Below are 111,227 nucleotides of genomic sequence, written 5' to 3' on the forward strand. Positions count from 1 at the left end.
CGGCGTACTCGCGGAAGGTCACGTCGCGTGCGGCTGCGGCCTCCGCGGCGGCCCGACGCCGTCGGACGGCCTCGCCGGGCGGGAGCCACTCCCCTCGGCTGATCGACGAGTGCATCATGTTCAGCCACTCGCGAGCGTCTCCCTTGGTGAGGAACGTCAGCGGCTTGTCGTCATCCGTCCGGGCCGAGTACGTCTTGTCGTCCGGCCCCGTGTAGCGGGCCTGCCAGCGCTTGGAGGGCAGCCTCCGCAGGCTCCCCCATGCCTCGCGACGCTGCCTGGCCGTCGTATCGCTCCTGGTCATCCCCATCGGTCAACCTCCTGGTTCGTGTCCGCCGTCGTGCCATCCCCGTGCCATAAGTGGCGGGAATTTGGGACCGTTCACGTCCATAGGTGTCCACGACACCCCAGGACGCGAAGAGGCCCGGATCCGCGGAATTCCGCGGATCCGGGCCTCTGACCAGGTTCGACTCCCGAGAAGCCGGGAGACCGGTCTCAGAAGTTGATCATGTGACCAGACGTCGCGCAGACACCAGCGACCGAAGAAACACCCGCGTCTCCTCGTCCGTCGAGTAGATCAACGTCCCGACCATCCCCCGCGTCAGCAGAACCTTGTAGGTGTTGCGAGTGAGCCGCTCGAACTGCGCATCGGTGACGCTCTTCTTGGTGAGTTCGCCATCGCGGCTCTCGGCTCGCCGCACAACCCAGGCACCTCGGCCTGCATCGGCCGCCTGCCGCCAGACCAGATCCGGCCCGAGGATCACCCCGTTCCAGTCGTACTCGAACCCCTGCGCCGTATACACGCACCCCACCTGGCCGAATCCGGCAGGATCAGTCGCCCACAACGCAGACGGCGGCGCCCCGCCCACTGCGCGTTCACCACGTAGGTTCCACGGACGACGCCACGCGCCGATCGTGACGTCCGGAACCAGCGACCCATCGCCGCGCGGATCTGACCACGGCCAGCAGAAACCGGCCGTCATCCGCGCACCCTTGCCGGCGTTGCGATAGGCCTGTAGCCGAGCCTCGAGTTCTTCAGGCGAGCCCACAACATCGACCTCGAAATTCTCGTCGACGCCGTCCCATAGTTGCGGCCCGTCCTCGACATCACGCAGACCGAGCAGCCGCTCGACCCATTCGATGTACGCGAGGCTGCCACCGGAACGAAACTGGTCCGTCAGGTCGATCTGACGCACGTCCAGCCCCTTGGCCTCCGCCGCGAGACGAATGTCGTCAGGCGTGCCCATCTCGCCGGGCCGCACCACCTGGTTCTGGTCCAGCAGGAAGACGGGCACGCGAGCCGCGTCAAGCAGTTCGTCGACCTGCGCTCGCGCCCGCTCGCGGAGCTCCTTGCGGGTATACCTGTCCACGGACTTCTCTCGGATGCGGTGTGCTTCGTCCAGGATCAGCACCTCAAGACCGTTGCGCTCGGCCTCCATGAAGTTGTTGAAGTACTTGAACAGGCCTTGCGTCCTCGTGGAGCCCTTCCCCGCGACCTTCCGAAGCGTCTGCGTGAAGCTGCGCGAACCCGTCGCGTGAATCGCTGTCCGGCCTTCACGGGCCAGCTCGCCCATCAGCGACAGCGCGATCACTGACTTGCCCGAACCCGGGCCGCCCGTCACCAGGACGACCGCCTTGGAGTCGGCGGACACCGCCTTCTTCACCTGGTGCAGCACCAGATCCCGCGCGGTCTTCTGCTCGTCCAGGAGAACAAACTGCTCCTGCTCGCGGATTTCCTTGGCCACCACAGACATGAGTTGCTTCGAGGGTGCGGTCTTGGAGCCAATGAGCCGGTCTGCGGCCTCAGCGCCCGACGCATCCTTGGCAAGCAGTGACTGCAGGTGCGCGATGAACTGGCTGCGACGCTCACCGGTGAACATCGGTGCCCGCGCTAGTTCCTTGCTGGCAAGCAGATCGCCGACGCCGAAGTCGGTCGCGTTGTGGAGGTACACGACGCCCTGAAGCTGGTCAGGGGTGTGCTCGAACGCCTGGGAGAAATCGCGCAGGTACTGGACGTAGCCGGCGACCTGGGTGCTTGGGTGCGACGAGAGATATCGGGCGCCATCGATCTCGATCAGCGCGTCGTCGTCCTCCCACAGGTGCGCCTCGCTCCACTGCTTGAGTTCGACGACCACATAGGAGTGATCGCCCGTTCGCGGGTGCACCCCGGCGAGGATCGCGTCGGTTCGCTTCGAGGTCAGCGGGAGCCGATGTTCCAGCACCACTTCGACCTGGTCCAGGCCGGCATCACTGAGATCCCGGGCGAGGGCCGGCAGCGAGTTACGCCACGAACGACGTTCCCCCTCGCCGACATGCACGCCCTGACGCGAGAGCTGGTCTGCGAGATGCGTCTCCACGGAGGATGAGTCTGAGGTGAGCGACGACGACAACGACGCCGCCGAATAGCGGATGACCGACAAGTACGTCCCCTGAGCAGCACGAATGAACGTGCGGCGGGGACATGTCCGCAGGTCGGGCCGGAAGTCCGTCGATGCCGCGTAGGCAGGTCGAGTCTAGGCAGGTCAGGGGCGCACAGGTCGAAAGACCGCGGGCGATTCGCCCGATCAGGAAGCAGGCTGGGGCGGAGGGAAGCGCCCGTCGTTCCGCGTGATCTTCGCGTGGCCGGCCTGAACCAGGTCCACGCCGCAGACGTCGGCCAACTGGACCAGGTACAGGAAGACGTCGGCGAACTCCTCCTCGACCTCGCCACGCGTGTGCGGGTCGGCCAACTTCTCGTGGACCTGGTCGTCCGTGAGCCATTGCATCTCCGCGAGAAGCTCGCCGACCTCGCCACCCAGCGCCATCGCAAGGTTCTTCGGCGTGTGGAACTGACCCCAGTCCCGGGCACGAGCGAAATCGCGGAGCCGGTCCCTGACGGACTCGATGGTGGTGGCGTCGTCCATGAGCCTGATTCTGCCCCGCCCCGACGCCACACCACGCCTAGGCTCAACCCGATGCCCACTGCCGCACCCACTCACGAGCCCCGCCCTCGGGAGCCCTGGAGAAACCGCCTCACCGACACCACCCTCATAGCGATAGCCCTCGCCTTGGCCCTGGTCTCCTTCCAGATCCAGACCAACGAACCAACCCCCCTCCCCGCCGCTCTCCTCATAGCCGACCGCGCAACCGGCCTCCTCGGCTGCATCGCCCTCTGGTGGCGCCGCACGTACCCGGTCCAGATCGGCCTAGCCCTGGCCGCGACCAGCATCTACTCCGAGACGGTCAGCGGAGCCGCGATCGTCGCCCTCTTCACGGTCGCCATCCACAGCTCGCTCCGTGCCACAGCGGCCGTGTGCGCCATCAGCATCACCGCCCTCAGCACCTACCAGCTCATCTGGCCCGACCAGACCACCCCACCCGTCACCGTCTTCATCATCATCGCCCTGGGCAGCGCCGCAACGGTCGCGTGGGGCCTGAACATCCGCAACCGACGAGCCCTCGTCGCCTCCCTCCGCGAACGTGCCGCAGCCGCAGAGGTCGAGGCCCAGCTCCGCGCCGACCAGTCCGAGCGCGAGGCCCGCCAGAGCATCGCGCGCGAGATGCACGACGTCCTCGGCCACCGCCTCTCCCTGCTCAGCGTCCACGCCGGCGCCCTCGCCTACGCGCGCACCGCGCCGCCCGACGACGTCGGCCGCGCCGCCGAGGTGGTCCGCGAGAACGCGCACCGCGCCCTCCAGGACCTGCGCGATGTCATCGGCGTGCTCCGCGCCCCCGTCGGCGAGCTGCCGATGCCGGCCGCAACAGACGTCCTCCAACTGATCGAGGACGCCCGCACCACAGGCACAAAGGTCACCCTCCAGGACGACGCCGACCTCACCACCGGCGAACGCACCATCCCCGACGTGCAGGGCCGCACGCTCTACCGGATGGTGCAGGAGTCCCTGACCAATGCCCGCAAGCACGCCCCGGGCGCGCCCGTCACCGTCCGTATCACCGGGCGGCCCGACGACGTCGTCGTCGCCGAGGTGACCAACGCGCGCCCCGCGGCCACGCCCGGACACCCCCCGGGCTCCGGGACCGGACTCCGCGGCCTCGCCGAGCGCACCCGCCTCGTCAACGGCACCCTCGACCACGGCCCGACCGACCGAGGCGGCTGGCGCGTCCGCCTGCGCCTACCCTGGCCGACGTGACCCATCCCGCTCCCGGCGACGAGCCGACCATCGACGTCCTCATCGCCGACGACGACGCCATGGTCCGTTTCGGCCTCAAGATGATGCTCGACGGCGCCCCCGACCTCAACGTGGTCGCAGAGGCCGGCGACGGCGCCGAGGCGGTCGAGCTGGCTCGGCGGCACCACCCTGACGTCGTGCTCATGGACATCCGGATGCCCGGCACGGACGGCCTCACCGCGACCGAGATCCTGCGCGGTGACTCCCCCGCCCCGCAGGTCATGGTGCTCACCACCTTCGACGCCGACGCCCACGTGCTGCGTGCGCTCCGGGCCGGGGCTGCGGGGTTCCTGCTCAAGGACACTCCGCCCGACGAGCTCGTCGTCGCTATCCGGCACGCGGCCCAAGGGCGTCCCGTGCTCTCCCCCGAGGTGACGCGGCGGCTCATCGCCAAGGTCGCGGAGTCGGACGACGACGACCGCCGCGCGACGGCCCGCGAGCGCCTCGACGCGCTCGGGGAGCGGGAGCGTGAGGTCGCGATCGAGATCGGGGCGGGGCGGTCGAACGCGGAGATCGCGGCGCGTTTCTTCCTGGGCCTGACGACGGTGAAGACCCATGTGTCGTCGATCCTCGCCAAGCTCGGCCTGAACAACCGGGTGCAGGTGGCGCTGCTGGTGCAGGAGGCGGGGCTCGACTCCCCCGACGGACCGGAGTGACCAGCACGGGGGATGCGGCTCCGACTTCGGTCGGCAGGTCCGGACCGATCGGCCGATAGTCCAGGTCGGACGGCGTTCCTAGGGTCGATCGCATGCCTTCATCCACACGACGAACCCGTTCCCCGAACGCTGCGCTGCACCTCGCCGCCGTGCTCGCCGTCGTCTCCCTGGCCGTGTCCGGGTGCGCCACCGGCGCAGGCGGCGCGCTGACGGCGTCCGCCGCGAGCGGTACGCCCGCCTCCCCGAGCGCCCCATCCGCCCCGGGAGCGACAGCCCCGACCCCCGACCCGATCGACTGGGCGGAGTGCGGCCCGGGCCTGGACTGCGCCACCGTCGAGGTCCCGCTGGAGTACGCCGAGCCCGACGGCGAGCAGATCCCGCTCGCGATCGTCCGGCACCGCGCGACCGACCCCGACCGCCGCATCGGCAGCCTGTTCGTCAACCCTGGCGGCCCGGGCGTGCCGGCGTCCGACATGGTCCGGTCGATCGACCCCACCGGCGAGAAGGGCCCGTTCTCGCCCGACGTCGTGGCGCGCTTCGACGTCGTCGGCATGGACCCGCGGGGTGTCGGGGAGTCGGACGCCGTCCGGTGCCTCACCGACGAGCAGCGGGCCGCGCAGGCGGCCGAGGACCGCGACCCGACTCTCCCCGGCGGCAAGCCGTTCGGCCAGCTCGTCAGGGACGCCCGGACCTTCGCCAAGGGCTGCGCCACGCACCAGGACCGCGCGTTCCTGGCGAGCATGTCCACCGACAACGTCGCCCGCGACCTGGACCAGGTGCGCGCCGCGATCGGCGAGGAGCAGATCACGTTCTACGGCGCGTCGTACGGCACGGTGGTCGGTCCGATGTACGCCACGCTGTTCCCCGAGCGGGTGCGCCAGATGGTGATCGACGCGCCCGTCGACACCGACCTGTGGCAGAACGACCCGCTGCGCCTGCTCGACGACGTCGCCCGGTCCAACGAGGAGACGCTCGACCTCTGGTTCGAGACGTGCCGCGCCGAAGGCGTGGCGGCGTGCCCCTTCGGCGACGGCGACCCGGAGGCCGCGTTCGACGCCCTGATCGCTGACCTCGAGCGGGAGCCCTTGCAGGTCGCTCCGGTCGAGGGTCTCACCCCCGGCGGCACGCTCGACGGCGCCATGGCGCTGGAGGGCATCCGCGCCGCGGCGGGCGTCCGCACGCTGTGGCCCTCGCTCACCGCGGGCCTGCTCGCCGCCCAGCAGGGCAACGGGACGTTCCTGCACTTCATGGTCGCGAACCTCACGGTCGCGCCGTTCGGCGGCCCGTTCGCCACGCTCCAGGAGCCGCACACCGCCGTCCGCTGCGCGGACTGGCCCGCCCTGCGCAACCTGGGCGAGCACCGGGCCGCCGCGCGCGAGATCGCCGCCCGCGGCGAGCGCCTGGGCAGCCGGGCCGCGTACAGCGCGCTGAACTGCGCGTTCTGGCCGACGACGAACGAGGACCGGTTCACCGACGAGCTCACCGGTGCGGGCGCCCCGCCGATCCTGGTGGTCGGCGGCGAGGTGGACAACGTGTCGCCGTACCACTGGGCGCAGGCCATGACGGAGCGCCTGGAGGACGCCGTGTTGCTCACGCGGACGGGCGTGGGCCACACCTCGTACCGCACGAGCGGGCCGTGCATCGACTCCGCGGTGGACGCCGCGCTGATCGACGGCGTGCTGCCCGCCGCGGGCACGGTGTGCGAGGCGGTGCCGGCGGGGACGACGCGGGTGCCGGCGGCCGCGGGCGAGTAACAGTCCGGATGCCGACCGAGGCGAGACACAACACCGCGATCAGCTCGCGGAGCGCAACGCCTCGGTCGGCACCCACTCAGGCAGCTCTTCGCGCTGGCCAAGCCACGCACTCGGCACGCCGACGACGCCATCCCTGTCACCGAGCCCGGTGTACGCGCCCACGATCCCCCCGACGATCGCAGCGGTGGTGTCGACGTCGCCGCCGGCCTCGACGCAGGCCTTGACCGCCGCGGGGTAGTCGGACAGGTAGGTGGCCGCGGCCCACAGGCAGAACGGCACGGTGTCCTGCGCCGAGACGCGTGACCCGTTCCCGAGATTCCAGGCGGCCTCACCCACCGACGCACCGAGCAGGTCGCGCGCGGCGACCACGCCCTTGGCCGTCGCCCCGGACAGCAGGTATGGCTCGACGCTGTCGAGCACCTCGTCCGGTTTCGGGATGACGTTCCCGATCGTCGCGCCAGCCACGAACGCCGTCGCCACCGCGACGAGAACAGCCCCGGCGATCCCCTCTGGATGCGCGTGAGTGACCTCCGACGCACGGATCGCCTGCCCTGCGGCACGGTCCAGGTCACCGGCGAAGTAGGCGCCGAGCGGTGGGACGCGCATAGCCGCCCCGTTGCCGAACGACCCGGCGGGAAACGCGGCGATGGTGGCCTTCTGCCACGGGACGCCGTCGCGGATCTGACGCAGCACCTGGACAGCGCCTGCGCCGTAACCACGGTAGGGATCGCTCCGCTGCGCGAAGTTCTGAGCGATCCGGTCGCGGTCGACCTCTCCGTGCTGGATCAGCTCCACGGCGACGGTGCAGGCCATGTCGGTGTCGTCGGTCCAGGGCCATGGACCGGCCGGGACCGTCCCGTCCCCGAGGAGCAAGGCCGGCTCGTTGGTCGGGACAAAGTACTGGGCACCGAGCGCGTCGCCGACCGACAACCCGGCAAGACTGTCGGCGCACAGTGCGACTCGCTGCTCGGGATGAATGGTCAGGTCAGGGTTGCGTGGCACCCGCAGATCCTGTCAGCCGCACGACGTCGCGGCCAGCACTCCACTCGCCACGCGGAGCACAATGACCGTCATGACCAGCACGATCGCCGCCGAGCCTGGCTGGCACACCGACCCCTCCACGCTGCAGCCTGTGCTCGACGACGAGGCCGCGTTCCGTGCAGCGAACGCCACGGACCCGGCACTGGAAGTACTCGTCGTCCTGTGGTCGGGAGATCCGGACCGCGCGGCGTCGCTGCTCAAGCCACTGATCGACGCCGATCCGACGTCGCTGCGGCTCCAGGTTCTCGCGGCGGACGTGATCCGCGCCCGCGGCGACACGTCGACCGCGATCAAGATCCTCAAGATGCTCGTCGGCCGCCACGAGCACAAGTCAGGCGAGGAAGTCGCGGTCCGGCATCTCGGCGAGGCACTGTTCGCCGTCGGGGACTACCCGCACGCGGCCGTCCACTTCCGCCGCGCGCTCGACCTTCGGCTCGCTACCGGGACAGACGCCCCGTCCATCAACGCCGCGCGCATGGCGCTGGACCGCGCCCTGGATCTCGTGCCGTGGCCGTTCACTCACACCCGGGACTGGGGCTGGGGCGTCGCCTTCCTCAACGACCCCGTCGACGGTGAGATCCCCGAGGTCGACGGAGAGGCCCCCGTCATCACGTCGCCGCTCGGGCTCTGCATCCGGGTCCGGAACGCTTCGGACGTCGACTGGCAGGCCGACGACCAAGGAGCCGACGAGCTAGGACCGGCGCTCGTCACCATCTATCTCGACCATCCTTCGGCGTTCGCACGGCCGCAGCGGGCCGTGGTCGTCGAGACGATCCTGGAGACCCCGAGCAAGTCGTTGGGCCTCGGTGATGCCGAGGGCGAGATCCTTCTGCCCGCCCCCGGCGGCCGTACCCGAGTGGTCGTCAGCCACCACGACGACGAATGGAACCAGCCGGACGAGGTGTGGATCGACCTCTATGCGGCGGACCGATGAGTCATCCCGATTCCGATCACGATCTCCAAGAAGCGATAGGGATCGGCATGGCTGGCCTCAGGGGCAATGACGTTCTTCTCTGAGATGGTCCACGTACTCGATAGCCCACAGTTCCGTCCACGGCCGACAATCGAGCACTCGTTGCAGCACGTCGCGAGGAACGAGGTTCCACGAGGCCAGTTCTGCCAGAGCGTGAAGCTGGGCTTCAAGCGCCTCCTGTGATTCCTCGAGAAGGAGCGCAACTTCAAGGGCCCTGCTCATCACATCCCCAGTTCTGAGGTCAAGACTGTCGGGCCAGTCGACAGCGCCATCAGCTGCCAATCCGCGTTCGCGGGCATCCGCGACCAACAGCCGCGCGATGACGCCCCGAAGTTCTGATGTGCTCACCGCAACTGCTGCTCTACGCCCACAGGCAGCCAACTTACAGGGGATACCACGGCGCACACGGCCTCCCCCTGAGGAAATGACCCGGAAAGGACGACCTGTCAACACTCAGCCCACCGGCCCCCGAAGCTTGTCGAGCAGCCCGACCAGCAGCTCAGGAGCCTCCAGGTGCGCCAGGTGGCCCTGCCCGGCAAGCTCGTGCACGTTCGCACCGGCGATACGACGAGCCACGTCGTCGAACGACGTCCCGTACGGCGCCCGGCCCCGGTTCCGTTCGCCGACGATCAGGTCGACCCGCGCGGCCGCAACAGCGAGCGAGTCAGCCGCAGCAGCCCCGTTGATCGCGAGCGTCTCCGCATAGATCGGGGCGGCCAGTCGTCGCAGCTCTGCCCATACAGAGTTCTGCGAGCGCAGGGACTCGATCTGGTCGGCACCCATTCCGGTGACCTCACGGAGTGCGACCTCGACGCTCGCGTCACTGTCCGCGTCATCGTGCGCACGGCGGAGCGCCGGCAGCGCGGTCGCCCCGAACGGCGCCATGACGGGTTCGTAGGCGATCAGGTGGGGCACCGGCACCTGGTTGGCCAGGTGCAGCGCGATCAGACCGCCGTAGCTCCACCCGAAGAGGGTGCGGACGTCGCTGAACTCGCGCAGCACGGCGGCGGCATCCTCGATCTCCGTCCCGAGCGTGTAGTTGTCCCCCAGCGGCCCGGAGGGATAGCGGCCGCGCCGGTTGAGGACGACGACGGTCTGCCAGCCCCTCAGGCGCCGTGCCACAGCACCCCACGCGGCGGCGTCTGCCATCACGCCGGGGATCATCACGAGCGCGGGCGCGTCGGGGTCGCCGTACACGTCGATGCTCACGCTGCTGCCCGACACCGGGATCACCTTCTGGATCGTTCGCTCCATAATTGGATTATGGAGCGAACGCTCTATAATCGTCAACGTGACGGAGAACCCTGTGGGCCGACCGCGTTCGTTCGACCGCGACCGGGCCCTGCGCGAGGCAGCGCACCTGTTCTGGCGGCACGGGTACTCCGGCACCTCGACGCGGATGCTCACGGCTACGCTGGGCATCTCGACCTCCAGCCTGTACGGCGCGTTCGGCACCAAGGCCGAGCTGTTCGACGAGGCCGTCCGCACCTACGCCCTCCGCTACAGCGCGATCTACGACCAGGCCGTGGCCGAGCCGTCGATCAAGCGCGTCCTCGAACGCGTGCTGATGGACTCCGTGGACGAGTTCAGCCGTACCGACCAGGGCCACCCTGGATGCCTCACGAGCAGCGCGGTCATGGCCGACACCTCCGCGACGCTCGACGTCCGCGCCTACGTCGCGGAGCTACAGCGGTCCGACGAAGCGCGGCTCCGCGCCCGGATCGAGCAGGCGGTCCGGGAGGGAGACCTGGCGACGACGACGGACGCCGCGATGGTCGCCGAGCACGTGCAGACCCTGTGGCACGGCCTGTCGGCTCGCGCGGAGCTGGGCGCGAGCCGCGAGGAGCTGCGCGACGCCGCACGCTTCGCGCTGACCCTCCTCGAACAGGCCTACCTGACTGGACCGAGCGCCCAGAACCTACGCCGAGACAGCTCCCCCGTCACCGGGTGATCGCCGCCTGTTCAAGGCGAACGTCATTCGTAGACACGACCGGTTTCGAGGAGTTCTCCGACCAGGCCCCAACTCCAAACGACCGGCTGCTCCCCGTCCCACAGGCCGGCGGCACCGCATTCCAGCAACGAATGGGGGTCGAAGTTGTACCAGCGATGATGAGTCTCGGACCAGACGCCGAAAAACCGCATCTCGTCCGCGAGCTGCTTGCCACGCATGCGGTGCAGCTCCGCGGCCTGGAAGCGGATGACTGCACGCGTGTATTCGAGCCCGCCGTCGGCGAAGCCATCATCCGTTGGCCAACCTGGAGGTTTCACCGATGCCAGCCAGCGTTCATCGAACTCAGGTGCCTCGGCCGTGAACGCGCTGCGGAGAAGTTCGAAGAACAAGTCCTCGCCGATGGAACGCGGGCTTCGCTGATCGATGAGGCGCCACAGCGCGAGCAGATACTGCTCGAGCTCGCGGGTCGGAAGTTCACGGATCTCGTTTCGGAGACGGTTGTAGTGCTGCCCGCCGTCGTACTCGTCATCGCGCACTTCGACAGACTCATAACCAGTCACGGCGGGAGACTACCCCGGGGAATCAATCTCCTCACGCGTCCACATCACCCGAGATGCAGGTAATCCTGGACGTCGTCGAGACCGTCCAACGCCCGGGTGTCCACGTCCACCGGATCCGCCTCGGCCCGCGCCGCCAAGGAGTGCACCAGCGCAACAGCCTCAGCGCTGAGATGTCCGAACCGCCGAGCTGTGTGTCCCAGGCACAGACCGGCCAGCCCGAGCAACGGGCTGCCGGGCACGGCCCGAGTCCCGACCTGCATGCACCAGTGCTCGACGAACTCCCGATCGTTGTCGTTCAAGGCACTTCCGACCAAGGCATCCGCCGCCTCGCCTTCAAAGGCACGGTCGCCGATCGCCCGTTCCAGCGTCTCCGCCACCTCGTCGTGCGGCAGCGCTGGAGGGTTGAAGAAAGCCCGATGTACATGCATGCCGGGAGGCTACGGAACGCCCGCGGATACGCGCGCCCCTTTTACCGCAGAACGACAACTCCCGGCCCCCGCACCGAGACGGTCACCGCCCCATCTCGACCCTCAACGACCGCGGCCTCACCCCCGAGCACCACCCCGGAGTCGAGCACCACCACCGCCGGCTCACCATCCCGCTCCACCACCACCGACACCGGTCCCTCCTCCAGTGCCAGCACCACGTCGACCCGGCCGTCGGCAACGTCAGCCCCACGCGTCATCACCACAGCCCCGTCCTGCACCCGCACCGACGTCCCGCCCACATCCCCCGACGCCACAGCCGCCTCCGCACGCCGCAGCTCCACCAACCCCCGGTACAGCTCCACCATCCGCGCCCCGCCCTCCGACGACGCCTCCGCCCAGTCCAACCGTGACGCCTCAAACGTCGACGCCGCCTGCGGATCCGGCACCACCACATTCGCCCCGTACAGCTCGACCCACCCGTGCCCGCCGAACTCCGCCGCCCGCCCGCGCGAGATCGCCGCCGCGAGCTCCGGCTCCTCGTGGTCCGAGAAGTACTGGAACGGGGTGGTCGCGCCCCACTCCTCGCCCATGAACAGCATCGGCGTGCACGGCCCGAGCAGCACCACGGCCGCGCTCACCGCGAGCGCCCCCGGCGACAGCACGCGGGAGGGCCGGTCGCCGAGCGCGCGGTTGCCCACCTGGTCGTGGTTCTGGGAGCAGACGACGAAGCGGCGCCGGTCCATGTCGTCCGGCACGGGCGCGCCCCAGGGCTTGCCGCGGAAGGTGGACCAGCCGCCGTCGTGCACGAAGACGCCGGTCAGCGCTGTGGCGAGAGTCTCCGGGGTGCCGAAGTCGGCGTAGTAGCCCTGCCGCTCGCCGGTCATCAGCGTGTGCAGCGCGTGGTGGACGTCGTCGGCCCACTGCGCCGTCATCCCGTACCCGGGCCGCCCCTGGAACGAGACTCCAGTAGGCGTGACGGTCCGCGGATCGTTGGCGTCCGACTCGGCTACCAGCGACAACGGCCGCCCCAGATCGGCAGCAAGCACAGCAACGGCGTCCGACAGCTCCGCGAGCACATGCCGCGGCGAGTCGTCCACGAGCGCGTGGACGGCGTCCAGCCGCAGCGCGTCGACGTGGAAGTCGCGGAACCACCGCAGCGCCTTGTCGACGACGAACGCCCGCACCTCGGCGGAGCCGTCGCCGTCGAGGTTCACGGCCGCGCCCCACGGCGTCTGGTGCTGGTCGGTGAAGTAAGGGCCGAACTCGCCGAGGTAGTTGCCGGAGGGGCCGAGGTGGTTGTCGACGACGTCGAGGCAGACGGCGAGCCCGCGCGCGTGCGCGGCGTCGACGAAGCGCTGGAGGGCGGCCGGGCCGCCGTACGGTTCGTGCACGGCCCACAGCGCGACGCCGTCGTACCCCCAGCCGTGCCGTCCGCCGAACGCGGCGAGCGGCATGAGCTCGACCAGGTCGACGCCGAGGTCGGCGAGGTGGTCGAGGCGCCCGACGGCCGCGTCGAGCGTGCCCTCGGGCGTGAATGTCCCGACGTGCAGCTCGTAGACGACGGCGCCGCGGACGTCGCGGCCGGGCCAGCCGCCGTCGGTCCAGGAGAACGCACGAGCGTCGAAGGTGCGCGACGGGCCGTGCACCCCGGCGGGCTGCCAGGGGCTGCGCGGGTCGGGGCGAGGGGGTCCGCCGTCGAGCGAGAAGGCGTAGTCGGTGCCGGGCGGCAGGCTGCTCGAAGCGGTCCACCACCCGCCGACGTCGGCCACCATGGGTTCCGTCGCGCCGGTCGCCGGCAGCACGAGGTCGACGCGCGACGCGAACGGCGCCCAGACCCGCAGGGGCGCGGTCATGCCGCCTCCGCCACGAGCAGCGCCACCGGCCACGGCCCCAGCAGCTCCCCGAGCCGCACGGCCCCGCCGGCGAAGACCGACCCGGTCAGCACCGAGCACCACCTCTCCCCCGAGCCCGGCTCCGACAACACCACGGAGGCGTCGGCCAACCCGGGCGAGTCACCGAGCCGCGTCGCGACGACGGCCACCCGCGGCCCGGCAGCATCGAGTCGAACGAATCCGACCGCCCGCCCCGTCGTCACGGGCAGCGGCTCGTACCCGGCGTCCTCGCCCACGAACGCCGAGGGATGCGCCCGGCGAACCCGCAACGCGGCGGCCGTCAGCACCAGCTTCTCCTCCGCCAGGCCCGACGGCGTCCGCCCGGCGTCCAACGACTCCAGGACAGCCGCAAGGCCCTCCAGATCGACGGGCCGCCGGTTGTCCGGATCCACGAGCGAGGTCCCGGTGACCTCGGTGCCCTGGTAGACGTCGGCGACGCCGGGCACCGTGAGCTGGAGCAGCTTGGTCGCGAGCACCGACCGCCGGACGGTCGGCGTCACCCGCTCGACCCAGTCGGCAAAGCCTGCGACGACCTCGGGCTGGTCGAGCAGCAAGGTCGCGTACTGCACCAGCTCCGACTCACGGGCCAGGTCCGGCGTCGTCCACGTGGTCCATGCCTTCTGCTCGCGCGACGCCTTGACCAGGTACGCGGCCAGCCGCTCGGCCTCGATCGGCCCGTCAGCGGTCCACGTCCCGGCGAGCGTCTGCCACAGCAGGTTCTCGGTCCGCCCGTCGAGGTCGGCAGGCCGTACGTCCGACGTCGATTCCCGCAGCCGCCGCACCAGTCCGATCCACGCATCGGCATGCGACGACACAGCCCCGATCCGGGACCGCACGTCCTCACCCCGCTTGCTGTCGTGCGTGGAGCCCGCGGTCATCGTCGCGGGCCACGACTCGGCCAGGTGCCGCGCGTGCTCGTGCAGCTCGTCCGGCCCGACACCGAAGCGCGATGGCGCCCCGCCCACCTCGCACAGGCTGACCTGGTGGGTCCACCGGTAGTACGCGGTGTCCTCCACGCCCTTGGCCATCACGGCGCCGCACACCTGCGGGAACCGGACGACGAACTCGGCGCGTCGCTCCTCGTCCCGCCGGCCCGCGGAACCGGCCTCGCGCCCGAGCACCAGGTCGACCACGAGGTCCAGCGTGTCGTGCCGGTCCGGGTCGAGGCGCGAGCGGGCGACGTCGGCCGCCTCCCGCACCACGCGTTCCGCCTCCGCCGGAGCCGCCTCCCCCGGCACGACGTACGCGCGGTACCGGCCGAACGCGACAACAAGCTCGACCACGCAGTCCTGCAGCGACCGGAAGGTGTGGTCGCGCAGCCGCACGTCCTCGCGGCAGATATCCGCGACCATGGTGGTCAGCAGATGGGTCTCCGCGTACAGGGAGGTCTCGACGATCTGCCGTTTGGCCTGCTCGATCACGTCGTCGAGGCTCGCCCGCTCGCCCGTCAGCTCCTGCATCAGGGCGGCGAGCGGGGCTGCGCCGTCGGGATCGACCTGGAGGCCGTGCAGCCGCCAGGCCGTGTCGTAGCCCGTGGTCCCGGCGACGGGCCAGTCGTCGGGCAGCGCCTCGCCCTCCTCCAGGATCTTCTCGGCCACGACCCACGCCCCGCCGGTCGCCTCGCGCAGCCGGCGCAGGTAGCCGCGCGGGTCGGCCAGCCCGTCGGGGTGGTCGATCCGGAAGCCGTCGATCACGCCCGCGTCGAACAGCTCGAACAGCAGCGCGTGGGTAGCCTCGAAGACGTCGGCGTCCTCCACGCGGATGCCCGCCAGAGTGCCGACGTCGAAGAAACGCCGGTAGTTGAGCTCCTCGTCGGCCACGCGCCAGTACGCGAGCCGGTAGTGCTGGCGGCCCACCAGCTCCGCGAGCGGCAGGTCCTCGGTCTCGGGCCGCACGGGAAACAGGTGGTCGTAGTACCGCAGCACGGGCTGCGCCTCGCCTTCACCGGGGCCGTCGTCGTCCCCGGGCACGACGACGTGGTCGAGCGTGAGCTCCCCCGCCGCCAGCACCGTGCCGATCCGCGCGCCGAGCACCGGCATGAGGAGCCCCTCGCCCGCGGCGATGTCGAGGTCGAACCACTTCGCGTACGGGGACTCGTGACCGTGCTTGAGCGCGGACCACAGGGCGCGGTTGTGCCAGGCCGGCGTCGGGACCGCCATATGGTTCGGGACGACGTCGACGACGACGCCCATCCCCCGCGCGTGCGCTGCCGCCGCGAGCCGTTCGAGCCCCTCCCGACCGCCCAGGACGTCGCTGATCCGCGTGTGGTCCACGACGTCGTACCCGTGCGTGGAACCCGGCGCGGCCTGCAGCACGGGCGAGAGGTAGAGGTCGGTGACGCCGAGGGTGTCGAGGTACGGGAGCGCCTTCTCGGCGTCCGCGAACGTCAGGTCGGGGCCGAGCTGCAGCCGGTAGGTGCTCACCGGGGTGCGGCGGCCGGGTCCAGGGAGATGGGAATGCACTGTGCCTCCGTCGTTCGGTGGTCGTCCGGCCGTCCCGCCTGGTCCACACAATGGCTGATCACGGGGTATATCGCCAGGCCACCGGGTGAATCTCTCATCCTGGTCTCACCTCCTTCTCATGATGGCCTGGAAGCGTGGTCCTTCCGCCCGACGGAAGGAACGGACCGCATGTCCAAGCTCACGAACATGATCGGCCTGGCCAAGAAGATGCTCGACTCGCAGAACGGGCAGCAGCAACAACAGGGCGCACCGCAGGGTGGATCCACGGGCCAACGGTCCTGGCAGTCCACGCTCCAGGACATCGCCGGGGCGGTGACCGGACGCGATCAGCAGCAGGGAGCGCCGGGTCAGGGTTACCCGGCCGGGCAGCAGCCGGGCTACCCCGGCGCGCAGCAGGGTTACCCGGCACCCCAGCAGGGCTACCCCGCCACGGCGCAGGGCCGGCCAGGCGCACCGGGAGCCACCGACGCCGACCGCCAGGCGATCGCCCGCTACGACTACCTCATGCAGACCGCCGACCCGCACCAGATCGAGCGGATCCACGCCGAGTCCTTCGCGCGGCTGACGCCCGCGCAGCGCCAGGAGGTGCTGCAGCGCATGCAGACGGAGCTCCCGCCGCACGAGCAGCCCCGCTCCGCCGACCCGGTCGAGCTGTCCCGGGCGGCCGCCCGGACCGAGGCGCGCCGGCCGGGCTCCATGAGGTCCGTGCTCGCCAAGGTCGGCACGGGCGGCGTCGTCGCGGGTGTCGCCGTGGGTGCGGTCGGCATCCTGGGCGCCGTCGCGGCCGGGGCCGTGATCAGCAGCGTCGCCGGCCCGATCCTGGAGAACGCGGCGAACCTCGGCGTCGACTTCGAGTCGCTCGCGGCGGGCGTCGACGTCGAGGGGCTGACGGCGGCGGCCGGCGAGTTCGGCACGGGCGCACTGGGCGAGGCCGCGGCCGGAGTCGAGGAGTACGGGGCCGGTGCGCTGGGCGAGGCCGCCGCCGGCGTCGAGGGCCTCGGCGCGGACGCCGTCGATCAGGCCACGGCAGGCGTCGAGGGCTTCGGGGCGGACGCCCTCGGCCAGGCGACCACGGGCGTCGAGGACCTCGCCGGCACGGCCGAGGGTGCGGTGTCCGGCGTCGGGGACCAGGTCTCGGAGGCGGGCCAGTCACTCTCCGACATTGCGGAGAAGTTCGACCCGCGCAACTTCTTCTAGAAGATCCCACCGCGACGACGGCGCCCGTGGAACACACGGGCGCCGTCGCGCCGTCCTCGACCTAGACGGTGACGACGATCTTCCCGCCGCCGCGCCGCCCGGACTCGAGGTGCCGGTGCGCGTCCGCGACGTCCGCCAGGTCGAACACCGCGTCGACGGCCGGGGCCAGGACACCGAGCCGCACACCGGCGGTCAGGAAGGCGGCCATCCGCCGCACGACCACGGGATCTGTCGTGTGCTCGAAGCCCCGGTATCGGCCGAGCACGCGGGGTCCGTCTACCGCGGACGGCGTGGGGCGCGCGTCGAGGAAGCCCGCCGGGACCAGAACGCCGCCGGACCGGGTCGCCTCGGCGAGGTCGCGCTGCCCCGGCCCCGTGACGAGGTCGAGGGTGATGTCGGCACCGGTACCGTCGGTATGGCGACGTACCGCGTCCACGAGATCCTCGCGGTCGGTGGCGACGACGGCCGCAGCGCCGGCTGCGAACAGCTCATCGACGGCCGACGTACGCCGAGTGACAGCGATGGGCACCGCGCCGATCTGGTTCGCGACCTGGATGGCCGCCCTGCCGACGGCACCGGCGGCCGCAGTGATCAGCACCCGGTCGGCAGGCCGCATCCCCGCCGTCTCGACCAGGGCACCGTACGCGGTGGAGTACCCGACCCAGACCGCCGCCGCCTCCACGATCCCGAGACCGGCCGGGCGTGCGACGACGCGGTCCGCGGGAACGGTCGTGTACTCGGCGTAGCTGCCTCGGACGTGTGCATCCGGCACGGCCGCCAGGATCACCGGATCGCCGACGGACCACGAGTCGACGCCGGCACCCACCGCGTCGATGACACCGGTGCCCTCGACACCAAGCCGTGCGTGGGGTAGCGGAGCCGTCATCGGCGGTTGGCCCGCTCGCGTCATGGCGTCGAGCGGGTTGACGGCAAAGGCCTCGATCCTGACCCGCACCTCGCCCTCTCCTGGTTCGACGGCGGGTTCGTCGACGATGCGCAGGACGTCCGGACCGCCCACCACGTCGAACACGACGACTCGTGGCATGTTTCTCTCCTTCGTTCGTTCCAGGTGCTGGTCCGGACGACGCTACGGATCGCTGAGTTACCGACTGGTACCTTCTGATGCCATGCAGGACTCCGGAGGATCCGTGTTCCTCGCCGACTGCCCCACCCGCCTGGCGGTCGAGATCATCTCCGACAAGTGGGCCGTGCTGGTGCTGTTCGGACTGAGCAGCCGTCCCCGGCGTCACGGCGAGCTCATCGAGCTCATCGGCGGCATCTCGCGCAAGGTCCTGACCCAGACGCTTCGGCGCCTGCAGGACTACGGCCTGGTGGAACGGCACGCTCCGACGCGACGGCAGGTCGAATACAGCCTGACCACGCTCGGCCGAACCCTGATCGAGCCCATCGAGGTCCTGACGGACTGGGCCAGGAATCACGGTGAAGCCGTCGCCGACTTCCACGAAGCCGCCGAGGCCGCGCGATCGGCCGCCGCGCGCACGGCAAGCTGACCCTCGCCGTGACGGCGCCCGACGGGGCGGCGCCTGGCGAGGTCAGCCGTTCCGCACCGCGAACCGCCCAAGCAGCAGCTCCAGCCGCTGGTCGTGCAACGGCAGCGGAAGACGGCCACTGCGCTCCAGCATGACCAACCCGTGCAGGCTCGCCCAGAAGGTCTCGGTGAGCACGCCCGGGTCGTCATCCCCAGCCAGCGGCTCGACCGCCGCGAGCAGCTCGCCGAACCCCTCGCGCAGGTAGGCCGGGCCGTCCTCGCTGGCGAACTGCATCTCGACGGTATGCGTGAACATCGCGTCGTAGAGCGCCGGACGCTTCCGGGCGAAGTCCGTGTACGCCGCCGCGACCGCGGCCAGCGCCTCCGGCACGCCGGCGGCAGCGGTGCGCGCGGCACGCAGCTCGGTCGCCAGCTCCCCGAACCCCTCGGCGGCCACCGCCGTCATGATGGCGTTCTTGCCCTTGAAGTGGCTGTACAGGACCGGCTGGCTGTACTCGATCTCGGCGGCGAGCCGGCGGGTCGTGACCGCGTCCCAGCCCTCTGCCTCGGCCAGCTCGCGCGCCGCCTTGACGATCAGGTCCTCACGCTGAGCCCGCTCGCGCTCGCGGCGCGTCCCTGTTGCCATGGTTCGATTCTAGCACTGCTAGGAAATCTGTCCCTGCTCTGCTAGCGTTGCTATATCACCTATCAGTGCTAGCAAGGAGACCTGACATGACCGTCGTCGCATACGCCCTGGCCGTGGTCCTCAACCTGTTCATCCTCTTCATCGGGGCGCGGTTCCTGCTCAGCCCCTTCGACGCCGCGGCCGGCTACGGCGTCCCGGCCACGCAGGACCGCGCCTACCTCGAGATCAAGGGCCTGCGGGACGCCACGTTCGGGATCGTGGGCCTGACGCTGCTCGCGTTCGCCGGGGCGCACGCCGCCGGCTGGTTCATGCTCGCCGTCGCGGTGGCGCCGCTCGGTGACACCGTGATCGTGCTGCGGCACGGCGGGCGCAAGGCGGTCGCGTTCGGGATCCACTTCGCCACGGCCGTGGTCGTGCTGATCAGCGCGGGCCTGCTGTTCGCCGTCTGATCAGCGGTCGATCTCCGTGCGCAGCGGCGTCGAACGTAGGGGTAGTCGCGCTCTGAGCGCTCAGAGTGCGACTACCCCTACGTTCGACCACCTTGGGCCACCGGCCCGCACCCCGCACGGGCAGGGCAGTGCGCAGCACACATAGTCACGCACCGAAGTCGGCGCCTCTCACACCACAGCGGTCCGGCAAGGCGACACCGTCGTCGCCGCAGGTCACGCCGCAAAAAAGAGCGGTAGGTGGGCCCGGAGGGATTCGAACCCCCGACATCCACGGTGTAAACGTGGCGCTCTAACCAACTGAGCTACGAGCCCCGGCAGCACTGCCTCGGCAGCACAACACCAGCAGCGGACAACAATACCTGCCCCGCACCCGCGACCCGGCCAGATTTTCGGCCGGGCCAGGGTCAGATCTCCTCGACCGCCCGCCGGTAGTCCTCCAGGTCACGCGCCTGTCCGCGCGGGTTGACCACGGTCCAGCGGACGATCCCGTCGGCGTCGATCAGGAACGACCCGCGTAGCGCGATGCCCGAGCCCTCGTCGAACACGCCGTAGGCCCGTGCGACGTCCCCGTGCGGCCAGAAGTCCGACAGGAGGTCGAACTGGTAGCCCTCCGCGGCCTGCCACGCCTTGAGCGTGAACACCGCGTCGGTCGAGATCACGAACAGACGCACACCGGCGGTCTCGAAGTCCTCGATGTTGTCGCGCAGCTCGCACAGCTCGCCGGTGCAGGTGCCGGAGAAGGCGAACGGCACGAAGACCACCAGCACCGGGGTGCCACGCAGGTCGGACAGCGTGGTCGGGGTGCCGTGGGTGTCAGGGAGCGTGAAGTCGGGTGCGGGGTCACCCGGCTTCAGCGCCACCGTCGCAGCGGGCGCGCCGGAGAGCTCGGTCATGACCGGCTACTTGCCCCGGCCCCGGTAGCCGAGCTTCGTGGCCGACCAGTCCTCCGCGATGGCGAAGGTGCTCGTGGTCTGCAGGCCGGCGGTGGTGGCCGCCTCCTGGATGTCACCGTGGCCCACCTCGCCGTCGCGGCCGGGCTTGGGTGTGAAGATCCAGATCAGGCCGCCGTCGTCGAGGACGGTCTGCACGTCGACCAGTGCATCGGTGAGGTCGCCGTCGTCGTCGCGCCACCAGAGGATGACGCCGTCGGTGACGTCACCGAAGTCCTCGTCCTCCAGCTCGCTGCCGATGATCTTCTCGATCTCGGCGCGGAGTGCTTCGTCGACGTCGTCTCCCCAGCCGAACTCCTGCACGACCTGGCCGGCCTCGAAGCCGAGGCGCCCCGCGCCCTGGGTGTCCGTGCTCACTTGGTTGATCGTTCCTCTCTCTGTCCGGCACGCGTGCGCCGGGTCGGTCCTTCTTCTGTCGGCCCGCCGTCGGGCCCTCCGTCGCCAAAGGTAGTGCACGCACCCCGGCCATGCCTCGCAACCAGGACGTGTGGTGTCTTTTCGATGATTCGATGCGGCCTCGGCAACGCCCTGGTCATGCACTCAGTCTCAACATTGCGATACCCGGTATCAATACTGGTGCGAACCGCCACAGACGTAACGCAGATCACGCGCTCTTGACCGCCCTATGGTGTGGACGGAGGCTGTGAGGGGACAGAATAGATAGACCACCTGTGCGTGGGCGTGCACAGCCGCAACCCCAGCTGTGGCGACGCTGCCGACGCGACGGGTCCTGACGAGGCGGCGAGGAGCGCGAACCGCGACCGCGCCGCGCGACACCGAGAGAGGTTGCTGGTGGCTTCGTTTGACGAGACCGGACCGCTGATCAACGGTCTGCTCAGCGCCGTACCTGACATCGACCCGGCCGAGACCGAGGAATGGGTCGAGTCCTTCGACGGGCTGATCGACGACAAGGGCGGACCCCGCGCCAGATACGTCATGCTCAACCTGCTGCGCCGCGCGCGGGAGCGGAACGTGAGCATCCCCGCGTCGATGGCGACGCCTTACGTGAACACCATCGGTGTGCACGAGGAGCCGTACTTCCCGGGCGATGAGGCGATGGAACGTCGCTACCGCTCGTGGATCCGCTGGAACGCGGCCGTGATGGTGACGCGCGCCCAGCGCGAGGGCCTCGGCGTCGGCGGCCACATCTCCTCGTACGCGTCCGTGGCGACGCTCTACGAGGTGGGCCTGAACCACTTCTTCCGGGGCAAGGACCACCCGGGCGGCGGCGACCAGATCTACTTCCAGGGCCACGCCTCCCCCGGCGTCTACGCCCGCGGGTTCCTCGAGGGCCGCCTCACGGCGGAGCAGCTCGACGGGTTCCGCCAGGAGAAGTCGCACGCGGGCGGCGGCCTGCCGTCGTACCCGCACCCGCGCCTCATGCAGGACTTCTGGGAGTTCCCGACCGTCAGCATGGGCCTCGGCCCGGCGTCGGCCGTGTACCAGGCCTGGACCAACAAGTACCTGCACAACCGCGGGATCAAGGACACCAGCCAGCAGGACGTCTGGGCGTTCCTCGGCGACGGCGAGATGGACGAGCCGGAGAGCCGCGGCATGATCCAGCACGCCGCGCAGCAGCAGCTGGACAACCTGACCTTCGTCGTCAACTGCAACCTGCAGCGCCTCGACGGCCCGGTGCGCGGCAACGGCAAGATCGTCCAGGAGCTGGAGGCCCAGTTCAAGGGCGCCGGCTGGAACGTCATCAAGGTCGTGTGGGGCCGCGAGTGGGACGCCCTGCTCAACGCCGACAAGGACCGCGCGCTGGTCAACCTGATGAACGTCACCCCCGACGGTGACTACCAGACGTACCGCGCGGAGTCCGGCGCGTTCATCCGCGAGCACTTCTTCGGGCGCGACCCGCGCACCAAGGCCCTCGTCGAGAACATGACGGACGAGGACATCTGGAACATGAAGCGCGGCGGCCACGACTACCGCAAGCTGTACGCGGCCTACTCGGCGGCGCGCGCCCACACGGGCCAGCCGACCATCATCCTGGCGCACACCGTCAAGGGCTACGGCCTGGGTGCCGGCTTCGCCGGCCGCAACGCGACGCACCAGATGAAGAAGCTCAAGGGCGACGACCTCAAGACGCTGCGCGACTCCCTGCGCATCCCGATCTCGGACGCCGAGCTCGAGGCCGACCCGTACCTGCCGCCGTACTACCACCCGGGCCCCGACGCGCCGGAGATCCAGTACATGCTGGAGCGCCGCCGTCAGCTCGGTGGTTTCGTCCCCGAGCGTCGGACGACGGCGAAGACCACGCTGACGCTGCCCGAGGACAAGACCTACGAGCTGCTGAAGAAGGGCTCCGGCACGCAGCAGGTCGCCACGACCATGTCGTTCGTGCGGCTGCTCAAGGACCTCTTCAAGGCCAAGGACTTCGGCGACCGCATCGTGCCGATCATCCCGGACGAGGCCCGCACCTTCGGCCTCGACTCGATCTTCCCGAGCGCCAAGATCTTCAACACGCTCGGCCAGAACTACCTCGCCGTGGACCGCGAGCTCATGCTGAGCTACAAGGAGTCCGAGTCCGGCAAGATCATGCACACCGGCATCAACGAGGCCGGCTCCGCCGCCGCGTTCCAGTCGGTCGGCACGTCGTACGCCACGCACGGCGAGCCGATGATCCCCGTCTACATCTTCTACTCGATGTTCGGCTTCCAGCGCACGGGCGACCAGTTCTGGGCGGCCGGCGACCAGCTCACGCGCGGCTTCATCATCGGCGCCACCGCGGGCCGCACCACCCTGACGGGTGAGGGCCTGCAGCACGCCGACGGCCACAGCCCGCTCATCGCCGGCACCAACACCGCAATCGTGCAGTACGACCCGGCCTACGGGTACGAGATCCGGCACATCGTGCGCGACGGCATCGAGCGCATGTACGGCCCGGGCGAGAACGGCCACACGGCCGACGGTCGCGCGCAGGACGTCATGTACTACCTCACGGTGTACAACGAGCCGATGATCCAGCCGGCCGAGCCGGAGGACGTCGACGTCGAGGGCATCAAGCGCGGCATCCACCGGATCTCGGTGTCCGACGCCGAGGGTCCCAAGGCCCAGCTCCTCGCCTCCGGCGTGGGCGTGCCGTGGGCGCTGGAGGCGCAGCAGCTCCTCAAGGAGGACTGGGGCGTCTCGGCCGACGTCTGGTCGGTGACGAGCTGGAACGAGCTGCGTCGCGACGCCCTCGCGGCCGAGCACGACGCCCTGGTCGACCCGTCGGCACCGCTGCGCACGCCGTACGTCACGGAGAAGCTGTCCGGCGCCCAGGGGCCGTTCGTCGCCACCAGCGACTACGACCACCTGGTCCCCGACCAGATCCGCGCGTGGGTCCCCGGCGACTACGCGGTGCTCGGTGCGGACGGCTTCGGCTTCTCCGACACCCGCGCGGCCGCACGGCGCTACTTCCTCATCGACGGCCCGTCGATGGTGGTCAAGACGCTGCAGGTCCTCGCCCGCCGCGGTGAGGTCCCGGCCGACGTCGTGAGCAAGGCCGTCGAGAAGTACAGCCTGCTCGACGTCACCGCCGGCACGTCCGGCAACGCGGGCGGTGACAGCTGACCCTCGGGTAGCAGAAGAGCTGCGGCGCACCGGTTCTCCGGTGCGCCGCAGCTTTTCTTGTCCCGAGCGAGTTCCGGGCGATCCGGGCGCGTTCCGCGCGGCCGCCCGCTACCCCTTCTCGGCCTCCGCGATCGCCTTCGCCAGCTCGGCCTGCAACGGCTTGACCGCCTTGGTGTCCGGGTGCAGGTCCAGGGCGCGCAGGTGCTGCTTCGCCTCGAACACGCGGTCGGCCTCCAGCGCCGCCAGCACGAGGTGCTTGCCGACGACGGGCGAGTGCTCCCGCACCCGCCAGTGCCCCACCCCGAGCCCCAGGGCCTCGACCGGCATCCCGTTGTCGCGCAGGATCGCCAGGCCCTCGGCCAGGGCGTTGCCGTCCGGGTCGCGCTCGGCGGCGGTGATGAAGCGGCGGACGGCGCCCTCCGGGTCGTCGGCCAGCGACAGCCGGCCCAGCTCGATCAGCGGGTACCAGCCGCGCGGGTGCCCGGCCAGCTCCTCGGCCAGGGCCCAGACGGCGAGGTCGGCGTCGTGCTGCTTCGACTCAGGGATCTCCTCCGAGTAGTCCCGCAGCGGGTCCTCCAGCGTCGGGTCCTCGGCGGCCCGCCGGCGGACGATCTCCGCCAGGGCGGCGAACGCCTCCTCGTTGTTGGGATCGTCGGTCAGCTGCGCTCGTAGCGCGTCCTCGTGTCCCACGTCACCGCGTCGGGGTGCCGACGGTGACGGCCGGCGGGCCCCGACCGTGGACGCAGACAAGGGCCGACGGATGAGGCGACGGAGCCGGTGCATCAGGGCCATGCCTCGACCCTACAGTTTCTCACCCTCCGACACTGGGGTAGCGCTGTCGCGAAAGTCCGTTTGTGGACTCCCCACAACTCGGGCTCGTATGCTGCCGGGGTGCCAGCAACGCGACGGGCCGCTCGAGGCAGCGCCCAGAAGACCGACCGGGAGGCCGGGCAGGCGACCGACCGCAGCGCCGACCAGGACGCCGGTCAGGCACCCGGGACCGGCGTCGAGGGCACCCCGGAGCCCGACGCCGGACTGGACCCGGCGGGCTTCCCGATGAACCTCCAGCGCGTCCGCGAGGCCAGCGGGGTGCTCACGGCGGCCGCGATGCGCCGCCTCGACGAGGACCTCAACTGGTACCGCGACCTTCCCGCCGAGGACCGGTCGTACGTGGGCCTCGTCGCCCAGGCCGGCATCAATGCGTTCACGTCCTGGTTCACGGACCCCGACCGGCCGCCGCACGGCGTCAGCGAGATCTTCGCCGCGGCGCCCACCGAGCTGACCCGCTCCATCTCCCTGCAGCACACGCTGCAGCTCGTGCGGGTGGTGGTCGACGTCGTCGAGACGCACTCCGACCGGATCGCCGCCCCCGGCGGCGAGCGCGACCTGCGCGAGGCCGTGCTGCGCTACTCCCGCGAGGTCGCGTTCTCCGCGGCCGAGGTCTACGCCCGCGCCGCCGAGTGGCGCGGCGCCTGGGACGCCCGCCTGGAGGCGCTCGTGGTCGACGCCCTGGTGCGCGGCGACGGCGACGACTCCCTGCGGTCCCGCATCTCGGCCCTCGGCTGGAGCGGCCGCGGCAACGCGCTCGTGGTCGTGGGCCTCGCGACCGAGGAGCTCGACGAGATCCGCACCGCCGAGATCCGCCGCGTGGCCCGCCGCGCCGCGGGCGACGCCCTCGTCGGGATCCACGGCGACCGGCTCGTGCTCGTGCTCGGCGGCGAGGGCGACCTCGTGGCCGCCGCGACGGCGCTGATGTCGCGGTTCGGCAGGGGGCCGGTGGTGATCGGCACGCAGGTGCCCAGCCTGACCGACGCCCCGCGCTCGGCCCGCTCGGCGCTCGCCGGCCTCACGGCCGCGCCCGCGTGGCCGCAGGCGCCCCGCCCGGTCATGGCGGACGACCTGCTGCCCGAGCGTGTGCTGACCGGCGACTACACGGCCCGTGCCACGCTCATCGCCCAGGCGTTCACCCCGCTGCAGGACGCCGGCGGCGCCGTGCTGGAGACCCTGTCGGCCTACCTCGGCACGGGCCGCTCGCTGGAGGCCGCCGCCCGCCATCTGTACGTTCACCCCAACACGGTGCGCTACCGCCTGCGCAAGGTCTCCGAGATCACCGGCTGGGACCCGCTCGACGCCCGCGAGTCGTTCGTGCTGCAGGTGGCGCTGGCGCTGGGGCAGCTCGGCCGGGGCTGAGCCCGCCGAGACGTACGTCACTAACCTGCGCCCGAGATGAGCGCCTTGTAGGTTCCCGACAAGGGCCCCCGACCAGGTTGGTACAGGTCGCGACGTCCCGGGAGCGGCTCGGGTTGGCAGAGTGGACGCGTGCTCGCCGTCGTCTGCCCTGGACAGGGCTCTCAGACCCCCGGGATGCTCAGCGACTGGCTCGAGCTGCCCGGTACCGAACAACGCCTTGCGGCGGCCTCCGAGGCCGCCGGCCTGGACCTCGTGGCCCACGGCACGACGTCGGACGCGGACACGATCCGCGACACCGCCGTGGCCCAGCCGCTGATCGTCACCACCTCCCTGCTCGCGCTGCGCGCCCTGCTGGACGGCCGCACCGCCGCGGACGTCGTGGACGTCACCGCCGGCCACTCGGTCGGCGAGCTGTCGGCCGCCGCGGTGGCGGGCGCCCTGACCGACGACGGCGCGGCCGGCCTGGTCGCGCGCCGCGCCCGGGCGATGGCCACGGCCGCGGCGGCGGCGCCGTCGGGCATGAGCGCCGTCGTGGGCGGCGACCCGGACGAGGTGCTCGCCGCGATCGAGGCCGCGGGCCTGTGGCCCGCCAACGTGAACGGCGCCGGCCAGACCGTCGCGGCCGGCGCGCTGGAGAACCTCGCCAAGCTCGCGGAGAACCCGCCGACCCGCGCCCGCGTGATCCCGCTGCAGGTGGCCGGCGCGTTCCACACGCCGTTCATGGACGCGGCGCGCGCGGAGTTCGAGCCCGTCGCCCTCGGCTGGGACGCCGCCGACCCGACGCTGCCCTTCCTCGCCGACCTGGACGGGACCGCCTACACCGGCGGCGCCCACGGTCACGGGACCGGCGCCGACGTGCTGCGCAACATCGCGGGCCAGGTCACGGCCCCGGTGCGCTGGGACCTCATCATGACGAACCTCGCCGAGCGCGGTGTCACGGGCCTGCTGGAGCTCGCCCCCGGCGGCGTCCTGACGGGCCTGGCCAAGCGCGGCCTCAAGGGTGTCGAGACGGTGGCGGTCAAGTCGCCCGCCGACCTCGACGCGGCCCGCGAGCTCATCGCAGCACACAGCAACGCCCTTTCCAGCGGCACGAGCGCGACCGGAGCAGCCCAGTGACCACCCTGCAGCAGGCCCAGCCCACGCAGTTCTCGAAGATCCTCGCGATCGGCGCGGAGCGCGGCGAGCTCGTCGTGACGAACGACGACATCGCGGGCCCCATCGACTCCTCGGACGAGTGGATCCGCCAGCGCACCGGCATCGTCACGCGCCGTCGGGCGGGCGCCGACAAGGACGTGCTCGACCTGGCCGAGGCCGCCTCGAGGAAGGCGCTGGAGGCCGCGGGCCTGGTCGGCGCCGACATCGACGCGATCATCCTGTCGACGATCACGCACATGCACATGACGCCGTCGGCCGCCGCGATCCTGGCCGACCGCATCGGCGCGACGCCCGCGGCCGCCTACGACGTGTCGGCGGCCTGCGCCGGCTACGCGTACGGCATCGGCCAGGCGGACGCCCTGGTGCGGTCCGGGCTCGCCCGCCACGTGCTGGTGATCGGCGCCGAGAAGCTCAGCGAGATCATCGACCCGACCGACCGTTCCATCTCCTTCCTGCTCGGCGACGGCGCGGGTGCCGCGATCGTCGGCCCGTCGGACACGCCGGGCATCGGCCCGACCGTGTGGGGCTCGGACGGTTCCAAGTCCACCGCGATCCGGCAGACGCACTCGTGGACCGAGCTGCGCGAGGACCCGTCGCTCGGCTGGCCGACCCTGCGCCAGGACGGCCCCACGGTGTTCAAGTGGGCGAGCTTCCAGATGGCACCCATCGCCGAGAAGGCCATGGCCGAGGCCGGCGTGACGGCCGAGGACATCCAGGTCTTCATCCCGCACCAGGCCAACATGCGGATCATCGACCAGATGAAGAAGCAGCTCGGCCTGCCCGACAGCGTGGTGATCGCGCGCGACATCGCCGAGACCGGCAACACGTCCGCGGCGTCGATCCCGCTGGCCGCCGAGCGGCTGCTGTCCGAGGGCCAGGCCACGTCCGGCGACCTCGCCCTCCAGATCGGCTTCGGCGCGGGCCTCGTCTACGCCGCACAGGTCGTGGTGCTGCCGTAGGCAGGGTGCAACCGGGTCGCAGGACGGCCCGTTGTGCATTCAGGTCGCAGGATGCGCCAAGATCTGACCAGCAAGACTCCGGTGCCCGACGGCGCCGGTGACCGTCAACGAAAGATAGGAAGTCCCATGGCCAACACGGACCAGGAGATCCTCGAGGGCCTCGCCGAGATCGTCGCCGAGGAGACGGGCCTCGACACGGCCGACGTCCTGCTCGAGAAGTCCTTCACGGACGACCTCGACATCGACTCCCTGTCGATGATGACCATCGTCACGCACGCCGAGGACAAGTTCGGGGTTCGCATCCCGGACGAGGAGGTCAAGAACCTCGCGACCGTCGGCGACGCCGTGAGCTTCATCAAGGGCGCCCAGGACTGAGCCGCCCCCCGACGGCGGCGGCGCGGCCGGCTGAGATCCACCGGCCCGCGCCGCCGTCGGGCACCCGCTGCCCACAGGCAACACACCGAGCACCTGCCCCCTTCGTCCCACCACCCTCGGGAGCATCATCATGACCTCCGCACGCGAAGTCGTCGTCACGGGCCTCGGCGCCACCACCCCGATCGGCGGTGACGTGGCCTCCACGTGGGAGGCCGCGCTCGCCGGCGTGTCCGGTGCGCGCACCCTGGAGAACGACTGGGCCGAGAAGTACGGGATCCCCGTGACCTTCGCCGCCACCATCAAGGTGGACCCGGCCGAGGTCCTGTCCCGCCCCGAGACCAAGCGCATGGACCCGTCCGCGCAGTACGCGATCGTCGCGACCCGCGAGGCCTGGGCCGACGCGGGCAGCCCCGAGGTCCCGGGCGAGCGGCTCGGCGCCGTGGTCTCCTCGGGCATCGGCGGCATCCAGACCATCCTGGACGGCTGGGACACGCTGCGTGAGCGCGGCGCCCGGCGCATGCTGCCCATGACCGTCCCCATGCTCATGCCGAACTCGCCGTCGGCCTACGTGTCGCTCGAGCTCGGCGCCCGCGCCGGCACGCACGCGCTGGTCTCGGCCTGCGCCTCGGGCGCGGAGGCCGTGGGCTACGCCGTGGAGATGATCCGCTCCGGCCGCGCCGACGTCGTCGTCGCCGGCGGCACCGAGGCGTCGATCCACCCGATGCCGCTGGGCGCGTTCGCGGCGTCGCGCACGCTCTCGCTGCGCAACGACGACCCGCAGCACGCCTCCCGGCCGTACGACGTCGACCGCGACGGCTTCGTGCTCGGCGAGGGCGCGGCCGTGCTGGTGCTGGAGAGCGCGGAGCACGCCGCCGCCCGCGGCGCCCGCGTCTACGCCAAGATCGGCGGCGTGGGCCTGTCGTCCGACGCGTACCACATCACCTCCCCCGACCCCGAGGGCACGGGCCAGGTGACGGCCATGCGCTTCGCGATGGAGGACGCCGGCGTGACGGCCTCCGACGTCGTGCACGTCAACGCCCACGCCACCTCCACCAAGGTGGGCGACCTCACCGAGACGGCCTCGATCCGCAAGCTCTTCGGGTCGGACGCCGACCACGTGCAGCTCTCGGCGACCAAGTCGATGACCGGCCACCTGCTGGGCGGCGCCGGCGCCATCGAGTCCGTGTTCGCGATCAAGGCGGTCGCGGAGCGGCTCGCCCCGCCCACGATCAACGTGGAGAACCCCGACCCCGAGCTGCAGGTGCCGCTCGTGCGCAACGAGCCGGCCAAGCTGCCGGGCGGCGACATCGCCGCGATCAACAACTCGTTCGGGTTCGGCGGGCACAACGTCGCCCTGGTGATCCAGAACGCCTGAGCCGACACCGTCGGCCCCGTGTCAGACGCTCAGGTCACCCCGGTGACCTGAGCGTCTGACATGTCCGGGGTGTGCCGACGGCGTCCCTCGGTCCTGACATGGGAGAATGTGCACATGGCAATGCGTGAGATCCGACTGGTTCCCGACCCCGTGCTGCGCACCCCGTGCGACACCGTGACGACGATCGACGACCGCGTACGCGGGCTGATCGCCGACCTGGTCGAGACCGTGGACGACGAGGGGCGCGCCGGGTTGGCCGCCAACCAGATCGGTGTCTCGCTGCGCGCGTTCTCCTGGAACATCGAGGGCGAGATCGGCTACGTGATCAACCCGCGCATCGTCGAGCTGGGTGAGGAGCTGCAGGACGGCGGCGAGGGCTGCCTGTCCGTCCCCGGGCTCTGGTACCCCACCGTGCGCGCCAACTACGCGCGGGTCGAGGGCATCGACCTGGACGGCGAGCCGGTCACGGTCGAGGGCACCGGGATCATGGCGCGATGCCTCCAGCACGAGACCGATCACCTCGACGGCATGGTCTACCTGGACCGGCTCCAGAAGGAGACCCGACGGGCCGCGATGCGGGAGCTTCGCGCGCGCCTGTGAGGGACTTCGGCTTCATTTCGTACAAAACACGCATGTGGGATGAATCATCAGGAGATTCGTCCGGGCTCTAGTGGCGGTACGTCCTTTTAGGCAAGAATGTGCCGCACGAACTCGTCGTACGAAGTGATTCTTTCGGCGACATGCGCGTCGTTTCGCCTCGCATGTCTCCGATGGATCGGGCAGGATGTGGTCCGAAGCACCGCTGTGCAGCCGACCACAGCGTCACCGCCCTGGTGAGGACGTAGGGGAAGACGTACCTCGATCCAGGGAGGAAGACATGGCCGGTGTCATCACGCGGGGTGTGCTTTTCGTGCATTCCGCACCTCGTGCCCTGTGCCCCCACATCGAGTGGGCCGCGGGGAACGTCCTTGGCGTGCGCGTTTCCATGGACTGGACCGCGCAGCCTGCTGGGCGCGGCCTGTACCGCGCCGAGTACTCGTGGCAGGGTCCGCAGGGCACGGGCGCCAAGCTGGCGTCCGCCCTGCGCGGGTGGTCCCACCTGCGGTACGAGGTCACCGAGGACGCGAGCAACGGCGCCGACGGCGCCCGCTGGTCCCACACCCCGGACCTCGGCATCTTCCACGCCATGACCGACGTGCACGGCAACGTCGTGGTGCCGGAGGACCGGGTCCGCGCCGCGCTGGAGCTCGCCGACCCGCGCGCCATGCGGGACGCTCTCGACCTCGCCCTGGGCGCCGCCTGGGACGACGAGCTCGAGCCGTTCCGCTACGCCGGCCTGGGCGCGCCGGTCCGCTGGCTCCACCAGGTCGGCTGACCCGATCGGCGGGCGACCGCGTCATCCGTGAGGAAGAGGCAGTCGCCCGCCATCATGAAGAGGGAGAAGAACGGCAGGCCCATGACGACGGCGATGGCCGCGTGCATGAGGAGCGCCCCGCCGACGCCGACCACGCGCAGGTGCCGCTGCAGCAGCAGGAGCGGGAACGTGAGCTGCAGCGCGAGCGTCCCCCATGTCACGGCAGCCACGAGCCAGCCGTTGCCGGCGATCAGGTCGGCCAGCCCCGGCCACGGCCGGAACTGCGGCAGCGAGAGCGGGTAGTACACCGCCGACCCGTCGCGCCACTGCTCCCCCTGGAGCTTGAACAGCCCGGACAGCACGTACACCAGGGAGATCTGCGCGCCCACCGCCAGCACGGCCGCGTTGTGCAGCAGGTTGAGTACCGGACCACCCGTTCCGTTCCCCTGCCGTCGGGCGTCGAGCGACCAACGGGCCGACGTGTCCGCGAAGCAGAGGTACACCAGCAGGATCCGGGCGATGTTGTCGCCCTGGTCGGCGATCAGCGGGTTGATCGCGGTCAGACCCGACCAGCCGACGAGCAGCAACGGCACCGTCCAGCGGGCGCGCCAGCCGGCCGCGACCAGCACGGCGATCAGGAGCAGCGCGACGAGGCCCGCCGTGAGCAGCGGGCCGCCGGCCAGGGCGTGCCCGCCGAGCGGCGTGATCCACCGGGCGCCGGTGCCCCACAGCGCCTGGCGCGCCGGGAAGTTCACCACGACGTACCCGGCGACGCCCACACCCAGGACGATGCGCATCAGGGCGACCCCGAAGGTCGCGTGACGCCGCTCGGTCATCCAGCGGACGCCGGCGTCGAGCAGCCGGGTCACGAGGTGCCCCGCAGCGCTTCCCAGGTCGCGCGGAACGCGGCGTCGTCCTGACCGGGAACGACGAGCGGCGGGCGGGCACCGAGCGGGAGCTCGGTCGGTGCGGGACGTTCGCCGCTCCCCTGCGGCGCGACGGCCTGACGCAGCACGCTCACCTGGACGTACGCGGGCTCGGCGCGGTCGGCGGAGGCTCGCAGCACCTGCGTCGCGTACGCGACGGCGGCCCGGTCCAGGCCGAGGTAGTGGTCGACGACGTCGGGCGCGCCCCCGAGGTCGAGCAGTGCGGCGCGGAGGTCGGGCCAGGGACCGACGTCGCCGCCGACGCGGTTGTCCACGGCAGGCCGAACGGGTCCCTTGACCGGCGAGACCAGCAGCACCTCGCGTCCCCGGTCCGGCAGCGCGAGGTAAGCGGCGTACAACTCGGAGGCCAGCCGGCGCGACGGGCGCTCGGTCGCCGCCGGGAGCACGTGCCCCGTCAGCGCGCGGACCTCGACGGCCGTGGCGTCGACCCAGCGCCCGGGGACGAGGTCGCCGTCGGGCCCGCTCGCGTACACACCCCGCACGCGCAGGGAGTACTCGACGTGCAGGGGCGTGGGCGCGAAGACCGACCAGTTCTGCGCGAACACGGGCGTCATGTAGAGCTCGAGGGCGCGGTGCACGGCCCTCGTCGGCGCGTCGCCGGTGGACTCCCCCGCGGGCCGCCCGGTCAGATAGCCCGGGGCTGCCCAGACGAACGTGGCGGCGAGGTGTGCGAGCAGCACCACCCAGACCAGGATCACGAGCCCGCGAACCCGCGCCGGGACGGCCGGGGCCACCGGCTGCTCTGCCGGGCGGGGGCGGGCAAGAGGTTCGCCCGGGGTGGTGCTCACCGCGCACAGGGTGCCAGAGGCACCGCGCCCGTAGCCAGTTCGTCGGACACGTCGGGGTCAGGCCCCGCCCGACCGCCCCCGCTGCACCGCGCCGAGGAGCACCCGGATCCCCAGGCCGAGGATGACGAGGTCGAGCAGGATCTGCCCGGAGACGAGCAGCCGGACGGCGTCCGTCCGCGCCACGATGTCGCCGAACCCCACGGTCGCGAACGTCGAGATCGTGAAGTACAGGGCGTCGGTCCGGCTGAGGGTCTCGGTGAACGTCGCCGGCTCGTGGTCGCTGAGCGTGAAGTAGGTCGAGGAGAACAGGAGCAGGAAGAACGGGACCAGCGTCGCGAGGGCCTGGACCGCGCGCATACCCGGGAACCGGGACCGGACGATGGCGCGGATCTCCCAGTACGACATCGCCCCGAGCACGGCGAGGCCGACAGCCAGGACCAGCGCCAGCGACGGTACCGAGAACCGGTCGAGCGGCAGCAGGTAGTAGAGCGCCACCAGGAGCGCCGACGTCGCGAACGCCCGCAGCAGGCCCAGGGCGATCAGGGTCCGGCGGCGCCGCTTGGGCAGGGACCGCACGTCATGGTTCGCGGCGAGGCCGCCGTCCTGCTGCGGTTCACGTTCGTCCACGTCGGTCACCTCCCGCATCTGGACTCCACTGTGGCCCCGGACGCCGAAGGCGGCCACCGCGACCCGGACTACCGGGATCACGACGGCCGCCGCAGCCGCGGCGTCAGCGCCGCTCAGCCCTTGACGCAGAGCACCGTCCGCAGCCGCGCCACGACCTCGACGAGATCGGACTGGGCCGCGATCACCGCGTCGAGGTCCTTGTACGCGCCGGGGATCTCGTCCAGCACCCCCTGGTCCTTGCGGCACTCGACACCCGCGGTCTGCGCCGCGAGGTCGTCCAGCGTGAACTCCTTCTTGGCCTTGGTCCGCGACATCCGGCGGCCCGCGCCGTGCGACGCCGACCAGTACGACTCCGGGTTGCCGAGCCCGCGCACCACGTAGGAGCCCGTGCCCATCGAGCCGGGGATGAGGCCCAGGTCGCCCTGGCCGGCCCGGATCGCGCCCTTGCGGGTGACGATCAGCTCCGCGCCGTCGATCTGCTCGCGCGCCACGTAGTTGTGGTGCACGTTCACGCCCTCGTCGAAGGTGAGCTCCCGGCCGCCGTCGGGCAGCTCCGCGAACTCCTCCCGGACCGCCTGGACCGCGAGCGCCATCATGACCGCCCGCGAGCGGGCGGCGTACTCCTGCGCCCACCACAGGTCGTTGAGGTACGCGTCCATCTGGGGCGTGCCGGCGAGGAACACGGCGAGCTCGCGGTCCACGAGGCCCTTGTTGTGCTCCAGGTCCTTGGCGATGCGGACGTGGTGCTCGGCGAGCTCCTTGCCGATGTTGCGGGAGCCGGAGTGGAGCTGGAGCCAGACCTGGTCGTCCTGGTCCAGGCACACCTCGACGAAGTGGTTTCCGCCGCCGAGGGAGCCGAGCTGCTTGCGCGCCCGGGTCTCGAGCTGCCGGACCTTGGGGTGGAGGGTCTCGAACCGGTCCCAGAACATCTGCTCGCCGCGCAGCCGCTCCTGGCCCCCGGATCCCTTGACGGGCCGCAGGCGGCGCAGGTCGACCTGCTCGTCGTGCGCGTGGAACCCGACCGGGATGGTGGCCTCGATCCGCTTGCGGAGGCGGGAGAGGTCGTCGGGCAGGTCACTGGCGGTGAGCGAGGTGCGGACGCCGATCATGCCGCAGCCGATGTCGACGCCGACGGCGTTGGGCGACACGGCGTCGCGCATGGCGATGACGGAGCCGACGGTCGCGCCCTTGCCGAGGTGGACGTCGGGCATCACGCGGACGCCTTCGACCCAGGGCAGGGCGGAGATGTTGCGGAGCTGGTTCAGCGCCGCGTGGTCGACGTCGTGCTCGTGCGCCCACATGAGGGTCCGGGCCCGGGCGCCCGAGAGGGCGACCGGGAAGTTCGAGGACATGGGAGTGCTCCAGTCGTGTTGGGGGTGTGGCTCGCAGAACCTACGGGCGGACGTCGGGCGCGCGCCAGGACATTTCCGGCTTACTGCCGGCCGGTCGGGGGCCGAGCGGGCCGGGCCGCGTTCAGCCGAGATCGGTCCCGTCGAGCGAGGACGACGGCTTGTGGTCGGGCAGCCGCAGCATGCGGAAGGAGTTGCCGAGCCCGACGAGGCTTGCGAGCAGCGGGACGAGCAGGGCCACCTGGAGGGAGCGGTTGCGGGCCTCGGTGTTGATGGCGAGAACTTCCGCCTCGACGTCCGGGGGCTGTCCGGTGATCTGCTCGGCGAGCTGGGTGTTGCTCATGACCTCGGCGTCGGTCTCGAGCGCGGTGGCGATCTGCTGCTGCTCGGCCGCGGGGATGACGGGGTTGTTCGCGGTGAGCTGGTTGAAGCCGAGGGCGAGGGCGGCGAGCAGGATGCCGCCCGACATGGCGAGCCCGAACGAGAGGCCGAAGGACCCGGCGGCGGAGTTGACGCCGGCGGCCTCGCTGACGCGTTCCTCCTCGACGGGGGCGAGGGTGTAGTTGTTGAGCTGCGAGACCAGCAGGCCCAGCCCGCAGCCCGTGATCGCGAGCGGGAGGACGAGGTACCAGCCGCTGTCCACGCGGGGGACGAACGGGATGATGACGGCGATCCCGAGGCAGGCCAGGAGGAACCCGGTGCGGATGATCGCGGCCGGACGCCGCTTGCCGCCCCGGCGGCCCGCGACGAGCGCCGCGGCGAACATCGTCAGGGAGAGCGGGGTCAGGGCCAGGCCCGCCTGGAGGGCGTTGTACTCCAGCGTCATCTGCAGGAAGAGCGGCAGCGCGATCATGGCCCCGCCGAGGGTGACCTGCTGGAGCATCTGTCCCGTCACCCCGGTGGTGAAGGTGGGGTGACGGAACAGCCCGGGGTCGAGCAGCGGCACCCGGTGGTCCCGTTCGCGTCGCACGAGCCAGCGCGCGAGCGTCGCGAGGGCCACGGCCCCGATGAGCAGGAGCAGCCCGACGAGCTCGCCGCCCTCCTGCCAGACCAGGATGCCGAGCACGACGCCGCCCATGCCGATGACGGACAGGACGGCGCCGATGACGTCGACCTGGCGGGAGCCGGTGTAGGGGACGTCGCGCACCAGCCGGATCTGGGCCAGGACGACGGCGATGATGAGCGCCTCCAGCCCGAACCCGACCCGCCACGACAGGTAGGTGGTGACGAACCCGCCGAGCAGCGGGCCGATCGCGGCGGCGATGGCGGCCGCGGCGCCGACCATGGCGTACGCCTGCTTCTGGGCCGCGCCCTCGAAGTTGCCGTGGATCAGCGACTGCATCGCCGGCAGCAGGAGCGAGGCCCCCAGCCCGCCGATGATCGCCCAGAAGACGATGATCGCGGTGAGGCTCTGCGCGAGCGTCATGGCCAGCGCCCCGGCCGCGTAGGCCAGCAGCCCCAGCACGTACGCGCGCTTGCGCCCGATCAGGTCGCCGACCTTGCTGTTGATCAGGATGAACGCGGCCGAGACGAGCGCTTCGAGCGCAATGGCGGACTGCACTCCCCCGGCTGTGGTGTCGAGGTCCCGGATGACGGCGGAGATCGACACGTTCATCAGCGACGTGTCGACCACGAGCACGAACATGGCGGCCGCCAGCAGCACCATCAGCCGCCGGCTCCGCGCGGTCACTGCCTCGGTGCTGTCGCCCGGTTCGATGCCCATGTCGCCGTCCTTGGCTCACGGGGCGGGTCGGCATCCCCCGGCAGTGCCACCCGTCGCTCAAGACCGAGCGTACCGACGCGGACGCCGTCCCGCCGCGCGGCCCTCACCTGCGCGAACCGCCCGAGGCAGTAGGATCCTTGCGCGGCTTGTGCCGCGGGCCCCGTTAGCTCAGCTGGTCAGAGCAGGAGACTCATAATCTCTCGGTCACAGGTTCAAGTCCTGTACGGGGCACCGTTCGTCCGGTATTACCCTTTTGTCCGTGCAAACGGAGGCGGCGTCGTCAGTGCCCTGGGAACTCGTGGGAACGGCGGCAACCTCGCTGCTCGGTGTGGTCGCTCTCTGGCTGAAGCGTTCGCGGAGCTCCCACGTGCGCGACGAGGTCGAGCAGGACCAGCGGATCCTCGCGAACCTGCACGAGCAGTCGACCATGCGGCCGGTCCTGCAGGAGTCGATCGATGCCAGGGTTCGGCAGATCGCGGCGTCGGCCGACAAGGCGAGCCGGGCACGGCGGGATCCGTTCGGGGTGGGCCTGGCGATCTTCCTGCTCACCCTCGCGGTCGCCTTTGGCTGGTGGGCCGTGCAGGGTGGCTGGTGGCTCCTCCTGTGGCTGCCCGCCGCGTTCTTCGCGTTGCTCGGCCTGGTCGGCCTGTACCAGGACGGCAGGAAGGTGCTGCGCGACGGGAAGGGCAACGAGATCACAAAGCCCCGGGCGTCGCGCAAGAAGCAAGCCATCCGATACTGAGCGAGCTCGTCGACCGACCCTGATACCAGGGGTCGCCTCGCAACGCGCAGAGCCCCTCGTTGATCGTGGGGGAATTCCAGCCTGATCGCCGGGTGTCTCGCCGTGTCCGCTCCTCTGAGCCGGAGAGCGCCAATAATCTCCGGAACATGACGACCGAGCCCCCGAGCGCGGCGCCGGACGCGAGCTTCGCCACCCGGCTGATGATCGCGTGCGACATCGACGGGACGCTCCTGCGCACGGGACACCCGCCGACGCCGGCCGTTCGCCACGCGATGGGCGAGGTGCTCGGGGCCGGCCATCACGTCGTCCTCGCGACCGGACGCTCCGTGCTGGGCGCGGTCTCCGCGGCGCTGCAGCTCGGCCTCACGGACGTCTGGATCGTCTCGAGCAACGGCGCGGTGACCGCGCACCTGCTCGGCGAGCACTACCAGGTGGTCGAGGAGCACACCGTCGACGCCGTCCTGGTGATCGACGTCGCGCTCAAGGAGGCGCCGGCCGTGCGGATCGCCGCCGAGATCGTCGGCGAGGGCTGGCGGGTCAGCGCCCCGTTTCCCGCCCACGAGCTCAACGGCGCCCAGCACCAGGCGTCGATCGGCGAGTTCCTGGTCAACCCGACGCCCCGGATCGTCCTGCACGGGCCCGGCGCCGACCAGATGGTGCCCGCCCTGGTCGCGCGGGGCCTGACGGCGATCGCCACCAGGCCCGACTGGGTCGATGTCACCCCGCCCGGCATCTCCAAGGCCTCCGCACTGGCGAAGGTGCGCATGGAGCTCGGCGTCGAGGCGAGCCGGACGGTCGCGATCGGCGACGGCGAGAACGACGTCGAGATGTTCCGGTGGGCCGCGTACGACGTGGCCATGGGGCACGCCCCGCCGTCCGTCCTCGCGGCCGCGTCGTACGGCACGGGTTCGATCGACGACGACGGCGCCGCGACCGTCCTGCTGTCCCTGCTGAGCTGAGCCCGACGCGCACAGAGGAACGCCCTGGGGAGGTATCACCGCACTCCCCAGGGCGTTCGTCTCAGGCGCCGGCCCCTCGGGCCGGTGCGGTCACAGGTTGACGGTGGTCCCCCCGATCGTCACGACCAGCCGCCCGTCCGAGGCGAACGACCAGTTCAGCGCGCCGGAGTACTGCGCGCACCGGGAACCGTTCGAGCCGGACCACCACTGGTTGCCGCCCGCGTCGGTGCCGATGATGCGGTCGTTCGACCCGCTGTTGCACGACGTGTTGTCGCGGAACGTCGACGAGCCGCCGTCGAAGTTGAAGTTCCGCTCCGCGCTGCCGATGCTCAGGTTGTTCGAGACCGTCAGCGACCCGAGGTTCCGGTTGTAGCCGAAGCCGTGCTTGCCGTTGTCGTAGGCGATGCTGCGCCGCACGACGTGGTTGACCGCGATGTCCTCGCCGCCCAGCTTGTAGCCGTTGCGGTCGCCGTTGCCGGCCTGCGAGCCGTCGGACAGGGTGCCGTTCTCGTAGGAGAGCGAGTCCTCGATGGTGACGGCGCCGATGGGGCCGGTGTCGTCCTTGGTGTACAGGTCCCAGCCGTCGTCGATGTTGTTGTGGGACACGGTGTAGCGGAAGACGTTGCCCGAGCCCACGGTGAGCTTGGGCGCGAACCCGTCGGCGTCCTCGCCGTCGGAGTCGGCGTTGTCGTGCGACTCCGACGACACCACGAGGTTGTTCGACGGCCACTCGCTGCTCGGCGCGCCGGCGGTGTACCGGGAGATCTGGAGGCCCGAGTCGCGGTTGAACCGGGTCACCACCCGCTCGATCACGTTGTTGTCGCCGCCGAGCATGATCCCGTTGTCGCCCGCGTGCTCGACGACGATGCCGCGCAGGTGCCACCAGTCGCCGCCGATCGCGATGCCGCGGTTGGCGGGGTCCTCGCTCTGGGCCGAGAAGTTCAGCACCGGGGTCTCGCCGGGGTAGGCGAACAGCTCGGTGCGGTTGCCCGACGTGCCGCTGTTGCCCGGCGGGATGTCGACCGTCTGCGAGAGGTTGTAGGTGCCGCCTCGCGCGTAGATGGTGCCGCCGGCCGCGATCCGGCCGATCGCGGAGGCCAGGGTGGTCGGGTCCGCCTCGGTGCCTGCGGCGCCGGAGCTGCCGCCGGGCGCCACGTAGAGCGCGTCCGCGGTCGGCTGCTCCTCGCCGGGGTCCTCACCACCGGGCTCCTCCTCGCCCGGATCCTCCCCGCCGGACGGCGTACCCGCGTAGGTCTCCAGCTCGGCGACCCGCGGCGTGGCCGACGACGAGGTGATCTCGAAGTTGATCTTGCTCAGCGAGGTGGCCGCGAAGCTGATGACGCCGGCGCCGCTGCCCGTGGCCAGCACCGCTCCGTTGTCGTTGTTCACCACGCGCCACGAACCGATGTTCCCGACGGCGCCGGAGGCCTCGCGGACGTTGATCGACGACACCGTGGTCGCGGAGCCCCACTTGACCGAGACGCGCCCCGTCGAGCTCGCCGGGGACCAGTAGGTGCCCGTGTCGCCGTCGAGCACGTTGCCGTAGCTGGTGCCGCTCGCCTTGCTGGAGCCGTCGGCGCCGGCGCCGAGGCTCAGGTTCGTGCCGGTCGGCGGCTCCGTGGGCGGGTCGGTCGGGTCCGTCGGCGGATCGGTCGGGTCGGTCGGCGGGTCCGTGGGGTCGGTCGGCGTGCAGCTGCCGTCCGAGACCTGGAGCCCGGTGTTCGCCCCGGCCGTGTCGGCGACGACCGCGGGCACGCAGCTCGCCGCGTCCAGCGGGTAGGAGTACGGGATGCTCACGGAGGTGTTCGACGTCGGGTTGGGGCCGGCCGGGTTGTTGTCCTCGCCCGGGCTGGACCAGGTGACGTTGTCGAAGACGTTGCCCGCGACCTGCCAGAAGCCGGCCTGGTCGGTGTAGAACGTGCCGAGCACGTCCTTGGAGTCCTCGAAGTAGTTGTTGTCCACCTTCGCCTTCGCGCCGGCCCGCGAGTTGATGCCCGACTCCACGAGGCCCACGTAGTGGTTGTTGTAGATGTGGGCGATGCCGCCGCGCAGCAGCGGCGTGCGGGAGTTGAGGTTCTGGTACAGGTTGTGGTGGAACGTGACGAACCCGTTGGACAGGTCGCTCTCGCTGGAGCCGATGAGCCCGCCGCGTTCGGAGTTGCGCAGGACGCTGTACGAGAGGGTCACGTACTTGGTGTCGTTCTTCATGTCGAAGAGGCCGTCGTAGCCCTCCGACTCGCCGCCCGAGGCCAGCAGGGTGAGGTGGTCGGCCCAGACGTTGCGGACGCCGCTCTCCATCCCGATCGCGTCGCCGCCGTTCGATGTCGGGGAGCCCGACTTCTTCACGTTCTGGACGGTGACGTTCTGGATGATGATGTTGCTGGACTCGCGGATGTGGATGCCGATCTGGTCGAAGACGGCACCGCTGCCGACGCCGACGATCGTGACGTTGCTGATCTGCTTGAGCTCGATCACGTCGTCGGCCGTGCTGCAGCTGTCGCCCGAGACCTTGCTGGTGTTGCCGTGGTTGATGGTGCCCGACACCTCGATGATGATCGGGGTGCTGCTGCTGGCCCGGCTGCACAGTGCCGTGTGGATCGCCGTGCCCGTCGTGGCCCGGACGGTCTGGCCGCCGGCGCCGCCGGTCGTGCCGCCGTTCTGGGTCGCGTACCCGGTGGCCGAGCCGGTGGCGGCCGCGGCGTCCGGCACGGACTGGGCGGTCACCCCGATCGTGACCGCGAGGGCCGTCGCGGCCACCGCCGAGAGGATCTGGACAGCTCTTGGTCGTCTCATCTCATTGCCTCACGTTCGTCGTTGAATGCGGGACATTGCTGTGGTGCGCGCAGCGGGTGAATACGGGTAACCGGTTTCCCAGATCCTAGTAACCGGTTTCTCAGATGGCAACCCCCTACCCTCGGGCGGCTGCACAGCCGCCGGGAGGAGAGGCGTTACCGCTCAGCCGTGCCTGCGGCGGTACCAGAGCAGAACGAGGCCCGCGCCCACGGCGAACACCGCCGCGACCAGCGCGAACAGCACGTTGGCGCCGGTCGCGGCCATCGAGCCGGGCGAGCCGCTGCCGTCCGTGCTGCCGGAGCCGTCCGACCCGTCGTCTCCGCCGCCGCCCGGGCCGCCCGACCCACCCGGGGTCGGCGTGGCGGATCCGGGGTCTGTGGGCCCTGGCGTCGAACCCGAGGGCGACGGCGACGGCTCGGTCACCGACGGAGAGGGCGACGGCTCGCTCGGTGAAGGCGACGGCGACGGCGCGTCGAACACCTGGTTGACGATGGTGCAGTCGACGTCGTCGTCGTCCTCGACCCGGACCGTGTCCTCGTCGAGCATCTCGCCGCCCACGCAGTCGACCTCGACCTGTTCGTAGTCCCACGCGCTGCCGGACTCCGCGAGGTCGTAGTCACCGGCGGCCACCGGCACGCCGGTGACGTCGGGGCTCCCGTCGTGGCCCGACAGCGGCGTGGGGCCGATCGCGGTGAGCTCCCAGTCGTCCGCCGGTACCACGTCGTCGACGACCTGCTTGTGCAGCGTGAGCTCGCCGGCGAGCCAGTGGTTCGTCACGGTGCAGACCACGTCGTCGCCCGGCTCGACGACCACCGTCGAGCCCGTGACACGAGCGCCGTCACACTCCCAGGCCAGGGCGGTCCAGCCGTCCTCGCCGCCGGTCTCACCGAGGTCGAACGAGCCCGGCTCGACGGTCGCGTGCGACACCTCGGGGCTGCCGGTCGTGCCGGACAGCGACGTGTCCGGACCCTGTGCGGTGAGCGTCCAGTCGGTCGGCCGGGCGTCGCCGGAGTAGCCCCGCGCGTCGAGCTCCTTGACCAGCGTGAGGTGCGGAAGCTGGGCGGTGTTCGTGACGGTGCAGGTCACGTCGTCGCCCCGCGCGAGCGTCACCGTGCTGCCCTCCAGGGCTCCGCCGTCGCAGGCCCAGCCCGCGGAGTCGTACCCGGACCAGCCGTCGCTCTCGGCGAGGTCGTAGGCGCCGACCGGGAGGTACACCTCGGTCACGGCTTCGCTCCCCGAGGCCCCCTCGGCGACCGCCTGACCGGCGTCGTCGGTGGCGGTGAGCGTCCAGTCGGCGGGGTCGGCGGAGCCGCCCTCGACCTCCTTGACGAGCGTGAGGGCCGCCCCGGTGTACATGTTCGTGACGGTGCAGACGGCGTCGTCGCCCGGGCCGACGGTGACCGTGGCGCCCGACTGCCCGGAGGCGCCGTCGCACACCCACTCCCCGGCCTCGTACCCGGCCGGGCCCGCCGCCTCCGCGAGGACGTGGTCGCCCTCGCCGACGGTCACGTGCGAGACCTCGACGCCGCCCGAGGGGCCGGCGATCGTGCCCGGGCCGCCGTCGGCCTGCGGGCCGGTGGCCGAGAGGGTCCAGTCCGCCGGGGCGGCCGGGCCGCCGTCGACGACCTTGACCAGGGTCAGGTGCGGCGGCACCACCGTGTTGGTGATCGTGCAGGTCACGTCGGCGCCGGTCGCGACGGTGACCGTGTTCCCCGTGAGCGCGCCACCCACGCACTGCCAGGCTCCGGCGTCGAAGCCGCTCCAGCCGCTCTCCGAGAGCGTGTAGTCGCCCGCGGGGACGTCCGCGGCGGTCACGGCATCGGACCCGGTGGGCCCGGTGACCGTCGCGCCGTCACCGGCGGCGGTCAGCTCCCAGTCGGCGGCCTGCGCCGTCGTCGTGCCGGCGATCTGCTTGACCAGGGTGAGCTGCCCGCCCTGCCACGTGTTGGTCACGGTGCACACCACGTCCTCGCCGCCGGCGACCTGCACCGTTCCGCCCGCGCCGTCCCCGGCGGCGGAGCCCCGGCACGACCAGGCGCCCGTGTAGCCGGCGGGCCCGTCCTCGCCGAGCGTGTACGTGCCCGGCAGCACGCTCGCCGCGGTGACCTCGTCGGACCCCGTGGTCCCGGACAGCGCGTCCGGGCCGGACGCCGAGAGCGTCCAGTCCCCCGGGACGTCCGGGCCGCCGACGACATCCTTGACCAGGGTCAGCGTCGACGCCGCCGCCGGCGCGCCGACGTTGCGCACCGTGCAGGTGGCGGACTGCCCGAGCTCCAGCGTGACGACGTCACCCGTCAGGTCCGCGCCGTCGCACGTCCAGCCGTCGTTGCGGTAGCCGTCCGGCCCGCCTTCCTCGGACAGGGTGTACTGCCCGATCCGCAAGGGCTGGTTCGTGACCGCGTCGGAGCCGGAGGCGCCGCTGATCGACTCGGGGCCCTGCGCGCGCAGGGTCCACTCCTCGGGCGACGCCGTGCCGCCGTCGACCTCCTTGACCAGCGTCAGCGCCGGCTTGATCGCGACGTTCTCCACGGTGCACGTGAGGTTCCCGCCCGCCGTGACCGTGACCTCCGGGGTGGGGTCGGGGATGTCGGCACCGCCGCAGTTCCAGGCCTCGAACCGGTAGCCGGATACGCCGCCCGACTCCGAGAGCCGGTAGGTGCCCGCCGGGACCTCCAGGGACTGCACGCCGTTGAGACCGTCCCCCTCGATGACCTCGCCGGTCGCCACGTTCTCCGCGTGCATGGTCCACAGCTCGCGCCGGCCCTCGGACGAGCCGGAGTCGAGGTTCTCGATGCGCTTGAACAGCGAGAGCCGCCCGGTGCCCTCCTGGGCGAACGCCCCGGACCACGCCGGTACGAGGAACGTCACCGCCAGGAGCAGGCACACGGCCACGGCGGCGCGACGCCGGGTGGTGCTGTGGTTCGAGGTGCTGGGCGAAGGCGTCGCAGTGCTCACGGGTCCCCTGTCTGTGACTTTGCAGCGACATTAACCCGGGCGTCCCGACTACGCCTGCGTAGGAAAGCCGCCGGTCCGGCGCCCCTGCAGCGGGCGCCGGACCGGCGGCGGATCGAGCGGTTCGTCGTGCGTCAGACGCGCCTGCGACCGACCAGGCCGATGATCAGGCTCGCCACGAGGACGATCACGCCGATCCAGATGAGGAACTGACCGATCTCGGTGGCGACACCGAGGATCACGAGGGCCACACCGATCAGGATGAGGATGAGCCAGCCGGGCATGTCTATCTCCTTCCACCGCGCGGGCGCTGGGTCGCGCCGCGTTCTCTCGACCCTCACCCGGTTCGGGTTCACTCGCACGACGAAAGAGACAACGCGGTCAAAACGCGCCTGGCGCGGCGCGGCCCGTCAGTTCTCCCGCGCGAGCACCGACTGCCAGTGCCACGGCTCCGGCACCCGCCCGTTCGGCTCGGCGAACGCCGGGTGGGTCCAGCCGTGGTCCCCGGCGTTGGCCTTGAGCCAGGTGTACTGCACGGTGTCGAACGTCTCGACGCCGCCGCCGATGTCGACCGCGAGCCCGAGCCCGTGGTTGGAGCAGCCGGGCGGGGCGGCGATCGGCGAGGACGGGTCGTACAGCTCCTCCTGCGAGGCGTACGAGCGGTAGGCCGAGTTGATCGTCAGGTGCTGGCCGAACTCCGCCTGGTACGCGGCGTCCAGCGCGATCAGCCCGTCCAGCACGTCCGCCCGCACGACGAAGTCGGGCGCCCACGGGATCTGCGCCAGCGCCTCGTCCGGCAGGAGCCCGCTGTCCGGGTCCCAGACCTGGTCCGGTGCGGGGCAGCTGACGGCGTCCTGCGCGGTGGTCAGTGCCTCGGTGGCCATGGTGATGACGGAGCGGCTCGTGGTCAGGTCGTGCTCGGCCTGCCCCAGGGCGGCCAGGTCGGTCCCGGCGAGGGTGGCGTTCGCGGCGTCGTCGACCGCGGTGCCCGAGTCCAGGGCCTCCCGCAGCCGGGAGCGGACGTCGTCGTCGACGCCCTTGCCCTCCGTGGCCGCGTAGATCTTCTCGGCGCGCTTGTCCGCGCCCGCGAAGCTCTCGCGGGCCGAGGTGACCTCGTTGCGGGCGAGGTCCACCATCGAGGCCCGCACCGCGTCGGACGCCGCGGCGAGCGACGTCGCGTTGTCGGTCGTGCCGACGGTGAGCCGCGTGAGGAACGGCTCGTCCAGCAGGTTGTCGGCCTCCGCGATCTCCGCCTGCAGGGCCACGCGGGTCCCCGGGTCGGCGACCCGCCCCGCGGAGGTGGCCAGGAGCTGCGCAGCCACGGCGTTCTGGTCGCCGAGGTCCTCGACGTCCGAGAGCAGGTACCAGGCGAGCCCGGCCAGGCCGAGCAGCACGACCACCACGATCGTCGCGGCGAGGGAGATCCGCAGGGTGCGCCGACGGCGGGCCTTCGCCTCCCGCCGCTCTCTTGCCGATCCGTCGGCCTTCACGTCCGTCGGTTCGGCGGGCGGCGCGGCGTTCGTCAAGGTCACGAGGCCAGAACCTACGGCACCGGGGAGGTGCCCGCCGACCGATCAGGGGGTGAACTGTGCCACCTGCGCACGATTACGCGCCGGAACCGTCAGCGGTCGGGGCGGCGGACGGACCGGGTGCGGTGCCGACCTGGCGACGTCGCCCCGCGGGCTGCGCGGCCCGGGCGCCGGTCCCCACTAACGTGGGGCCCATGGGGTTCCGTTCGTGGTTCGCGCACCGCCCGCAGAAGGCCGTCCGCCGCACCGTCCGCTCGCACCGCACCGACTCGGTGCTGGCCCGGGCGGCACTGGTCACGTCCGCGGGCGAGGCCTGGGCGTTCGCGACGCGCGCCGAGCTGCTGCTCATCTCCGCGCCCGAGGCGGCCACGGGCCAGGGCGACACGGAGTCGCGGGGTGCCCCGTCCGTCGTCGTGCACCGGGAGTGGGCCGACGTGGACCGGGCGACCTACGACACGGACTCCAACGTGATCCGGGTGCACTGGGTGGACGGCGACGAGCCGACGCCGCTCACGCTCGACGGCCGCCGCACAGTGCTGCCCCAGGTGCTGCGCGAGCGGGTGCAGTGGTCCGTGGTCCTGGCGGAACCCGTCAAGCTGCCGGGCGGGCGGTCCGCCCGGGTGGCGGTCCGGCGCCGGGTCGACGGCGAGCTGTTCTCCCAGGTGATCGGCGGCAGCGACGTCGACCTCGCGGACCCCGCGACCGCGGAGGCGATCGACGCCGCCGAGGCCCGCGTGCGCAGCGCGGCGGGGCTGCCGGCCTGAGCCTGCCTGCCTTGCCTGCTCTGCTTGCCCGCTGCGGTCCCGGTCAGTCCTGCGGGACGACGCGCAACGTCGTCCCCACCACGGCCGGCCCGACCACGGTGTCGACGATGCGCTTCTCGTACTTGCCGTACTTCGCGCGGTAGGCGTCGTCGAGCGGCGCGTGGACGCCGTCGTCCGGGACCTCGAAGCGGACGTCGCGCTCGACAGCGCCCACGCGGACCCGGCCCGTGCCCGAGGCCTTGGCGCGCCGGAACCACCCGTTGTCCGGGCCGTAGGCGGAGCGGACGTACACGTCGTCGCCCACCCGCGCCGTCCAGATGATCACGTACGGGCGCAGGGTCCCGTCCGGCCGGTAGGACGAGACCTGCAGCTCGTCGGTGCCGTCGACCTGCTTCAGCTCCTGCTCGGTCCAGCTCATCGCTGCTCCCTCCGGGCGCTCCCGGGCGCCGCACTCCTGCCGACCGCGTGGCACGGCTCTCCCACGGTGCAACACCTTGACCGGCGCGGGGAGTCCCTGGCGTGCCCGGTACCGGCGGAACCCCTCTGCCGTGGTGCCGCGGGTCTAGCGTGTGACCGCGAACCCACTGCGAAGGAGACTGTCACGATGCATCAGCGAACGCTCGGCCAGGGCCTGGAGGTCTCCGCGATCGGCCTGGGCGCCATGGGGATGTCCGAGGGCTACGGCCCAAACCCGGGCACGCGCGAGGAGATGATCGGCGTGCTGCGGGGCGCCGTGGAGCGCGGCGTCACCCTCGTGGACACCGCCGAGGTCTACGGGCCGTACGTCAACGAGGAGCTGGTCGGCGAGGCACTGGAGCCGGTGCGCGACCAGGTGGTGATCGCAACCAAGTTCGGCTGGCGGCTGGAGGACGGCGCGAACGTGGGCCTGAACAGCCGGCCCGAGCACATCCGCGCCGTCGCCGACGCGTCCCTGCGTCGGCTGCGCACCGACGTGATCGACCTCTTCTACCAGCACCGCGTGGACCCCGACGTGCCGATCGAGGACGTGGCCGGCACGGTCAAGGAGCTCGTCGACGCCGGCAAGGTGCGGCACTTCGGGCTGTCGGAGGCGAGCCCGGCCACGATCCGGCGGGCGCACGTGGTGCACCCGGTCACGGCGGTGCAGAGCGAGTACTCGCTGTGGACCCGCGACCCCGAGCCGGAGGTGCTGCCGACGCTCGCGGAGCTCGGCATCGGGTTCGTGCCGTTCAGCCCGCTCGGGCGCGGGTTCCTGACGGGGGCGGTCGACGCGACGACGTCGTTCACGAGCGACGACATGCGGGCGTCGATCCCGCGGTTCACTGCCGCCAACCGCGATGCGAACCAGGTGCTCGTGGAGCACGTGCGTGGTCTGGCGCAGGCCCAGGGTGCGACGCCGGGGCAGGTGGCACTCGCGTGGCTGCTGGCGCAGCGGCCGTGGATCGTGCCGATCCCGGGGACGCGGCGTCTCGCACGCGTCGAGGAGAACGTGAGGGCCGCCGCGGTGGCGCTGTCCGCGGACGACGTGGCCGACCTGAACGGGCTGGCCGCGCGCGTGGGGGTGGAGGGCGACCGGTACAACGAGGCCGGGATGGGGATGGTGGGGCGGTGAGGTCTGGTCGGCTGATGTGAGCGGCAGCTGGGCCTGGCGCGGGGGCGGCGCGGTGTGATCGACGCCGCTCCCCCGCAGATCAGATATGAGTCGGGACTACCCCCGGGAACCTGTTAGAGTTTTCACCGGTCGCCCACCCGGTCAACGGGACGGGCGAACGCGATCCCGCGTAGCTCAGCTGGCAGAGCATCCGACTGTTAATCGGACGGTCGTTGGTTCAAGTCCAACCGCGGGAGCAACCAAGCCCGGAATCCACTGGATTCCGGGCTTTGCTGTTTCCATGATCGTCGGCGACAGTCGCACGCAAGAGGGTCGCTCATCGAGCGATCAAGAGCCTTCGCCAGGACACGGGCAAGGAGGCCGAGCAGGATCCGGACCGAGTCAGTCAGGTTGGTGGCAACCACCTCCAGGCCCCTGGAGACTGATCGCTGCGCTGACGACCCACGGGACCTGCGCTCGCCGTATCCTCTGGGCACCCCTGACACCAGGAGAGACGTATGACGTTGCCAGACCGTGTCCAAGACCTGTGCGACCGCTTTCTCGAACTGACCGAACAGGAGCTGCCCACGGGCCTTCTGACCGGGCTGTACCTGCACGGCGGGGTGGTCTTCGGCGAGTGGGCCCCGCGGGAGTCCGACGTCGACTTCGTCGCCACCCTCGCGTACCGGCCGGGGCCGGCGGAGATCGAGGCATTGCGTGGCGTCCACGCGCAGATGGCCAGCTACTCCTCGGTCCGGTTCGACGGACCCCACCTCCTCGCCTCCGACCTGGCGCACGACCCGCGTACGGTGCCACCGATGCCAGAGGTCGTGTTCACCCGGAATCTCGAGACGGTCACGTCGCCGTCGTGGATGATCGTCTGGCACGAGCTGGCGCGGGCCGGGATCACGGTCGCCGGGCCTGAGCTCTCCACGCTCACGGTGTGGACCGACCTGGAAGCGCTACGTGACTACACCACGGGCAACCTGGACACCTACTGGCGGCGCAATGCCGAGGGCCTTTCCCGGGCGACCACTGCCGATCTTCCTGCCGACGAGCGCGAGCGCGACTATCTGCTCTCACACTGCGTCCTCGCCTCGGTGCGCCTGCACCACCTGCTGGTCACCGGCGAGATGACCGCGAAGTCTCGCGCCGGACGCTGGGCGCTGACGCACTACGACGAGCGTTGGCATCGAGTGCTGTCCGAGGGCCTGCGACTTCGCGACGGCGGTGGCATCTCGGGGTACTCCGATCAGGCCGAACTGCTCGGAGATGTCCGAGATCTCCTTGCACACGTCGTGGAGACCGGCACCGGCAGGCCAGTGATCACGACGCGGGCCTGATGAACCCCTCGCGCTCCGCAGTCCAGCGACAGTCGCCCGCGGGAGAGGCGTCCCGCGTCGGCGCAGGCTCCGCACGACGCCAGATCCGGCCTTGCTCGTCGAGACCGACGGATTCGACCCTGATGCCCGCGGACTCTACCTCTGCCCACAGATTCTCGGATGCCAGCCGGAGCCCACCCTCGACCGGGTCCACGTCGGGAAAGACGTCACGGGCACTCCCCTGGGCCGATTCGATGAATCGTGCGAGACCCCGAAGGTCGATGACGAACTCCACGGAGGCGACGCCGGGCGACACCTGCACATGGGCGCGCGCCTCGTGAGCGTCGACGGTCACGTGGTCCAGAACCTTGCCCCCGCGGGAGATCAGATCGCGGGCGAGGTCCGGGAGCGAATCGTAGTTGAGCACCGGTTTCCTGAGCGTCGGTAGAAGCAGTCCACCGAACCATAAGGTCTGCATTCCTGGTCCCGCACGACCCGTTGACCTCACAGCGGAACCAGGCCCTCGCGACGTCGTCAACGCAGGACCACCCTTGCCGAGACCGTGCCGATGCCGATCATGGACGCTCAGTCGTATGGTCGGACCATGGCCTTCGAGGTCGCGGCCGAGTCCTACATGCGCTTCATGGGCAGGTACTCCGAACCGCTCGCGGAGAAGCTGGTCGACCTGGTCGACCCCCGGCACGGTCAGCGTGCGCTCGACGTCGGGTGCGGGCCGGGCGCGGTGACCGAGCGACTGGTCCGCCGGCTGGGTCCGGACGACGTCGCCGCGGTCGATCCGTCGGTCTCCTTCGTCGAGGCGGTCCGCAAGCGGTGCACCGGCGTCGACGTCCGCCCTGGGGTGGCCGAGGCGCTGCCGTTCGAGGACCGCGCCGTGGATCTCACGCTCGCGCAGCTCGTGGTGCCCTTCATGACCGACCCCGTGGCGGGACTGCGGGAGATGGCCCGGGTGACACGGCCGGGTGGCTCCGTCGCTGCGAGCGTCTGGGACTTCGGGGGCGGGCGGGCGCCGCTGTCCACCTTCTGGCGCGCCGCCCGGGACCTGGACCCGAGCACTGCCGACGAGGCGGCGTTCGTCGGCGCGCGCGCCGGCCAGCTCGCCGACCTGTTCCGGGCCGCGGGGCTCGTGGACGTCCGGTCCTACGAGCTCACCGTCACCTCGGCCTACACCGGCTTCGCCGAGTGGTGGCAGCCGTACACCCTCGGCGTCGGGACGGCCGGGGACTACGTCGCCGCCCTCGACCCTGACGCCCGCCTGGCCGTCGAGGCACGCTGCCGCGAGCTGCTCTCCGAAGGGCCGTTCGAGGTGTCCGCGACGGCCTGGACCGTCGTCGGACAGGCACAGCCCGGCAGCTCAGCCGCCTAGCGCCCGCCGTCAGCCCCCGACCAGCGCCTCCCCCAGCGGCGTCCGGACGTGCAGGACACGCGCGCCGTCGCGCCGGGCGTCGACCAAGCGGGCGCCGCTCAGCAGCGCCAGGTGGTGCGACGCCGTCGACACCGCGAGCCCGCAGGCGGCGGCGACCTCACTCGTCGACAGCGGCGAACCCAGGGCGAGCAGCACGCCCGCCCGGCCGGCACCGAGCAACCGGGCGAGCGCCTCGGCGGTCCCGGGACCGTCGTCGGCCCAGCGTTCGGAGACACCGAGCGCCGGGTAGAAGAGGGTGGGCTGGGCCGGCGGCTCGGTGACCACGGAGCACCGGGGTGCCATCACCGAGGGCACCAGGACCAGACCGCTGCCCGCGCAGTCCAGGACCTCGCCGTGCATCCGTAGGCGCACCCGGACGGCGTTCGGGGCCCAGCTGACCGCCTCGTGCAGGGTCTCGACCATCGCACCGAGGCCATCCGTCGTCGCGCGCCGGGAGCGCACGCCGACGTCGGCCCGCAGGATCCGCTCGAGCTGCGGCCAGTACGGACCGAGCAGACTGTCCCAGCACTGTTCCCAGGCGTCGGCGGCGGCCGAGCGGGCGTGTTCGGGATCGTCCGCCAGGGCCTGCAGCAGACGCTGCTCCGTCCCGCTCGTCCGGTCGACACGCTTGAGGAGGTCGACGCGCAGGGGCGTGAGGTCGGCCTCGCGCAGGCGAGCCAGCTCCTTGTCGGGGCTCAGGTCCCAGCCGGGCGTCGAGGTGAGGAAGTCCGGCATGTACCCGTCGGGGCCGACGAGCAGCCACATCAGGTCGAACGCCCGCTGCGGTACCTGGGTGCGCGTCTGCCGCAGCCAGCCCCACTGGAGCGGGTGGTAGCTCGGCTGCACGAGCACGCGCACGGCATGGGCGAGCTCGTGACCAGGCGAGACGCCGAACCGGATCGCCGAGATGTCGTCGGGCGCGAGCCGGAACTCGACCATGTTTCGATGCACGTCGAAACCGTAGTGCGCCGACGCCGCCCCGACGAGGCTGGGAACACGTCGGCCGCACGGGCCGGCTCCGAAGCCGCACAGGAGCAGACATGACCACGACCGTCCCCGCCGACACGATCCGCATCCCCGGCTCGCGCACCCTGCGCTACGAGGGCCGCGACCACGGCTCGGGCATCTCGTTCTTCCTCGTCACCAACGACCCGGGCCAGGGCCCCGGGCTGCACCGCCACCCGTACAGCGAGACCTGGTCCGTCCTGGAGGGCGAGGCCACGATCACCATCGGTGACGAGACGGTCGTCGCCCGGGCCGGCGACACCGCCGTCGTCCAGCCCGACGTCTGGCACGGCTTCAAGAACACCGGCACGGGCACGCTGCGGATGATGTGCATCCACGCCTCGGACACGATGATCCAGGAGAACCTCTGATGCCCGCCGGGGGGACCTACGTGAGGCGCAGGAGCCCCGCCGCCGTCGTCCGGAAGCCGCAGGCGTCGAGGTAGAAACGCGACCGGTCGGCCTCGAAGTCGACGTGCAGCCACTCGCAGCCGTGGTCACGGGCGGCGTCGGCGGCCGCCCCGACCAGCGCCCGCCCGATGCCGTGTCCCTGGTGGGCAGGGTCGACGACGGTGTCGAGCAGCACCGCGTGGGCCCCGCCGTCGCCGATCACGTTGACGAACCCGACGAGGCTCCCCGCGGGGTCGGACGCCGTGACCCAGGTCAGGCTGTGCCGAGTCAGTCGCTCGGTCCACGGCGTCACCGCCTCCGCCGGGCTCTCGAACGCGCGGGCGTGCAGGGCGGAGAGCGCGGCGTCCTCGACGGCGCCTCGGACGACCAGAGTGATGTCCACCGCGGCACCCTACGCCGGGCCGGCAGCAGCCCGGGGTCAGTCCCGCAGCCGGCGGCCGTCGTGGATGTGCACGTGCAGGTGCTTCGAGTCCTGGAACTGCCCGAGATTGGTCAGCACGGACGCCGCCCCGTCGCGTTGTTCGAGGCCACGGGCGAGGGTCTGGACGACGCCGAACAGCCGCCGCATCCACTCCTCATCCTCGGCCGTGACGGACGTCAGCGAGGCGATGTGCTTCCTGGGGACGACCACGATGTGGTTCGCCCAGAACGGCCTGGTGTGGTGGAACGCAAGGACCCACTCGTCGTCGTGCTCGACCTGGAGCTGCGCGACGTGGGGTATGGCGACGTCGCAGTAGAAGTCGTCGCCGTCATAGCCGTCACCCACAGGTGCCAGGGTCATTCCACAAGCTCCTCCACCGCCGCGGCCAAAGCGCGCACCAGAGGCCTCGGGTCCTGCCCACCGGGCAGGTCGCTGACCTGCCCGTCGCCGACCTCGATCACGCGCCAGACGCCGTCCGCCCGCAGCGCGAGGTCCGTGGTCACGAACGGAGCTCCCAGGGCGCCCACGTTCAGCCCGACGGCGTCCAGCACGTCTGCGGGCACGTCGGCATCCGTACCCGCGGGAGCATCGGGATGCGGCGTGACCAGCACCGGCGCCCCGTCGACCCACCACACCCGCACCTCCTGGGCACGCCCGTCGCCGTCGGACACGAACCGCTCGAAGGCACGCACGACGACCCCACCGGCGAGGTCGTCGCCCTGCAGCTCGACCATCCGCGCGATCACGCGCGTGACGGTCGCGATGTCCGCGAGGTCGGGCACGTAGCAGGCCTCGTCCCACTCGTGCTTGCGCGACTTCACGTAGTCCTTCACGACGCCGGGGCCGTCGCCCAGCGCTCCGATCAGCGGCCCGACGTCGGCCGGCGTCGGCGTCCGGCCCGGCTCCCACGGCGACCAGACGCCGGCCGGGGTCGAGCCCGCGAACGTGTCGTACCAGCCGGGCAGCTCGTGCGCGGCCGCATAGGAGGCGGGGCTCGTCAGCAGCCGGATCCCCCGCAGCTCCAGCTCCGAACCGAGCCGCGCGTATGCCGCCGAGGAGACCATCCACCCGCGGTACCAGGCGGTTCGCGTGACGTCGGCCGCCGGGACCCTGCGCAGCGCCGCCGGGAACTCTGCGCCGACGATCGCGTCGTGGTCCACCAGCACGACGTCCAGGCCGGCGTCCCGTGCGGCCTCGGCCTCCTGCACGAAGTGCTCGTCAGGGGCCCGGGGCGCGAGGGGGTCGGACGGGACCAGGAGCACGGGCGAGGCCATGTCCGGACCGTAGCGACCTCGGGGTGCGCTTGCCACGGGATTCCCAGTGGTGAAGACGACGATCGGCTCGACACCGACGAGCCGGAGGTGTCTCAGCGTGTCCTGGTCCGGTAGACGCTGCGGATGGCAGCAACATCCTCGGGTACGGACGGCGCCATGGGTCGGGTCCCGGCAAGCGAGTCGAGCCGACGCCGGACCGTGGTCGCGACGCCCTTGCCGAGCACGAACCGTGTCGCGGTGACCGCCCGCTCCGCCCCGGCGACGAACCGGAGTGCTTCGCGGCTGCCCACGCCGGTGTGCGAGAGCACAAGATGCCCGAGCCGGTGCGGCTCGTCCGCCAATGCCACGGAGATCGCCTCCGCCGCGTCGTCGTCGATCCGGTTGTCAGACGCCCCGAGCACTCCTGAAGCACGGACCCGGCCAAGGTCCAGCACTTCCACCCCGGCGTGCACCGCCGCAACCGTAAGCCGCGCCGCCGCATCGGGCCCGATGCCGTTGCTCGCCACGGACAGCCGCGTGAGTGCGCCGTACGGCGCTCCGGTCAACACCTCTGCGAGGACCTGGGCGCCCGTGTCGCCGAGCGAGGCAGCCGAGATGTACAGCTCGCTCAGCGCACCGGCTGCCATCACCCGCCCGAACGACTCCGCACCCCCGCGACCGAGCTCGTTACCGCTGACATACGCACGGACCACTCGCCTGCCTCGCGCCGAGGCTCGGATCAAGGCGTCCGCCAGGACGTCTGCCCCTGGGCTGTCGAGAGCGGTCTGGACGAGATCGAGAGTGCGCAGATCGCGGACACCTTCGACCAGCGCGGCTCCGGACCGACCGGCGTCCCTGCCGAGCCGGTTGCGCTTGAGCCAGACGCTACGCACCGCGTGCGGCGAACCGGCGAGACGTTCCGCGATCGAGCACGCACCACCTGCGGTGATGCCGTTGCACCCGAGATACAGCGTCTCGATACCCGCCCTGCTCACACCCTCCGTCACCGAGGCCGCTCCCACGTCACCGAGCTTGTCGGTCCCGAACAGCACGTGCCGCACGGCGCCCGGACGCAGCTCCTCCGCCACGCGCGCACCGCCGTCGGGCCCCAGGGACTGCTTGCACAGATCCAGCCGGCCGTCCGGCAGCGCCGTTCCGGTCGGAAAGTCCGTCCGGTGTCGTACCGGCTCACCCGTACGCAGCCACGTCAGCAGCGGTTCGAGGTCCGCTCCCGACCCGACGCTCGCGCGTGTCACCATGACGCCTCCTTGTAGTCCTTGAGAAACACCCCGCCGAGCGGTTCGCCCGCCTCGCCACGCACGATCGGGTCGTAGACACGGGCAGCGCCGTCGATCACGTCGAGCGGGGTGCGAAACCCTCGGTCAGCGAGCCGGTCCCGGGTCGGCAGCGGGTTCTCGTCGGTGATCCAGCCCGTGTCCACCGCTGTCATGTAGACACCCTTCCGCGCCAGCGCGGGGCCGGACGTGCGAGTCAGCATGTTCAGCGCAGCCTTCGCCATGTTGGTGTGCGGGTGCCGGTCGGTCTTGTTCCGTACCGCGAACCGCCCCTCCACCGCCGTCACGTTCACGACGTACCGGCGCTCGAACGGCGCGGCGAGCAGAGACGGCAGCAGGCGATCGCACAACAGAGCCGGCGCCACGGCGTTGACCAGCTGCACCTCCAAGACCTCGGCCGGGTCGAGCTCACCGAGGCCCACGGTCCACGAGTTCGCCGAGGCCGGGTCCGGCAGAAGGCCGGCTTCGTCCACGGCACCCGACGTCACACCGGTCATGACGAGTCCAGCTCGCCGGGCGGCTGACGGTCCTAATGACGTGAGCTGTGTGCCGGGGCTGCTCTCGACCGCCGTCGCTGTGCTGAACCCTGGCGCTCGCACGATGTGGCCCGGCTCCGCCTCGTGCTCGCCGGCGACGAGAGCGGCATAGGACCCAGACGGTCGACGCAGCGTCTGAGCGGCGTTGTTGACCAGGATGTCCAGCGGCTCGCCGCCCAAGAGCTCGTCACACACGGCTAGGACCTGGCGCGGATCCCGGAGGTCGACGGCAACTACGCCGAGGCGGTCCAGCCAGTCAGGACTCCCTGGCACGGCGCGGAACCGACGCAGCGTGTCGGCGGGGAACCTGGTCGTGACCAGCACGTCGGCACCGTCGCGCAACATCATCAGCGCCACCTGGAACCCGATCTTGACCCGGCCCCCGGTGATCAAGGCGCGCCGTCCGCGCAGGTCCGCCCGGACGAGGCGCCGTTCGCGGTTCAGGCCCGCACAGGAGGGACAGAGCTGGTGGTAGAAGTCGTCGAGGTCCCGGTAGTGGTCCTTGCACACGTAGCAGCGACGCGACCGGCTGAGCGTGGCTGCCGCACCGGACGAGACACCGAGCGGAGCATCCTGTCGCCGATCGGTGGCGCCGGTGGCGGTCGCCGCGAGCGCGACCCGATCGGCGTGGCGGGCTTCGTCCCGACGGGTCCGACGCCGCTGCGTCCGCCCGTCCCGTGCGAACGACTCCGCGACACGCTCTGCCCGGAGTCGCTCGGGGTCGTCAGCGGGAAGGGCACGCAGCCGCGCGACGACCTCGTCGAGCAGTGCCGCGTCACCGGACGAACCTGCCTCCGTCGACCTGGTGTCGCTCTGGATGCTCACGTGGCCCCGGCCGGATTCGAACCGGCGTGCTCCTGCTTGCGAAACAGGCGCGTCTGCCTCTGCGCTACGAGGGCCGACCTGCCCGGCGGCCGGATTCGAACCGGCGTGTCCCGCTCCGCAGGCGGGTGCGACGGCCTCTGCGCTACGCGCGGGCATTGGCTCGGAGCCTAGTCGAAGGCGCAGGTGTCACCGTCGCCGGGTCATGCGCCTACCACCGCCTCGACACCGTCCCCTTGGGCCCCGTCACCAGGCTCGCCGCCGGCACGTCGTCGGCCACCACGGCCCCGGCCGCGACGACGGCGTCGCGCCCGATGCTCACCCCGGGCAGGATCGTCGCCCCGGCACCGATCCACACGTTCTCCGCCACGTCGATGGGTGCGCCGGTCAGCCACGTCCGCCGTTCCTCGGGGTCCACGGGGTGCCCCATCGTGATGAAGGTGACCTGGGGAGCCACCATCGTGCCTGCGCCCAGCCGGATGCCGGCGTAGTCCAGGAACGTGCAGCCCTGGTTGACGAACACCCGCTCGGCCAGGTCGAGGCGGAGGCCGTGGTCGGTGAAGAAGGGCGGGTAGATCGTGACCCGGTCGGGGAGCGGGCGGCCCAGGATCTGCTCGAACAGGTCCGCCTTGCCCGCCTCGTCGTCGAACGGGAGCACGTTCAGCCGCGACGTGAGCGCCGTGACCTCCATGACCCGCCGGTGCATGGCTCTGAACTCGGGTCCGAGGACGCGTTCGCCCCTGGCCTCGAGCTCCGGGTCGTGGATACGCAGGAATCGGTCGCCGGTCACCGGACGATTCTGGCGCACCCGACCCGTCCGATCTGGCGGCCGCTCCGAACTCGGGTCAAGACCCGTGGCGATCTGTCCGGTATCGGCAGTGAGAAAAACTGCTTCCTGTGCTTGAATATAGCCAGGCTAGCAAAACTCACCAGAGGGGTCACAGTGACGACCGAGAGAGTGGTCCTGCTCGACGACGACGGGACACCCGTCGGGTCAGAGCTCAAGAGTGTCGTGCACTCCGAGCACACGCCGCTCCACCTGGCGTTCTCGTGCCACGTGCTGAACCCGGCGGGCGAGGTGCTGGTCACGCGGCGTTCCCTGCACAAGCAGACCTGGCCGGGGGTGTGGACCAACTCCTTCTGCGGCCACCCGCAGCCGGGCGAGCCGAGCGAGGAGGCCGTCCTGCGCCGCGCGCAGGACGAGCTCGGCCTGAACCTGCGCGAGATCCGCCTGGAGCTGCCACGCTTCCGGTACCGCGCCGTCGACGCCAGCGGGATCGTGGAGAACGAGCTGTGCCCGGTCTACGTCGCGGTCACCGAGGACGAGCCGCAGGTCAACCCGTACGAGGCCATGGAGGCCCGGTGGGTCGACGGCGGCGCGCTCGGCCAGGCCCTGCGCGCCACGCCGTGGGCGTTCTCGCCCTGGTTCGTCGAGCAGGCCGACGAGATGCCGCTGTACGCCGCCCTGGCTGTTCGGTCCGCGCGAGACGTGTCCTGGCCATGACCGAGATGCTGACCCACGACGCGGTGGACGTGGTGCTCGCCGACTTCTTCGACGACCACGTCCGGCGCGCCACTCCCCTCGCGGAGCACTACGCCCTGCTGTGGCGCCGGCTGGCCCGGTCGAGCGAGGGCGGCAAGCGCCTGCGCCCCCGGCTCCTGCTCGACGCGCACGCCGCGTTCGGCGGCCCGCACCCGCAGGACGCCGCCGTGGCGGCCGCCGCCTTCGAGCTGGTGCACACTGCCCTGCTGCTGCACGACGACATCCTCGACCGGGACCTCACCCGGCGCGGGCGCCCCAACCTGGCGGCCGAGTTCGCGGGGGACGCGAGCCAGAACGGGCTGTCCCCGGACGCCGCGACGGCCTGGGGCACCGCCTCGGGCATCCTCGGCGGCGACCTGCTGCTCAGCTCGGCGTACGCCCTGGTCGGCCGGATCCGGTCCGAGGGCCGCGCCGAGCTGACCGACATCATCGCCGAGAGCCTGTTCCGCGCCGCGGCCGGCGAACATGACGACGTCGCGTTCGGCCTGGGCACCGCCCCGGCCACCCCCGACCGGGTGCTGCGGATGATGGCGAACAAGACCGGCAGCTACTCCTTCGCGGGGCCCCTGCGAGCCGGCGCCGCCCTGGCCGGTGCCGGCCCGCAGGCCTCGGCCGAGCTCGAGCAGGTCGGCATCGCCCTGGGCATGCTCTACCAGGTGCGCGACGACCTGCTCGGCGTGTTCGGCGACCCGCACCGCACCGGCAAGAGCACGACCGGCGACCTGCGCGAGGGCAAGCGCACCCTGCTGGTCGCCTGCGCCGAGGGTCACCCGGAGTGGACGGCGGTGCGGCATCTGTGGGGCCGTCCCGAGCTCGACGACGCCGATGCCGACCTGCTGCGCGCCGCCCTGGTCGCCAGCGGCGCCCGCGACGCGGTGGCGGAGCTCATCAACGCCAAGCGGCGGGCCGCCGTCGCGATGGTCGAGCGGTCCGCGCTGCCCACCGTGCTGAAGCGGGAGCTGACCGGGCTCGCCGTGCGGCTCGCGGAGCGTGAGTCGTGATCCCGTCGTCCTCGCTGGCCCTGTACTCGCACACCGCCCACGCGGCCGCCGCCCAGGTGATCGGCGCCTACTCGACGTCGTTCAGCCTGGCCACGCGACTGCTGCCGCCCACGACGCGCGGCATGATCGAGGACGTCTACGCGCTGGTGCGCGTGGCCGACGAGATCGTCGACGGGCCGGCGCAGGAGGCCGGGCTGGCGCACACGGAGCGGCGCGCGGCCCTGGACGCGCTGGAGGAGGAGACGTACCTGACGCTGCGCCGCGGGTTCAGCACCAACATGGTGGTGCACGCCTTCGGCACCACCGCGCGCGCCGTCGGCATCGACGAGACGCTGGTGCGCCCGTTCTTCGCGTCCATGCGCCGCGACCTCGACCCCGTGGTCACCCTCGGCGACGACGAGTACCGCGCCTACGTGCACGGCTCCGCCGAGGTGGTGGGCCTGATGTGCCTGCGCGCGTTCCTGGACGGCCACGCCGTGCCGCCGGCCGTTCGCACCCGCTTGGAGGAGGGTGCTCGGCGGCTCGGCGCGGCGTTCCAGAAGATCAACTTCCTGCGCGACCTCGGCGACGACCAGGACCGGCTGGGCCGCACCTACTTCCCTGGAGCCGGTCCCGAACGGCTCGACGAGGACCGCAAGGCCGCCGTCGTGGCCGACATCGACGCCGACCTCGCCGCCGCGCGCGCCGTGCTCCCGCTGCTGCCGGTCGGGCCGCGGCGGGCGACGGCGCTGGCGGCGGGCCTGTTCTCCGAGCTCAACGACCGGTTGCGCGACATGCCCGCGGCGCAGCTGCACGTCCGGCGGGTCTCGGTGCCCACCACCGTCAAGATGCGCATCGTCGTCACCACGCTCGCAGGCTCCCGGACGGGCCGGCGATGGGCGGCATGAACGACGGGCAGCCCGGGCGGCGCGTGGTCGTGATCGGCGGCGGCATCTCGGGCCTGGCGACCGCTGCCCTCCTGGCCCGCGAAGGCGCCTCCGTCACCCTGCTGGAGGCCCGGTACGAGCTGGGCGGACGCGCGGGTCGCTGGCACCGCGACGGGTTCGTCTTCGACACCGGCCCGTCCTGGTACCTCATGCCCGAGGTCTTCGAGCACTTCTTCCGCCTCCTGGGCACGAGCGCCGCCGACGAGCTGGACCTGGTGCGCCTCGACCCGTCCTACCGGGTGTTCTTCGAGGACGACACCGAGCCGTTCGACCTGCCCGCCGACGGTGCACGCGAGGCCCTGCTCGCGCTCGACCCGGCGTCGGCCCCCCGGCTGGACGCGTACCTGGACTCGGCCGCCGAGACCTACCGGATCGCCACCGAACGGTTCCTCTACGCCACGTTCGCCTCCCCCGCGCCCCTGCTCGCGCCCGACGTCGTGCGGCGCGCCCCGCGGCTGCTGCGCCTGCTCGGCGAGTCGCTGGACCACTTCATCTCCCGGCACACCACGGACGAGCGGGTGCGCCGCATCCTCGGCTACCCCGCGGTCTTCCTCGGCACGTCGCCGAGCGCCGCGCCGAGCATGTACCACCTGATGAGCCACCTCGACGTGACCCAGGGCGTGCTGTACCCGCGCGGCGGGTTCGGCGCGGTGATCAACGCGGTGGCCCGACTCGCCGAGCGCCAGGGCGCCCGGCTGCTCACCGGCCAGCGCGTGCGCCGCATCACGGTGTCCGACGGCGCTGCGACCGGCGTCGACGTCACCGGCCCGGACGGCCGCACCCGCCACCTGGCCGCCGACGTCGTGGTCTCGACCGCGGACCTGCGCGTCACCGAGCACGAGCTGCTCGGGCCGCGGCACCGCAGCCGGAGCGACCGGTGGTGGAAGCGCCGCGACCCCGGGCCGGGCGCCGTGCTGGCGCTGCTGGGCGTACGCGGCGAGCTCCCCCGGCTGGCCCACCACTCGCTGCTGTTCGCCCGCGACTGGCAGGAGGGGTTCGACGCCATCTACGGCGCGAACCCGTCCGTGCGGACGCCGACCTCGCTGTACGTCTGCAGGCCGAGCGCCACCGACGACGTCGCACCGCCCGGGCACGAGAACCTGTTCGTGCTCGTCCCCGTGCCGGCCGACACGTCGATCGGCGCGGGCGGGATCGACGGCGCCGGGGCGTTCGGCGTCGAGCAGGTCGTCGACGACGCGATCGCGCAGATCGCCAAGTGGACGGACACCCCGGACCTCGCCGAACGCGTCGTCGTGCGGCGCACGATCGGGCCCGCGGACTTCGAGCGCGAGCTCGGCGCCTGGCGCGGCGGCGCCCTCGGCCCGGGCCACACCCTCCGGCAGAGCGCGATGTTCCGCGGGTCCAACGCGTCGTCGCGCGTCTCGGGCCTGCTGTACGCGGGGGCGACGACGATCCCCGGGATCGGCCTGCCCATGTGCCTCATCAGCGCGGAGCTGGTGGTCAAGCGGCTCCGGGGCGACACGAGCGCCGGGCCGCTGCGGGAGGAGTCATGAGCTTCGTCTACCTCGCCGTCCTGCTCTTCTCGGCGGCAGGCGTGCTGGTCCTCGACCGGCGGTTCCGGCTCTTCCTCTGGGACTCCCCCGTCCGGGCGGCCGCCGTGCTCGTCACCGGTACCGCGTTCTTCCTCGTGTGGGACCTGGCGGGCATCGGGCTCGGCATCTTCCTGCACGGCGCCGGCCCGTACATGACCGGGCTCATGCTCGCCCCCGAGCTGCCGATGGAGGAGATCGTGTTCCTGGCGTTCCTCTGCGAGCTCACGATGGTGCTCGTCCTCGGTGCCCAGCGCGTGCTGCGCCGGGCCCGGGTCCGGGCGCGCGTCCGGGCCGGGGACCGGGAGGACGTGCTGCGATGACCTACCTGCTCCTCACGCGCGCCTTCCTCGCGGTGGCTGTGGCGGTCGCGGTCATCGCCCACCTGCGCGCACGCCTGGCCGGCACGCGCCCGATCGGCTGGCGCCCGATCGTCCTGGCCGCCGTCGCCCTGCTCGTGCTCACCGCCGTCTTCGACAACGTGATGATCGCGAGCGGCCTGTTCACCTACGCCGACGCGCACATCTCCGGGGTCCGGATCGGGCTCGCGCCGATCGAGGACTTCGCCTACCCGGTGGCGGGCGTCATCCTGCTGCCCGCCCTCTGGACCCTGTTCGGGAGTCGACGTGCTCGCTGACCTGGTGCGCGCGTCGCGCCCCCTGAGCTGGATCAACACGGCCTACCCGTTCGCCGCCGCCTACCTGCTGACCACGGGCACCGTGGACGTCGCGCTGGTCGTGGGCACGCTGTTCTTCCTCGTGCCCTACAACCTGGCGCTGTACGGGATCAACGACGTGTTCGACTACGCGTCCGACCTGACCAACCCCCGCAAGGGCGGCGTCGAGGGCGCGCTGCTGGCGCCCCGGCGGCACCGGCCGATCCTCGTCGCGTCCGTGGCGACCTGCGTGCCCTTCGTCGCCGTCCTGGTGGTGCTCGGCCCACCGGCGTCGTGGGCGGTGCTCGCGGTCAGCCTGTTCGCGCTGGTCGCGTACTCCGCGCCGCCGTTCCGGTTCAAGGAGGTGCCGGTGCTGGACTCCCTCACGTCCAGCGTGCACTTCGTGAGCCCGGCGGTCTACGGGCTGGCGCTGGCGCAGGCCGACCTGACACCGCAGACGTTCGCGGTGCTCGGCGCGTTCCTGCTGTGGGGCATGGCCAGCCACGCCTTCGGCGCGGTGCAGGACGTGGTGCCCGACCGCGAGGGCCGCATCTCCTCGATCGCGACGACGTTCGGCGCGGCCACCACCGTGCGGCTCGCGCTGGGCGCGTGGGTCGTCGCGGGCCTGCTGATGCTCACGACCGGGTGGCCCACCGCGCTCCTGGGCCTGCTCGCCGTCCCCTACCTCGTGCTCGCGGCGCCGTACGCCTCCGTGAGCGACGAGGACTCCGCGCGGGCGAACGGCGGCTGGCGGCACTTCCTGTGGGTCAACTACGCCGCGGGCGCAGCGGTGACGATCCTGCTGATCGCGACGGCGGCGGGCTACCTGTAGGGAGGAACCATGGGTCTGAGGTACTCGAGCGTCGTGGGGCACCCACGCCCCGAGGTGTTCGCCTGGCACGAGCGACCCGGCGCGATCATGCGGCTCACCCCGCCGTGGTCGCCCCTGCACGTGGTCCGCGAGGCGTCCACGCTCGCGGGCGGGGCGGCCGTGCTGCGGCTGCCGGTGGGCCTGCGGTGGGTCGCCCGGCACAGCGGGTACGAGCCGCCCGAGCGGTTCGTGGACGAGCTGGTCTCCGCGCCGCTGCGCTGGGTGGTGCCGTGGCGGCACACCCACGAGTTCCACGACGAGGGTGGCGGCACCCGGATCACCGACACGGTCGAGACCCGGGTGCCCGAGGCCGTGCTGCGGCCGATGTTCGCCTACCGGCACCGCCAGCTCGGCCTGGACCTCGCGGCCCAGGCGTCGGCCCGCAACGCCGGCGACTGGCCGAAGGTCGTCGCGGTCACCGGCAGCCGCGGGCTGGTCGGCAGCGCCCTGGTGCCCTTCCTGACCACGGCGGGCCACCGCGTGATCCGGCTCGTGCGCGGCGCGCCGCACGGCCCCGACGAGCGACACTGGGACCCGCAGGAGCCCGCGGACGACCTGCTGCGGGGCGTCGACGCCGTCATCCACCTCGCCGGCGCATCGATCGCGGGCCGGTTCACCGACGCGCACCGCGCCGCGGTCCGTGGCTCCCGCATCGGGCCGACGACGGCGCTCGCCGCGCTCGCCGGCCGCACCACCGACGGGCCGTCGGTCTTCGTCAGCGCGTCGGCGATCGGGTACTACGGCCCGGACCGGGGCGACGAGGTGCTCACCGAGACGAGCGAACGCGGCGACGGGTTCCTCGCGGACGTCGTCGACGACTGGGAGCAGGCGACCTCGGCCGCCGACGGCCTGCGGGTGGTGAACGTGCGCACCGGCCTGGTGCAGTCACCGCGCGGCGGCACGCTGCGGCTGTTCCACCCGCTGTTCGCCGCGGGCCTGGGCGGGCGGCTGGGCGACGGGCAGATGTGGCAGTCCTGGATCGGCATCGACGACCTGGTGGACGTCTACCACCGCGCGCTGTACGACGAGCGCCTGTCCGGGCCGGTCAACGCCGTCGCGCCCACCCCCGTGCGCAACACCGCCTACACCGCCACGCTGGCCACGGTGCTGCGCCGTCCCGCCCTGCTGCCGGTGCCCGACCTGGGGCCGCGGCTGCTGCTGGGCCAGGAGGGCGCGGACGAGCTGGCCCAGGCGAGCCAGCGGGTCTCGCCCGAGGTGCTGCTCGCGCTGGGCCACCGGTTCCGGCACCCCACGCTGGAGCCGGCGCTACGTCACCTGCTCGGCCGGGACCCCCGCGCCCGCGACTGAACCTCGGGCGCGAGGGCGCGCGCGTCGACCAGGAGGTACGGGGCCGCCTTCCCGGAGAGCCCGCGCCGCCCGCGCGTGAACAGGGCGGACAGCACCAGCACGGTCGCCACCGTGGCGGCCAGGCCCTGCGCGGGGGCGAGCGCGCCGACGTCGAACATGGTCGCGGCGTCCCCCAGCGCCTGAAGCAGGCCCCACAGCGCTCCCCCGGCCAGCCCGCGCCGCAGGCGGGCCCGCGCCCCGAGGCGCGCTCCGCCGTCGGGCCGCACGACGGCGAGCCACACGGTGCGCTGCCCGAGCGACTCCCCCGCCCCCGTGACCAGGGGAAGCACGAACACGACGACCCACGCCAGCACGCTCGTGCCCAGCCAGACCGCCAGGGAGTCGGCGGGCGCGCGGCCCGTCACGAGGTAGTACCCCAGGCCCAGGGTCAGGGCGAGCACGCCGCCCAGGACCGTGTAGGCGAGGTAGTCGACGGCCATGCCGAACCAGCGCCGCCACAGGGTCACGGGCCGCGGCGTGCCGCGACCCGCCGCCAGGGTCCGCGCGCCGGGCATCCAGCGCAGCACCCACGGCGCGACCAGCGCGCCGAGCACGCCGCCCAGGGTGTTGGTGAGCAGGTCGTCGACGTCGGCCAGCCGGTACGAGCACGGGATCAGCCCGAAGATGCCGGTGAGCTGCGTGACCTCGATCAGCAGCGACGCCCCCAGGGCCGACGCCGCGGACGCGAGCAACCCCCAGCCCAGGTAGCGGCGCACCAGCACGCCCCACGGCACGAACAGCACCACGTTGAACACACCCTGGAGCACGGAGATGTCCCGCACCGCGGCGCCCGGGGAGAGGCCTGCGGTGCGCTCGCGGATGTCCGAGACGATCTGCAGCGGGCGGAGCTGCACGCCGTCGTACCCGTACTGCCCGCACCAGGCGGCGAGGTCGCCCGACGGCAGCGGCAGCAGCGTGTACGCCACCAGCGCGGTGCCGTAGACGGCGAGTGCCGCCGCGCCGAGCAGCCGGGCGGGGCTGACGGCGCCGTACCGGCGCACCTGGATCACGAGGATCGGGACGAGCAGGGCCACGAAGAGGGCAGTTCCGATCAGCACGCCGATCCGGGCCGGCCACGTCCACACGTCGGTCACCCGGAAACGCTATGTGCGGGGTGAATTCCGCGCGCGCGGGGGCCCGTACGCAGGGGACTTGCCCGCCGCCCGCTCCGTCCCGTACTTTGTCCGTACTTTCTTGTCCTGACAATTGCGACCATCGCCGGTCGCACACACCGAGAGGTTCCGCCATGGATGCCGGACTGACACCGAGGTCGACCGTGCCCCTCTACGACTGGATGAACAAGATCCCGGGCGGGCTCATGCTCGTGCCGCTGGTGCTCGGCTCGATCGTCGGGACGTTCTTCCCCGGCTTCCTGGAGCTGGGCTCGTTCACCACCGCCCTGTTCAAGGACTCGGCGCTGCCGCTCATCGCCGTCCTCATCTTCGCGACCGGGATGCAGATCACGGCGCGGACGTCGGGGCCGGTGCTCGCCGCCACCGGGACGCTGCTGCTGACGAAGTCCCTGATCCCCGCCGGGCTGGTCGCGCTGGCGGGCAGCATCTTCGGGATCGAGGGGTTCCTGGGCGTCTCGATCCTGGCCCTCATGGCCACCATCGACAACAGCAACGGCGGCCTGTGGCTCGCCTTCACCGGCAAGTACGGTGACGAGCGTGACCGCGGCGCCTACATGGCCTCCGCCCTGAACGACGGCCCGTTCATCTCCATGCTCTTCCTCGGCGCCTCGGGCCTGGCCGACATCCCCCTGACGGCGTTCCTCGCGGCGGTCGTCCCGCTGGTGCTCGGCTTCGTCGTGGGCAACCTGGACCCGCGCTGGACAGAGATCATGCGGCCCGTGCCGAACATCGTCATCCCGTTCTTCGCGTTCGCCCTCGGCACGGGGATCAACCTGCGCGACGTCGTGACCGGCGGCGCGAGCGGCCTCCTCGTCGGCGTCTTCGCCGTCCTGCTGACCGCCGCCCTGACCTACTCGGGCTACCGGTTCATCCTGCGGCGCGGCATCAAGTCGGGCATCGCGATCGCCGCCGCGACCACGGCGGGCAACGCCGTCGCGACGCCCGCGATCATCGCCGGGGTGGACCCCACCTTCGAGCCGTACGTCGCGGTCGCCACCGCGCAGGTCGCCTCGGCCGTGCTGGTCAGCGCCGTCCTGGCGCCGCTCCTGGCCACGATCGTCCTCAAGCGCCAGGGCGGCCTCGCCCCGGCGGACGACGACGCCGCCGAGACGGCCCCGGCCCCGGCCGGCGAGGGGCGCGGCACCGCATGAGCGAGCACACCGTCGGGGTCGTCGCGGACGACCTGACCGGGGCCGGGGACTGCGTGGTGCAGTTCGCCCGCGCCGGCTGGACCAGCCACCTGGCCCTCGGCCGGGAGCTGCCGTCCGGCGAGCGGGCGGCGGTCGCCGTCGTCACCGACGCGCGGGCCCAGGACGACGCCCCCGCGGCGGCCGCCACCGCGGCCGCCGTGCGGGCGCTGGCCGACGCCGGGCGCCTCTACGTCAAGGTCGACTCGACGCTGCGCGGCAGCGTCGCGGCCCAGGTCAGCGGGGCTCTGACCGCCTGGCGCGAGCGGGTCCCGGGCGCGTTCGCCGTCGTCTGCCCGAGCTATCCCGCGCTGGGGCGGACGGTCAGCGAGGGCGTGCTCCTGGTCGGCGGCGTGCCCGTCGCCGCGACGGCCGCCGGGCACGACCCCGTCACCCCGGTCCGCACGAGCGACCTGACCGCGCTCCTGCCGGACGCCGTCCGGGTGCCCGCCGACGGCGACGCCCCGGCCCTGGCGGACCGCCTCGCCGAGGCGGGCATGGCCGCGGACGTCGTGGTGGTCGACGCCCTGGACGACGCCGCGCTGGAGCGCCTCGCCGACGCCGTCGTGCTGCTCGGCGCCCGCGCCGTCCCGGTCGGCTCCGCCGGGCTCGCCGCGACCCTGGCCCCGCGCTGGGGCGGCAGCGGCGCCGGGCTGGAGCCACCGCGGGTCGCCGCCCGCCGGACGCTGGTGGTGCTGAGCTCCCTGAACGAGGTCTCCCGCGGGCAGGCCGACGAGCTGCTGCGCGCCGAGCCCGGAGCGCTGCTGATCACCCCGGAGGCGGGGACCGGCCCGGACGAGCAGGCCGCGCGGGCGCTGGGCGCCGCCCGGCCCGCGACCGTCCTCGTCCGCACCCCCGAGCCCACGGGGCCCGCCGGCACCGGACGGGAGCGGGCCGCCGACGCCGCGTCCGCGCTGGCCGACCTGGTCGCCGCCGTCACGGAGCGCACCCGCCCCGACGCCGTCGTCCTCATGGGTGGTGACGGCGCCCGCGCCGTGCTCGCGCGGCTCGGAGCCCGCAGCGTGCGAGTGGCCGGCGCCGTGGCCGAGGGCGTGCCGCTCGGCCGCCTCGAGGGCGGGCCGGCGCACGGCACCGTCGTCGTCACCAAGGCGGGCGGGTTCGGCACCCGCCGGACCGTCGTCGACGTCCTCGAAAGCCTGAGATCGTACTCTTCGCACCAGGAGGTAAACCCTTGAGCATCCCCACCCTCGCCGTCACGCTCGGCGACGTCGCAGGCATCGGCCCGGAGATCACGGCCAAGGCCCTGCTCGGCCACGACGACCTGCGCGCCCTGTGCGTGCCCGTGGTCGTGGGCGACGCCGGCGCGCTGCGCCGCGCCGTCTCCGCCGTCGGCGGCGACCCGGAGCGGGTCCGGGTGATCGCGTCCCCGGCCGAGGCCACCAACACCCCGGGCACGATCGAGCTGCTCCAGACCGGCCCGTCGCTGGCGGACGTCCCGGTCGGCGAGATCAGCGCGGCAGCCGGCGACGGCGCCTACCGGTTCGTGGTCGAGGCCTGCCGGCTGGCCCGGGAGGGGCAGGTGGACGGCATCGTCACGCCGCCGCTCAACAAGGCCGCGATGCACGCGGGCGGGCACAGGTGGCCGGGGCACACCGAGCTGCTGGCCCACGAGTTCGGCGTCAAGAACTTCAGCCTGGTGCTGTCGGCGGGCGACCTGTACTTCTTCCACCTGACCACGCACGTGTCGCTGCGCCAGGCCATCGAGGACATCACACCGGAGCGCACCCGCGACGTGCTCGACCTGGCCGGCGCGTTCACGGCGGCGCTGGGCCGTCCGGACGAGGCCATCGGGCTCGCGGGCCTGAACCCGCACGCCGGCGAGAACCGCCTGTTCGGCGACGAGGACGCCGACGTCCTGGCCCCCGCGGTCGAGGCGGCGCGCGCCCGCGGCCTCAACGCCCACGGCCCGCTGCCGGCCGACGCCCTGATCCCCGCCGCGGTCAAGGGGAAGTGGAACATGGTCATCGCCTGCTACCACGACCAGGGGCACGCCCCGTTCAAGGCCGTGTACGGCGACGACGGCGTGAACATCACCGTGGGCCTGCCCGTGGTGCGCGTCTCCGTGGACCACGGCACCGCGTTCGACATCGCCGGCCAGGGCATCGCCCGGGAGGCCAGCCTGGTGCTCGCGATCGAGCGCGCGGCCGGCCTCGCGCCCGGCTGGGACCACGTCTGGCGGACGGCGCAGCAGGCCGCGCCGAGCGCGGCGAGCTGACCGTGGCCCGCCCCGCACCCGACGGCCAGCCCCTCCACCGCCGCATCGGCAGCGAGCTGCGCGCGCAGATCCTGGGGCGCACGCTCGCGCCGGGCGCGCAGGTGCCCACCGAGGCCGAGCTGCAGGAACGCTACGGCGTCTCCCGCTCCGTGGTCCGCCAGGCCCTGGCGGCGCTGGAGCAGGAGGGGCTCGTGGAGCGCCGGCGGGGCCGGGGCACGACCGTCCGGGAGCGCGGCGAGCTGCACCGCCTGGTGCAACGCGTGCCGGGCCTGTCGACCCAGGTCGAGGGCGAGGGCGTGCACGTCACCACGCGCATCCTGGAGCTCGGGCTGGAGCCCACCTCGGAGGCGACCGGTGCGCTCGCCTCCGACCGGGTGCTCCGCCTGCGGCGCCTGCGCAGCGCCGGGGACGAGCCGCTCGCCCTCATCGAGACCTGGCTGCCCGGGGAGTTCGGCGGCCTGACCGCCGAGGAGCTGACCGACGCGTCGCTGCACGCCACGATCCAGCGCCGGTTCGGTACTAACGTCGTCGCCGGCAAGCGGCAGGTACGGGCCGTGAGCGCCGACGGCGAGACCGCGGAGCTGCTCCAGGTCGCCGCCGGGGCCCCGGTGCTGCTGCTCGAGGGCACCAGCACCGACGAGACCGCCCGGCCCGTCGAGGTGTTCCGCACCTGGCACCGCGCGGACCGGGTGGTCTTCGACATCGCCGTGATCCGCGAGCCCGACGCCGCGGGCCTGGCCGGGACGACCGCCCCCGCCCCCGCCGCGCCGGACGGCACCACGACCCTCCGCGAACGCCTGGACGCCCTCGGCCGCGAGATGCTCGACCTGGCCCGGGAGCTGGAGCGCGCCGAGGGCCGCTGAGCCGCGCCACTACCCGGCCGCGGGCACCCAGTCCTCGTCGTCCAGGACCCAGGCCCGGCCCTCCGGCTCCGGCCGGAGCGGGTCGACGAGCCAGCAGGTCTCGTCGGGGTTCCACCCCGCGATGACGCTCGCCGTGTCGTCGCCGACGGGGATCGCGGTACCCGCCGCCGCGAGATAGGCAGAGGCGGTGAGGTGCACGGCGTCGTGGTCGGCGGCGACCGCCGCCCAGTCGGGCAGCACCCAGGGCCCGTCCCGCCCGGTGGTGCGGTACCAGTCGTGCCGCTTCTGCGCGGTCACCTCCAGCGGGTACGCGCGGCACAGCGCGGCCCAGGCCTCCGCGCCGTCCACCTCGTACACGCGCGCGCCGGCCGGGACGTCGACCCGGTGGGTCACCGCCTGCTCCCACCCCATGTCGTCCTCCACCAGCCAGAGCCCGGCCGGACCGTGGCCGTCGAGGCTGCGCAGGGTGCGCGTCAGCTCCCACGGCGGGGCGGACCACCACGTGCCGCTCCAGGACGCCGTGGGGTCGGCGGGCCGCTGCTTCCGGGCGTCCCTCTCCTCCTGCAGGGCGTCGGCGCGCCAGCGTTCGAGCCGCTCGGTCGCCCCGATGACGGCAGGCGCCCGGTCCGCGTCCCAGGTCACCGCGTGCTGGTCCGTGCGGTCGACCGGTGCGCTCCACCAGCCGACGGCGTCCGCGGAGCCCGCGACGTGCACCGCGACGCGCTCCAGGGCGGCGCGGACGACAGGCAGGGCGGCGAGGACGTCCTCGCCGTCGGGCTCCTGCCAGTAGCGGGCGACCGTCACCGCGTGGGCGAGGGTGCGCAGCGCGGTCTCCTGGTCGACCTCCGCGAGGGGGACGCCGCCGAGCAGGGTCGCCACGGACCCGGGTGTGGCCTCCGCCGGCTCCGCGGCACAGGTTCCGGTTCCGACGCTGACCAGCACGACCGAGACGCCCCGGCCCGGGTCGAGCTCGTAGCCGGCCAGCATCGCGGCGTCCGAGAACGGCGCCTCCGGCCGGTCGGGGTCGGTCGCGAGCTCCTCGGAGCGGCGCGCGTACTCGAGCAGGAACCGGCGCCCGCGCCAGCCGTTCAGCAGCTCGTCCGGTGTGATCGTCATGCCTGTCTCCCCCTGGTCGGCGCCCTGGCACGGTAACCCGGGCCGCGACGGTCGGCCGAGGCTTTTGCGCCCTGAGCGCACAGCACGCCGTCCGGCGAGGGGCAGGCGCTACGTTCCGGGAGTGAGCGACGACCTGACCGCCTGGCTGCGCGCGAACGCGCGCCGGCTGACCACCCTGGACCCGGACGCCGACGACGACGCCGACCTGCTGCCGCTGCTGGAGATCGTCGGCGACGCGCGCGTCGTGGCGATCGGCGAGTCGATGCACCGGATCCACGAGATGTACCTGGTGCGGCACCGGATCCTGCGGTTCCTGGCACGGCACGGGTTCACGGCGTACGTGATGGAGTCCGGCTTCCCGGAGGCCCGGCTCGTGGACGACTGGGTCTCCGGCCGCAGCACGCGACCGGTCCGCGAGGTGCTGGAGCGCGGCGTCACCTACAGCATGGGCCGGTGCCAGGAGATGCTCGACCTGCTGGCCTGGCTGCGCACGGACGGCGGCGTCCGGTTCTACGGGGCGGACGTGCCCGACTCGGCCGCGAGCGCCCGGCCGGCGGTCGAGGCGGTGGAGGCCTTCCTGGCCGACGTCGACCCGGGGTATGCGGCGCACGTGCTCGCGGACCTGCTGCCGCTGTTCGACTACCTGCCGGCCGACCGGTCAGGGATCGCCCAGGCGGCGCCCGCGCTGCACGCGTACATCGTGCTGCCGGCCGCCGAGCGGGCGGCGCTGACGGCGCTCGTGGGCGAGCTGGCCGAGCGGGTCCGGTCCCGCCGGATCGACTACCTGGAGGCCGGGGCGGACCCCCGGGAGGTGGCGTTCGCGGAGCACACCGCGCGCGTCGCCCGGCAGACCGACGCGTTTCTCGCGGCGATGCCCGCGGGGGCGACGCGCGCCTACCCGCCGGGCAACGTCCGGGACGTGACCATGGCGGACACGGTGGAGTGGGTGCTGGAGCGCGAGCCCCGCGTGGTGGTCGCGGCGGCGAACGGCCACGTGCAGAAGACGCCGTTCCACGCGCCGCCGTTCGTGCCGCAGCCGATGACGACGGCGGGCCGCGAGCTCGCCGACCGGCTCGGGGACGACCTGGTGGTGCTGGGCACCACGTTCGGCGGCGGCACGGCGTGGCTGCACCGCCCGGGGCCGGACGACGCCCCGGGGCACTCCACGCCGTTCACCCAGGACCTCGGCGCGCCGGACCCGACGAGCCTGGACGCCGCGCTCGACGCGCCCGGGCTCGGCTCGTACTACGTGGACCTGCGCACGGCCGACGGCGCGGCCGCCGCCGCCCTGGACGCGACGCGTGGCACGCACAACGGGACCGAGCTGCAGCTCGTGGACGCCCGCCGGGCGTTCGACGCCGTCGTGCACGTGGACCGGGTCACGCCCTGGCACACGTGGATCCCGATGCCGGAGCGGCCCTAGACCGGGACCAGCCCCCGGACCTGCCGCGCCAGCGCAGGCCAGACGACGGGCGGCAGGTCGTGGCCCACGTCGTCGAGCACCATGAGCCGGGCGCCCGGGATCGCGCGCGCCGTGGCGCGGGCCGCCGTCGTCCGCACCAGGGGGTCGGCCGCACCGTGCACGACGAGGGTCGGGGTGCGCACCTCGCGCAGCCGGGGCCCGTGCCACACCGCGCGGAGCTGCCGGCCCATGGCCCGCATGTCGCGCGGGCCGCAGTCGAGCCCGCGCTCGATGCGGGCGCGGGCCGCCCCCTCGTCGACGGGGTGCGCCGGCGACGCCATGGCCCGGGCGACGGCGAGCGCGGACGCGATGTCACCCTCCCGGCTCCGGGGATGCCGCGCGGCGACCTGCCGGGCGATCAGCCCGTACCGCAGGTGCCGCAGCGCCACGATCCCGGCGGCGTCGCTGGGCGGGGCGTCGCACGAGACGAGCCCGAGGGTCCGCTCCGGGTGGCGCAGCGCGAACCGCTGCGCCACGACGCCGCCCTGGGAGTGCCCCACGACCACGGCGCTCCGCCAGCCGACGGCGTCGAGCACGGCCGCGGCGTCGTCCACGATGTCCTCGGCCGCGTAGGGCACGCTGCCCCCGCCGAACAGGGACGCCCAGGAGCCGCGCCGCTCGCTCACGCCGAACCGGGTCGACTCCCCGGTGTCCCGCTGGTCGAAGCGGACCACGTCGAAGCCCTGGTCAGCGAGCGCCCGGCAGAGGCCGTCGGGCCACCAGAACCGCGACATGGCCAGGCCCATCAGGAGCAGCAGGGGCGTGCCCTCACCCCGCCCGAACCGGTCGTACGCGAGCTGGACGTCGCCGTTGCGCGCGAAGCGGGTCGGCGACCAGGTGTCATGGTCGATCACCCCAACGATTCTCGCTCAGCCTCCTGCACTCGGCGCGGGGGGATGCTCAGCGCTCCCGCAGCGCTCCCGCCAGCTCGCGCCGCGAGGCGATCCCGAGCTTGCCGAACACCTTGCGCAGGTGCCACTCCACGGTGCGCGGGCTGAGGAACAGCTCCGCGCCGATCTCCGGGTTGGTCCGGCCCGCGACCGCGAGCCGTGCGATCTGCGCCTCCTGCGCCGTCAGCTCGTCCGCCGGCCCGGCGCTGCGCCTGCGAACCGTCTCCCCCGTCGCCGCCAGCTCCCGGCTCGCCCGTCCCGCGAAACCCTCCGCGCCCGCCGCGGCGAACACGTCGTGCGCCGCGCGCAGGTGCTCCCGTGCCGCGGCCCGCCGGTTCTCGCGGCGCAGCCACTCGCCGTACAGCAGGCGGGCCCGGGCCGTCAGCACCGTCAGCCGCGTACCGCCCAGCAGGTCGACCGCCTCGCGGTACCGGTCCTCCGCGGCGGCCGCCGGACCCGCCAGCGCGTCCGCGAGCGCCTGCGCGCCCAGCGCCCACGGCGTCCCCGCGGCGGCGGTGCGCTCGGTGAGGCGCTCGCGTGCCTCGGCGGCCACCCCCGCCTCCCCGGCGCGCGCGGCGGCCTCGACCAGCTCGCCGAGGCTCCAGCCGGTCAGGGCGAGGTCGTCGTACGCGACGGCGCGGCGCGCGGCCGTCAGGGCGGCCGGATACCGGCCGAGCCCGTTGTGCAGCACGGCCTCGGCGTAGCCCGCCAGGCCGAGCCAGCGGCCCTCGCCGCGCGCCTCGGCCTCGCGGACGGTCCCGTCGATCAGACGCGTCGCGGTCTCCTCGGCGCCCCGGTGCGCGGCGAGCGTGAGCGCGGCGGACGGGTGCGGGGGCAGGTTCGCGAAGGACTCGGCCTCGCGCAGCAGGTCGGACGCCTCGGCGAACCGGCCCTCCGCCACGTGGGCGCCGGCGCGGAAGGTCAGGGCCGTGGGCAGCACGGTGCGGGCGCCGGCCGAGCGGGCGGCCGCGAGCGCCTGCTCGGTGAGCCGGAACCAGGCGGCGTCGTCCCACAGCTCGTGGGCCACCGGTGCGGACAGCCACAGCAGCGCGGCGGCGTCGTCGGCCGGCGCCGCGAGCGCGGCGCGCAGGTGCGGCACGGCGGGGCCGTAGCCGGCGGTGTACCGGACGGCGAGCCCGGTGAGGAACAGGCCGGTCGTGTCCGGCGCGGCGGGCACGGCGCGTGCGGCCTCGGCCGTGCGCCGCAGGACGTCGCCGCCGTGGTCGCCGAGCCGGCCCGCGTGCACGGCGGCGCCGAGCGCCCAGAGGTACGCCTCCCGGGCCGCTGCGGGGTCGAGCTGGTCCAGCCGCCGCGCGGCCTCCAGCAGGGGGCCGACGGCGCCCCGGCCGCGGTCGAGCGCGAACGCGACCTGGGCCCGCAGCCGCTCCGCCCCGGCCCGTTGCAGCGGGTCGAGCGGGCCCAGCTCCGCGGCCGACAGCAGGCCGGGTATCTCGTCGAGGGCGCCGGAGGCGAACCGGGCGCGGGCGGCGGCCAGGACGCGCTCGGCCCGGAGCTTCGGGTCCTGGGTCAGCTCGGCGGCGCGCTCCAGGAAGGCCGCCGCGGCGGATCGTCCGCCGCGGGCGAGCGCCCGGTCGGCGGTGCGCTCCAGCTCGCCGGCCACCTCGTCGTCCGGCCCGAGCGCGGCGTGCGCCCGGTGCCAGGCACGGCGGTCGGGGTCCTGGTCCGGGTCGGTCACGTCGGCGAGGGCACGGTGGGCCGCGCGGAGCTCGGCCGGCGTGGCCGCGCGCCAGCAGGCGGAGCGCATTAGCGGGTGGTGGAACCGCACGCGGGCGCCGATCCGGACCAGCCCCGCGGCCTCGGCCGCCGCGGCGGCGTCCGGCGCGACGCCGAGCCGGTCCAGGGCCCGCCACAGCAGGGGCACGTCGCCCACCGGCTCGACGGCGGCGGTGAGCAGGAGCGTGCGGGTGTCCGCCGGGAGCTCCGCGACGCGCCGCTGGAAGCCGTCCTCGACCTGGTCCGCGACGGGCGTCGGGCTCGGGGCGCCGAACCCGAACGCGAGCTCCGCCGGTGTCAGGCCGCGGGGCAGTTCCAGGAGCGCGAGCGGGTTGCCGCGCGTCTCGGCGAGGATCCGCGCCCGGACGTGGTCGTCGACGGGCCCGGGCAGCGCCGTGTCGAGCAGGGCCGTGGCGTCGGCGTCCGGGAGCCCGTCGACGCGCAGCTCGGGCAGGCCGGGCAGCGTCTGCTCGTCACCGGGGCTGCGCAGGGCGAGGACCAGGGCGACCGACTCGGCCTGGAGGCGGCGGGCCACGAAGGTCAGGATCACCTCCGACATCCGGTCCACCCACTGGACGTCGTCCACCACGCAGACGAGCGGCTGCTCGGCCGCTGCCTCGGCGAACAGGCCGAGCACCGCGAGGCCGACCAGCAGCGCCTCGGGCGGCCGGCCGGCGCTCAGGCCGAAGGCCGTGGCAAGGGTGTCCCGCTGCGGCTCGGGCAGCCGGTCGAGGTGCTCCAGGAGCGGCGCGCAGAGCTGCTGCAGCGCCGAGTAGGCGATCTCGGACTCCGGCTCCACGCCGACCGTGCGGACCACCCGGGCGTTCCCGGCCCGCGCCGACAGGTGGTCCAGCAGCGCCGTCTTGCCGATCCCCGCCTCGCCCCGCAGCACCAGCACCCGGCTGTGCCCGGCCCGCACCTCACGCAGCAGCTCGTCGAGCGCGTCCGTCTCGCGCCGCCGGCCGCGCAGCACCGTCTCGCTCCGCACACGCACCTCCCCGCGGAGGTTACACCGGGTGGGACGGCGGACCCGGGGTGGTGGGTCAGAGCCGGTCCGCGTCCACGACCGCCCGGGCGAACTCGGCCGGGGCTTCCTGGGGCACGTCGTGGCCGACGCCGCGGAACGTCCGGTGGTCGTACGGCCCCACGAACTTGGCGCGGTACGCCGTGCCGTTGCCGGGCGCGGTGAAGGGGTCGAGCTCGGCGTCGATCGTCACGGTGGGCACGCCGATGGTCGGCCCTGCCGCCAGCCGGGCCTCGACCTCGTCGAACCGCGGGTCGCCGTCGGCCAGGCCGAGGCGCCAGCGGTAGTTGTGCAGCACGATCGCGGCGTAGTCCGGGTTGGTGAACGCGGCCGCCGTCCGGTCGAAGGTGGCGTCGTCGAAGGCCCACGTGGGCGAGCTGAACTTCCACACCACGCGGGCCAGCTCCGTGCGGTGGTGCTCGTCCTCCAGCCCCAGCCGGCCGCGCTCGGTGGCGAAGTAGTACTGGTACCACCACGCCCACTCCCGCGCGGGCTCGATCGGCGTCTGGTTGGCCGCCCGGTTGGTGATCAGGTAGCCAGACACCGACACGAGCGCCTTGACCCGCTCGGGCCACAGGGCCGCGACGATGTCCGCGGTGCGGGAGCCCCAGTCGAAGCCGGCCAGGACCGCGCGCCGGATGTGCAGGGCGTCCAGCAGCGCGACGACGTCGCGGGCGACGACGTACTGCTGGGCGTTGCGGAACGTGTCCGCCGACAGGAACGTGGTGCTGCCGTGGCCCCGCAGGTACGGCACGATCACGCGATAGCCGCGAGCCGCGAGCAGGGGCGCCACCTCGGCGTAGGCATGGATGTCGTACGGCCAGCCGTGCAGCAGGACCACGGGCCGGCCCCGGGCAGGCCCGAGCTCCGCGTACCCGACGTCGAGCTCGCCAGCGCGGACCTGCTTGATCACGGGGAACGACGGCGCAGGCCGGGTGGGGGCGACGGCGGGCGCGGCCGCCGCCTCGGGCAGGGCGGCCCCGCCGACGGCGGCGGAGGTCGCGAGCAGGCCGGCGGTCCGTACGAAGGTTCTTCTGTCCATGGCCCCACCCTCGCGCCGCGGCCCCCGGGGGCGCACCAGGGAGTCACCCTGGGGCGGCCCCGGGTTCCGCCGGGCCAGGCTGTGCACCATGAACAAGCTAGTCATGCTGGTCACGGCGGCGCTGTCGGTGTCGGCGGCGGGGCTCCTCCCGCTCGCGACACCGGCGAGCAGCCCTGCCGGGGACGCCCACCCCGCGTCGTCGTGCGCCCCCGTACCCGTCTCCGCTCCGCGCGGCGCCCAGGTCGAGTCCGTGACCGCCCAGGCCTTCCCGGCCGGGACCGTCACCTTCCCCGAGGCGACGCCGCCGCTCCAGACGCCCGCCCCGATCCCCGACGTGCCCGCCCGGTGCGACATCACGGTGACCCTCACGCACGGCCGGGCCGGCGACCACGAGACCGTCAAGGTGTCGCTCCCGCAGGACCGGGCCGACTGGTCGGGCCGGTTCCAGGCCACCGGCGGCAGCGCGTACCTGGCCGGCGACCTGGGCGCCACGCTGGTGGCGGCCGTCAAGAACGGATACGCCGCAGCGGCCACCGACGCGGGTATCGGCCAGTCCCCGGCCGACGTCAGCGGCTGGGCGCTGACGTCGGACGGGCGGGTGAACACGCCCCTCCTGGAGAACTTCGCGTCCCGGTCGGTCCACGACCTCGCGGTGGTCGGCAAGTCCGTGACCAAGCAGTACTACGGCACCAAGGCCACCTACTCCTACTGGAACGGCTGCTCCACGGGCGGCCGCCAGGGATACGTGGCGGCGCAGGAGTACCCGACGGACTTCCAGGGCATCCTGGCGGGCGCGCCCGCGGTGAGCTGGGACCGGTTCGCCGTCGCCACGCTGTGGCCGCAGGTCGTGTTCAACGAGGAGGACGTCGCCCCCGCACCGTGCGAGATCGAGGCGTTCAACACCGCCGCGGTCGATGCCTGCGACACGATCGACGGCGTCCGGGACGGCATCATCGACAACCCGCAGGACTGCACGTGGGACCCGCGGGAGCTGGTCGGCACCCAGGTGGACTGTGACGGCGCGACCTACACCATCACCTCGGACCTGGCGGACGCCGTCCGCAAGATCTGGCAGGGCCCCGTCAGCCGGTCCGGGCACCCGCTGTGGTACGGGCCGAACAAGGGCGCCGTGTTCGGCTGGCTCGCCACGCCCGGCAAGCCGTTCGTGGTGGCCGACCAGTGGGTCAAGTACTTCGTCGCCAAGGACCCGCAGCTCGACACCGCCCACCTGAGCTACCGGCAGTTCGAGCAGCTCTTCGCGACGTCGCAGCGCGACTTCCACCCCGTGATCGGCAGCGACGACCCGGACCTGTCCGCGTTCGCCCGCTCCGGGGGCAAGCTGCTGAGCTGGCACGGCCAGGCCGACCAGCTCGTCCCCACCCAGGGCACGGTCGACTACCGCGAGCGCGTCAACCGGGCCATGGGCGGCAACGCCCGGGTCGACAGCTTCTACCGGCTGTTCCTGCCGCCGGGCGTGAACCACTGCGGCATCGGCACGGACCCGCTGGTGACGCTGGTGGACTGGGTCGAGCAGGGCAAGGCCCCCGCGACGCTGCCCGCCGTCGTCACCGAGCGGGACGGCCGGACCGTCACCCGTGACGTCTGCCGCTACCCGCTGGTGACCCGCTACGAGGGCGACCCGGCCGACGACGCCGGCTACCGCTGCGTGGCGGCGTCCTGACCCGAACGACCTGAACGACCCGAACGACGAGCGGCGGCCCCGGACGGGGCCGCCGCTCACGTGCTCAGTGGGTCAGCTTGAGGCCGATCACGCAGCCGATCAGGCCCGCGATCAGCAGCACGCGCACCACGGAGAGCGGCTCGGCACCGGTGAGCATGGCCCAGGCGACGGTGGTCGCCGCGCCAATCCCCACCCAGACGGCGTACGCCGTGCCGACGGGCAGCTCACGCAGGGCGAACGCGAGCCCGCCCATGCTGGCCACGAGGGCGACGCCGAAGACGATGCTCGGGACGAGGTTGCTGAAGCCCTCCGAACGGCTCAGCGCGGTGGCCCAGACGGCCTCGAGAAGGCCGGAGACGACAAGGACGATCCAGGACATGGTGTGCTCCTCAGATGCCGTCTTGTCGCACACCGGGTACGGCAACCCTCGTCCGGGAACCGCTGTGGGTTCTGCCTCCTAGTCTCGCACGTCTCAGCCGACCGGCTCGAAGCTGCGCCCGTCGAACCCGATGAAGCTGTGCACGTCGGTGGCCGGGAACGTCAGCGCCCGGCCGGTGCAGTCGGTGCTCTCATAGACCCGGATGCCCGTGTCCGTCTCGTTGAGCTCGGCGTGGACGACGAACGGCAGGGTCGTGCAGCCGGTGCCGGCGTCCGGGTAGGTCACGGTCTGGCCGGTGAAGGCGCCGGACCAGAACGTGAGGTCCCCGTCGGCAGCGGACGCCGACGTCGGGACGGCGACGGCCAGCAGCCCGCCCAGCGCGAGGGCGGCGGCAGCGAGGCGCTTCGAGGCACGGATCATGGTGTTCTCCTTCGAGAGGGTCGGAGTCATGAACGCGACCGCACACGGGCGGTCACCCTTACGACGGGATCGGCGGGCGAAAGGTTCACCCGAATCAGGTGAATCTCGGCGCAGACTGCGCTTTTCGCTCACTTACTGCGAGAAGCCGCCGCTCAGCGCGGGCGCAACGCCGTCCTCGCGGTTACTTTGAAAATGCGCAACGGGCATACCACCGATGTGTTCAGTACCTATCAGAAGCCGTCGAGAACGGGGCGAGTCATGGATTTCTGGGATTTCTTCTGGCTGATGATCTACAGCTTCTTCTTCGTGGCGTACCTCATGGTGCTTTTCCAGATCGTCGCGGACCTGTTCCGTGACCACGAGCTGTCCGGCTGGTGGAAGGCCCTGTGGATCATCTTCCTGATCTTCCTCCCGGTCCTCACGGCGCTCGTGTACCTGATTGCCCGCGGCCGCGGGATGGCCGAGCGGAGCGCCGCGGGGATGGCGCAGGCCCGGAAGGACACCGAGAGCTACATCCGTGAGGTGGCGTCCGGCCCCTCGCCGGCCGAGCAGATCACCAGCGCCAAGGCGCTCCTCGACGCCGGCACGATCACGCCGGCGGAGTTCGAACGGCTGAAGGCCAAGGCCCTGGTCTGACCGAGCAGCAGGGGAAAGGCAGGAACGGTGAACGACGCATCCGCAGAGCCCACCGGCCCGCCCGACGCGGCCGCCCGTCTGGCCGCCCTGGAGCGCGAGAACGCGGAGCTCCGGCGGCGGCTGGACGTGGCGGCCGGCGCCGCCCCTGCACCGGCAGCTCCGGCCCCGGAGCGGCACCGGGCCCGGAGCGCGACCGCCGTCGTCCTCATCCTGCTGGGCGCCCTGCTGGCCCCGGTGGGCGTGGTCGCCGCCTGGGCGGAGCGCACCCTCACCGACACCGACCGCTACGTCGCCACCGTGGCGCCCCTGGCCCAGGACCCGGTGGTGCAGCAGGCGGTGGCGGGCCGCCTGACCAGTGCCGTCATGGAGCAGATCGATGTCGGGGCGGTGCTGAAGGACGTCCAGGACGGACTGAACGAACGCGACATAGCCCCCCGGGCCTCGCAGGCGATCACCGCGCTGGAGGGCCCGCTGACCAGCGGGGTCGAGTCGTTCGTCCGCAACGCCGCGGATCGCGTGGTGGAGAGCGACCAGTTCGAGTCGGCCTGGGACCAGGCCAACCGGGTGGCGCACGAGCAGCTCGTCCAGGTCATGCAGGGCGAAGGGGGCGACGTCGTCCAGGTGGGCCAGAACGGGCAGCTCACCATCCAGCTCAGCGGGCTGATCGACGTGCTCAAGCAGCGGCTCGTCGACCGGGGCCTCACCCTCGCGGCCAACCTACCGACCATCAACGCGTCGTTCACCATCATGGAGTCCAGCCAGCTCACCGAGATCCGGAACCGGTACGCCCAGATCGTCGCCCTCGGCACCTGGCTCCCCTGGATCGTCCTGATCCTGCTGGGCGCCGGCGTCGCGGCCGCGACGCACCACCTGCGCGCCCTGGTCGTCGCGGGCCTCGCGCTGGCCGCCGCGATGGTGGTCCTGGGGATCGGCCTCGCGATCGGGCGGGGGCTGTATCTCGACGCGCTCAGCGGGAAGGTGATGCGGCTCGACGCCGCTCAGGTCGTCTTCGACCAGCTCGTGTCGTTCCTGCGCATCACGCTGCGCACCGTGGGCGTGCTCGGCCTGGTCGTCGCGGTGGCGGCCTACCTGGGCGGGTCGAGCGCGTCGGCGCGCGGCCTGCGGGCCGGGATCGGCAAGGGGATGAGCCGGACCCGCAGGTGGGCCGAGGGCCGGGGCGTGTCCACCGGCGCCACGGGCGTCTGGCTCGCACGCTACCGCGGCGTCGCGCGCGGCGCCGTGATCGCGCTCGCCGCCCTCGTGCTGCTGCTCGCCGGCAGCCCCACGCCGGCCCTGGTGGTCGGCGTCGCCGTCGGAGCCGTGGTGCTCATCCTGCTGCTCGAGCTGGTAGCGCGGCCGGGAGCCGCCGAACCACCGCCGTGACCGCCTCGCGGCCTGCCCGGTTGGCGCCGACCGTCGACTGCGACGGCCCGAACCCGATGAGGTGCACCCGGGGCTCGCCCGCGACCTGGGTGCCCTCCATCGTGATGCCGCCCAGGTCGTTGCGCAGCCCCAGCGGCCCGAGGTGGGCGAGGTCGGCCTTGAACCCGGTGGCCCAGAGGATCGCGTCGAGCGGCGTCAGGGTCCCGTCGGCCTCGCGGACGCCGTCCGGCTCGATCGCGGTGAACATGGGGCGCCGCTCCAGGGCGCCGCGCTCCTTCGCGGCGAGGGCGTACGGCGTCCAGATGAGGCCCGTGTAGGAGACGACGCTGCCGGTGGGCCGGCCCGCCGCGACGTCGGCCATGACCTTGACGATCGTCTCGCGGCCGAGCGTCTCGCTGCGGAACTCGTCGTGGAAGACCGGCTCGCGCCGCGTGTACCAGCGGGTGGTCGCCACGCGCGAGATCTCCTCCAGGAGCTGGAGGGCCGAGATGCCGCCGCCCACGACGGCCACGCGCTGCCCGGCGAAGTCCTCTGCCCGCACGTAGTCGCGGGTGTGGAGCTGCCGCCCGCGGAACGTGTCCTGCCCGGGATAGCGGGGTAGCACGGGGTTGGTCCAGGTGCCGGTGGCATTGATGACGGCGGTCGTGGCCCAGGAGCCGCGGTCGCTGGTCACCACGAGGTCGCCGTCCGGGTCGTCGTCGGCGCGGCGGACCGCGACCACGCGGACCGGGCGCAGGATCGGGAAGCCGAACGTGCGCTCGAAGCCCGCGAAGTAGCGCGGGACGGCCACGCGGCTGGCCTCCTCCTGGTCGACGGCGGGCTGGGCCAGCCCCGGCAGGTCGAAGATCCCGTTGACGGTGGCCATCCGCAGCGACTCCCACCGGTGCTGCCAGGCGCCGCCGGGCGCCGGGTTGGCGTCCAGCACCACGAAGGTGCGCTCCGCCGCCGGCTGGTCCACGGCGCTCACGAAGCCGCGGCGCTGCAGGTGGTACGCCGCGGAGAGCCCGGCCTGCCCGGCCCCGATCACCACGACGGTCGCGCGCCTCAGGATGTCGCTCACACCAGGGACAACAGCCCGGGGCCGCGGATGTTCCGCCGGTCAGCCCGACGTGATGCGTCGCACGGCCTCGGTGACCGTCTCGGGCGGTGGTGCCTCGGTGTCCAGGGCGCGATGGATCGTCAGTCCCTCGATCAGGGCGTCCAGCATTCGCGCCGTGACCGGGTCGAAGTGCCGCTCCAGCGCCGCCCGGGAGCGCGCCATCCACGCGTTGGTCAGCTCGCGGTAGGCGGGCTCCCGGGACGCGAGGGTGTACAGCTCGTGGGTGAGCACCAGGTCGCGCTGGGTGCCGAACACGTCCTCCGTGATGATCGCGACGACGGCCGCACGGGCGCTCTCCAGGTCGGTCGCGGCGCTCATCCGCCGCTCGAACCCGTCGCTGCCGGCGTGCGCGAACCGGCCGAACGCCTCGCGCAGCAGCTCGTCCATCCCGGCGAAGTGGTAGGTCATCGACCCGAGCGGCACGTCGGCGGCGGCCGCCACCTTGCGGTGCGAGACGCCGGCGACCCCCACCTCGGCGATCAGGTCGAGGCAGACGTCGATGATCCGGCTCCTGCGGTCGGGGTCGTGCCGGCGTCCGGTCACGGTCAGCCCTCGGTGATGTCGCGGACCACGCGGGCGGGGTTGCCGACCGCCACGACGTTCGCCGGCAGGTCCTTGGTGACGACGGCGCCGGCCCCGACCACCGTGTTGTCGCCGATCGTCACGCCGGGGCAGACGATCACGCCGCCGCCGAGCCAGACGTTGTCGCCGATCGTGATGGGCAGCGCGGCCTCCAGCTTGTCCCGGCGCGGGGTGGGCTCCACGGGGTGAGTCGGCGTGAGGAGCTGCACGTTCGGCCCGATCTGGCAGTCGGCGCCGATCGTGATCGTGGCGACGTCGAGCGCCATGAGGTTGTAGTTGGCGAAGGTCCGCGGGCCGACGTGGATGTTCCCGCCGTAGTCGACGAACAGCGGCGGCTTGATGAACGCGTCCTCGCCCAGGGTGCCGAGCAGGTCGTCCAGGATCGTGCGGGCCCCGTCGTCGTCGGCCACCACGGCGCGGTGGTAGGCGTCGGCCAGCGCCAGGCCGCGCTGGGCGAGCCGGACGCTCTCCGGGTCCTGTCCGCCGATGTACAGGTCGCCGGCGAGCATGCGTTCGTGGTGGGTGCGGGGGTCGCCGGCGAAGTAGTCGTGAGCCATGGGCACAGCGTAGCGGGCGATGTGTACGACCGTACGTAACGCGGGTACGCTCGTGCGCATGTCGCTTCCCCAGGACGCCCGTCCCCCGCTCGCCGTCCGGCGGGCTCGCGCCGCCGTCGGCGCGCTGTTCCTGACCAACGGCGCCCTCTACGCCAACCTGGTGCCCCGCCTGCCGGAGATCAAGACCGCGCTCGACCTCGACAACGCGGCCTACGGCCTGGCCATCGCCGCGTTCCCGACCGGAGCGATCGTCTCGGGCCTCGGTGCCGGGTACATGGTGCGCCGGTTCGGGTCGGCGCGCGTCGCCGTCGTCGGCACGGTCCTGACGGGCCTGGGCACCCTGGCGGCCGGCCTCTCGCCGTCGTTCGCCCTGCTCGTGGCCGCCCTGTTCCTCGGCGGCGCGTCCGACTCGATCACCGACGTGGGCCAGAACACGCACGGCCTGCGCGTGCAGCGCCGCTACGGTCGGTCCATCATCAACGGCTTCCACGCCGTGTGGTCCATCGGCGCCGTGCTCGGCGGGTCGATGGCCGCGGGCGCCATCGCGCTCGGCCTGCCGCTGAACGTGCACCTGGGCATCTCGCTGGGGATCTTCGCGGTCGTGGCGCTCGTCGCCCTGCGGTTCCTCCTGCCGGGCAGGGACGACGAGACGGCCGACGACGCCGGTTCCGCCACAGCCGCCCGGCTCCGCGGGCCGCGGCTCAGCGTGCGCACCCTGGCGATCGTCGCCGCACTCGTGCTCATCGGCATCGGCGGTGCCCTGGTCGAGGACGCCGGCAGCTCGTGGGCGACCCTCTACCTCTCGACGGACCTCGGCGCCCCGGCAGCGCTGGCAGCCACTGCCTACGTGTCGCTCGTCGGCGCGCAGACCGTGGGCCGCTTGCTCGGCGACCGCCTGGTGGACCGGTTCGGCCAGCGTGCGGTCGCCTGCGCGGGCGGCGTGATCATCGCGCTCGGCATGGGACTGGCCCTGGCCTGGCCCACCGTGCCGGGGACGATCGCCGGGTTCGCCGCCGCGGGCTTCGGCAGCGCGACGCTCATCCCGGCGGCCATGCACGAGGCCGACGAGCTGCCCGGGCTGCGCCCCGGCACCGGCCTGACCATCGTGTCCTGGCTGCTGCGGCTCGGGTTCCTGCTCTCCCCGCCCCTGGTCGGCCTGGTCGCGGACGACGTGGGCCTGCGCACCGGCCTGCTCGTGGTACCGATCGCGGGTGTCCTGGTCGTGGTCCTGTCCGGGGTGCTGCGGCGCCGTGCCACATAGATAGAGTCGTGACATGTCCGCGAGATCAGCTGCACCTGCCCTCAGCCCGGCGGGGACGCGCGTATTCCAGGAGCTGGTCCGGAGCGGCGACGCCTCACGGACCACCCTGGCGCGCGACACCGGCCTGACGCCGGGCGCGATCACCCGAGCGGTGCGTCCGCTGCTGGAGGCGGGGCTCCTGCTGGAGACCGGCGACCGGGCGTCGACCGACGGCGCCCTGGGGCGCCCCCCGACGATGGTGACCCTGCAGGCGGAGGCCTACCAGTCGATCGGCGTGAAGGTCACCGCCGACCAGCTCTTCGGCGTGGTCTGCGACCTGCGCTGCCGGGTGCTGGACGAGGTCACGGTGCCGGTGCGCGACCACAGCCCGGAGGCGATCGCCGGGCAGATCGTGGAGCTCGTGGACGGCCTGCGTGCCGGGCGGCCCGCGGTCGGCAGCGTCGGTCTGGCCGTCTCGGGCGACGTCGACGCCGTCTCCGGGCACGTGGCCTACTCGCCGTTCCTGGCCTGGCGGGACGTGCCGCTCGGCGAGGAGATCGCCCGGCGCACCGGGCTCACGACGACGGTCGAGAACGACGTGCGCGCCCTGCTGACCGGTGAGCGCTGGTACGGGGTGGGCCGCGGGATCTCGTCGCTGGCACTCGTCACGGTCGGCACCGGTATCGGCTGCGCGCTGCTGGTCAACGGGCAGGTGGTGCACGGCGGCTTCGGCGTCGCCGGCGAGGTGGGCCACGTGCTGGTCGACCCCGAGGGGCCCCTGTGCCACTGCGGCAACCGGGGGTGCGTCGAGGCCATCGCGGGGTCGGCCGGGATCCTGGGGCGCATGACGGAGGCCGGGTTCGACGGGCTCGGTATCGGCGATGTCGCGGACCTGGCCCGCTCGGGTCAGCCCGACGCCGTGCGGGTGCTCGCCGACGCGGGCCGCGCCGTCGGCATCGGTATCGCCACCATCGCCAACCTGCTCGGCGCCCAGCACATCGTGATCACGGGCGAGGCGATCGGCGGCGGGTCCGGGCCGGCCGCGAGCGACGGACCGGCCGACGAGCAGGACTACGACGTGATGGACCCGCACGTGCGCAGCGCGTTCGTGCAGCGAGCCTTCGGCTCCGCCGCGCGCTCGGCCATCGAGCTGCGGCCGCTGCGGTTCGTGGACTGGGCGCGGGGCGCGGCGGCGTGCGCCGTCGAGCACTTCGTGACGAGCTACGGGCGGTCCTGACGCCCTCCTCAGTCGTTCGGTTCGGCGCCGGAGATGTCGGCCAGGGCCGACGTGGGGTCCCGTTCGACGGCGAGGTCCCCGATCGAGAGGATGCCGACGGCGACGTCGCCGTCGACCACGGGGATGCGCCGGACGGCGGCGCTGCGCATCATCTCGACCGCGGCCTCCACGGGAACGTCGGAGCCGACGGTGACGAGCTCCTCGCTGGCCACCTCGCCGACCATCGCCTCGAGGCCGAGCCCCTCGGCGAGGCCGCGGACCACTAGGTCGCGGTCGGTGACGATCCCGATGACGGTGGGTCCGGCCCGGACCACCAGTGCGCCGACGTCGTGGTCGGCCATCGCCCGCGCGGCGGACTGGAACGTCTCGGACATCCCGATGGTGGTCGGCGCCGGTGTCATGACATCGGCGACGGTCTGCTGGACCATGGCGCGCTCCTTCCTGGGTGCGGCCGGGTGGGGGTGGCCGGCCTCCGTCCACCGTGCGGCGGGGTGCGCTCACTCGCACGCCGTCCGTCGGCGATGCGGCATGTGAGGCAATCGTCCGAGCACCGCTCTCACTTTCCCGAAACGGACGGGGCCGTCCGTTAGCGTCGCCGGCGTGATGACAACGATGCGAGCAGTGACGATCGAGAGCTTCGGCGACCCGAGCGGGATGGTGGTGGGCGAAGCCCCCGCGCCCGCTCCTGGACCGGGGCAGGTGGTGCTCGAGACCGAGGCGATCGGCGTGGGCGGGGTCGACGCCGTCATCCGGCGCGGGACCCTGAGCGGGTGGGGTTTCAGCCCGGGGCTGGTGCCCGGCAGCGAGGTCGCCGGGCGGGTGACTGCGGTCGGCGCGGGCGTCGACGCGGCGTGGGTGGGGCGCCGGGTCTGGGCGTTCACCGGCACGAGCGGCGGTTACGTCGAGCAGGCGGTCGCCCGGGTGGACGACGTCGTCGAGCTGCCCGAGGGGCTCTCGTCGGTCGACGCGGTCACCCTCGGGAGCTCGGCGCCCGTGGCCCACTTCGCGCTGGTGCACGCGCACCTCGCTGCCGGGGAGTCCGTGCTCGTGCGGGGCGCGGCCGGGAGCATCGGCATCGCGGCCGTGGAGCTCGCGGCCCACGGCGGCGCGAGCGCCGTCGCGGTGACGACGTCGTCGGCCGAACGCGGGGAGCGCCTGCGCACCCTCGGGGCGACGCACGTGCTCGACCGCACCGGGGAGGGCGACCCGGACGCCCCTGCGGCCTACGACGTGATCGTCGACATCGTGGGCGGGCCGGGAACCCCCGACTTCATCGACCGGCTCGCACCGAACGGGCGCATGGTCGTGGTCGGCGCGATCGCGGGGATGCCGCCCGCCGACTTCGGCGAGCGCCTCCTGGGTGCGTTCCAGCAGTCCCGCTCGTTCGCGACGTTCAGCCTCGACACCGCCCCCGCCGCGGCCCTGCACGCCGTCCGCGTGAAGCAGTTCGCCGCCGCGGCACGCGGCCAGCTGCACGCCGTCGTGCACGAGGTGCTGCCCCTGGACCACGCGGCCGAGGCCCACCGCCGGATGGACGCGGGCACGGTGTTCGGGCGGATCGTGCTGGTGCCGTGACTCAGGCGGGTGCGCCGAGCCGGGCGAGGAAGTCGCGGACGAGCGGGACCACCTCGTCGAGGTGGGTCTCGAGCAACCAGTGGCCGCCCCCGAGCAGATGCAGCTCGGCGTCCGGGTGGTCGCGGCGGTAGGCCGTGGCCGCGCCCTCGGGCATGTAGCCGTCGTGCGGGCCCCACACGATCAGGGTGGGTGGCCGGTGTTCGCGCAGGTACGCGCGTTCGCGGGGGAACCAGGCCAGGGTCGAGGGCTGGTCCTCCAGGAGCCGGACCAGGTTGGCCCGGCGTTCGGGCGTGGACATCAGCGCCCAGTGCAGGGTCCACAGGTCGGGCGGGACGAGGTCGGCGACGTCGTCGGGCAGCTCGCCGGCGAACTCGTCACGGAACCCGTCGAGGCTGACGTGCTCGGCGTAGGCGCGACGGGCGTCGGGGCCGGGGTTCTCCCACAACTGGCGGAGGGCGGTGTACTTGGGCCCGAACTCGTCCTCGTAGATGTCCCCGTTCTGGATGATCAGGCCGGACACCCGGTCGGGGGCCTCCATCGCGAGCCGGAGGCCGAGCTGGGAGCCGTAGTCGTGCAGCCAGATCGCGTACCGGTCCAGGCCCAGGGTGTCGACGAAGCCGGCCAGGAAGGCGACGTAGGCGTCGAAGGTGTACCCGAAGCTCTCCGCCGGCGGGGTGCCGCTGTAGCCGAAGCCCGGGAGGTCGGGCGCCACGGTGCGCCAGCGGTCGCCCAGGGCGGGCATGACGTTCCGGTAGACGAACGACGACCCGGGGTAACCGTGCGGCAGGAGGAGCACCGGCGCGTCGGCCGGCCCAGCCTCCCGGTAGAAGACGTCGATCCCGTTCACGTCGAGACGGTGGTGCCGGATGGTACTCATCTGGTCTTCCCTTGCGCCGTCGGTTCGGGGCTCCCTACCTTGCCACAGGCCGCAGGCCCTCCAGCATGCTGTCGAGCGCCCGCTCCGTCTGCACGAGCGCCTGGGTGTCCGGTGAGCGCGCCAGCCAGAGCGCGGCTTCGTTCATCGCGCCGGACAGCAGCCGGGTCAAGGGCTCCACCGGCTGGTCCGCGATGACTCCGGCCTCGACGAGAGCGGTCAGCGCCTCCGCGAGGTGGCGGACCGAGGAGTCCTCGTCCATGGCGCGCCACTCGTCCCACCCCAGCACCGCCGGTGCGTCCAGCAGGACGATCCGGCGCACCGTCGGATCCTGCCCGGCGGCGAGGAAGGCCCGGCAGCCGGCGCGGAGCTGGTCCCAAGGATCGTCGTAGGCCTCGGCGGCCTCGGCGACCCGCTCCCCGAGCTCGTGCTGCACCTCGGCGACCACGGCACGGAAGAGCCCCGCCTTGCTCTCGAAGTGATGGTAGGCGGCTCCCTTGGTCACCCCCACCGCCTGCGCGACGTCGCCGAGCACGACGTCGTGGTAGCCGTCGGCGGCGAACCTTCGCCGCCCCTCGGCCAGCAACGCCTGCCGCGTCGCCGCCCGCTGTTCCGCCCTCGTCACGGTTCCCCCTCGGTGATTCGCATACCCCGGGTATGTTACCGTCGATTTCACATACCTTGGGTATGTCAATCGGCCGGCGGCGATTGATCGGACAGCAGAGAGAGACACGACATGACCACGCTCGGAAGCTTCTATCCGGTGATCGCGACGCGTGACGTCGCGGGCGCACGCGACTTCTATACCGGGCACCTCGGGTTCGAGGTCACCTTCGAGGCCGACTGGTACGTGAGCCTCCACCGACCGGACGCCCCGCAGTACGAGCTCGCGCTGCTCGACCACACCCACCCGACCATCCCGGAGGGACACCGGGTTCCGTTCCAGGGTGGGCTCCTGCTCAACCTCGAGGTCGACGACGTCGATGCCGAGCACCGGAGGCTCGTCGGCCAAGCGGGGCTGCCGGAGCTTCTGCCCCTGCGCACAGAGGCGTTCGGCCAGCGGCACTTCATCGTGGGCGGGCCGGACGGGGTGATGATCGACGTGATCACCGTGGTGCCGGCAGCAGCGGAGTACGCGGAACAGTACGCCGATGGGCATGCGCCGGGATAGGCGCGGCCCGGTCAGTCAGCACCGGTGCGCGCCCAGGACATATCAGCCGTCCGAACCACGCGTCTTGTCCTTGCCTTCGACCGCCGCCGGGGTCGGTAGGCGATCGTTCCGTGGGTGGGTGTGGTGCGGCAACCGATCTGGTAGCGGCTGCGCGGGGTGCGGCCAGGCACAGGGCCGGCCATGTTGACGGCAGGGGTCCAGTCCGGGGTGGGACGTTCGGGACCTGGCATCTGGTCGCGGACGGAACCAATGGGACAAGCCGCCGCTTCGCCGGGAACTGCGAGGTCACGGACCGGTGCCGGTGGTGCGGGCGCGACGGAGACGTAGGTGTGCCCCGTCGGCGTCACCGTCTCGACCGCGTCCCGACCATCTCTCCGGGCAGCCTTCTGTCGCCAGCCCGGTGCCTGCTTCGCGTGGTTGCACCGGGCACACAGACCCTGCCCGTTGTCCAGGCTGGTCACGCCGCCCTCCAGGAACGGGGTGACGTGATCGATGTGCCGGACCGGGGCGTCACACCACGGACTGGCGCAGATGCCCTGCTCGCGGGCACGCAACAAGGCAGCCAAGCCCTGGGGGTGGAACCGGGACGTCGAGGTCGTCGCCAACAGCCGGCCGTGCGGGTTGACGTAGATCGCACGCAGCCACGCCGTGTCGGTGTCGATCGCGTGCGCGGCCAGGTTGCGGGCCACCGGGGCCGGGACCGTGCCCACGCCTGCCGGGGTGCCCTCCAGCACCACACCGGGCTCGTTCCCGCCGGCCAGCAGGCCCTGGTCGGAGACGAGCAGGTTGATCGTGACCGGCACATCCGCGGCGTGACCAGGATCGCGGCCGGTGACGCGCTCGATCAGGGTGTCGGCCATGATCTGCCCGGTCCCTCGCTCGTTCCCGCCCGCCTTGGCAGTCTCCGCGTGCGCCTTCAGCTGCGCGTAGGCCTGCACACCCTCCGCCATGGGCACGAGGGCTGTCAGGTAGACCATCAGGTCAGGCGCTGGCCGCACGGAGACGCGCCGCTCCGAGACGGCCTTCGCGTTGCGCTTCACGCACGCATGCACGTCCAGCCGGGCGGCCAGCTCCTTGATCCGGGCGATCAGCCGGCGGGTGCCCATCCGGGCCAGCTCCGCCAGGTGCGCCGGCCCGCAGATCTCCTCGTCGATCGAGGCACGGTGCTCGACGGACAGGTGGGAGGTCTCCCGGACCAGCAAGGTGGCCCGCCACGGAGACAGCACCCCGGCCTGCAGGGCGGCGAAGGTGTGCGGCATCTGCGTCACCCACACCCGGGACGTGGACACGAACCCAGCACCCGCGTGCGGGCTCATCCGCAGCGCCGCACCGACCTGATTCGGCACACCACGCCCACGCCGCGCGGCCCGGATACTCTGCCGGGCCTCATCGGCACGGGTGGCCTCGTCCAATGCAACCGTGAGCCTCGCCTGGGTCGCGGTGATCGCGTTCTTCACGGCCTCCAGCTCACCGAGCAGATCTACCCACTCCGCCTGCACCCGAGGCGTGCTTCCGCCCGGATCGGCACCCACACCACCACCGGTGCCCGACAGGACCATGCCCGCCAGCAACTGCCGCACCTCGCGTACCCGGGCAACATCCACCACCGTGGCATCAGCGATCCCGCCGAGCACGACAGCGCCAGGCAGCACCGACCCGGCAGGCGACTCTCCGCCTGCCGGGGCTGGTACCACCACCGTCTGCGTCATGCCATCAACCTATGACACACCCGTTCGCACCGCCCGACGAACCGACCCCATCTGCTCACAGCAGAATTCACCCGGGGCGGCGGCCAAGATCACACCCCGACCAGCCCCGCCGCTCGACCGACCCTCGACGCGGCGTCAGCCCTCCGGAGAGACCGCGCCATCTCCCGGCACGTACCGAATCAACTCGCCCGGCTGACACTCGAGAGCCGCGCAGAGCGCGTCGAGCGTCGAGAACCGGACCGCCTTCGCGCGGCCGTTCTTGAGGACCGCGAGGTTCGCCGGCGTGATCCCGACCCGTTCGGCCAGCTCTCCCACCGACATCTTGCGGCGCGCAAGCATGACGTCGATGTCCACGACGATCGGCATCAGATCACCTCGGCCAGCTCGGCGCGCAGCGCCGTGGCCTCGCCCTTCCACGCGACGGCCTTGACCAGGAGGCCCCGCAGCACGACCACCAGCAGCGCGACGCCGACGGCGAGCACAGCGCAGCCGACCAGCGTCAGGACGAGCGCAGGCGGAACACCGGTGTCCTGGGTCTGCGTCGTGAGCCAGACCAGCAGGCCCACCGCGACGACAGCCGCGACGACGGCCGACCAGATCATCACGTCGACCCACCGGAACGCGCTCGGCGAGAACACCACGTCCCGCCGGGCCATCCCCACGAGCCGCCAGACGCAGACGAGCACCACCTGCAGGGGCACCAGCCCGATCGCCGACGCGACGAGCGTCGGCACCCGCAGGGCAGCAACCTCGGGGTAGCGCACCTCAAGAGTCCACGCCATGTCCGGCAGGACCACCAGCTGCGTCAGCAGCGTCCCGAGGACGAGCAGCACGATCACTGCACGGAGCAAGTTTGTCGTGACCGGGTTCATGAGCGCCTCCTATCGAGAAACGATAGAAAACTATCGCTTCACGAGAGGAATCTCAAGAGCCACCCAGCTCCATCACCCACCGCGCCCGCTCCACCATCGCCACGTCGAGGAACGTCCCGTCCGCCAGGGCCACGGCCCCCACACCCTCCGTCGCGGCACCGCGCACCCGCTCCAGCACCTCGCGCGCGGCAGCCACCTCCGAGGCCGACGGCAGGAACGCCGCCCGGATCGTGTCGAGCTGCCCCGGGTGGATCGCCGTCCGGCCGCTGAAGCCGAGCGACCGCCCCACCCGGCACGACGCCGCCAGCCCGTCCAGGTCGCGCACGTTCGTGAACGCCGACATCACCGGCGGCACCAGCCCCGCCGCCCGGGCCGCGACCACCACGCGGCTGCGCGCCCAGAGCAGCCCGTCCTCGCCATCGACCCGCAGGTCGGAGCGCAGGTCCGCCTCCCCCAGCCCGATCGACCGCACCTGGGGCGACGCCGTCGCCAGCTCGAAGGCCCGCTCGACGCCGAGCGCCGTCTCGACGAGCAGGTGCAGCGCCCGGCCGGGCAGCGCTGCCGCGAGGTCGCGCACCTCCGCACTGGACTCCACCTTGGGTACCCGCGCCCCGACCGAAGCAGGCAGGGCCGCGAGCATGGCGACATCATCGGCATGCCACGGCGTGCTCCGATGATTGATCCGCACCTGGACCGCCCGCCCGGCGGCACCGCCCAGGAGACGTCCGGCATTGTCCCGCCCCTCCCCCTTGCGCGACGGCGCGACGGCGTCCTCCAGGTCGACGAGCACCGCGTCGGCGGCCGAGGCGAGCGCCTTGGCCACCCGGTCGGGCCGGTCGGCGGGCACGTAGAGCAGGGTCAGCGGCGCGCCACCGCGCGCCCCGGCAGCCCCGCTCATACCGCCCCCTCCTCTCGCAGCTCCGCCACACGCTCGGCGGAGAAGCCGAGCTCCCCCAGCACCTCGTCGGTGTCCGCGCCGTGCGGCCGGCCCGTGAACTGGATGACGCCGTCGTTCTCGGAGAGCCGGAACAGCGGCCCCTGCATGAGCATCGGACCCAGCTCGGGGTCCTCGATCTCGTGGATCGTCCCGAGCGCCTGGAACTGGGGGTCGGCCACGATGTCTCGCGCGTCGTACACGGGCGCGACGGCGGCCTGGGCCTCCTCGAACGCCGCGACCACCTCGTCCCGTGTGCGCTCCGCGATCCAGCCGCCGACGGCGTCGTCGAGCTCGTCCGCGTGCCGTGCCCGGTCCACGCCGCGGGCGAACCAGGGCTCGTCCACCAGCTCCGGCCGCCCGACCAGCCGCATCACCCGCTCCGCGATCGACTGCGCCGACGTGGAGACGGCCACCCAGTGCCCGTCGCTCGTGCGATAGGTGTTGCGCGGTGCGTTGTTGCTCGACCGGTTGCCGGTCCGCGCCTGCACCGTCCCGAGCTGGTCCCAGCGTGTGATCTGCGGCCCGAGCATCGCGAGGATCGGCTCGACGATCGCGGTGTCCACGACCTGCCCCCGGCCGGTCCGCTCACGCGCCGAGAGCGCCGTCATGATCGCGAACGCGGTGGCGAGCGACGCGACGCCGTCGGCCAGACCGAAGGGCGGCAGCGTGGGCGGGCCGTCAGCCTCGCCGGTCATCGCCGCGAACCCGCTCATCGCCTCCGCGAGCGTGCCGAATCCCGGGCGCGTGCGGTACGGGCCGGTCTGGCCGAAACCCGAGACCCGCGCGAGCACGAGGCGCGGGTTGCGCGCCGACAGCTCCTCGTAGCCCAGACCCCAGCGTTCGAGCGTGCCCGGCCGGAAGTTCTCGATCACGACGTCGGCCCGCTCGGCCAGCGCGAGGAACACCTCCCGCCCGCCGTCCGAGCCGAGGTTCGCCGTGACGGTGCGCTTGTTGCGCCCCAGCGTCTTCCACCAGAGGTTGACGCCGTCCTTCGCGGCCCCGTGCGTCCGCGACGGGTCGGCCTTGACCGGGTGCTCGACCTTCACGACGGAAGCACCCAGGTCACCCAGGTGCATCGCCGCCATCGGCCCCGCGAACAGCGTGGACGCGTCCACGACGCGCAGGCCGGCCAGGGCGCCGACGGCGGGATCACGCGACACGCTCATGCCCGCACCTCCGGTCCGGCGACGACGTCCCACGCACAACGGAACCCCACGGCGGCGCTCCGGGCGAGCCCGAGCCCGGGGAGCAGCAGCTTCACCGAGTAGTCCGGCGCGTGCCGCCCGCCCTCGACGTACCAGTCGGAGTCCGGGGCGCGGTAGTCGCTGCCGCCCTTGAGCATGACGAACCGGGTGCGGCCGTCGCTGTGCTCGCTCTCGGTCCAGCTCCAGACGGCGGTCCCCGGCCGTGCGACGCCGAAACGAGCAGGCGCGGCCTCCCCCGCGAGCTGCCACTCGTCCTCCGTGGGCAGCCGCCCGCCGCGCCAGGCGCAGTACGCGCGGGCGTCGTCGAGGTCGACGTACGTGACCGGCTGGTCCGCGGTGCCTGAGGCCGGGCTGCCGTCCGACCAGTGGGCGAGGAACCGGTGCGGCTCGGCGGGCGCGTAACCCGTCGCCTCCAGGAACTGGGCGAACTGCGCGTTGGTCACCTCGGTCTCCGCGACCGCGACCGGCGTCGCGAGCGAGCCGTCGCGCTGCAGCGTGCGCGCGTCGTGCAGGCGCGGCGGCAGCGGCTTCCACTCGTCCACGTACGGCGCGCCCTGATACATCCCGGTCTCCCGCGCGCGGTAGCGCACGGTCAGGACGTAGTCGCCCGCGGGGACGACGACGGCGTCCGGCTCCGGGGTGCCCGACGGCGGGGCCGACCTGACAGACGTGTAGGTCACGGGGGTGACCTGAGCGTCTGACACGCCTACCCGACGCGCCAGCCGGTGCGGGAACCGGGCGTCGGCGTCGTGCGGCGTCTCGCGCAGCGCGTCCTGCAGGCCCGGCAGCCAGGCCGGCTCCCCGGCGTCGGGCGCGACGTGGAACAGCGCGGCGATCCCCCGCCCCGGCACGACGGCGTCCGTCCCGTCCTCCAGCACCGGCCCCGCGTAGTCGGCCTCGCCCCGGTTGACCAGCGTCCAGAGGGTCACGCCGGCCAGCTCCCACCGCGACGCGTACACCCCGGCCGCCTCCGCCTCGGGAGCCAGGGGTGCCAGCGGCGTCCACTCGCCCTCCAGCAGCAGGTCCGAGGCGGCCCGCTGTACCGTCACCATGCGGCGCACGGTCGCGGCGTCGCGCCGGGACCAGCCGACCCACACGCCGAACACGACCTCCCACACCATGACGCCCACGCCGTTCAGCCACGCGGACTGGAGCTCCTCGGAGTGGTCCCGGTGCCAGCGCCGCACGTGGTGCTGCATGTGCCGGCGCTCGTACCAGTGCGCCCGCAGCACGCCGGGCACCGGCGAGTCGGCGAAGAACTGCGCCCAGGACGAGGAGTGGTCCTCGATGCGCTCGACCGGCAGCTTGGACTCGCCCTCCAGCACGATCCCGGGCCGCGCCGCCTCCAGGCGCGCGACCAGCTCGGGCTCGGCCTTCTTCAGGGTGTCCAGGAAGACGCCGTCCGCCCCGAGCTCGCGCACGACCGCGGCGAGCTCCGTGAGGTCGTCGTCGCCTCGCCGCGTGCCGACGTCCCACGGGTTGTAGTCGACGAACACGTGCAGCCCGGCCTCGTGGAGCGTCGCCACGAGCGCGGCCAGACCCGGCACGTCTCGGTAGAAGTCCCACTGGTTGCGGTCGTCCAGCCCGATCACGGGGTACGCGTGCCACAGCACGACGGCGTCCAGCCCGCCGAACCGCTCCTCGGCGTCGGCGAGGAACACCTCCGGCGTGAACCGGCTCTCCTCGAACGAGTAGAGCAGCTCGTCCCACAGCCAGACCTGCGCCACGGTGCTGCACCGCGCCGCCCACGCGGCCTCGGGCCGCGCGTACGCGGCGCCGGTGTAGCCGTGCCGGGCGCGGGCGTCGGACCGCCAGGCCCGCAGGGTCTCACGCCACGCCGGGCGGTCGGCCGGGTCGGCGGGCCCGGAGAAGATCTTGGCCTGGTCCAGCGCCTCGCTCGCCTCCGGGGTCAGGGGGCCGACGGCGACCTCGGTCGGCCGGTCGATCGGCCGCGGGACGAGGGGGTCGAACGTGTAGCTCATGATGCCTTTCCGAGTGTTTCCGCCAGCGCCACGACGTCGGCCGCGTCGGGCACGGCGTCCTGCGCCCCGGGCCGCGTGACGGCGAGCGCCCCGGCGGCGCCGGCCAGGCGGGCGGCCTGCAGCAGGCCCGGCCCGGCCGGACCCGAGCGGGCGAGGGCAGCGGCCAGGACGCCGCAGTACGTGTCACCTGCGCCGGTTGTGTCAACTGCCGCGACCTCGGCGGCCGGGACCAGGACGGCCTCGCCACCGCGCTCCGCCACCAGGCTGCCGGCCGCGCCCAGGGTCACGACCACCGCGGGGACGCGGGTCAGCAGGGCGGCCGCGAGGTCCGCGGGGGTCGTGCCGGAGCCCGGCCCCGCCAGGTCCGCCGCCTCGTGCTCGTTGACCACGAGCACGTCGAGCTGGTCCCAGAGGGCGTCGGGCAGGTCGCGCGACGGCGCCGCGTTGAGCACGAACAGCGCGCCCGCAGGGCGTTCCCGGGCGGCCGCGAGCACGGTGTCGAGCGGGATCTCGAGCTGCGCCAGGACGACGTCGGCGGCCGCGATCCGCGCGGCCTGCGCCGCGCCGACCCGCACGCGCGAGTTGGCGCCGGGCGCCACGACGATGGCGTTCTCGCCGTCGGGCGAGACGGTGATCAGGGCGGTGCCGGTCGGGGCGTCGACCCGCTCGACGACGTCGGTGCGCACGCCCGCCCCGCCCAGCGAGGCGAGCAGCAGCTCGGCGGAGTCGTCCCGGCCGAGCGCCCCCACGAACGTGGTGTCCGCTCCCCCGGCGCGCGCCGCGGCGACGGCCTGGTTGGCGCCCTTGCCGCCCGGCGTGCGGCGCAGGTCGCCGCCCAGGAGGGTCTCGCCCCCGGCGGGGTGCCGGGGCACGTCGACCACCAGGTCGACGTTGGCCGACCCGACCACCACCACGTGCCCGGTCATGCGGCACCCCCGGCCGGCTCCACCAGCGCCACGGTACGCGCCGCGAGGTCGGCGATGCGCTGCTCCCCGCCCGGCAGGGAGGTCGCGATGCGCCCGTCGAGCGGCGCGGTCCACCGGTCGCCGATCCCGTCGGGGTGCACGGCCCCCACGACCCCGCCCACGGTCGCCGCCGCCGAGTCCGTGTCCCAGCCCGCCGTGACGGCGATCGAGACGCTCGGCCCGAACGCACCCCGGCCCGCGGTCAGCGCGAACGCGATGACGGCGGCGTTGTTCAGGGTGTGCACCCAGTGCAGGTGCCCGTACTCGGCGTGGATCCGGTCGAGCCCGGCACGCACGGCCGCCTCGCTCCCGTCACACTCGCGGCCGAGCGACCGGCCGAGGGCCACGGCCGCCGCGAGACCGCTGCCGGGCGGTACGACGGCGTCCGCCGCGTCCAGCACGTCATCGACGTCGGCCGCGACCACCGCCGCGGAGGCCAGACCCGCGGCCCACATGGCCCCGAAGATCCCGTCGCCCGTGTGGCTGAGCCGGGCATCGGCCCAGGCCAGCCGGGCCGCCCCGCGGACGTCGCCGGGCGAGACCCAGCCGAGCAGGTCGGTACGGATGAGCGCGCCGATCCACTCGCGGAACGGGTTGTGGTGGGTCGCCGTCTCCGGCACGGGCACCGCGTCGAGGATGTTCCGGTAGGCCGCGCGCTCGGCCGTGAAGGTGCGCCCGGCGGGCAGGTTGTCCAGCCAGAGCTGCGCGACGTCGTCCGTGGTGAACCCGCGCCCGTGCTGCTCCAGGAGGGCGAGCGCCAGGATCGGGTAGTTGAGGTCGTCGTCCTCCGGCATGCCGGAGATGTTCTCCTCCAGCGACGTCGGCGCCGACCGGCGGTTCCACGGCCAGCGCGCCGCGACGTCGTTGGGCAGGCCGACGGCGGTGAACCAGCGGTCCAGCGGCCAGCGGCCGGTGGACCGCAGGATCTCCTCGATCCCGGCGCGCGGGATCTTCTCGACCGGCTTGCCGAGCAGGCAGCCGGCGGCCCGGCCGGTCCAGGCGCCCTGGACCCGGGCGGCGTAGGCGGCCTCGGGGTCCGGACCGGCCGGGCGGTTCGGCAGGGCGGGCGCGGCGGGGAGCGACGCCTCGACGTCGTCCCACGTGGCCGGACCCGAGGCTCCCGGGCGGGCATCCAGCTCGTCCAGCAGCTGACGGGCCAGAGCCCGCAGCGCCGGCGACGCCGGGACGGGCCCGGCGCCGCTGACGGCCGGCGTCGGGTCGCCGCCCGCCGCGACCCAGCGGTCGCGGACGTCGGCGACGTCCTTGCCCTCGGCCGCCGACTGCACGAGCTCGTGCGCCAGCAGGTCCTCGGGCTGGGCCCAGGTCAGCCTCACGCGGGCTCACCCGCCCCGACGGCGTCGAGCGAGGTGAGCCGGGCCAGCGCCCGCTCGCGGTCCGCCGCCAGGATGTCGGTCGCCGCGGACGCCATGAGGCGTCCCGTCTCCCGGACGTCCATCTTGCTGGCGGTCTCGATCTCGTCGAGCCACTCGGCGGGCACCACACCGCTGCCGCCGAGCCCGGCGGCGACGGCGCCCGCCATGACCGCGATCGAGTCGGCGTCGCGTCCGTAGTTCACGGCAGCCAGCACGGAGCCGCGGTAGTCGCCGCGGTGCCCGAGCAGGAGCCCGAGCGCCACCGGCAGCTCCTCGATCGACTTGGTGCGCGAGGGCCGGCGGGCGTCCATCGACATCTGCCGGTACTCCGCGCCCACCGAGTCGTACGGCGCCACGACCTCCCGGACGAGGCGCGCGAGCTTGCGCTCCTCGTCGTCGGTCGTGGGCGGCTCCGGCCAGCCTTCGAGGGCGTCGACGACGGCGCGGAGCGCGTCCGCCGTCCCGTCGTGCGCCACCTCCAGCGCGGCCGCGACGACGTCGTCCAGCGTGGCGCCCGGGGCGACCGAGGCCGCGACCATCGCCGCGAAGACCCCCGCCGCCTCGCGGCCGTAGCTGGACTGGTGGGCGCCCGTGAGGTCGATCGCCTCGGCGTAGGCGGCGCGGGCGTCGCCCGCGTTCACCAGGCCGACCGGGGCCGCGTACATCGCCGCCCCGCAGTTGACCACGTTGCCCACGCCCGCCTCGCGCGGGTCCACGTGCCCGTAGTGCAGCCGGGCGACCAGCCACTTCTCGGCGAGGAACACCCGCTGGAGCAGCAGCGCCGTCGACTCGAGCTCGGGGATCCACCGGGGCTCCCCGATCATCAGCGGCACCAGGTCCTCGGCCATCGCGTAGGCGTCGAGGTGCGCACGCCGCTTGGCGTACACCTCCACGAGCGCCCTGGTCATGAGGGTGTCGTCCGTGATGTGCCCGTCGCCCTTGTGGTACGGGGCGATGGGGCGCGCGTCGCGCCAGTTGGGGTACCAGGGCCCGACGATGCCGCGCACGCGGCCCCCGTGCCGCTCCTCGATCTGTTCCGGTGTCCAGCCCTCGGTCGCTCCACCGAGGGCGTCCCCCACTGCGGCACCGGTGATCACGGCCACCGACCGGTCCTCTAACCAGCTCACGGCTACGCTCCTTGTTCGTTCCTACGTCGCTTGCGTCAGTTACTGCGTGATCTCGTCCCAGCCGCTCGTGAGCTGGTCGGCGAGCTCCGTCTCGTCCGTCTCCTGCGCCAGGTAGCGCTGGTAGGCCGGCGTCGCCACGGTGTCCTTCCACTGGGCGTAGGAGTCGGCGAAGAGGTAGGGCGCGGCCGTGAAGTTCTGGCCGGACGCCAGGATGGTGCTCCAGCCGTTCTCGTCACCGAGCTTCTCCGTCAGGGCCTCCTGGGCCGACGTCGTCGCCGGGATCAGTGCGTCTGCCTCGTTCAGCGCGGCAAGGTGCTCGGTCTGCGTGAAGAACTCGATGAACTCCGCCGACTCCTCGACGTGCTCGGAGTCGATGTTGACCGACAGCGTCTGGGGGTTGGCCGCCTGCTGCGGGCCCTCGGGGCCGGCCAGCGGAGGCAGCGCCACCCAGTCGAGGTCCTTCGGCGCGTCCTTGGCGATGTTCGCGGCCTGGTAGGAGCCCTGCACGGTCATCGCCGTCTGCCCGGCGTAGAAGGAGGCGATGGCCTCCGAACCCGACTGGGTCAGGGTCACCGGCAGGATCGACTCGTCGTCGTAGGCCATGCCGTGCACCAGCTCGGGCAGGGCCATCTCGCCCTCGCCGACGGTCAGGTCGGCGTCCTCGCCCGTGCCGGAGATGTAGGTGCCGCCGAACCCGGGGGCGAGCGCCATGAACGCCGCCGTCGGGCTGGAGAGGCCCCAGCCGAGGCCGTAGACGTCGCCCTTCGTGGTCGCCTGCGCGATCTCGCGCAGCTCGTCCCACGTCATCGTCTCGCCGGTCGGGATCTCCACCCCGGCGTCCTCCAGCAGCGTGCGGTTGGCGAAGACCACGTACGACTGCAGCTCGGTCGGGTAGGCGATGACCTGGTCGTCGACGGTCACGGAGTCGAGCACGCCCTCGGGGATGTCCGCGCGGCGCTCGTCCGACATGAGGTCGGTGAGGTCGGCCAGGTACCCGTCGCGGGCGAACGACACGATGCTCGCCGCCTCGTAGTGGATGATGTCGGGCGCGGCGCCGCCGTTGAACTGCGTGATGAGCTTGTCGTAGACGCCGTCCCAGCCCGCCGGGACGATCTCGACCTGGACGTCGGGGTTGGCCGTGTTCCAGTCCTCGACGATCGACTCGGTCGCGGCGATGGCGGCCGGCTGGTCGGACAGGGCCTGGAACTTCAGCGTGACCGGGCCGTCGTCGGCGGCGTCCCCGCTGCCGCAGGCCGCGAGCAGGAGGGTGCTGGTCGTGAGGCATGCAGCGATGAACACTCCACGAGACTTCATGGGTCTGCCTTTCGGATAGGTGGTGCTGGTGTGGCTGTGGGGGCTGGTCATCCCTTGACCGCCCCGGCCATGAGGCCGCCGGTGAGCTTCTTCTGCATGATCGAGAAGAAGACGATGCTGGGTATCGCGGCGAGCACGGAGCCCGCCGCGAGGGGGCCGAGCGCGACCTTGCCCTCGCCGCCGATGAACGTCGACAGGGTGATCGGCAGGGTGTAGTTCTCGGGCGACTGGAGCAGCACGAGAGCGAAGAAGAACTCGTTCCAGGAGGAGACGAAGCTGAACATCGCCGTGGCGACGACGCCGGGGGCGAGCAGCGGGACGACGATCCGGCGCAGCACCACCAGGCGGCTGCCGCCGTCCATCGCCCCGGCCTCCTCGAGCTCCACGGGGATCGCGGCGACGTAGCCCTGCAGCATCCACAGCGCGAACGGCAGCGTGTACGTGGTGTGCACGAGCGTGAGCCCGACGAGACTGTCCGTCAGGCCGATCGTCCGCAGGATGAGGAACAGCGGCAGGATCACGAGGATCACCGGGAACACCTGGCTCACCAGGATCCAGCCGACGCCGGCCGTGCGGATCGCGCCCTTGAGCCGGGCCAGCACGTACGAGGCCGGCAGCGCGATGAGGATGACGAGCGCGGTGGACGCGAGCGCGACGATCGCGCTGTTGGCCGCGGAGTGCACCAGGCCCTGCCGGGCCAGGGCCTGCGAGTAGTTCTCCCAGTGCCACTCCTGCGGCAGCAGGTTCACGACCAGCGAGTTGAGCTCGGCGGACGACTTGACCGAGGCCGACAGCAGCCACAGCAGGGGGAACCCCAGGAAGATGATGTAACCGGCCAGCGCCACGTACTGGGCGGGGCGGACGAGGGTGCGCATCGGCTCAGCCCTTCTTCTCGGCGCGGTCGTCGCGGAACTGCGACCGCAGGTAGAGCGCGAGGAGGAGCACGACCACCACGACGAGCACCACGCCCATCGCGGCGGCGTAACCGATGTTCCGGTTCTTGAACGCCTCCAGGTAGGTGAACAGCATCGGCAGCATGGTGCGGCCGCCGGGTCCGCCCTCGGTCAGCACGTAGACCAGGGAGAACGAGTTGAAGTTCCAGATGAAGTTGAGCGACGTGATCGACGCGACGATCGGCCGCAGGCTCGGCAACGTGACCGCCCAGAAGCGGCGCCAGGCCCCGGCGCCGTCCATCGCGGCGGCCTCGTGCAGCTCGGCGGGGATCTGCTGCAGCCCGGCGAGCAGCGTCACCGTGGTCTGGGGCATGCCCACCCAGACGCCGACGACGATGACGGCGGGCAGCGCGGTCGAGAAGTCGGCGAGCCAGTTGATGTCGTCCGGCAGGCCCAGCGAACCGAGGAACGCGTTGAGCGGCCCCGCGTTCGGCGAGTAGATCATCTTCCACATGATCGCCACGACCACGGGCGGCATCGCCCACGGGATCAGGGCGAGCACCCGGGTGAGCCCCTGCAGGCGCAGCCCCGAGTTGAGCAGCAGCGCGAGGCCCAGCGCGGCGACGAGCTGGAGCAGCGTCACCGAGACCGCCCACACCATGCCGATGCGGAACGAGTCCCAGAAGAACGAGTTGCCCGCCAGCCGCACGAAGTTGTCGACGCCGACGAACTGGTAGTCGGGGCGCCGCACGAGCTCGGCGTCCGTGAACGCGAGCAGCACGCCCATGAGCAGCGGCGCGACGGAGAGCACGAGGATGGGCAGCAGCGAGGGCATCACCAGCGCGGCGGCCTCGCGGCGCCGGGCGCGGTCCATGCCCGTGGGGCCGCGACGGCGCCCGGACCGGGGCGGCGACGGCGGCCGGGGCGAGGCGAGGACGGTCATCGAGCACTCTCTTCCTGGGCGGTGGACTCGCGCACGAACAGGCGCGGCCCGATGGCGATCTGCTGGGCGGGCTCGGCGACGTCGTCCACCCGGTCCAGGACGAGGCGGGCGGCGGCGGCCCCACGCTCCGCGGACCCGAGCGAGACGCTGGTCAGGCTCGGCTGGAAGACGCGGCCGATCTCCGTGTCGTCCATCCCGGTGACGGCGAGCGCGCCCGGCACCGAGAGCCCCAGCTCCCGGGCGGCGCGCACGACGCCGATGGCGAGCAGGTCGTTGGCCGCGACGACGGCGTCGAACGGCCCCGCCGCGGGGGTGCGGGACAGCAGCCGGCGCGCGGCGGCGAGCCCCGCGGCGACGGTGAAGTCGTCGGCCCGCTCCGTCTCGGCATGGTCCCCGGCGAACGCCGGGCCGCTGGTGGCGGCGTCGAACCCGCGCTGGCGGGCGGCGCCCGGGGTGGTGTCGAGCGGGCCGTTGACGAACCCGATGCGGCGGCGGCCGATCTCCAGCAGGTGGGCGACGGCCTGACCGAGGCCCGCCGCCGAGTCCGTGGAGACGGAGTCGATGCCCTGCTGCTCCAGCGACCGGCCGATGACGACGACGGGGACCGGCGCCTCGCGGATCGCCTCCACGAGCGCGTCGTCGGTGCGCAGCGGGCTGACGATCAGGCCGTCGACGAACCCGCTGCCGAGGCTGCGGACCAGGTCGACCGTGGAGGCGACCGAGTGCCCCGTGGACATGACCACGACGCGGTACCCGTGGGGGGCGAGCACCTCGTGGATCGCGGTGAGCATCTCGACGTAGACCGGGTTGCCGATGTCGGCGACGGCGAACGCGACCTGGAAGGTCCGCTTCATGCGCAGCGACCGGCCGATCGCGTCGGGGCTGTAGCCGAGCTCGGCGGCGGCGGCGCGGACGCGGTCCACCATCTTCTGGCTCGCGCCCGTGCCGTGCAGCGCCCGCGAGGTCGACGCCAGCGACACCCCGGCGCGCTCGGCCACCTGGATGAGGGTGGCGCGTGATGACGACACTGTCACTCCACTTCGTCGTGAGGTCCTGCTCGGTTCCTGGTTGATCTGGAAACGTTTCCAATTCCCAGCCGAACTCGGCCTGGAAACGTTTCCGGTGAGGGTCGCCAGTGTTGCACCGGCCCGGGCGGGCCGTCAAGCAGCCCGGGTCGGCCCGCCCGGGTCAGGCGTGGGAGGCCGGCGTCGACGGCGGGGTCGACGCCGTGCGGTGCCTCGATCGGTACGCCGAGACCTTGACCCGGTTGCCGCACGTGCGCATGGCGCACCACTCGCGACGGTGCCCGCGGGAGCGGTCCAGGTAGACCTGGGTGCACTCCGGGCGGCCGCACTCGCGCAGGAGTGCCGCGTCCGGGCCGCCCAGGATCTCGACGGCCTCGCGCGCCACGGCCGCGAGGCCCTGCGCGGCCGTGCCCGAACGGTGGGTGACAGCGGCGCCGACACCGGCCGAGCCGGCGCCGTCCGCCCCCAGCTGCACGACGACGGGCGGCTCCGCCGCGTACCGGTTCAGGACCGCGACCGCCGCCGCGAGGGCAGCCGGCGTGGCAGGTGGAACCGGCGCGGCGGTCGCCGCCGGGGCGGCCAGGGCGGCCCCGGTCGCGGACGCCGCGGCCTCGGAGAGCGCCGCCAGCGCCGCACGACCGCCGAGCCGGTCCTCGACCAGCGCGTAGAGCGACTCGCGCAGCTCCAGGGCCGCCGCCAGGTCTGCCGCGTCGGCATGCGGGGCGGCGTCGAACATCCCCGACTCCACGAACCAGTCGTCGAGGAGCTCGGGCGTGCCGAGCTTCTCCGCGGGGACCGGGTTACGGCGGGCGCGCAGCGTGCCGAGGAAGTCGAGCGCGAGCGTTCCGCAGGGGAAGGCGTGGTTCACGTAACCATTCTGACTGGTGACCGGTGTGACGCACAAGTCCCCGTAACCAGTTTGACGGGTTACGGATGGTGTGCCAGAGTTCTGGTCATCGCAGTAACCGCTCAAAGTGGTTACACAGACTGAGGAGCCTGACCATGACCGCTGTCCGTTTTCACCTCGACTCCACGCTCGCCCCCGAGGCCGCCATGCGGGTGCTCACCGACTTCAGCCCGGCCCGCGCCGAGGCCTGGCCCACGATCGACGCCGACCACCTGACGGTCCACGCCCAGGGCGACAACTGGGCGGAGGTCACCGAGGGCACCGCGGCGGCCTGGGAGCGGGCCCGCTACGAGTGGGACGACGAGCGCGGCCGCGTCGACATCACGACACTGGACTCGAAGGTGTTCGGGCCCGGCGGTGGCTGGGTCTTCCAGGTCTCCCCCGCCGAGGACGGCAGCCGCATCGACGTCGAGCTGACCCGCCGGCCGGAGACCCTCCAGCGCAAGCTGCTCGCCGCCCTGCTGCCCCTTGTCGGCCCCGCCTCCCTCAGCAAGTCCTTCGCGGGCCCGCTGCAGGCCAAGTGACCCCCACCGCCCACCCCACCAGTACCCCAGAACCGGAGAACACCATGGAACTCAAGCTCGAGGTCGTCGTCCTGCCCGTCGCCGACGTGGACCGCGCCAAGGACTTCTACGCAGGGCTCGGCTGGCGTCTCGACGCCGACTTCGCCACCGAGCGCGGCCTGCGCGTCGTGCAGCTCACGCCGCCCGGGTCCGCCACCTCGATCATCTTCGGCGAGCACCTCACCGACGCGACGCCGGGCTCCGTGCGGGGCCTGCACCTCGTGGTCCGGGACATCGCCGCGGCCCGCGCCGAGCTCGTCGAGCGCGGCGCCGACGTCAGCGAGGTCTGGCACGACCAGGACGGCGTCTTCCACTGGGCAGGCACCGCGAACCGCGTGCCCGGCGCGCACCCGGAGCACGACAGCTACGCGTCCTTCGCGTCGTTCGCCGACCCGGACGGCAACGAGTGGGTGCTCCAGCAGATCATCGACCGTCTCCCGGGCCGATGAGCACCACACCGGACCCGAGGTCGAACGAGATCCTGCTCGACCTGCTCAGGCAGGCGGCCACGGCGCACGGCGTCCACGAGCAGGAGGAGCTGGGGGGCGTGTACGACGAGGGCTGGCCCGAGTGGTACGCCGAGCACATGACCCGCACCCTCGCGGAGCAGGGCTACCGCATCGTCCGCGCCGACGCACCCGCCGACACGCCCGGAGGAGCCGACGATGAGCCGGTCTGACGACGCCGGGGCGCTCGACCGCTCCGAGCGGCTGCTGAGCTCCGCCCCGCCGCACGCCGTCGAGCAGGTGCACGTCGCCGCCTTCGAGCGGCTGACCCCGGCGGAGCGGGAGGCCGTGTTCGAGCGGCTCTCCCGCACCGACGAGCCGCCCGCCGACCCCTCCGCCGCCGCCCTGGGCCGGGCGGCGGCGCGGGTGGAGGGCGGGCGGCGGGGCGCGCTCGCCCAGGCGCTCGGCACCGATGCGCCCGGGACGGCCCTGAGCAGCGCCGTGAGCGCCGCGATCCTCGGCGCGGTGGCCGCCTACGAGGCGTCGTCCGCGGCCTGGGAGGCCTGGGCCGCCGAGGGCGACGAGTTCTGACCGACCCAGAGGGCGTGCTCCCGCGCCGCCCACGACCGCCGGACGGACCCGGTGCGCATCCCGCGCCGGGCCTCCGGGTCGGCGGCCGCCTTGTACACGTGGCCGGCGACGACGACCACGAGGGCGTACGCGACGACGTCATGGACGAGCACGACGCCGGCCCGCGGGACGACGTCGAGCGCGAACTTGAACCACAGCAGCAGGCCGGTGCCGAGCATGACCAGGACGGCGCCGGCCAGCCAGGAGGCCCAGACCTTCTGGCCCGCGTTGAACTTGCCCGCGAACCTGCCGCGGTGCGCATCGGACGAGCCGAGGCTCGCGAGCCACCGGCGGTCGTGCCCGTCGAAGTGGTCGAGGCGGCGCAGGTCGGCCCGGAACGGGCCGGACCACAGGCCGAGCAGGACGGGCACGGGCAGCAGCAGCCCGGACCACTCGTGGACGGTCTCGACGAGGAGCCGCCGACCCACGAGCTGCGCGACCGGCGCCACGTACAGCGCGAGCGCGGTGAGCAGGCAGACCAGGAACAACAGCCCGGTCGCCCGGTGCACGGCCCGCTCGGCAGGGCTGAAGCGGAGCACGCGCTCAGGCACCGACGGGCTCCTCGCCGGGCAGCCACCCGTCCACGGGGTAGCCGTAGTCCTCCCAGTACCCCTGCTGGACCTCGCTGGTGACCTCGATCCCGGACAGCCACTTGGCCGACTTGTAGAAGTACATCGGCGCGACGAAGAGCCGCACCGGGCCGCCGCTGTCGTGCGGCACGGGCTCGTCGAACATGCGCAGCGCGACGACGACGTCCGCCCGGCGCGCCTGCTCCAGCGTGAGGCTCTCGGAGTAGGCGCCGTCGAAGCAGGTGAACCGCACCGCGGCGCCCTCGTCCCGCACGCCGGCGGCGTCCAGCAGGTCCCGCAGGAGCACGCCGGTGAACGGCACGTCGTCGACCTGCCAGCCGTCCGTGCAGACGGCGTCGTGCACCACCGTGTGCTGGGGCAGCGCCGCGAGCTGGTCGAGGGTGTACGTGGCGGGCCGGTCCACCAGCCCGCCGACGGTGAGCCGGTAGCTCGTCGCGTCCTGGCGCGGCACGGAGCCGACGACGCTGAAGTACCGGAACCCGCGGTCGTCCGGCACGGCCGCCGGCGCGACCCGGGACAGGGCCTGCCGCACACCGTCCCGCACGGCCGGTCCCACGGCCACGCCCGCGGCACCCAGGCCGAGCATCGCCAGCACGATCCGGCGGCCCACCGGCCGCCCGGGCCCGACGGCGTCGCCGGGCAGTCCTTTGTCGATCATGCCGCCCACCCTCGCCCGGCCGGGCCGGGCGGCGGACCAGGGTGCGGCCCTGGTCCATACCCTGGCGCCTAGGCGCTCCGCCGGACGGCGCCGCGGGCCCCCACCAGCGTCACCACGGCGACGACGGCGCACACGACCGCGGTCGTCAGCAGCCCGACCGCGAAGCTGGTGCCGGCCGCGATGAAGCCGACCACGAGCGACCCGATCCCGGTGCCGGTGTCGAAGCCGATGTTCCAGACGGCGCTGGCGACGCTGCGCTCCCGGTCGGGCACGGCTGCGAACGCGCTGACCAGCGTGAGGTTCTGCAGGCTGCCGTAGGAGACGCCGACGACGGTCATGCCCACGATCAGCCCCGCGGCACCGGGGCCCGAGCCGGTGAGCGACCAGGCGCACAGCACCAGGGCCGCCGCGCAGAGCGCCAGCAGGGGCGGGACGAAGCGGCGTGGCCCGTACCGGTCGGCCAGGCCGCCGACCAGCCAGCGGGACAGCGCCGCCGCGACCGTGAGGCCGAGCAGCCCGCCCATCGCGACGAGCGCGCCGTAGCCGAGCTGGGGCGCGAACGTGAGCAGCGCTCCCCCGGGGGTGGTGACGGCGAGCAGCACGAGCGAGGGCAGGGCCAGCGCGAGCAGCATGCGGCCCCGGCCGGGTGCCGCACCGTCGGGCACGTGCGGTGCGGCGCCGTGGCCGGTGGTGAGCAGGTCCAGCCGCCGGCCGAGGGCCACCGCGAACGGTACGGCGAGCGCGGGCAGGGCGCCGAGGACGAACACCACCCGGAAGTCGACGGACTCGGCGACCCAGGCCGCGCTCGGCGTGAGGAACACCTGGGGCGCCGCCACCGCGAGGCCGTAGACGCCGATCGCGCGGCCGCGCCGGGAGACGTCGACCAGCTCGGCGATCGCGGTCGCGCCGCACACGGTCACCACCGCGAACCCGGCGCCGCGCACGGCGGACGCCGCAAGGATCCACCCGAGCTGGTCGGTGAGCAGGAACGCCAGGGACGGGAGCCCGAGCAGCAGCACCCCGGCCACCAGCGTGGTGCGCCAGCCCAGGTGGCGCAGCGCCCAGGGCACGGTCGTCTGGAAGGCGACGGTGGCGAGCATGAGGACGGCGTTGACGAGCCCCGCGCCGCCCTCGTCGGCGCCACCGTGGGTGGCCCACAGGGGCGCCGTCGGCAGCAGGAGCGCGTAGCCCGCGAAGCCGAACAGCGACATCCAGACCAGGGCCCGGATCCCGGGCACCCGCAACACCGGCTGGCCGGGGTCGGCGGGGGCGCTCACGTGCGCCTCGGGCGCCGGGCCACCGCCCAGCGGAAGGCGTTCAGCAGGCGGTAGCTGCCGTCGGGACGGCGGAACGGCGCGGCGGCCTCGACCACCACGGGCGCCAGGTCCGCGACCGTCGCGTCGCCCTCGCCGAACAGGATGCCGCGCGCCAGGTCGTTCGCGTCGCGGGCGGTCCACGGGACCGGCACCACGCCGTGGTTGAGCACGGCCCAGCCCGCGTCGGCGAGCACGGCGGCGAGCCCGCCCGGCAGGCGGAGCGGGCCGTCCTCGGGGGGCTCCTCGTCGTCGGCCTCCGCGAGCGCCACGTTGATCGCGTCGAGGTCGTTCCGGGTCCGGTCGGCCCAGCCGGCCAGGCCGACGACGCCGTCCGGCGTCAGCACGCGGGCGAGCTCGGCCAGGGCGTCGTCCACGTCGTCGGCGAACTGGACCGCGTTCACGGCGAGCACGGCGTCGAAGGCGCCGTCGTCGAACGGGAGGTGCTCGGCCTCGCCGAGGCGTACGTCGGCGCCGACGGCGCGGGCCCGCGCGAGCTCGACCATCCGGCCCGCCGGGTCGACGCCGCTCGCCCGCGCGCCCTGGTCCTGGAGGTGTTCGAGCAGCTCGCCGCTGCCGCAGCCGACGTCGAGCACCCGGCTGCCGGGCCCGATCCCCGCCGTGTCCAGGAGCGGGGCCCAGACCGGGCGCGCGAAGGTGCCCCAGTACCGGCCCCAGTCGTCGGCGACGGCGGACCAGGGGTCGTCGGGGGCGGCGGGCATGCGGCGACAGTAGCCGAGGAACGGCCAATCTTTCTGGTGAAGAATTTTCACCCCGCAGACGACCCGTAAGAAGTACATTTCGGGCATGCCGCGGATGGTCAGGACCTCCAGCAGGTGGCGCGAGGCCCTGCCCACGCTCGGTGTGGGCTCCCTCGTCGTCGCGTCCGTCGTGGGCGCGGTCGCCGCCGAGCTCGTACCCGCCGACGCACCGCCGTTGCTGCTGGTCCTGGCGACCGTGGGCGGGCTGGCCGTGGGCCTCGTCGCCGAGCACCTCCTCGGGCTGTTCCTGGAGATGCGCACGCGCCGGCTCGCGGCGGCCCAGGTGGTCGAGGGTCTGCGGGCACGAACGCCCGAGGGTTTCGCGGCGCTGCTCTCGCCGCACCACGACGAGCCGATCGTCCCGTTCCTGGGACGGGACGGTCTCCTGGAACGGCTGGTGCGCTGGTGCACCCAGCCGGGCACCACCCCGTTCCGGCTCATCACCGGCCCCGGCGGCGTCGGGAAGACCCGGGTGGCCCACGAGCTGCAGCGGCGTCTGCGGGCACTCGGCACCGGGTGGGAGCGCCTCTTCCTGGCCCCCGAGCAGGACAGCCGGCCCGGCGCCGTCGCCGCCCTGCGCCAGCACGCCAGGGACCGGCCGGTGCTGGTCGTCGTCGACTACGCGGAGAACCGGCCCGGCCTGCGCGACTTCCTCACCGACGCCTACGAGGACTTCGGCGACGGCGGCGAGATCCGGGTGCTCATGCTGGCCCGCACCGCGGGCAACTGGTGGGACACCCTGACCGCCGTGCCCGGCGATCTCGGCGCCGCCCTGGCCCGGGGTTACGGC

At 72.7% G+C, this 111,227-nt stretch carries 112 protein-coding genes, 5 tRNA genes and 1 riboswitch (2 of these 118 running past the window's edge); of the genes, 50 read left to right on the forward strand and 67 right to left on the reverse strand.

Features of this window, described 5'->3' with window-relative positions:
* The 3 genes from ACZ7LE_RS14685 to ACZ7LE_RS14695 all read right to left on the reverse strand — a co-directional run.
* Positions 1-301, reverse strand: partial view of a tyrosine-type recombinase/integrase gene (locus ACZ7LE_RS14685; RefSeq protein WP_470403992.1) — the 5' portion only. 1,007 nt of this gene lie to the left of the window's left edge; only the first 301 of its 1,308 coding nucleotides appear in the window; its start codon is at positions 299-301; the stop codon falls past the left edge of the window.
* 202 nt (positions 302-503) lie between these two features.
* On the reverse strand, positions 504-2,354 hold the full coding sequence (locus ACZ7LE_RS14690; RefSeq protein WP_470403993.1) for a DNA/RNA helicase domain-containing protein: 1,851 nt from the start codon (positions 2,352-2,354) through the stop codon (positions 504-506).
* 207 nt (positions 2,355-2,561) lie between these two features.
* Complete coding sequence (locus ACZ7LE_RS14695; RefSeq protein WP_470403994.1) at positions 2,562-2,900, reverse strand: nucleotide pyrophosphohydrolase; 339 nt, start codon at positions 2,898-2,900, stop codon at positions 2,562-2,564.
* Positions 2,901-2,951: 51 nt separating this feature from the next.
* On the opposite strand from ACZ7LE_RS14695, the gene ACZ7LE_RS14700 reads away from it, so the two are divergent.
* The 3 genes from ACZ7LE_RS14700 to ACZ7LE_RS14710 all read left to right on the forward strand — a co-directional run bounded on the left by ACZ7LE_RS14700 (position 2,952) and on the right by ACZ7LE_RS14710 (position 6,576).
* A complete protein-coding gene (locus ACZ7LE_RS14700) occupies positions 2,952-4,127 on the forward strand; it encodes a sensor histidine kinase (RefSeq protein WP_470403995.1) in 1,176 nt (391 codons plus the stop codon).
* Positions 4,124-4,822 (forward strand): response regulator, encoded by a 699-nt coding sequence (locus ACZ7LE_RS14705; protein ID WP_470403996.1) that lies wholly within the window; start codon positions 4,124-4,126, stop codon positions 4,820-4,822. Before ACZ7LE_RS14700 ends, ACZ7LE_RS14705 begins: the two co-directional genes overlap by 4 nt.
* 92 nt (positions 4,823-4,914) lie before the next feature.
* Positions 4,915-6,576: an alpha/beta hydrolase gene (locus tag ACZ7LE_RS14710; protein WP_470403997.1), complete on the forward strand. Its 1,662-nt coding sequence runs from the start codon at positions 4,915-4,917 to the stop codon at positions 6,574-6,576.
* 39 nt (positions 6,577-6,615) lie between these two features.
* Here ACZ7LE_RS14710 and ACZ7LE_RS14715 read toward each other — a convergent pair whose 3' ends face one another.
* Positions 6,616-7,578: an ADP-ribosylglycohydrolase family protein gene (locus ACZ7LE_RS14715; RefSeq protein ID WP_470403998.1), complete on the reverse strand. Its 963-nt coding sequence runs from the start codon at positions 7,576-7,578 to the stop codon at positions 6,616-6,618.
* 130 nt (positions 7,579-7,708) lie between these two features.
* On the opposite strand from ACZ7LE_RS14715, the gene ACZ7LE_RS14720 reads away from it, so the two are divergent.
* Positions 7,709-8,551, forward strand: coding sequence for a tetratricopeptide repeat protein (locus ACZ7LE_RS14720; protein WP_470403999.1), 843 nt, complete (start codon positions 7,709-7,711; stop codon positions 8,549-8,551).
* A 57-nt stretch (positions 8,552-8,608) separates the two neighbouring features.
* On the opposite strand, the gene ACZ7LE_RS14725 is transcribed toward ACZ7LE_RS14720, so the two are convergent.
* A complete protein-coding gene (locus ACZ7LE_RS14725) occupies positions 8,609-8,938 on the reverse strand; it encodes a hypothetical protein (RefSeq protein WP_470404000.1) in 330 nt (109 codons plus the stop codon).
* A gap of 105 nt (positions 8,939-9,043) precedes the next feature.
* On the reverse strand, positions 9,044-9,844 hold the full coding sequence (locus tag ACZ7LE_RS14730; RefSeq protein WP_470404001.1) for an alpha/beta fold hydrolase: 801 nt from the start codon (positions 9,842-9,844) through the stop codon (positions 9,044-9,046).
* Positions 9,845-9,881: 37 nt separating this feature from the next.
* Here ACZ7LE_RS14730 and ACZ7LE_RS14735 point away from each other — a divergent pair, with 37 nt between their 5' ends.
* Positions 9,882-10,541 carry a TetR/AcrR family transcriptional regulator gene (locus ACZ7LE_RS14735; RefSeq protein ID WP_470404002.1) on the forward strand — a complete coding sequence of 220 codons (660 nt, stop codon included), beginning with the start codon at positions 9,882-9,884 and terminating at the stop codon, positions 10,539-10,541.
* A gap of 23 nt (positions 10,542-10,564) precedes the next feature.
* Here the strand turns inward: ACZ7LE_RS14735 and ACZ7LE_RS14740 are convergent, their stop codons facing one another.
* Genes ACZ7LE_RS14740 through treY form a run of 4 tightly spaced genes read right to left on the reverse strand, consistent with a single transcriptional unit; the run spans position 10,565 to position 15,883 of the window.
* Positions 10,565-11,101, reverse strand: a complete 537-nt coding sequence (locus tag ACZ7LE_RS14740; protein WP_470404003.1) for a hypothetical protein — start codon at positions 11,099-11,101, stop codon at positions 10,565-10,567.
* A 44-nt stretch (positions 11,102-11,145) separates the two neighbouring features.
* Positions 11,146-11,529, reverse strand: coding sequence for a hypothetical protein (locus ACZ7LE_RS14745; protein WP_470404004.1), 384 nt, complete (start codon positions 11,527-11,529; stop codon positions 11,146-11,148).
* Positions 11,530-11,570: 41 nt separating this feature from the next.
* Positions 11,571-13,382: a malto-oligosyltrehalose trehalohydrolase gene (treZ, locus tag ACZ7LE_RS14750; protein WP_470404005.1), complete on the reverse strand. Its 1,812-nt coding sequence runs from the start codon at positions 13,380-13,382 to the stop codon at positions 11,571-11,573.
* Positions 13,379-15,883 carry a malto-oligosyltrehalose synthase gene (treY, locus tag ACZ7LE_RS14755; protein WP_470404006.1) on the reverse strand — a complete coding sequence of 835 codons (2,505 nt, stop codon included), beginning with the start codon at positions 15,881-15,883 and terminating at the stop codon, positions 13,379-13,381. The genes treZ and treY overlap by 4 nt, the downstream gene beginning before the upstream one ends.
* Positions 15,884-16,051: 168 nt before the next feature.
* On the opposite strand from treY, the gene ACZ7LE_RS14760 reads away from it, so the two are divergent.
* Positions 16,052-17,080 (forward strand): cation-transporting ATPase, encoded by a 1,029-nt coding sequence (locus tag ACZ7LE_RS14760; RefSeq protein WP_470404007.1) that lies wholly within the window; start codon positions 16,052-16,054, stop codon positions 17,078-17,080.
* A 61-nt stretch (positions 17,081-17,141) separates the two neighbouring features.
* Here the strand turns inward: ACZ7LE_RS14760 and ACZ7LE_RS14765 are convergent, their stop codons facing one another.
* Complete coding sequence (locus ACZ7LE_RS14765; protein ID WP_470404008.1) at positions 17,142-18,125, reverse strand: zinc-dependent alcohol dehydrogenase family protein; 984 nt, start codon at positions 18,123-18,125, stop codon at positions 17,142-17,144.
* Positions 18,126-18,228: 103 nt separating this feature from the next.
* Between ACZ7LE_RS14765 and ACZ7LE_RS14770 the strand changes: the two genes are divergently transcribed.
* Positions 18,229-18,591, forward strand: coding sequence for a winged helix-turn-helix transcriptional regulator (locus tag ACZ7LE_RS14770; protein ID WP_470404009.1), 363 nt, complete (start codon positions 18,229-18,231; stop codon positions 18,589-18,591).
* Positions 18,592-18,633: 42 nt separating this feature from the next.
* On the opposite strand, the gene ACZ7LE_RS14775 is transcribed toward ACZ7LE_RS14770, so the two are convergent.
* Positions 18,634-19,215: a TetR/AcrR family transcriptional regulator gene (locus ACZ7LE_RS14775; RefSeq protein WP_470404010.1), complete on the reverse strand. Its 582-nt coding sequence runs from the start codon at positions 19,213-19,215 to the stop codon at positions 18,634-18,636.
* A gap of 86 nt (positions 19,216-19,301) precedes the next feature.
* On the opposite strand from ACZ7LE_RS14775, the gene ACZ7LE_RS14780 reads away from it, so the two are divergent.
* Positions 19,302-19,664: a DUF4267 domain-containing protein gene (locus ACZ7LE_RS14780; protein ID WP_470404011.1), complete on the forward strand. Its 363-nt coding sequence runs from the start codon at positions 19,302-19,304 to the stop codon at positions 19,662-19,664.
* A gap of 238 nt (positions 19,665-19,902) precedes the next feature.
* On the opposite strand, the gene ACZ7LE_RS14785 is transcribed toward ACZ7LE_RS14780, so the two are convergent.
* The 3 genes from ACZ7LE_RS14785 to ACZ7LE_RS14795 form a co-directional block, all read right to left on the reverse strand.
* Positions 19,903-19,976: transfer RNA gene (locus ACZ7LE_RS14785), tRNA-Val, on the reverse strand.
* 92 nt (positions 19,977-20,068) lie between these two features.
* Positions 20,069-20,557: a peroxiredoxin gene (locus ACZ7LE_RS14790; RefSeq protein ID WP_357477790.1), complete on the reverse strand. Its 489-nt coding sequence runs from the start codon at positions 20,555-20,557 to the stop codon at positions 20,069-20,071.
* 6 nt (positions 20,558-20,563) lie between these two features.
* The gene (locus ACZ7LE_RS14795) at positions 20,564-20,971 is read right to left on the reverse strand and encodes a DUF3052 domain-containing protein (protein WP_285103975.1); all 408 of its coding nucleotides are present in this window, start codon (positions 20,969-20,971) and stop codon (positions 20,564-20,566) included.
* A gap of 435 nt (positions 20,972-21,406) precedes the next feature.
* On the opposite strand from ACZ7LE_RS14795, the gene aceE reads away from it, so the two are divergent.
* Positions 21,407-24,172 carry a pyruvate dehydrogenase (acetyl-transferring), homodimeric type gene (gene aceE / locus ACZ7LE_RS14800; protein WP_470404012.1) on the forward strand — a complete coding sequence of 922 codons (2,766 nt, stop codon included), beginning with the start codon at positions 21,407-21,409 and terminating at the stop codon, positions 24,170-24,172.
* A gap of 108 nt (positions 24,173-24,280) precedes the next feature.
* Here aceE and ACZ7LE_RS14805 read toward each other — a convergent pair whose 3' ends face one another.
* Positions 24,281-24,862 carry a hypothetical protein gene (locus tag ACZ7LE_RS14805; protein ID WP_470404013.1) on the reverse strand — a complete coding sequence of 194 codons (582 nt, stop codon included), beginning with the start codon at positions 24,860-24,862 and terminating at the stop codon, positions 24,281-24,283.
* Between the two features lie 201 nt (positions 24,863-25,063).
* Here ACZ7LE_RS14805 and ACZ7LE_RS14810 point away from each other — a divergent pair, with 201 nt between their 5' ends.
* The 7 genes from ACZ7LE_RS14810 (at position 25,064) to ACZ7LE_RS14840 (ending at position 31,601) form a co-directional block, all read left to right on the forward strand.
* Positions 25,064-26,362 carry a PucR family transcriptional regulator gene (locus ACZ7LE_RS14810; protein WP_470404014.1) on the forward strand — a complete coding sequence of 433 codons (1,299 nt, stop codon included), beginning with the start codon at positions 25,064-25,066 and terminating at the stop codon, positions 26,360-26,362.
* Between the two features lie 129 nt (positions 26,363-26,491).
* Positions 26,492-27,478: an ACP S-malonyltransferase gene (locus ACZ7LE_RS14815; RefSeq protein ID WP_470404015.1), complete on the forward strand. Its 987-nt coding sequence runs from the start codon at positions 26,492-26,494 to the stop codon at positions 27,476-27,478.
* On the forward strand, positions 27,475-28,476 hold the full coding sequence (locus tag ACZ7LE_RS14820; protein ID WP_470404016.1) for a beta-ketoacyl-ACP synthase III: 1,002 nt from the start codon (positions 27,475-27,477) through the stop codon (positions 28,474-28,476). The genes ACZ7LE_RS14815 and ACZ7LE_RS14820 overlap by 4 nt, the downstream gene beginning before the upstream one ends.
* A 126-nt stretch (positions 28,477-28,602) precedes the next feature.
* A complete protein-coding gene (locus tag ACZ7LE_RS14825) occupies positions 28,603-28,851 on the forward strand; it encodes an acyl carrier protein (protein ID WP_020014121.1) in 249 nt (82 codons plus the stop codon).
* A 130-nt stretch (positions 28,852-28,981) separates the two neighbouring features.
* Positions 28,982-30,226, forward strand: a complete 1,245-nt coding sequence (gene fabF / locus ACZ7LE_RS14830; protein WP_470404017.1) for a beta-ketoacyl-ACP synthase II — start codon at positions 28,982-28,984, stop codon at positions 30,224-30,226.
* Between the two features lie 114 nt (positions 30,227-30,340).
* The gene (def, locus tag ACZ7LE_RS14835; protein ID WP_470404018.1) at positions 30,341-30,826 is read left to right on the forward strand and encodes a peptide deformylase; all 486 of its coding nucleotides are present in this window, start codon (positions 30,341-30,343) and stop codon (positions 30,824-30,826) included.
* 277 nt (positions 30,827-31,103) lie between these two features.
* Positions 31,104-31,601, forward strand: coding sequence for a DUF3145 domain-containing protein (locus ACZ7LE_RS14840; RefSeq protein WP_470404019.1), 498 nt, complete (start codon positions 31,104-31,106; stop codon positions 31,599-31,601).
* On the opposite strand, the gene ACZ7LE_RS14845 is transcribed toward ACZ7LE_RS14840, so the two are convergent.
* The 5 genes from ACZ7LE_RS14845 to ACZ7LE_RS14865 form a co-directional block, all read right to left on the reverse strand.
* Positions 31,553-32,449 carry an HTTM domain-containing protein gene (locus tag ACZ7LE_RS14845; RefSeq protein WP_470404020.1) on the reverse strand — a complete coding sequence of 299 codons (897 nt, stop codon included), beginning with the start codon at positions 32,447-32,449 and terminating at the stop codon, positions 31,553-31,555. The genes ACZ7LE_RS14840 and ACZ7LE_RS14845 overlap by 49 nt on opposite strands.
* Complete coding sequence (locus ACZ7LE_RS14850; protein WP_470404021.1) at positions 32,446-33,315, reverse strand: DUF5819 family protein; 870 nt, start codon at positions 33,313-33,315, stop codon at positions 32,446-32,448. The genes ACZ7LE_RS14845 and ACZ7LE_RS14850 overlap by 4 nt, the downstream gene beginning before the upstream one ends.
* A gap of 57 nt (positions 33,316-33,372) precedes the next feature.
* Positions 33,373-33,942 carry a potassium channel family protein gene (locus tag ACZ7LE_RS14855; protein ID WP_470404022.1) on the reverse strand — a complete coding sequence of 190 codons (570 nt, stop codon included), beginning with the start codon at positions 33,940-33,942 and terminating at the stop codon, positions 33,373-33,375.
* Positions 33,943-34,055: 113 nt separating this feature from the next.
* The gene (locus tag ACZ7LE_RS14860; RefSeq protein WP_470404023.1) at positions 34,056-35,294 is read right to left on the reverse strand and encodes an RtcB family protein; all 1,239 of its coding nucleotides are present in this window, start codon (positions 35,292-35,294) and stop codon (positions 34,056-34,058) included.
* Between the two features lie 121 nt (positions 35,295-35,415).
* The gene (locus ACZ7LE_RS14865) at positions 35,416-37,014 is read right to left on the reverse strand and encodes an MFS transporter (protein WP_470404024.1); all 1,599 of its coding nucleotides are present in this window, start codon (positions 37,012-37,014) and stop codon (positions 35,416-35,418) included.
* Between the two features lie 157 nt (positions 37,015-37,171).
* On the opposite strand from ACZ7LE_RS14865, the gene ACZ7LE_RS14870 reads away from it, so the two are divergent.
* The 3 genes from ACZ7LE_RS14870 to ACZ7LE_RS14880 all read left to right on the forward strand — a co-directional run bounded on the left by ACZ7LE_RS14870 (position 37,172) and on the right by ACZ7LE_RS14880 (position 38,715).
* Positions 37,172-37,245: transfer RNA gene (locus ACZ7LE_RS14870), tRNA-Ile, on the forward strand.
* Between the two features lie 136 nt (positions 37,246-37,381).
* The gene (locus ACZ7LE_RS14875; protein ID WP_470404025.1) at positions 37,382-37,756 is read left to right on the forward strand and encodes a hypothetical protein; all 375 of its coding nucleotides are present in this window, start codon (positions 37,382-37,384) and stop codon (positions 37,754-37,756) included.
* Positions 37,757-37,902: 146 nt separating this feature from the next.
* Positions 37,903-38,715, forward strand: a complete 813-nt coding sequence (locus ACZ7LE_RS14880; protein ID WP_470404026.1) for an HAD family hydrolase — start codon at positions 37,903-37,905, stop codon at positions 38,713-38,715.
* 90 nt (positions 38,716-38,805) lie between these two features.
* Here the strand turns inward: ACZ7LE_RS14880 and ACZ7LE_RS14885 are convergent, their stop codons facing one another.
* The 4 genes from ACZ7LE_RS14885 to ACZ7LE_RS14900 all read right to left on the reverse strand — a co-directional run bounded on the left by ACZ7LE_RS14885 (position 38,806) and on the right by ACZ7LE_RS14900 (position 45,992).
* Positions 38,806-41,508: a pectate lyase family protein gene (locus ACZ7LE_RS14885; RefSeq protein ID WP_470404027.1), complete on the reverse strand. Its 2,703-nt coding sequence runs from the start codon at positions 41,506-41,508 to the stop codon at positions 38,806-38,808.
* A 162-nt stretch (positions 41,509-41,670) separates the two neighbouring features.
* Positions 41,671-44,463 (reverse strand): hypothetical protein, encoded by a 2,793-nt coding sequence (locus ACZ7LE_RS14890; protein WP_470404028.1) that lies wholly within the window; start codon positions 44,461-44,463, stop codon positions 41,671-41,673.
* A gap of 131 nt (positions 44,464-44,594) precedes the next feature.
* The gene (locus ACZ7LE_RS14895) at positions 44,595-44,744 is read right to left on the reverse strand and encodes a hypothetical protein (protein ID WP_285103938.1); all 150 of its coding nucleotides are present in this window, start codon (positions 44,742-44,744) and stop codon (positions 44,595-44,597) included.
* A 126-nt stretch (positions 44,745-44,870) separates the two neighbouring features.
* A complete protein-coding gene (locus ACZ7LE_RS14900; protein ID WP_470404029.1) occupies positions 44,871-45,992 on the reverse strand; it encodes a M15 family metallopeptidase in 1,122 nt (373 codons plus the stop codon).
* A 191-nt stretch (positions 45,993-46,183) separates the two neighbouring features.
* Between ACZ7LE_RS14900 and ACZ7LE_RS14905 the strand changes: the two genes are divergently transcribed.
* Positions 46,184-46,753 (forward strand): hypothetical protein, encoded by a 570-nt coding sequence (locus tag ACZ7LE_RS14905; RefSeq protein WP_470404030.1) that lies wholly within the window; start codon positions 46,184-46,186, stop codon positions 46,751-46,753.
* 43 nt (positions 46,754-46,796) lie between these two features.
* On the opposite strand, the gene ACZ7LE_RS14910 is transcribed toward ACZ7LE_RS14905, so the two are convergent.
* Positions 46,797-47,171: a DUF2255 family protein gene (locus ACZ7LE_RS14910; RefSeq protein WP_470404031.1), complete on the reverse strand. Its 375-nt coding sequence runs from the start codon at positions 47,169-47,171 to the stop codon at positions 46,797-46,799.
* A 186-nt stretch (positions 47,172-47,357) separates the two neighbouring features.
* Between ACZ7LE_RS14910 and ACZ7LE_RS14915 the strand changes: the two genes are divergently transcribed.
* The 3 genes from ACZ7LE_RS14915 (at position 47,358) to ACZ7LE_RS14925 (ending at position 49,666) form a co-directional block, all read left to right on the forward strand.
* A complete protein-coding gene (locus tag ACZ7LE_RS14915; protein WP_470404032.1) occupies positions 47,358-48,344 on the forward strand; it encodes an aldo/keto reductase in 987 nt (328 codons plus the stop codon).
* Positions 48,345-48,507: 163 nt separating this feature from the next.
* Positions 48,508-48,580: transfer RNA gene (locus ACZ7LE_RS14920), tRNA-Asn, on the forward strand.
* Positions 48,581-48,841: 261 nt separating this feature from the next.
* Positions 48,842-49,666, forward strand: coding sequence for an aminoglycoside adenylyltransferase domain-containing protein (locus ACZ7LE_RS14925; RefSeq protein ID WP_470404033.1), 825 nt, complete (start codon positions 48,842-48,844; stop codon positions 49,664-49,666).
* On the opposite strand, the gene ACZ7LE_RS14930 is transcribed toward ACZ7LE_RS14925, so the two are convergent.
* On the reverse strand, positions 49,650-50,072 hold the full coding sequence (locus tag ACZ7LE_RS14930) for a hypothetical protein (protein ID WP_470404034.1): 423 nt from the start codon (positions 50,070-50,072) through the stop codon (positions 49,650-49,652). The genes ACZ7LE_RS14925 and ACZ7LE_RS14930 overlap by 17 nt on opposite strands.
* 177 nt (positions 50,073-50,249) lie before the next feature.
* On the opposite strand from ACZ7LE_RS14930, the gene ACZ7LE_RS14935 reads away from it, so the two are divergent.
* Positions 50,250-51,029, forward strand: coding sequence for a class I SAM-dependent methyltransferase (locus ACZ7LE_RS14935; RefSeq protein WP_470404035.1), 780 nt, complete (start codon positions 50,250-50,252; stop codon positions 51,027-51,029).
* Between the two features lie 9 nt (positions 51,030-51,038).
* Here ACZ7LE_RS14935 and ACZ7LE_RS14940 read toward each other — a convergent pair whose 3' ends face one another.
* Complete coding sequence (locus tag ACZ7LE_RS14940) at positions 51,039-52,019, reverse strand: ArsR/SmtB family transcription factor (RefSeq protein ID WP_470404036.1); 981 nt, start codon at positions 52,017-52,019, stop codon at positions 51,039-51,041.
* A gap of 89 nt (positions 52,020-52,108) precedes the next feature.
* On the opposite strand from ACZ7LE_RS14940, the gene ACZ7LE_RS14945 reads away from it, so the two are divergent.
* Complete coding sequence (locus ACZ7LE_RS14945) at positions 52,109-52,444, forward strand: cupin domain-containing protein (protein WP_470404037.1); 336 nt, start codon at positions 52,109-52,111, stop codon at positions 52,442-52,444.
* Between the two features lie 16 nt (positions 52,445-52,460).
* Here the strand turns inward: ACZ7LE_RS14945 and ACZ7LE_RS14950 are convergent, their stop codons facing one another.
* The 8 genes from ACZ7LE_RS14950 to ACZ7LE_RS14985 form a co-directional block, all read right to left on the reverse strand.
* Complete coding sequence (locus ACZ7LE_RS14950) at positions 52,461-52,865, reverse strand: GNAT family N-acetyltransferase (protein ID WP_470404038.1); 405 nt, start codon at positions 52,863-52,865, stop codon at positions 52,461-52,463.
* Between the two features lie 36 nt (positions 52,866-52,901).
* On the reverse strand, positions 52,902-53,264 hold the full coding sequence (locus tag ACZ7LE_RS14955; protein WP_470404039.1) for an HIT domain-containing protein: 363 nt from the start codon (positions 53,262-53,264) through the stop codon (positions 52,902-52,904).
* Positions 53,261-54,178, reverse strand: coding sequence for an ATP-grasp domain-containing protein (locus ACZ7LE_RS14960; protein ID WP_470404040.1), 918 nt, complete (start codon positions 54,176-54,178; stop codon positions 53,261-53,263). Before ACZ7LE_RS14960 ends, ACZ7LE_RS14955 begins: the two co-directional genes overlap by 4 nt.
* Positions 54,179-54,270: 92 nt before the next feature.
* Positions 54,271-55,416, reverse strand: a complete 1,146-nt coding sequence (locus ACZ7LE_RS14965; protein ID WP_470404041.1) for a leucine-rich repeat domain-containing protein — start codon at positions 55,414-55,416, stop codon at positions 54,271-54,273.
* Entirely contained in the window at positions 55,410-56,813 is a 1,404-nt protein-coding gene (locus tag ACZ7LE_RS14970; RefSeq protein ID WP_470404042.1) for an SDR family NAD(P)-dependent oxidoreductase, read from the reverse strand. Before ACZ7LE_RS14970 ends, ACZ7LE_RS14965 begins: the two co-directional genes overlap by 7 nt.
* A gap of 1 nt (position 56,814) precedes the next feature.
* A tRNA-Ala gene (locus tag ACZ7LE_RS14975) sits at positions 56,815-56,888 on the reverse strand.
* A 4-nt stretch (positions 56,889-56,892) separates the two neighbouring features.
* A tRNA-Arg gene (locus tag ACZ7LE_RS14980) sits at positions 56,893-56,967 on the reverse strand.
* Between the two features lie 54 nt (positions 56,968-57,021).
* Positions 57,022-57,600 carry a DapH/DapD/GlmU-related protein gene (locus tag ACZ7LE_RS14985; protein ID WP_470404043.1) on the reverse strand — a complete coding sequence of 193 codons (579 nt, stop codon included), beginning with the start codon at positions 57,598-57,600 and terminating at the stop codon, positions 57,022-57,024.
* A gap of 153 nt (positions 57,601-57,753) precedes the next feature.
* Here ACZ7LE_RS14985 and idi point away from each other — a divergent pair, with 153 nt between their 5' ends.
* The 8 genes from idi to ACZ7LE_RS15025 are packed head-to-tail and all read left to right on the forward strand — an operon-like array spanning position 57,754 to position 64,664.
* Positions 57,754-58,314, forward strand: coding sequence for an isopentenyl-diphosphate Delta-isomerase (gene idi / locus ACZ7LE_RS14990; protein ID WP_470404044.1), 561 nt, complete (start codon positions 57,754-57,756; stop codon positions 58,312-58,314).
* Positions 58,311-59,354 carry a polyprenyl synthetase family protein gene (locus ACZ7LE_RS14995; RefSeq protein WP_470404045.1) on the forward strand — a complete coding sequence of 348 codons (1,044 nt, stop codon included), beginning with the start codon at positions 58,311-58,313 and terminating at the stop codon, positions 59,352-59,354. The genes idi and ACZ7LE_RS14995 overlap by 4 nt, the downstream gene beginning before the upstream one ends.
* Positions 59,351-60,241, forward strand: a complete 891-nt coding sequence (locus ACZ7LE_RS15000; protein WP_470404046.1) for a phytoene/squalene synthase family protein — start codon at positions 59,351-59,353, stop codon at positions 60,239-60,241. Before ACZ7LE_RS14995 ends, ACZ7LE_RS15000 begins: the two co-directional genes overlap by 4 nt.
* Positions 60,229-61,794 carry a phytoene desaturase family protein gene (gene crtI / locus ACZ7LE_RS15005; protein ID WP_470404047.1) on the forward strand — a complete coding sequence of 522 codons (1,566 nt, stop codon included), beginning with the start codon at positions 60,229-60,231 and terminating at the stop codon, positions 61,792-61,794. The genes ACZ7LE_RS15000 and crtI overlap by 13 nt, the downstream gene beginning before the upstream one ends.
* Positions 61,791-62,153 carry a lycopene cyclase domain-containing protein gene (locus tag ACZ7LE_RS15010; RefSeq protein WP_470404048.1) on the forward strand — a complete coding sequence of 121 codons (363 nt, stop codon included), beginning with the start codon at positions 61,791-61,793 and terminating at the stop codon, positions 62,151-62,153. Before crtI ends, ACZ7LE_RS15010 begins: the two co-directional genes overlap by 4 nt.
* A complete protein-coding gene (locus tag ACZ7LE_RS15015; protein ID WP_470404049.1) occupies positions 62,150-62,467 on the forward strand; it encodes a lycopene cyclase domain-containing protein in 318 nt (105 codons plus the stop codon). Before ACZ7LE_RS15010 ends, ACZ7LE_RS15015 begins: the two co-directional genes overlap by 4 nt.
* Positions 62,457-63,317, forward strand: a complete 861-nt coding sequence (locus ACZ7LE_RS15020; protein ID WP_470404050.1) for a prenyltransferase — start codon at positions 62,457-62,459, stop codon at positions 63,315-63,317. The genes ACZ7LE_RS15015 and ACZ7LE_RS15020 overlap by 11 nt, the downstream gene beginning before the upstream one ends.
* Positions 63,318-63,326: 9 nt before the next feature.
* Entirely contained in the window at positions 63,327-64,664 is a 1,338-nt protein-coding gene (locus ACZ7LE_RS15025) for a TIGR01777 family oxidoreductase (RefSeq protein ID WP_470404051.1), read from the forward strand.
* On the opposite strand, the gene ACZ7LE_RS15030 is transcribed toward ACZ7LE_RS15025, so the two are convergent.
* Positions 64,628-65,797 (reverse strand): VanZ family protein, encoded by a 1,170-nt coding sequence (locus tag ACZ7LE_RS15030; protein ID WP_470404052.1) that lies wholly within the window; start codon positions 65,795-65,797, stop codon positions 64,628-64,630. The two genes, ACZ7LE_RS15025 and ACZ7LE_RS15030, sit on opposite strands and share 37 nt — an antisense overlap.
* Before the next feature lie 152 nt (positions 65,798-65,949).
* Here ACZ7LE_RS15030 and ACZ7LE_RS15035 point away from each other — a divergent pair, with 152 nt between their 5' ends.
* From ACZ7LE_RS15035 to ACZ7LE_RS15050, 4 genes are read left to right on the forward strand one after another with little or no spacing between them, the layout of a single operon-like run.
* Positions 65,950-66,987, forward strand: coding sequence for a 2-keto-3-deoxygluconate permease (locus tag ACZ7LE_RS15035; protein ID WP_470404053.1), 1,038 nt, complete (start codon positions 65,950-65,952; stop codon positions 66,985-66,987).
* The gene (locus ACZ7LE_RS15040) at positions 66,984-68,219 is read left to right on the forward strand and encodes a four-carbon acid sugar kinase family protein (RefSeq protein ID WP_470404054.1); all 1,236 of its coding nucleotides are present in this window, start codon (positions 66,984-66,986) and stop codon (positions 68,217-68,219) included. Before ACZ7LE_RS15035 ends, ACZ7LE_RS15040 begins: the two co-directional genes overlap by 4 nt.
* Entirely contained in the window at positions 68,216-69,259 is a 1,044-nt protein-coding gene (gene pdxA / locus ACZ7LE_RS15045; RefSeq protein WP_470404055.1) for a 4-hydroxythreonine-4-phosphate dehydrogenase PdxA, read from the forward strand. The genes ACZ7LE_RS15040 and pdxA overlap by 4 nt, the downstream gene beginning before the upstream one ends.
* Before the next feature lie 2 nt (positions 69,260-69,261).
* The gene (locus tag ACZ7LE_RS15050; protein WP_470404056.1) at positions 69,262-70,122 is read left to right on the forward strand and encodes a GntR family transcriptional regulator; all 861 of its coding nucleotides are present in this window, start codon (positions 69,262-69,264) and stop codon (positions 70,120-70,122) included.
* 9 nt (positions 70,123-70,131) lie between these two features.
* Here ACZ7LE_RS15050 and ACZ7LE_RS15055 read toward each other — a convergent pair whose 3' ends face one another.
* A complete protein-coding gene (locus ACZ7LE_RS15055; protein WP_470404057.1) occupies positions 70,132-71,238 on the reverse strand; it encodes a hypothetical protein in 1,107 nt (368 codons plus the stop codon).
* A gap of 121 nt (positions 71,239-71,359) precedes the next feature.
* Here ACZ7LE_RS15055 and ACZ7LE_RS15060 point away from each other — a divergent pair, with 121 nt between their 5' ends.
* A complete protein-coding gene (locus tag ACZ7LE_RS15060; RefSeq protein WP_470404058.1) occupies positions 71,360-72,661 on the forward strand; it encodes an erythromycin esterase family protein in 1,302 nt (433 codons plus the stop codon).
* Here ACZ7LE_RS15060 and ACZ7LE_RS15065 read toward each other — a convergent pair.
* From ACZ7LE_RS15065 to ACZ7LE_RS15075, 3 genes are read right to left on the reverse strand one after another with little or no spacing between them, the layout of a single operon-like run.
* Positions 72,658-73,554 carry an alpha/beta fold hydrolase gene (locus ACZ7LE_RS15065; protein WP_470404059.1) on the reverse strand — a complete coding sequence of 299 codons (897 nt, stop codon included), beginning with the start codon at positions 73,552-73,554 and terminating at the stop codon, positions 72,658-72,660. The two genes, ACZ7LE_RS15060 and ACZ7LE_RS15065, sit on opposite strands and share 4 nt — an antisense overlap.
* Before the next feature lie 46 nt (positions 73,555-73,600).
* The gene (locus ACZ7LE_RS15070; RefSeq protein WP_470404060.1) at positions 73,601-76,312 is read right to left on the reverse strand and encodes an ATP-binding protein; all 2,712 of its coding nucleotides are present in this window, start codon (positions 76,310-76,312) and stop codon (positions 73,601-73,603) included.
* A gap of 55 nt (positions 76,313-76,367) precedes the next feature.
* Positions 76,368-77,390, reverse strand: coding sequence for an alpha/beta fold hydrolase (locus ACZ7LE_RS15075; protein ID WP_470404061.1), 1,023 nt, complete (start codon positions 77,388-77,390; stop codon positions 76,368-76,370).
* Between the two features lie 88 nt (positions 77,391-77,478).
* Between ACZ7LE_RS15075 and ACZ7LE_RS15080 the strand changes: the two genes are divergently transcribed.
* Positions 77,479-79,071: a tannase/feruloyl esterase family alpha/beta hydrolase gene (locus tag ACZ7LE_RS15080; RefSeq protein WP_470404062.1), complete on the forward strand. Its 1,593-nt coding sequence runs from the start codon at positions 77,479-77,481 to the stop codon at positions 79,069-79,071.
* 64 nt (positions 79,072-79,135) lie between these two features.
* Here the strand turns inward: ACZ7LE_RS15080 and ACZ7LE_RS15085 are convergent, their stop codons facing one another.
* Both ACZ7LE_RS15085 and ACZ7LE_RS15090 read right to left on the reverse strand, forming a co-directional pair.
* Positions 79,136-79,450 carry a DMT family transporter gene (locus ACZ7LE_RS15085; protein WP_470404063.1) on the reverse strand — a complete coding sequence of 105 codons (315 nt, stop codon included), beginning with the start codon at positions 79,448-79,450 and terminating at the stop codon, positions 79,136-79,138.
* An 11-nt stretch (positions 79,451-79,461) separates the two neighbouring features.
* A riboswitch (guanidine-III (ykkC-III) riboswitch) is annotated at positions 79,462-79,525 on the reverse strand.
* Positions 79,526-79,543: 18 nt separating this feature from the next.
* A complete protein-coding gene (locus tag ACZ7LE_RS15090) occupies positions 79,544-79,900 on the reverse strand; it encodes a hypothetical protein (protein ID WP_470404064.1) in 357 nt (118 codons plus the stop codon).
* Between the two features lie 228 nt (positions 79,901-80,128).
* Between ACZ7LE_RS15090 and ACZ7LE_RS15095 the strand changes: the two genes are divergently transcribed.
* Both ACZ7LE_RS15095 and ACZ7LE_RS15100 read left to right on the forward strand, forming a co-directional pair.
* The gene (locus tag ACZ7LE_RS15095) at positions 80,129-80,506 is read left to right on the forward strand and encodes an SHOCT domain-containing protein (protein WP_470404065.1); all 378 of its coding nucleotides are present in this window, start codon (positions 80,129-80,131) and stop codon (positions 80,504-80,506) included.
* Between the two features lie 27 nt (positions 80,507-80,533).
* Positions 80,534-81,889, forward strand: a complete 1,356-nt coding sequence (locus ACZ7LE_RS15100; protein ID WP_470404066.1) for a hypothetical protein — start codon at positions 80,534-80,536, stop codon at positions 81,887-81,889.
* Here the strand turns inward: ACZ7LE_RS15100 and ACZ7LE_RS15105 are convergent.
* The 3 genes from ACZ7LE_RS15105 to ACZ7LE_RS15115 are packed head-to-tail and all read right to left on the reverse strand — an operon-like array spanning position 81,834 to position 84,127.
* Positions 81,834-82,949, reverse strand: coding sequence for an NAD(P)-binding domain-containing protein (locus tag ACZ7LE_RS15105; RefSeq protein ID WP_470404067.1), 1,116 nt, complete (start codon positions 82,947-82,949; stop codon positions 81,834-81,836). The genes ACZ7LE_RS15100 and ACZ7LE_RS15105 overlap by 56 nt on opposite strands.
* A 39-nt stretch (positions 82,950-82,988) precedes the next feature.
* On the reverse strand, positions 82,989-83,531 hold the full coding sequence (locus ACZ7LE_RS15110; RefSeq protein WP_397399147.1) for a TetR/AcrR family transcriptional regulator: 543 nt from the start codon (positions 83,529-83,531) through the stop codon (positions 82,989-82,991).
* 2 nt (positions 83,532-83,533) lie between these two features.
* Complete coding sequence (locus ACZ7LE_RS15115; protein WP_470404068.1) at positions 83,534-84,127, reverse strand: sugar O-acetyltransferase; 594 nt, start codon at positions 84,125-84,127, stop codon at positions 83,534-83,536.
* 58 nt (positions 84,128-84,185) lie between these two features.
* Here ACZ7LE_RS15115 and ACZ7LE_RS15120 point away from each other — a divergent pair, with 58 nt between their 5' ends.
* Together ACZ7LE_RS15120 and ACZ7LE_RS15125 are read left to right on the forward strand one after the other, a co-directional pair.
* Complete coding sequence (locus ACZ7LE_RS15120; protein ID WP_470404069.1) at positions 84,186-85,388, forward strand: MFS transporter; 1,203 nt, start codon at positions 84,186-84,188, stop codon at positions 85,386-85,388.
* Positions 85,389-85,401: 13 nt separating this feature from the next.
* A complete protein-coding gene (locus ACZ7LE_RS15125) occupies positions 85,402-86,604 on the forward strand; it encodes an ROK family protein (RefSeq protein WP_470404070.1) in 1,203 nt (400 codons plus the stop codon).
* 8 nt (positions 86,605-86,612) lie between these two features.
* On the opposite strand, the gene ACZ7LE_RS15130 is transcribed toward ACZ7LE_RS15125, so the two are convergent.
* A complete protein-coding gene (locus tag ACZ7LE_RS15130) occupies positions 86,613-87,032 on the reverse strand; it encodes a CBS domain-containing protein (RefSeq protein WP_470404071.1) in 420 nt (139 codons plus the stop codon).
* Between the two features lie 184 nt (positions 87,033-87,216).
* Here ACZ7LE_RS15130 and ACZ7LE_RS15135 point away from each other — a divergent pair, with 184 nt between their 5' ends.
* Positions 87,217-88,179 (forward strand): zinc-dependent alcohol dehydrogenase family protein, encoded by a 963-nt coding sequence (locus ACZ7LE_RS15135; RefSeq protein WP_470404557.1) that lies wholly within the window; start codon positions 87,217-87,219, stop codon positions 88,177-88,179.
* 1 nt (position 88,180) lies between these two features.
* Here the strand turns inward: ACZ7LE_RS15135 and ACZ7LE_RS15140 are convergent, their stop codons facing one another.
* Both ACZ7LE_RS15140 and ACZ7LE_RS15145 read right to left on the reverse strand, forming a co-directional pair.
* Positions 88,181-89,056, reverse strand: coding sequence for an alpha/beta fold hydrolase (locus ACZ7LE_RS15140; protein WP_470404072.1), 876 nt, complete (start codon positions 89,054-89,056; stop codon positions 88,181-88,183).
* Positions 89,057-89,090: 34 nt separating this feature from the next.
* A complete protein-coding gene (locus ACZ7LE_RS15145; RefSeq protein WP_470404073.1) occupies positions 89,091-89,678 on the reverse strand; it encodes a TetR/AcrR family transcriptional regulator in 588 nt (195 codons plus the stop codon).
* Positions 89,679-89,789: 111 nt separating this feature from the next.
* Between ACZ7LE_RS15145 and ACZ7LE_RS15150 the strand changes: the two genes are divergently transcribed.
* Positions 89,790-90,224: a VOC family protein gene (locus tag ACZ7LE_RS15150; RefSeq protein ID WP_470404074.1), complete on the forward strand. Its 435-nt coding sequence runs from the start codon at positions 89,790-89,792 to the stop codon at positions 90,222-90,224.
* An 11-nt stretch (positions 90,225-90,235) separates the two neighbouring features.
* On the opposite strand, the gene ACZ7LE_RS15155 is transcribed toward ACZ7LE_RS15150, so the two are convergent.
* From ACZ7LE_RS15155 to ACZ7LE_RS15220, 14 genes are all read right to left on the reverse strand, one after another.
* On the reverse strand, positions 90,236-91,783 hold the full coding sequence (locus tag ACZ7LE_RS15155; RefSeq protein ID WP_470404558.1) for an HNH endonuclease: 1,548 nt from the start codon (positions 91,781-91,783) through the stop codon (positions 90,236-90,238).
* A 285-nt stretch (positions 91,784-92,068) separates the two neighbouring features.
* The gene (locus ACZ7LE_RS15160; protein WP_470404075.1) at positions 92,069-92,299 is read right to left on the reverse strand and encodes a helix-turn-helix domain-containing protein; all 231 of its coding nucleotides are present in this window, start codon (positions 92,297-92,299) and stop codon (positions 92,069-92,071) included.
* Positions 92,299-92,805 (reverse strand): DUF2975 domain-containing protein, encoded by a 507-nt coding sequence (locus ACZ7LE_RS15165; protein ID WP_470404076.1) that lies wholly within the window; start codon positions 92,803-92,805, stop codon positions 92,299-92,301. The genes ACZ7LE_RS15160 and ACZ7LE_RS15165 overlap by 1 nt, the downstream gene beginning before the upstream one ends.
* Before the next feature lie 52 nt (positions 92,806-92,857).
* The gene (locus ACZ7LE_RS15170; protein ID WP_470404077.1) at positions 92,858-93,703 is read right to left on the reverse strand and encodes an HpcH/HpaI aldolase/citrate lyase family protein; all 846 of its coding nucleotides are present in this window, start codon (positions 93,701-93,703) and stop codon (positions 92,858-92,860) included.
* Positions 93,700-94,908, reverse strand: a complete 1,209-nt coding sequence (locus ACZ7LE_RS15175; RefSeq protein ID WP_470404078.1) for a CaiB/BaiF CoA transferase family protein — start codon at positions 94,906-94,908, stop codon at positions 93,700-93,702. The genes ACZ7LE_RS15170 and ACZ7LE_RS15175 overlap by 4 nt, the downstream gene beginning before the upstream one ends.
* The gene (locus tag ACZ7LE_RS15180; RefSeq protein WP_470404079.1) at positions 94,905-96,929 is read right to left on the reverse strand and encodes an SUMF1/EgtB/PvdO family nonheme iron enzyme; all 2,025 of its coding nucleotides are present in this window, start codon (positions 96,927-96,929) and stop codon (positions 94,905-94,907) included. Before ACZ7LE_RS15180 ends, ACZ7LE_RS15175 begins: the two co-directional genes overlap by 4 nt.
* Positions 96,926-97,855, reverse strand: coding sequence for a ribokinase (locus tag ACZ7LE_RS15185; protein WP_470404080.1), 930 nt, complete (start codon positions 97,853-97,855; stop codon positions 96,926-96,928). The genes ACZ7LE_RS15180 and ACZ7LE_RS15185 overlap by 4 nt, the downstream gene beginning before the upstream one ends.
* On the reverse strand, positions 97,852-99,228 hold the full coding sequence (locus ACZ7LE_RS15190) for an ADP-ribosylglycohydrolase family protein (protein WP_470404081.1): 1,377 nt from the start codon (positions 99,226-99,228) through the stop codon (positions 97,852-97,854). Before ACZ7LE_RS15190 ends, ACZ7LE_RS15185 begins: the two co-directional genes overlap by 4 nt.
* The gene (locus tag ACZ7LE_RS15195; protein WP_470404082.1) at positions 99,225-100,394 is read right to left on the reverse strand and encodes an ADP-ribosylglycohydrolase family protein; all 1,170 of its coding nucleotides are present in this window, start codon (positions 100,392-100,394) and stop codon (positions 99,225-99,227) included. The genes ACZ7LE_RS15190 and ACZ7LE_RS15195 overlap by 4 nt, the downstream gene beginning before the upstream one ends.
* 39 nt (positions 100,395-100,433) lie before the next feature.
* Complete coding sequence (locus ACZ7LE_RS15200; protein WP_470404083.1) at positions 100,434-101,708, reverse strand: ABC transporter substrate-binding protein; 1,275 nt, start codon at positions 101,706-101,708, stop codon at positions 100,434-100,436.
* Between the two features lie 47 nt (positions 101,709-101,755).
* A complete protein-coding gene (locus ACZ7LE_RS15205) occupies positions 101,756-102,583 on the reverse strand; it encodes a carbohydrate ABC transporter permease (protein ID WP_470404084.1) in 828 nt (275 codons plus the stop codon).
* Positions 102,584-102,587: 4 nt separating this feature from the next.
* Positions 102,588-103,544: a carbohydrate ABC transporter permease gene (locus ACZ7LE_RS15210; protein ID WP_400550304.1), complete on the reverse strand. Its 957-nt coding sequence runs from the start codon at positions 103,542-103,544 to the stop codon at positions 102,588-102,590.
* Complete coding sequence (locus tag ACZ7LE_RS15215) at positions 103,541-104,572, reverse strand: LacI family DNA-binding transcriptional regulator (protein ID WP_470404085.1); 1,032 nt, start codon at positions 104,570-104,572, stop codon at positions 103,541-103,543. Before ACZ7LE_RS15215 ends, ACZ7LE_RS15210 begins: the two co-directional genes overlap by 4 nt.
* A 160-nt stretch (positions 104,573-104,732) precedes the next feature.
* Positions 104,733-105,437, reverse strand: coding sequence for a CGNR zinc finger domain-containing protein (locus tag ACZ7LE_RS15220; protein ID WP_470404086.1), 705 nt, complete (start codon positions 105,435-105,437; stop codon positions 104,733-104,735).
* A 134-nt stretch (positions 105,438-105,571) separates the two neighbouring features.
* Here ACZ7LE_RS15220 and ACZ7LE_RS15225 point away from each other — a divergent pair, with 134 nt between their 5' ends.
* Genes ACZ7LE_RS15225 through ACZ7LE_RS15240 form a run of 4 tightly spaced genes read left to right on the forward strand, consistent with a single transcriptional unit; the run spans position 105,572 to position 107,076 of the window.
* Positions 105,572-106,000 carry a hypothetical protein gene (locus ACZ7LE_RS15225; RefSeq protein WP_470404087.1) on the forward strand — a complete coding sequence of 143 codons (429 nt, stop codon included), beginning with the start codon at positions 105,572-105,574 and terminating at the stop codon, positions 105,998-106,000.
* Positions 106,001-106,044: 44 nt separating this feature from the next.
* Positions 106,045-106,488, forward strand: a complete 444-nt coding sequence (locus tag ACZ7LE_RS15230) for a VOC family protein (protein ID WP_470404088.1) — start codon at positions 106,045-106,047, stop codon at positions 106,486-106,488.
* Positions 106,485-106,718: a hypothetical protein gene (locus ACZ7LE_RS15235; RefSeq protein ID WP_470404089.1), complete on the forward strand. Its 234-nt coding sequence runs from the start codon at positions 106,485-106,487 to the stop codon at positions 106,716-106,718. The genes ACZ7LE_RS15230 and ACZ7LE_RS15235 overlap by 4 nt, the downstream gene beginning before the upstream one ends.
* Positions 106,705-107,076: a hypothetical protein gene (locus ACZ7LE_RS15240; RefSeq protein ID WP_470404090.1), complete on the forward strand. Its 372-nt coding sequence runs from the start codon at positions 106,705-106,707 to the stop codon at positions 107,074-107,076. Before ACZ7LE_RS15235 ends, ACZ7LE_RS15240 begins: the two co-directional genes overlap by 14 nt.
* On the opposite strand, the gene ACZ7LE_RS15245 is transcribed toward ACZ7LE_RS15240, so the two are convergent.
* The 4 genes from ACZ7LE_RS15245 to ACZ7LE_RS15260 all read right to left on the reverse strand — a co-directional run bounded on the left by ACZ7LE_RS15245 (position 107,019) and on the right by ACZ7LE_RS15260 (position 110,398).
* A complete protein-coding gene (locus tag ACZ7LE_RS15245) occupies positions 107,019-107,666 on the reverse strand; it encodes a cytochrome b/b6 domain-containing protein (protein WP_470404091.1) in 648 nt (215 codons plus the stop codon). The two genes, ACZ7LE_RS15240 and ACZ7LE_RS15245, sit on opposite strands and share 58 nt — an antisense overlap.
* Positions 107,659-108,363, reverse strand: a complete 705-nt coding sequence (locus ACZ7LE_RS15250; protein ID WP_470404092.1) for a molybdopterin-dependent oxidoreductase — start codon at positions 108,361-108,363, stop codon at positions 107,659-107,661. The genes ACZ7LE_RS15245 and ACZ7LE_RS15250 overlap by 8 nt, the downstream gene beginning before the upstream one ends.
* 68 nt (positions 108,364-108,431) lie before the next feature.
* On the reverse strand, positions 108,432-109,640 hold the full coding sequence (locus ACZ7LE_RS15255) for an MFS transporter (RefSeq protein ID WP_470404093.1): 1,209 nt from the start codon (positions 109,638-109,640) through the stop codon (positions 108,432-108,434).
* Positions 109,637-110,398 carry a class I SAM-dependent methyltransferase gene (locus ACZ7LE_RS15260; protein WP_470404094.1) on the reverse strand — a complete coding sequence of 254 codons (762 nt, stop codon included), beginning with the start codon at positions 110,396-110,398 and terminating at the stop codon, positions 109,637-109,639. The genes ACZ7LE_RS15255 and ACZ7LE_RS15260 overlap by 4 nt, the downstream gene beginning before the upstream one ends.
* Before the next feature lie 85 nt (positions 110,399-110,483).
* Here ACZ7LE_RS15260 and ACZ7LE_RS15265 point away from each other — a divergent pair, with 85 nt between their 5' ends.
* On the forward strand, positions 110,484-111,227 hold the 5' portion of the coding sequence (locus ACZ7LE_RS15265) for a tetratricopeptide repeat protein (protein ID WP_470404095.1). It continues 2,091 nt past the right edge of the window; only the first 744 of its 2,835 coding nucleotides appear in the window; it begins with the start codon at positions 110,484-110,486; the stop codon falls past the right edge of the window.

The organism is Promicromonospora sp. NPDC110617 (assembly GCF_055598465.1).

Coding starts and splice junctions, on each gene's coding strand:
- ACZ7LE_RS14695 (WP_470403994.1), bottom strand. CDS start 2,900: ATGGACGACGCCACCACCATCGAGTCCGTCAGGGACCGGCTCCGCGAT.
- ACZ7LE_RS14700 (WP_470403995.1), top strand. CDS start 2,952: ATGCCCACTGCCGCACCCACTCACGAGCCCCGCCCTCGGGAGCCCTGG.
- ACZ7LE_RS14710 (WP_470403997.1), top strand. CDS start 4,915: ATGCCTTCATCCACACGACGAACCCGTTCCCCGAACGCTGCGCTGCAC.
- ACZ7LE_RS14730 (WP_470404001.1), bottom strand. CDS start 9,844: ATGGAGCGAACGATCCAGAAGGTGATCCCGGTGTCGGGCAGCAGCGTG.
- ACZ7LE_RS14745 (WP_470404004.1), bottom strand. CDS start 11,529: ATGCATGTACATCGGGCTTTCTTCAACCCTCCAGCGCTGCCGCACGAC.
- treZ (WP_470404005.1), bottom strand. CDS start 13,382: ATGACCGCGCCCCTGCGGGTCTGGGCGCCGTTCGCGTCGCGCGTCGAC.
- ACZ7LE_RS14760 (WP_470404007.1), top strand. CDS start 16,052: ATGTCCAAGCTCACGAACATGATCGGCCTGGCCAAGAAGATGCTCGAC.
- ACZ7LE_RS14765 (WP_470404008.1), bottom strand. CDS start 18,125: ATGCCACGAGTCGTCGTGTTCGACGTGGTGGGCGGTCCGGACGTCCTG.
- ACZ7LE_RS14775 (WP_470404010.1), bottom strand. CDS start 19,215: ATGGCAACAGGGACGCGCCGCGAGCGCGAGCGGGCTCAGCGTGAGGAC.
- ACZ7LE_RS14780 (WP_470404011.1), top strand. CDS start 19,302: ATGACCGTCGTCGCATACGCCCTGGCCGTGGTCCTCAACCTGTTCATC.
- ACZ7LE_RS14790 (WP_357477790.1), bottom strand. CDS start 20,557: ATGACCGAGCTCTCCGGCGCGCCCGCTGCGACGGTGGCGCTGAAGCCG.
- ACZ7LE_RS14825 (WP_020014121.1), top strand. CDS start 28,603: ATGGCCAACACGGACCAGGAGATCCTCGAGGGCCTCGCCGAGATCGTC.
- fabF (WP_470404017.1), top strand. CDS start 28,982: ATGACCTCCGCACGCGAAGTCGTCGTCACGGGCCTCGGCGCCACCACC.
- def (WP_470404018.1), top strand. CDS start 30,341: ATGGCAATGCGTGAGATCCGACTGGTTCCCGACCCCGTGCTGCGCACC.
- ACZ7LE_RS14840 (WP_470404019.1), top strand. CDS start 31,104: ATGGCCGGTGTCATCACGCGGGGTGTGCTTTTCGTGCATTCCGCACCT.
- ACZ7LE_RS14860 (WP_470404023.1), bottom strand. CDS start 35,294: ATGTCCTCGAACTTCCCGGTCGCCCTCTCGGGCGCCCGGGCCCGGACC.
- ACZ7LE_RS14865 (WP_470404024.1), bottom strand. CDS start 37,014: ATGGGCATCGAACCGGGCGACAGCACCGAGGCAGTGACCGCGCGGAGC.
- ACZ7LE_RS14880 (WP_470404026.1), top strand. CDS start 37,903: ATGACGACCGAGCCCCCGAGCGCGGCGCCGGACGCGAGCTTCGCCACC.
- ACZ7LE_RS14885 (WP_470404027.1), bottom strand. CDS start 41,508: ATGAGACGACCAAGAGCTGTCCAGATCCTCTCGGCGGTGGCCGCGACG.
- ACZ7LE_RS14895 (WP_285103938.1), bottom strand. CDS start 44,744: ATGCCCGGCTGGCTCATCCTCATCCTGATCGGTGTGGCCCTCGTGATC.
- ACZ7LE_RS14905 (WP_470404030.1), top strand. CDS start 46,184: ATGGGGTTCCGTTCGTGGTTCGCGCACCGCCCGCAGAAGGCCGTCCGC.
- ACZ7LE_RS14910 (WP_470404031.1), bottom strand. CDS start 47,171: ATGAGCTGGACCGAGCAGGAGCTGAAGCAGGTCGACGGCACCGACGAG.
- ACZ7LE_RS14915 (WP_470404032.1), top strand. CDS start 47,358: ATGCATCAGCGAACGCTCGGCCAGGGCCTGGAGGTCTCCGCGATCGGC.
- ACZ7LE_RS14925 (WP_470404033.1), top strand. CDS start 48,842: ATGACGTTGCCAGACCGTGTCCAAGACCTGTGCGACCGCTTTCTCGAA.
- ACZ7LE_RS14935 (WP_470404035.1), top strand. CDS start 50,250: ATGGCCTTCGAGGTCGCGGCCGAGTCCTACATGCGCTTCATGGGCAGG.
- ACZ7LE_RS14945 (WP_470404037.1), top strand. CDS start 52,109: ATGACCACGACCGTCCCCGCCGACACGATCCGCATCCCCGGCTCGCGC.
- ACZ7LE_RS14955 (WP_470404039.1), bottom strand. CDS start 53,264: ATGACCCTGGCACCTGTGGGTGACGGCTATGACGGCGACGACTTCTAC.
- ACZ7LE_RS14960 (WP_470404040.1), bottom strand. CDS start 54,178: ATGGCCTCGCCCGTGCTCCTGGTCCCGTCCGACCCCCTCGCGCCCCGG.
- ACZ7LE_RS14965 (WP_470404041.1), bottom strand. CDS start 55,416: ATGGTGACACGCGCGAGCGTCGGGTCGGGAGCGGACCTCGAACCGCTG.
- ACZ7LE_RS14995 (WP_470404045.1), top strand. CDS start 58,311: ATGACCGAGATGCTGACCCACGACGCGGTGGACGTGGTGCTCGCCGAC.
- crtI (WP_470404047.1), top strand. CDS start 60,229: ATGGGCGGCATGAACGACGGGCAGCCCGGGCGGCGCGTGGTCGTGATC.
- ACZ7LE_RS15010 (WP_470404048.1), top strand. CDS start 61,791: ATGAGCTTCGTCTACCTCGCCGTCCTGCTCTTCTCGGCGGCAGGCGTG.
- ACZ7LE_RS15015 (WP_470404049.1), top strand. CDS start 62,150: ATGACCTACCTGCTCCTCACGCGCGCCTTCCTCGCGGTGGCTGTGGCG.
- ACZ7LE_RS15025 (WP_470404051.1), top strand. CDS start 63,327: ATGGGTCTGAGGTACTCGAGCGTCGTGGGGCACCCACGCCCCGAGGTG.
- ACZ7LE_RS15035 (WP_470404053.1), top strand. CDS start 65,950: ATGGATGCCGGACTGACACCGAGGTCGACCGTGCCCCTCTACGACTGG.
- ACZ7LE_RS15040 (WP_470404054.1), top strand. CDS start 66,984: ATGAGCGAGCACACCGTCGGGGTCGTCGCGGACGACCTGACCGGGGCC.
- ACZ7LE_RS15055 (WP_470404057.1), bottom strand. CDS start 71,238: ATGACGATCACACCGGACGAGCTGCTGAACGGCTGGCGCGGGCGCCGG.
- ACZ7LE_RS15075 (WP_470404061.1), bottom strand. CDS start 77,390: ATGGACAGAAGAACCTTCGTACGGACCGCCGGCCTGCTCGCGACCTCC.
- ACZ7LE_RS15080 (WP_470404062.1), top strand. CDS start 77,479: ATGAACAAGCTAGTCATGCTGGTCACGGCGGCGCTGTCGGTGTCGGCG.
- ACZ7LE_RS15085 (WP_470404063.1), bottom strand. CDS start 79,450: ATGTCCTGGATCGTCCTTGTCGTCTCCGGCCTTCTCGAGGCCGTCTGG.
- ACZ7LE_RS15090 (WP_470404064.1), bottom strand. CDS start 79,900: ATGACTCCGACCCTCTCGAAGGAGAACACCATGATCCGTGCCTCGAAG.
- ACZ7LE_RS15095 (WP_470404065.1), top strand. CDS start 80,129: ATGGATTTCTGGGATTTCTTCTGGCTGATGATCTACAGCTTCTTCTTC.
- ACZ7LE_RS15115 (WP_470404068.1), bottom strand. CDS start 84,127: ATGGCTCACGACTACTTCGCCGGCGACCCCCGCACCCACCACGAACGC.
- ACZ7LE_RS15120 (WP_470404069.1), top strand. CDS start 84,186: ATGTCGCTTCCCCAGGACGCCCGTCCCCCGCTCGCCGTCCGGCGGGCT.
- ACZ7LE_RS15125 (WP_470404070.1), top strand. CDS start 85,402: ATGTCCGCGAGATCAGCTGCACCTGCCCTCAGCCCGGCGGGGACGCGC.
- ACZ7LE_RS15130 (WP_470404071.1), bottom strand. CDS start 87,032: ATGGTCCAGCAGACCGTCGCCGATGTCATGACACCGGCGCCGACCACC.
- ACZ7LE_RS15135 (WP_470404557.1), top strand. CDS start 87,217: ATGCGAGCAGTGACGATCGAGAGCTTCGGCGACCCGAGCGGGATGGTG.
- ACZ7LE_RS15140 (WP_470404072.1), bottom strand. CDS start 89,056: ATGAGTACCATCCGGCACCACCGTCTCGACGTGAACGGGATCGACGTC.
- ACZ7LE_RS15150 (WP_470404074.1), top strand. CDS start 89,790: ATGACCACGCTCGGAAGCTTCTATCCGGTGATCGCGACGCGTGACGTC.
- ACZ7LE_RS15155 (WP_470404558.1), bottom strand. CDS start 91,783: ATGGTCCTGTCGGGCACCGGTGGTGGTGTGGGTGCCGATCCGGGCGGA.
- ACZ7LE_RS15160 (WP_470404075.1), bottom strand. CDS start 92,299: ATGCCGATCGTCGTGGACATCGACGTCATGCTTGCGCGCCGCAAGATG.
- ACZ7LE_RS15165 (WP_470404076.1), bottom strand. CDS start 92,805: ATGAACCCGGTCACGACAAACTTGCTCCGTGCAGTGATCGTGCTGCTC.
- ACZ7LE_RS15170 (WP_470404077.1), bottom strand. CDS start 93,703: ATGAGCGGGGCTGCCGGGGCGCGCGGTGGCGCGCCGCTGACCCTGCTC.
- ACZ7LE_RS15175 (WP_470404078.1), bottom strand. CDS start 94,908: ATGAGCGTGTCGCGTGATCCCGCCGTCGGCGCCCTGGCCGGCCTGCGC.
- ACZ7LE_RS15180 (WP_470404079.1), bottom strand. CDS start 96,929: ATGAGCTACACGTTCGACCCCCTCGTCCCGCGGCCGATCGACCGGCCG.
- ACZ7LE_RS15185 (WP_470404080.1), bottom strand. CDS start 97,855: ATGACCGGGCACGTGGTGGTGGTCGGGTCGGCCAACGTCGACCTGGTG.
- ACZ7LE_RS15200 (WP_470404083.1), bottom strand. CDS start 101,708: ATGAAGTCTCGTGGAGTGTTCATCGCTGCATGCCTCACGACCAGCACC.
- ACZ7LE_RS15205 (WP_470404084.1), bottom strand. CDS start 102,583: ATGCGCACCCTCGTCCGCCCCGCCCAGTACGTGGCGCTGGCCGGTTAC.
- ACZ7LE_RS15210 (WP_400550304.1), bottom strand. CDS start 103,544: ATGACCGTCCTCGCCTCGCCCCGGCCGCCGTCGCCGCCCCGGTCCGGG.
- ACZ7LE_RS15225 (WP_470404087.1), top strand. CDS start 105,572: ATGACCGCTGTCCGTTTTCACCTCGACTCCACGCTCGCCCCCGAGGCC.
- ACZ7LE_RS15230 (WP_470404088.1), top strand. CDS start 106,045: ATGGAACTCAAGCTCGAGGTCGTCGTCCTGCCCGTCGCCGACGTGGAC.
- ACZ7LE_RS15235 (WP_470404089.1), top strand. CDS start 106,485: ATGAGCACCACACCGGACCCGAGGTCGAACGAGATCCTGCTCGACCTG.
- ACZ7LE_RS15240 (WP_470404090.1), top strand. CDS start 106,705: ATGAGCCGGTCTGACGACGCCGGGGCGCTCGACCGCTCCGAGCGGCTG.
- ACZ7LE_RS15250 (WP_470404092.1), bottom strand. CDS start 108,363: ATGATCGACAAAGGACTGCCCGGCGACGCCGTCGGGCCCGGGCGGCCG.
- ACZ7LE_RS15260 (WP_470404094.1), bottom strand. CDS start 110,398: ATGCCCGCCGCCCCCGACGACCCCTGGTCCGCCGTCGCCGACGACTGG.